We start from the raw sequence: 88,622 nt of genomic DNA, 5'->3' as shown, positions 1-88,622 counted from the left end.
GCTTTTATATTTAATTACTTCAGAAGCTTCAGCTCGAGGTCGTTGTCAGCATACTGCTTGAGCGACGGATCCTTCTGGAGAGCCTCCTTGAGGTAAGAAGCTGCAGCGAACTTGTTGCCACGACGAGCTGCAACGATAGCGTGCAGATAGTCGGTCATTGCGTTGTGGTTCTCTACCTTGTCAAGAGTCTTGGCAGCGGCATCATAGTTCTTGTTGAGGAGCTGTGCCAGAGCAGCAGTGTTGCTCAATGTGTTGCCGAAGTCGCGCTCAGCCTGAGCGTAGTTGCCCTTAGCGATGTTCAGAGCACCGATAGCAGCCTTTACGTTCTCAGAGTTAGCACCCTTAGAGATGGCGCGCTCAGCATCCTGTACGTTGCCGTTGATGAGCGATACGAGGCCGAGGTTAGCCTGTGCCTCAGGAGTCTCGCTACCGAGCTGTGCAGCCTTGGCAGCATATTTCTGAGCAGCCTCCTTGTCACCCTTGGCAAGAGCAAGAGCAGCGAGGTTGTTGAATGCACGGTAGTCGTTAGGATGAACCTCAGCGGTCTTCTTGTAGATTTCCTCCTGCTTAGCCGGAGTCTCGTTGAGAGTAGCAGAGTAGAGCAACTCGTCAACGCTCAGCTGAGTAGCGTCGTTCTTGTACTGATCCTTGATCTGCTCGTCTGAACGGCCGATTGTCTCGTAGTTGATGATGAGACGTGAACGGCGGAGCTCAGGAAGGATACCGTCAGCAAGCTCCTTGAAACCAGCTGACATATTGCGGATCTGCTGCTCGCGCTCCTGCGGATCCTTGTACATTGAGAGCACGCGAAGGATGAGGTCCTTGTCCTGGAGGTTGCTGGCAGCAACGAGCTCCTGGAAGCCTTCCCAGTCCTGAGCTGTGTAGTGAGCGTCGAGATCGGCGTTAACCTTGGTCTTCTTCAGAGTGTTCTTAACGTACTTCTCTGACTGGTTCTTACGCTGGCCAGCCAACTTGTCGTTGAACTTAACACCACCCTCAGGTGAAGCGTAAGCCTGGATTTCTACGTTCTGGATGTTCAAGCCCTCACGATCGGCGTTGATCTTCTTAAGCATCTCGATGAACTCCTTGACAGAGTTGTTCTTGAGCTCGCTCTTGCGGATGTTGGCCTGGTTGATGAGGAACTTGATGTTAGCCTCCTGCTTCTTCTCGTTAATGCGCTGGAAAGCATCCGGAGCGATAACACCGTTCTCAGAAGCCAGTGTGCGGCGATAGAGCTCAGATGTAGCTACAATGCCGTCGGCTACCTTAACAGCAGGAACGTTGTATACCTTCTTGCCCTTACGAGCGTCGAATGTAAGGTACATGTCGCTCTTCTGCATCTCAGGAACATAGTCGAAAGATGTCTTCATTGTGTAGCGGCCACCTACCTTGTATGATATAGTCTGGTCGTTGCCCATTACCTTCTCGCCCTGGAATGTGGCGCTCTGGCCCTTGGCTACCTGACCGTTAGCGTAGCGCAACTCGGGAGTTACGGTCACTACGGCCTTCTTCTTCATGTATTTTTCGGGGAATGTGCCGTTAACGGTAGCGGCTACCTTGCCGCCCTGTGATTCAAGCGGGTTTGGTGTAACGTTGAAGTTGTCGGCCGAAAGCGGTCCCATCTTCGAGCATGATGTCATAAACAGCACTGAAGCTGCTGACAGGAGTAGAAAGTTTCTCTTCATGTTTGTAAAAAAATATTGATATTGTTATTATTTGTTGTTGCGAACCACTGTCTTAAGGTGATACAAAGATAATCATCTATTTTTAAAGCAATGGTATACACATCATTAATTTAGGTTTAATTAACCCCACAGAGCTATTTTATTACCTTTATCCAGTCTTCCTTGCGCGGCTTTGCCTCTCTCGGTTCGCGCGACGGATAGCCCAACGATAATGCGCCAATGCCGATACGGTCGGGCGCAATACCCATTTCTTCCATCAGCTGACGACCCTCTTCGGTCTGAAACATCTGATACTCACGGTTTATCCAGCATGTGGCGAGTCCTATGGCATGAGCAGCAAGCATCATATTCTCAAGTACGCACGAGCCGTCCTGGAAGGCGTTGGGATTGTCTTTCGACGCAAACACAAGCAGATAGGTAGGAGCGTCGTAATAGGGATTGCTGTCAACTCCCATTATCTTGGCATTGAGAGCTGCCAAACGCTGCTTCAGAGCTGGATTCTGCACAGCCACAATCTGCGGGTCCTGTGTTCCATGACCAGTTGGAGCATATGTTCCTGCCTCAAGAACGGTGCTGAGGAGCTGGTCGTCTACCTGCTCGTCGCGATAGTGGCGGCATGAGCGGCGTGTCTTGATGATTTGCATGAAATTGTTTTCCATAATTCTATTTTGTTTTTATTTGTCGTAATTGTCGGTGTTGATACTGATTTCGAGTGTACGGTGATTGAGCGTTACGTCGGGGCGGCCTATGTAGCGCTCTATGGCTCCACTGTCTGCCAACTCTTGCGGCGTGCCTTGCTTCAGCGCACCATCGGTGAGAAGCCACAGACGGTCGGCGGTGCGCAGTGCAACCTCAAGATCGTGCGTAGACATAAGTATGGTCTTGCCATGTTCGTGGGCGAGACGGCGCAATAGCAGCATCAGCTCTACCTTGCCGGGAAAGTCGAGAAACGCCGTAGGCTCGTCGAGTATTATATAAGGTGTCTGCTGAGCCAATGTCTTGGCTATCATTGTCTTCTGACACTCGCCATCGCTCAGGCTGCACACCCGTCGTCGGCTCATATGCTCTATGCCTACACTGCGCATTGCCTCGTTGACAATATCATGGTCGGACTGACTTAGCCTGCCCCAGAAACCGGTGTACGGCGCACGTCCCAATGCAACGACTTCGCCTACCGTAATGTTGGAAGCGTCGGGGCGCGACGTGAGAACTACACCCAACGTACGTGCAAACTGCGAGGCTGTGATGTCTTCGGCATCCCGACCGCCCAGCTCTACCCTACCGCCGAGTTTTGGCTGCAACCGAGCCACAGTGCGCAGCAGAGTAGACTTGCCCGAACCGTTGCGCCCTATCAGACAAGTTAGCGTGCCGCCCGGTGCACGTGCCTCCAACTCTTCTGCCACAACATGACGCTTATGGTGCGTGGCGTAGCCTATGCCGAGTCCCTGAATATTAACATATTGAGTATCGGACGACGTAGACGGAGTATTTATTTGCATATTCATACAGATTTATTACCATTTTGACAGCAACGGAATAAATATTTATACATTTTGTTTGAATATACGCATATTTATACGACATTATGTGTATCTTTGCCGTCGGTTTTATGCTGCAAAATTACAAAAGCAACTCCAAAGCACAAAAAATACGCACATCATTTTATATATAAATTAAGATAACATATAATTATTCTAATTATCAGGATATGGCATACAGAAAGATTACTGCTGCCGAAGGGGCAGCTATGATAAACGACGGTGACAACATCGGATTCAGCGGATTTACACCCAACGGCGTACCCAAGGCTGTGATACGCGAGCTGTCGCAGCGTGCCGTGCGCGAGCATGAGGCAGGACGACCGTTCAAGGTGGGCATTATCACCGGTGCATCGTCGTGCCAGAGTCTGGAGGGCGACTTCGCCAACGCTCAGGCCATCAAGTTTCGTGCCCCCTTCTCTACCAACGCCGACTTCCGCCGTCACGCCAACTTGGGCGAAATCGACTACGAGGACATGCACCTCGGACATATGGCAGAACGCCTGCGTCGCGGATTCTACGGCACTATCGACTGGGCCATCATCGAGGTGTCGGCCATAGAAGAAGTGGGCGGACGTATGCGCATATTCCTGACATCAGCCGACGGCATCGTGCCTACCATAGTACGTATTGCAAAACGTGTGATACTGGAACTCAACACTTTCCACGACCCACGCGTGCGCCACCTGCACGACGAGTATGAATGTGCCGAATATCCTAACCGCCAGCCTATTCCACTCGTATCGGTGGGCGGACGCATAGGCAAGGAGTATCTGGAACTCGACCCGCAGAAACTTGTAGGCGTAGTGGAGTGCTGCATTCCGGAGGAGGCACGTTCGTTCAAGGCACTTACACCCGAAACTGAAGCCATTGGCAACCACGTTGTAGACTTCTTCCTGAGCGACATACGCAAGGGACACATTCCACCCACCATGTTCCCAATACAGAGCGGTGTGGGCGTGACGGGCAACGCCGTGATGCAGGCCATAGGCAAGAACGCACAGCTGCCCCGACTGGAAGTGTTCTCAGAGGTGGTGCAGGATGCCATTATCGACATGATGCTTGAGGACAAGATTGCGCACGCCTCGGTGGCTGCACTGACCGTAAGCAACGAGTGTCTGCGCCGTGTCTACGACAATATGGACTATTTCCGCTCTCGCATCACGCTGCGCCCCAGCGAACTGAGCAACTCTGCCGAACTGATTCACCGCTTCGGTGTGATTGCCATGAACACCGCCCTGGAGTGTGACATCTACGGCAACGAGAACTCATCGCACGTGTGCGGTTCGAAACTGATGAACGGCATTGGCGGTTCGTGCGACTACGAGCGCAACGGCTCTATCAGCATCTTCTACACCCCGTCTACTGCCAAGAACGGATGCATCAGCGCCATCGTGCCACAATGCTGCCACATCGACTCGACAGAGCACGACGTGGACATCATCATCACCGAACAGGGCATTGCCGACCTGCGCGGTAAGGGTCCGGCACGTCGTGCCGAAGAGATAATAAACAACTGCGCCCATCCCGACTATCGTCCGCTGCTGCGCGAATATCAGCGCATCGCATCGCAAGGACACGAACCATGCGCACTGCGCGCCGCCTTCGCATTCCACGACACACTGACCAAGAAGGGCGATATGCGACTCACCGATTTCGGCGAGTATATGTAGGGGCTATCGAAATGTAGTCCTTTTAAGGTACTAAAACGAGTCCTTTTGCAAGCCAAAAGGACTCCTTTTTTTTGAGGGAAGGGCAAAGAACACTACATCAGCCTACACAAAGCACCATACCAGCCTACACAAAACACCCCTCCACGGCACCCCAATTCCATAAATATTCAAATATTCTTGGATTCAATTCCACAAATATTCAAAGATTTAAGGAATCAATTCCATAAATCTTCAAAGATATTTGGATTAGGCAAATATTATTTGTATATTTGCACAAACCTCAAAAACATGTAAGCATATGATTACAAGAACCTTAGATACACTGACGCGTGAGCGGATGGGCAAAGGCAAAGCCATAATCGTTTTCGGTGCCAGGCAGGTTGGCAAGACAACGCTGCTGCGACAGATAACCGACAGTAAGGAAACGCTGTGGCTCAACGGCGACGAGCCAGACGTGAGAGCACTGTTCGACAACGCATCGTCTACACGCCTGAAAGCAATAATCGGCCCCAAGCGAACAGTCGTTATCGACGAGGCACAACGCATTCCCGACATAGGCATAGCGCTGAAACTCATAATCGACAACAACCCCGACGTGCAGGTAATAGCCACCGGCAGCTCGTCGTTCGACCTCGCCAACGTGATAAACGAACCGCTCACCGGACGCAAATACGAATTGCAGATGTATCCGCTGTCATTCGCCGAGCTGTCGACACACAACGGACTGCTCGACGAGAAGCGCATGCTGCCACAACGACTCGTCTACGGAAGCTATCCCGACGTAGTGAACCACAGCGGAGAGGAGCGCGAAGTGCTGCAAGAACTTGCCGACAGCTATCTGTATAAGGACATTCTGATGTTCGACAGAGTGAAGAAAAGCGAGAAAATCGTAAAACTATTGCAAGCCATTGCCTTTCAGATAGGCTCGGAAGTGTCGTACAACGAGCTGGCACAACTGTGCGGACTAGACCCCAAGACCGTCGACTCGTACATACAACTGCTTGAGAAGTCGTTCATAATATTCCGACTGCCATCGTTCAGCCGCAACCTGCGCAACGAACTGAAGTTCGCCAAGAAGATATACTTCTGGGACTGTGGCATACGCAACGCAGTAATCGGAAACTTCCAGCAAGCCGAAACTCGACTTGACATAGGCGCATTGTTCGAAAACTACGTTATAGCCGAGCGGATGAAGCAGCAGTCATACGCACGCAGCTTTGTCAAAAGCTACTTCTGGCGTACCTCAGCCAAGCAGGAAGTGGACTACGTAGAAGAGGACAACGGACAGCTGACAGCCTACGAGTTCAAGTGGAACCCACGCAAGAAGGTTTCGGTGCCGCCATCATTCGCACGCAGCTATCCCGACGCCAGATTCACGACAATAACCCGCGACAACTATTATGAAATTCTTTTATAAAAAATAAATAATGTTTAGCAGCGGAAAAACTTTTGTCAAATCGTCATTTTTCAGTACTTTTGCACCGTCGTAACACCGATGTAACATTACAAAGCGTCACGCAAAACGGCTGCGATACCATAACAGACATAAACATCAACCAAAGAAACAACATACAAATGAAAGATATTTGTTGCGTAGGCCACATAACAAAAGACAAGATTATCACACCGCGACAGACCGTATACATGGCAGGCGGCACTTCGTTCTATTTCTCGTACGCACTTAACCATCTGCCTAAGGACGTGTCGTTCCAGCTCGTGACGAAGTTGGGCGAGACCGAGATGCAGTCGGCTGAAGACATGCGCACAGCAGGCATCGACGTGCTGACATTCCCCAGCCGCCACACGGTATACTTCGAAAACAAATATGGCGAGGACATGAACGACCGCACACAGCGCGTGCTCGAACGTGCCGACCCATTCACCATCGACGAGATGAGCAATGTGGAGGCACGCGTGTTCCACCTCGGTTCACTACTGAGCGACGACTTCTCGCCCGAAGTGGTGGAATATCTGTCTACCAAGGGCCGCATATCTATCGACGCACAAGGCTATCTGCGTGAGGTGCGTGGCGAGAAAGTATTCGCCATCGACTGGGCCGACAAGCGCAACATACTCGCTCACACCGACATAATAAAGGTGAACGAACACGAAATGGAGGTAATAACCGGACTCACCGACCCACGCCAAGCCGCCATGCAGCTGGCAGAATGGGGCGTGAAAGAGGTGTGCGTGACATTGGGCAGCGAGGGCAGCATTATTCTCGCCGAAGGCAAGTTCTACGACATTCCAGCATACAAGCCCAAAGAGATTGTCGACGCTACTGGATGTGGCGACACCTACTCGGCTGGATATCTGTGGTGTAGAGCACAAGGCATGGGCTACGAAGAGTCGGGATGCTTCGCTGCTGCGATGTGCACACTGAAACTTGAGCACACCGGACCGTTCGACCGCACTATTGACGACGTTAAACGTGTAATGAAGTGAAAAAAAGCGAATTCTTTTCACAATCCGAAAAAAGTAAGTAAATTTGCACGTTCACATACTATGCAAAATGCATAAGAACGGAGGATGCTCCTATAGTTCAATGGATAGAACGGAGGTTTCCTAAACCTTTGATCCGGGTTCGATTCCCGGTGGGAGTACCTAATTGCAAAGCCCAAACAATCTTGTGAGATACTTAAAATCCAATAAATACCCATTTTTTTGAACAAATCCAATGCACACAATGAAAAAATTGATGTCAGTTGTCATGCTGCTTTTTGTGGCAATCCTGTGCAATGCACAGATGGCAAATCCAGTGAAGTTCACAGTACAACTAAAAACTAACGGCACGGCCGAGGCTGAAATCGTGTTCTCCGGTAAAATCGAAAGCGGATGGCACGTGTACTCAACAAACCTTGGCGGTGATGGTCCTACAGAGGCTGCTGTACACTTCGACAAGAAGGACGGTATTGAACTGGTAGGCAAATTGACTCCTCGCGGACACGAGATTTCGAAGATGGACGACATGTTCGGAATGGTGCTGCGCTACTTTGAGAATTCCGCTCAGTTTGTACAGAAGATCAAGTTCACCAAGCCCGAACACGACATCAAGTGCTATCTGGAGTATGGAGCCTGCAACGACGAATCGTGCATGCCTCCTTCTACAGCCGAATTCGCTCATAAGGGAAAGTCGCCCGCCGTTGACGCTGCCGCAGCTAAGGATGCTGCAAAGACTGAGGCTAAAGACGCCAACGTTGCTGACGTAGCCGACCCTACTACAACCGCAGAAGCAGTAACAGACACTGTCGCTACCGACACTGCTGCCGTTGCTGCTGTTGCCAATATGGACAAGTCGGAGCTTCAGAAGCTTTGGACTCCGGTGGTAAAGCAGCTCGAGAAGTTTGACAAGCCAATAAACAACTCATTGCTCTATATCTTCTTCGCCGGACTGCTCGGCGGTCTGCTCGCACTCTTCACTCCGTGCGTATGGCCAATCATCCCTATGACCGTGAGCTTCTTCCTCAAGCGCAACAAGGAGCGCCGCAAGGCAATCCGTGAGGCTATCACTTACGGTGTAAGTATCGTGGTTATTTACGTTGCTCTTGGCCTTATCGTTTCGCTGCTGTTTGGCGCAAGCGCTCTCAACGCGCTGTCTACCAACGCTATATTCAACATCTTGTTCTGCCTCTTGCTGGTAGTGTTCGCCGCATCATTCTTCGGAGCGTTCGAGATAACGCTGCCGTCATCATGGAGTAACAAAATCGACCAGAAGTCGGACGAGACAAGCGGCTTCATCAGCATCTTCCTCATGGCGTTCACACTGTCGCTCGTGAGCTTCTCGTGCACCGGTCCTATCATCGGATTCCTCCTTGTAGCCGTTTCTTCATCGGGCGACATCGTAGCTCCGACAATCGGAATGCTTGGCTTTGCTGTAGCTCTGGCTGTACCGTTCGCGCTGTTCGCAATGTTCCCGACACTGCTCAAGTCGGCTCCTAAATCAGGTGGCTGGATGAACGTATTGAAGGTTGTGCTCGGCTTCATTGAGCTGGCGTTCGCCTTGAAGTTCCTCTCGGTAGCCGACTTGGCTTACGGATGGCATATTCTCGACCGTGAGGCATTCCTCGCATTGTGGATCATCATCTTCGGCCTGCTCGGTCTGTACCTGCTCGGCATGTTCAACTTCCCGCACGACGACGAAGGCCGCCGCACAAACGTACCGCAGTTCTTCCTGGCCCTGCTGTCATTGTCGTTTGCCATGTACATGGTTCCCGGCTTGTGGGGTGCCCCACTTAAGGCTGTCAGCGCTTTCGCTCCGCCAATGAACACTCAGGACTTCAACCTCTACAAGAACGAGGTACACCCACGCTTCAAGGACTTTGAAGCAGGTATGGCTGCCGCTCGCCTGGAGGGCAAACCCGTAATGGTAGACTTCACCGGATTCGGATGCGTAAACTGCCGTAAGATGGAGGCAGCTGTATGGACAGATTCGAAGGTAGCCGACATGCTCAACCAGAAATACGTGCTCATCTCGCTCTACGTAGACGACAAGACTCCGTTGCCAGAGCCAATGACAGTGACCGATACCGACGGCACACAGCGCACCCTGCGCACCATCGGCGACAAGTGGAGCTATCTGCAGCGCTACAAGTTCGGTTCGAACACACAGCCTATGTATGTCTTGATCGACAACGAAGGTATGCCGCTCACCGGCAGCCGCTCGTACGATGAGGACATCAACGAATACATGAAGTTCTTGCAGACTGGATTGGATAATTACAATAACAAGAAATAATAAATAGAAGCCCTTCCCCCAACCCCTCACCAATAGGGACTGAGGGTAGGGCTTTAAATCTATACTACTATGCTCGAAAAACAAATACGCGAACAGATAATATCGCTCATTAACCGCGAAGTGGTGCCGGCTGTAGGCTGCACCGAGCCGATGTGTGTATCATTGTGTGTGGCTAAGGCCACCGAAACATTGGGCTGCCGCCCCGAAAAGATTACAGCGCTGCTGTCGGCCAACATCCTCAAGAACGCTATGGGCGTGGGAATACCGGGAACTGGTATGATTGGATTGCCTATAGCTATTGCATTGGGAGCGCTTGTGGGCAAGTCGGAATATCAGCTTGAGGTAATCAAGGATTTGACACGCGAAACTCTCGAAGAGGGCAAGCAATACGTCAGCGAAGACCATATCGACATAAAACTGAAGCAGGGCATCACCGAGAAACTCTATGTGGAGATACGCTGCGAGGCGCAGGGACATGAGGCAACAGCCATCATCGCACATTCACATACTAATATAGTATATGTAGAACGCGACGGAAACGCCATTCTTGACCGCCGCACTCCGCAGGCTGGAGCAGCCGAGCAGAAGGACATACAGCTGAACATGCGTATGGTATACGACTTCGCCATGACTACTCCAGAGGAGGAAATCAGCTTCATTCTGAAGACACGCGACTACAACATACGCGCTGCCGAGGTATCGAAGAAGGCAAACTACGGCCACTGTCTAGGCAAGACAATCGACCGCCCATTGAGCCACGGCATTTTCGGCAACTCTATCTTCTCGCACATCATATCGAAGACAGCATCGGCTTGCGACGCTCGTATGGGCGGTGCAATGATTCCGGTGATGAGCAATTCGGGTTCGGGCAACCAGGGCATATGCGCTACCAACCCTGTAGCTGTATATGCCGTTGAGAACGAAAACACTGAGGAGGAGCTGATACGCGCACTCACACTGAGCCACCTCACTGCTATCTATATCAAGCAGAACCTCGGCAAGCTGTCGGCTCTGTGCGGCTGTGTAGTGGCAAGTATCGGCTCAAGCTGCGGCATCACATACCTCATGGGTGGCGACTACACCCGCATCTGCCACTCGGTGAAGAACATGATTGCCAATATCACGGGCATGATTTGCGACGGTGCTAAGCCAAGCTGCTCACTGAAGATTTCGTCGGGTGTGTCTACAGCTCTGCTGTCGGCTCTGCTTTCAATGGAAGGCAAGTGCGTAAGCTCGGTTGAGGGCATCATCGATGACGACGTAGACCGCTCAATACGCAACCTTACAAGCATCGGTGCCGAGGCTATGAACCAGACAGACGCCATGGTTCTCGACATCATGACTCATAAGAGTTGCTAAGAAAGAACAACGGAAAAATAAGAATGAACTGGCAACAACTCATATCCAACAAACGTCTGGGGCAGGAAATAAGGCATCCTGAACGCCATGACGACCGGTCGGAGTTCAAACGCGACTACGACCGCCTCATCTTCTCGGCCCCATTCAGACGCATGCAGAACAAGACGCAGGTGTTCCCGCTCCCGGGCAGCATCTTCGTACACAACCGCCTCACGCACTCGCTGGAGGTGGCAAGTGTGGGCATGTCGCTGGGCAACGACGTGGCACGTGAGTTGAAGCTAAGACATCCCGAACTGACGGGAACTCTGTTTGAAGAAATAGGCACTATCGTGAGCACAGCTTGTCTGGCTCACGATATGGGCAACCCTCCATTCGGACACTCTGGCGAGAAGGCTATCCAGGCTTTCTTCCGTGAAGGCAAGGGAATGGAGTTACAGCATAAGGTGCGCCCGGAATTCTGGGACAACCTCATACACTTCGAAGGCAACGCCAACGCCTTCCGACTGCTGGCACACCGCTTTCACGGACGACGTGAGGGCGGATTTGTAATGACATACTCTACACTGGCATCTATAGTGAAGTATCCATACTCCAGTCTTGCTGCTGGCAAGAAGGGAAAATTCGGATTCTTCTGCTTTGAGGAGCATTATTATCGCCGCATAGCCGACGAACTGGGCATACGCCGACTTTCGACCGACGACGAACCGCTACGCTATGCACGCCACCCACTGGTGTACCTCGTAGAGGCTGCCGACGACATCTGCTATGAGATAATGGACATCGAGGATGCGCACAAACTGCGAATCCTGTCGTTTGACGAGACCATGCAACTGCTGCTGGGATTCTTTGACAATTGCCAAAGAGAGAAAATACTGAAACGCATTGACGAAGAGGGCATCACCGACAACAACGAGAAGGTGGTATATCTGCGTGCATGTGCAATAGGCAAACTTGAATGCGAGTGTGCACGCGCATTCGTTGAACACGAGAGCGAGATACTCAACGGAACGCTCAAAGGCTGCCTTATCGACCATATAACGCCCTTAGTGAGCGATGCCTACCGCCATTGCTCCGAACTCAGCGTACAACGCATATACAACTCCAAGCCCGTTCTGGACGTGGAACTGTCGGGTTATAAGATTATGGAGACGCTTATGGACGCCCTGATTGAGGCTGCCGTAAGCCCGGAAAAGTTTCATTCGGAACAGCTGCGCAAGCGATTCAGCAACCAGTATGACATCAACAGCCCCGACTTCGAGACCCGTGTCATGGCTGTCATAGACTTCATTTCGGGCATGACCGATGTGTTTGCGCTCGATATATACCAAAAAATACAAGGCATATCGCTGCCTATTGTATAATAAAAAAATTGAGAGTTGAGAGTTAGAGAATTGAGAGTTAGAGAATTGAGAGTTAGAGAATTGAGAGTTAGAGAATTGAGAGTTGAGAATTGAGAGTTGAGAGTTATGATTACCTTTTATAATCATACAAATTTATGATATCTGTTATTGACAAAAACATATCATAACTCTCAACTCTCAATTCTCAACTCTCAACTCTCAACTTCCTACCTCTCAACTCTCAATTTAAAATCCACCTTACTTTTCGCGGTAGATTATATTGTTGGCTCCGCTTGTTATTTCAAGAGCCTCGGGGTGCTCTTTGATATACGAGTCGATATGACGGACGCGCTTGTTCTCGAGAATTTCATCAACGGCAATGAGAATACCTGTCTCCTCCACGTCGCCGAAGCCGTAGTTGATGGCTGTGCCGAAGAGTTTCATAGTAGGCGACAGCGACATATAGGCGTTGACAAGTGGGGGAATATTGTAGCCAAGTGCACGAATCTCACGATTGAGAATGAGATAGTCCTTCTTGAAATCGTCCTCGCAGAAGAGCTTTGCAAGTTCTTCCTCAGGAGTCTCAATCTTCAATGGCTTGAGAGGAATGATGAGATTGTCCTTGTCGTCAAAATGCTTCTTGAGGAAATAGAGTATCATGTCGCGTCCACGACGGATGTACGACGGATACATTGTCATTTTGCCGAAGAAGTACTTCACATTGGGCTTGATAACTGTAAGAGCGCCCAATCCATCCCAAAGATTGTCGAGGGCGAACAGACTCTTGGCTCCACGACGTGTGCTCTGATACTCAAGAGTGACGAACGAGCGTCCGAGCTCTACCGTGTACGGCATATAGTCCTTGAGAAACTTGTCAGAGAAGTGGAACATATGACTTGTAGCGAGCAGCGGCTGACCGTCGGGACCAATTTCCCAATCAGAACCGAGCAGATAGCGGTAGCCACCGATTATCTCCTCAGCTTCGGGATTCCACACGATGAGCTGCTTATAGCAGTTGTCGCACGTATCAAACTCGTCGATATCCAACGGCTTGCCGGTACCACCTCCCGCCTCGCGGAACGCTATCTCACGCAAACGACCTATCTCACGCATAACGTTAGGGGCGTTGTGCGCTGTTACGACATATATCTCGTTGTGGCTCTTGTTAGTCATACGAAGCTGACGCTCAGGAGTGAGTTCGCTCTTGAGCAGTTCCTTGCTTACTGGTGCTATTATTGGCTCTTCCTTCATTGTCTTATCTACGAAAATATCTTATAGACCGTATAGGTCGTATTTATCCTTTTTACTTTTTTATTCTTTTACTTTTTACCTTTTCCCGGCAGTTCGTATACTATATCCTCAACATAGCGTGCCCATTCGGCTGGCTTGCGCGAGCGATCGAAAGTCTGCCATGGTATAGGCTTTCCAATGTGTATGGTGAAATGCTTGCCAACATTGCGGTACATCTCGTCGACCAGGAATATCATGGCGAGATTGAACGGCAGGAAGCGGTCGCTGAAGTTGGCTATGCGATAGAAACGATTGGAGTTCTGTCCGCTGAAATGTATTGGAACAATGTCGCGCTGGCACTCCACGCTCTTCACTATGAATGTCTTCTTCCAATCGATATCGTGTATCGTTCCGTCCTTCTGTCGGCGGCTGTTAAGTCCGGCAGGGAACATAAGCATATGGCTGTCGCTCTTGAATCCAGCTTCCACCATGCGCGGGAAGTCGCGTCCGTTGCGCCCTGTCTTGTTGATGCCTATACATACTGGAGCCAGTCCAGGCAGATTCATGAGCAAGTCGTTGACAAGATAGCGGAACCGCCCGTCGTAGTGGCGTCCTATAATGGAGCCGAGCGCTACGCCATCCTGTCCTCCGAGAGGATGATTTGACACGAACGTATACAGCCTACCGTCATCTTTCGGCGGTAGGTTCTCCTTGCCAACTATCTCAATGTCCATCTTGAGATAGCGAACGCATTCCTCAAGCCACTCCACGCCCTGCATGTCGCGGGTCTTCCAAATGAATGCGTTGACCTGATCCTGGTGAATAATACGTTTCAGCCAGTTGGTAAGCAGCGACGGAACAAAGCGTGCTTTGCTGCCCATCTTGCTGCTGAGAATTCTGTCAATGTCGATTGTATGTTCCGAAATCTCGTTCATTTTGTCATAAAATACTAATCAGCTGCAAAAATAACATATCTTTTTCAGATACGCTCATTTTAATATAAGAAATGTGGTCATTTAATAAAAATGACACCCAAATGTAGATTCATTCGGGGATTTTTGTGTAACTTTACACCCCAAATACGCATATGATAATGTACACAGATACTTCCAAAGATATACAACCCATAACAACTGCGCAGGGCTACCACGTACCTGTTCTGCTCGACGAGAGTGTGAGCGGGCTCGACATCAAGCCCGGTGGCATATACGTAGACGTGACATTCGGCGGCGGCGGACACTCGCGCGAGATACTGCGCCGGCTGCCCGAAGGCGCTCATCTGTACAGCTTCGACCAGGATGCCGATGCCGAACGCAACATCGGAGCCCCCGACAAAAAGTTCACCTTTGTGCGCAGCAACTTCCGCTATCTGAAAAACTGGATGCGCTACTACGGCGTCGACCACATCGACGGACTGCTGGCCGACCTCGGGGTGTCGTCGCACCACTTCGACGATGCCGAACGCGGATTCTCATTCAGATTTGACGCTCCGCTCGACATGCGCATGAACAAGCGCGCCGGACAGACGGCTGCCGACATACTCAACAATTACGACGAGGCACGGCTTGCCGATATATTCTACATATACGGCGAAATGAAGAACTCGCGACGTATTGCCGCAGCTGTAGCCAAAGCCCGACAAACAGCACCCATCAACACCACAAGCGTTTTTCTGGCCGTAGTGGAACCGATGTTCAAACGCGAACGCGAGAAGAAGGACATGGCACGACTGTTTCAGGCGCTGCGCATAGAGGTGAACCACGAAATGGATGCACTGCGCGAGATGCTGGCTGCTGCCACCCAACTGCTCGCACCGGGCGGACGCCTGTCGGTGATAACCTACCACTCGCTCGAAGACCGCATCGTGAAGAACGTGATGAAGGCGGGCAATCCTGAAGGAAAAGTGGAGCAGGACTTCTTCGGACGCATTAACACACCATACCGCATGGTGGAGAAACTTATAATACCCTCGGAAGAGGAACAACAATCCAACCCTCGCAGCCGCAGCGCCAAACTGCGCGTAGCCGAACGCAAGGGCGAATAGCTACAAAGGACTATGAATAAGGATGACACCAACACTAAAACCAACACAGACAACACTATAGAACAGGACAAGCAGCAAGACGCGCCCATGTCGCTCAGAGCCATCATACGTGAGCAGGCCACTGAGGACGACATGCCGCTGACCAAGAATATCACACTGCGCAAAATCCTCGGCGGCGACATTCTGAGCACCGACATCATACGCAAGCAGATATGGCTGATACTGATCGTAGTGCTGTTTATTGTAGTGTATATATCCAACCGATACAAGTGTCAGCAGGATCTCATTCTCATCGACAACCTCACAGAGCAACTCAAGGATGCCAAGTACAGAGCACTGTCGAGCAGCAGCGACCTTACACAAAAGACACGAGAGAGTAAGGTGCTCGAACAACTGAGAGCCAGCAGCGACAGCACGCTGCACATTGCAACGCAGCCACCATACATAATAAACGTGTCTAATACAGAACAGAAATGAGCAAGTTTGACAGCAAAAAAATGATGCCACGATACAGCTTCATCGCCATATTGCTGAGCTTTTTGGCTGCAATGGTTATGACGAAGATGGTGTATACAATGACTGCAAAGCGCGACTTCTGGATGCAGGTGGCCGACCGTGTGAAGATAGACAGCCTTGAGACGCCGCCAGTGAGAGGCAATATACTCAGTAGCGACGGACAACTCATGGCTTCATCATTGCCACAGTATAAACTGTACCTCGACTTCAGGGCCATGCGCGCAGCAGGCAAGGACACGCTGTTCGTGCAGAAACTCGACTCCATCTGCATGGGACTCAATTACATATTCCCCGAACAGTCGGCCGACGAGTTCCGCCAGCATCTCATGGAAGGTCTGGAGAAGAACAAGGCCCACTGGCCCATATGGAAGCGACGCGTCAACTACAGCACTTACTCGGAGGTGAAGAAACTGCCAGTATTCCGACTCAGAAAGAACAGCAGCGGTTTTCATGTAGAGGAGTTCAACGCACGCAAGCTGGCATACGGATCACTCGCACAGCGCACCATCGGCAAGATGTACGGCGAGATTGACTCGGCACAATGCGGACTCGAACTGCACTTCGACTCGCTGCTGCGAGGCGACAAGGGCATACGCCATCGCCGCAAGATCCTTAACAGATATCTTTATCTGACAGACACCCCGCCTGAAGACGGAGCAGACATAGTGACTACTATCGACGTGTCGATGCAAGACCTCGCAGAGCGATCGGTGCTTAAGGAATTGTACAAGATTGACGGCAATGTGGGCGTAGCCATCGTCATGGAAGTAGCGACGGGCGACGTAAAAGCCATCGTCAACCTGACGAAGTGTGCCGACGGTTCGTATCAGGAAATACAGAACCACGCCGTGAGCGACTTGCTTGAGCCAGGCTCAGTGTTCAAGACTGCATCTATCATGGTAGCACTTGACGACGGCGTAGTAGACACTACATACAACGTGGACACCGGATGCGGTGTATGGCCCATGTATGGCCGCGAGATGAAAGACCACAACTGGCGACGCGGCGGATATGGCATGATGACACTGCCAAAGACATTGTGGGTAAGCTCGAACATTGGCGTGAGCCGTATCATCGACGACCACTATCACAACTGCCCCGAGAAGTACGTTCAGGGCATTCACCGTCTTGGACTGGCCGACGACCTGCATCTGCCATTGGCTGGTTCATCGCCTGCAAGAATACGATTCCCCAAGAAAGACAAGCGTGGCAAACAATATATCAACTGGAGCAAGACCACATTGCCATGGATGAGTATCGGATATGAGACTCAGGTGCCGCCTATATCCACCCTGACGTTCTACAACGCCATTGCCAACGGAGGCAAGATGATGCGCCCGAGGTTTGTCAAGGAAGTGCGCAAGGACGGCGAGACGGTGATGACATTCCCGCCAGTAGTGATGCGCGAGCACATTGCAAAGGAAACAACGATAAAGAAGATAACACGCATACTTGAACAAGTGGTGAGCGTGGGACTCGGCAAGAAAGCCGGCTCGCCTTCATTCCTTGTTGCCGGCAAAACCGGAACGGCTCAGATCTCGAAGGGTGCAGCCGGATACAAGAGCGGACAGATGAACTACCTGCTATCGTTTGCAGGATTCTTCCCCGCCTACGAGCCACGCTACAGTTGCATAGTATGCCTACAGAAGTCGGGACTCCCGGCATCGGGCGGCGGTATGAGTGGCGTTGTGTTCCACGATATTGCAGAAGGCATTATGGCACAAAGCCTGAAACTTGAAGCTTCCGACGCACGCGACTCGCTGTCGGTGATGATGCCCGACGTGAAGAGCGGTAATATCCTGGCAGCCGATTACGTTCTGTCGCACCTCGGATTCAAGACACGCGCCGACTGGGACGGCTCGTATGCTGACGGCAACCCGATATGGGGACACGCCAGCGAGTCGGGCAACACCGTATCATTGCAACGCGAACCGCTCGGCGATAGCACTCTGATGCCCGACGTACACGGTATGGGAGCACGCGACGCTGTATTTCTTATTGAAAGCCGTGGCGTCAAAGTGAAACTGGTGGGACGAGGCCGAGTGGTAGAACAGAGCATCGGCGCTGGTGAGAAGATAAAAAAGAACATGACGTGCATAATAAAGCTGTCATAGTCATACATAACGCGTAAATTCGCATATTAAACAAAAAACAGATATATGAAACTCAAGGAATTGCTCAAGGAAATCCCCGTCGTCGACATCATCGGCAGCGACGAGGTGGAAATAACCGGAGTGAACATTGATTCGCGCCGCATAAAAGAGGGACATATCTTCGTGGCAATGAAAGGCACGCAGGTAGACGGACACAAGTTCATACCGAAAGCTATAGAACTGGGGGCTAAGGCAGTGCTCTGCGAGGACATGCCTGCCGACAAGGCAGAAGGCGTGACATACGTTCAGGTGGCATCGACAGAGGACGCTGTAGGCAAGGTAGCCACCACATTCCACGGCAATCCGTCGACCAAGCTGAAACTCGTCGGCGTGACCGGTACAAACGGAAAGACTACAATCGCCACCTTATTATATAATATGTTCACCAAGATGGGACACAAGTGCGGACTCCTGTCGACCGTGTGCAACTATATCGTGGACGAGGCAGTACCTGCCGACCATACCACCCCCGACCCTATCGCACTCAACGAACTGCTCGACCGTATGGTAAAAGCAGGTTGCGAGTATGCCTTCATGGAGTGCTCGTCGCACGCCATTGCACAGAAGCGCATCGGCGGTCTGACCTTTGCTGGTGGCATATTCACCAACCTCACACGCGACCATCTCGACTATCACAAGACATTCGAGAACTATCGCAATGCCAAGAAGGCATTCTTCGACGGTCTGCCCAAGACTGCATTCGCCATAACAAATGCCGACGACAAGAACGGTATGATAATGGTGCAGAACACCAAAGCCACAGTAAAGACATATTCCATACGTTCGGTGGCCGACTTCAAGGCACGCATCATAGAGTGTCATTTCGAGGGAATGTATCTCGAAATGGACGGTCACGAGGTAGGCGTACAATTTATCGGCAAGTTCAACGTGAGCAACCTGCTCGCAGTATATGGCACTGCCGTAATGCTCGGCAAGAATCCGGAGGATGTGCTCGTAGTGATGAGCACGCTGCACAGCGTAAATGGTCGTCTGGACCCGATACAATCACCCGAAGGCTATACAGCCGTGGTAGACTATGCCCACACACCCGACGCACTGGAGAACGTGCTCAACGCCATCCATGAGGTGCTTGACGGCAAGGGACATGTCATCACCGTATGTGGTGCCGGCGGCAACCGCGACAAGGGCAAACGACCACTCATGGCTCAGGAGGCAGTAAAACAGAGCGACCGCGTTATCATAACCAGCGACAACCCTCGCTTTGAAGAACCGCAGACCATCATCAACGACATGCTGGCAGGTCTCGACAAGCAACAGATGAAAAAGGTTATCAGCATCGTCGACCGCCGCGAGGCTATACGCACAGCCTGCATGATGGCCGAAAAGGGCGACGTCGTTCTCATCGCCGGCAAGGGACACGAAAACTATCAGGACGTGCAGGGTGTGAAACACCACTTTGACGACCATGAGGTAGTAAGAGAGTGCTTTTGAATTGTTGCGGCAACACCGCAATAATTCGAAACTCAAAATTCAAAACTCAAAATTCATAAAATGTTATACTATCTTTTCAGATTTCTCGAACAATATGGCATCAGTGGTGCACATATGTGGGGATACATATCATTCCGCTCACTGCTGGCACTCATCCTGTCGCTTGTAATATCGGCTTGGTTCGGCGAGAAATTCATCAAGTATCTCAAGAGAAAACAAATAACCGAGACTCAGCGCGACGCATCCATCGACCCGTTCGGCGTAAAGAAAATCGGTGTACCGTCGATGGGTGGCATCATCATCATCGTGTCGATACTTGTTCCGGTACTGTTGCTCGGACGTCTGCGCAACATATATCTTATCCTGATGATTGTCACCACCATATGGCTCGGATTCCTTGGTGGCATGGACGACTTCATCAAGATATTCCGCCATAACAAGGAAGGACTGAAAGGCCGCTACAAGATTGTTGGCCAGATAGGCATCGGACTCATCGTAGGACTCGTGCTATGGGCGTCGCCCGACGTGAAGATGAACGAGAACCTGATGTACGAGAAGCAAGGACAGGAAGTGGTAGTAAAACACAGGGCTGAAGCACGCAAGTCGCTCAAGACCACCATACCTTTCGTCAAGGGCCATAATCTCGACTACTCGCGCATCACAAGCGTGTTTGGCGAGCATCGCGTGGCAGCCGGATGGATATTGTTCGTCATTATGACCATCATCGTAGTGACAGCCGTGAGCAACGGTGCCAACCTTAACGACGGCATGGACGGCATGTGTGCCGGAAACTCCGCAATAATAGGTGTGGCACTGGGTATACTGGCATACGTCAGTTCGCACATAGAATACGCCAGCTACCTCAACATAATGTACATACCCGACTCGCAAGAGCTTGTGGTGTTCCTATGTGCATTTGTAGGCGCACTCATCGGATTCCTGTGGTACAACGCCTATCCGGCGCAGGTATTCATGGGCGACACGGGATCGCTCACAATCGGAGGAATCATAGCAGTAACAGCAATCATCATACACAAGGAGCTGATGCTGCCCATACTCTGCGGCATATTCTTCGTAGAGAGCCTCAGCGTGATTCTGCAGGTGTACTACTACAAGCTCGGCAAGCGCCGCGGCGTAAAGCAGCGTATATTCAAGCGCACGCCGATACACGACAACTTCCGCACACAGCAGTCGCAACTCGACCCTGAGTGCCGATATCTCATAACAAAACCCAAGGGAGCCATACACGAGTCGAAGATAACCATCCGATTCTGGATTACAACAATCATACTCGCAGCTCTCACCATCATAACATTAAAAATTAGATAAGTCGATTCAGATGAAAAGAATAGTAATTCTTGGTGCCGGCGAAAGTGGAGCCGGTGCCGCAGTATTGGCCAAGAAGGAAGGTTTCGACGTGTTCGTAAGCGACATGTCGGCCATAAAGGATAAATACAAGAAACTGCTCGACGACCACGCCATCGACTGGGAAGAAAAGCAACATACCGAGGAAAAGATTCTCTCGGCCGACGAGATTATCAAAAGCCCAGGCATACCCAACGAGGCTCCTATGGTGAAGAAAGCCATAGACAAAGGCATACACATCATCAGCGAGATTGAGTTTGCAGGACGATACACCAACTCGAAGATGATATGCATCACCGGTTCAAACGGCAAGACGACAACCACATCGCTCATCTACCACATATTCAAGATGGCTGGCTACGATGCCGGACTGGCTGGCAACATAGGACGCTCACTGGCACTGCAAGTGGCTGAGGAACCGCACGAGTACTACATAATCGAGCTCAGTTCGTTCCAGCTCGACAACATGTACGACTTCCATGCCAACATCGCCATTCTGCTCAACATCACGCCCGACCATCTCGACCGCTACGACTTCTGCATGCAGAACTATGTCGACGCCAAGATGCGCATCATTCAGAACCAGACATCCGACGACTCGTTCATCTACTGGAACGACGACCCTGTCATCAAGCGCGAACTCGAGAAGTACGACATCAAGGCCATACAGTATCCCTTCTCTGAGCTCAAGGAGAAAGGCTCTATAGGATATATCGAGGACGGCACATACACCATCGAGAAGCCAACTCCGTTCAACATGGAACAGGAGGAGCTCTCGCTCACAGGCAAGCACAACGTCTACAACTCACTTGCGGCAGGAATTGCCAGCAACATCAGCGGTATCAAGAAGGACATTATACGTCAGAGCCTCGGCGACTTCCCTGGCGTTGAACACCGCCTGGAGAAAGTGTGCAAGGTGGGAGGCGTGCAGTATGTCAACGACTCGAAGGCCACCAACGTCGACGCATGCTGGTATGCGCTCGAAAGCATGAAGACCCCTACCGTGCTCATCATCGGTGGCAAGGACAAGGGCAACGACTACAACGAGATAAAGGAACTCGTACAGAAGAAGTGTCGCGCACTCGTATTCCTCGGTGCCGACAACACCAAGTTGCACAAATTCTTCGGCGAGATGGGCATAACCATACGCGACACTCACTCAATGAAGGACTGTGTCGAAGCTTGCTACGAACTGGCACAACCAGGCGACACCGTACTGCTCAGCCCGTGCTGCGCCAGCTTCGACCTGTTCAAGAACATGGAGGACCGCGGCGAACAGTTCAAGACATTAGTTAGAAGTCTGTAATAACAGCATATGAACAAGATATTAGGCAACATATTCAAAGGTGACAAGGTGATATGGATGGTTTTCTTCTTCCTTTGCATCGTCAGTGTCATCGAAGTATACTCGGCATCGGCACAGCTTACATACAAGACAGCCGACTATGTAACGCCTATGATCAAGCACATCGGACTGCTAGCAGTAGGCATCGGTTGCACGATTGTAACGCTCAATATCAACTGCCGATACTTCAAGGGACTCATCAAGCTATTACTGGCAGCGTCGTTTGTGTTGCTTATCGTAGTTTACTTCATAGGAGCATCAACCAATGGAGCGCAGCGATGGATACCTATTTTCGGAATACAATTCCAGCCATCCGAGTTAGCCAAAGGCTCACTGGTGCTTGCCACTGCACAGATACTAAGCGTAATGCAGACCGACAAGGGTGCCGATCCTAAAGCTTTCAGCTTCATACTCAGTGTTTGCGCTCTGATCGTGCCGCTCATCATGCTTGAGAATCTCTCGACAGCAATACTGCTATGCATAGTCATATTCATGATGATGCTTATCGGACGCGTGCCCATACGACAGTTGGGCAAACTGATGGGAGTTGTACTCCTGGCAGTGGCATTGCTCGTGGGCATGATCATGACATTCGGCAAGGACAATTCAGAAGAACAACCTGGCAAGCAACTCACCGAGCAAATGACAGCCAAGAACGAGCCTGACGACAAGTCGGTGGTCGAAAAGGTATTCCACCGATTCGACACGTGGAAGGCACGTATCGACAAGTTCATGAACCATAAGCAGATAACACCCAAAGAGGTCGATCTCGACAAGGACGCGCAGGTGGCACACGCCAATATTGCCATAGCCTCATCAAACATTGTAGGCAAAGGACCTGGCAACTCCGAGGAATGCAACTTCATACCACAGGCCTACTCCGACTTCATCTATGCCATCATCATCGAAGAAATGGGCGTAGAAGGAGCTTTCTTCGTGGTGATGCTGTATATTATCCTGCTGTTCCGAACAGGCCGAATAGCCAGCAAATGCGAGAACAACTTCCCAGCACTGCTCGCTATGGGACTCGCCCTGCTGCTCGTCACACAGGCACTGTTCAACATGTGCGTGGCAGTGGGACTGGCACCAGTTACGGGACAGCCCCTACCACTCATAAGCAAAGGAGGAACGTCGACACTTATCAACTGTGTCTACATAGGCGTCATACTAAGCATCAGCCGTTCGGCACGCCGAAAGATGGAGATAGTCAATGTGACCGATACACAAGAGGAAGATAAAACCGATACAGAAGAATAAAAAAAGCACAATAATCGGCTTTATCAGAAAAAATGATTAATTTTGTGATTTGAAAAAAACACAATACAAATGGAAAAAGAATTAAGAGTCATCGTAAGCGGAGGCGGCACTGGCGGACATATATTCCCAGCCGTGTCAATAGCCAACGCAATAAAGGCGAAACGTCCCGATGCAAAGATACTTTTTGTCGGAGCGCTCGGAAGAATGGAGATGCAGCGCGTGCCTGCAGCCGGATACGAGATTATCGGACTGCCCGTACGTGGGTTCAAGCGACCATTGTGGTCGCCGTCGAATATAGGGGTGGCTCTCGATTTCCTCAAGGCCAAGCGCCTGGTAAAGAAGACAATTCGTGAATTCGCACCCGATGTTGCTGTGGGAGTAGGCGGATATGCCAGCGCTGCAACACTCGACGCAGCCAGCCAGATGGGCATACCAACACTCATTCAGGAGCAGAACTCATACGCCGGTGTCACAAACAAGCACCTTGCCAACAAGGCAGCAAAGATATGCGTGGCATACGAAGGTATGGAGCGATTCTTCCCAGCCGATAGAATCATCAACACGGGCAACCCTGTCAGACAGTCGCTCATAGAGACAACAATGACACACGAAGAAGCCGTACGCAGCTTCGGGCTCGACCCCAAGAAGAAGACCGTACTGCTTGTAGGCGGAAGCCTTGGAGCACGCACCGTCAATGAGAGTGTAATGATGCACCTCGACCTCGTGGAGAAGAGCGGAGTACAATTCATCTGGCAGACAGGTAAGTTCTATAGCGCTGCCGTGGCAGAACGTCTTAAGGACCACCGCGCGCTGCCTATGCTCAAGGTAATGGACTTCATCAGCGACATGGGAGCTGCATATAAAGCCGCCGACCTCGTGATAAGCCGTGCCGGTGCAAGCTCGATAAGCGAATTCTGCCTCATAGGCAAGCCGGTAATACTCGTGCCGTCGCCCAACGTGGCTGAAGACCATCAGACCAAGAACGCAATGGCACTCGTCAATCGTAACGCAGCAATACTTGTAAGAGATGCTGACGCGCCAGAGTCGCTGCTACAGCTTGCGGTCAGCACTGTGACCGACGACGAGCAACTGGCACAACTCTCCGAAAACATAAAGAAACTGGGCAAGCCGAACTCTGCCGACGTTATAGCCGACGAAGTTCTGCGTCTTGCCGGAAAATAAAACGACAAAATGGAAATCAAAGATATAAAAGCCGTATATTTCGTAGGCGCCGGTGGCATTGGCATGAGTGCCATAGCGCGTTATTTCATACGTAAGGGCCTTGTTGTGGCAGGCTACGACAAGACACCCTCTGCCCTCACACACCAGCTGGAGCGCGAGGGCATGCTTATACACTATGAAGAAAACGTTGACGAAATACCGCACGCTTGCCGCGACCCAAAGTCGTGTCTCGTCGTGTATACACCGGCCATACCTGCCGAACACAAAGAGCTGATATACTTCCGCAATGGAGGATTCACCATAGAAAAGCGTGCCCAGGTGCTCGGGACACTCACACGTACACACAAGGGACTCTGTGTGGCAGGCACACACGGCAAGACCTCAACGTCTACCATGTGCGCACATATCATGCACCAGAGCCATCTTGACTGCAACGCATTCCTGGGAGGAATTTCAAAAAACTACAGCACAAACTACATTCTTTCCGACCAAAGTGACTATGTAGTGATAGAAGCAGATGAGTTTGACCGCTCTTTCCATTGGCTTCGCCCTTGGATGAGCGTCATTACATCAACCGACCCGGACCATCTTGACATCTACGGCACCAAAGAGGCATATCTTGAGAGCTTCCGCCACTATACCACACTCATCCAGCCGGGCGGTGCACTCATCATCCACAAGAATCTGGAGATGAAGCAGGACGTTCAGCCTGGAGTAAAGGTGTATGAGTATAGCCTCGACGAGGGCGACTTTCACGCCGAAAACATCGTCATTGACAACGGTGAGATAAAGTTCGACTTCATATCACCCATCGAGAATGTGAAAAATGTGGAACTCGGACAGCCCGTTCCCATCAACATCGAGAACGGTGTGGCAGCAATGGCAATGGCACAGCTCAACGGATGCAACGCCGAAGAACTGAAGTACGGCATGAAGACATACCACGGAGTAGACCGACGTTTCGACTTCAAAATCAAGAACGACCGCCACGTACTTCTCTCCGACTATGCCCACCATCCAAAGGAGATATACCAGAGCGCCAAGAGCATACGCCAGCTGTACAAGAACCGTAAGATTACGGCAATCTTCCAGCCGCATCTTTATACACGCACACGCGATTTCTATCGCGATTTTGCCGATGCGCTGAGCCAGCTCGACGAGGTGATTCTCACCGAGATATACCCCGCACGCGAGCAGCCTATCGAAGGCGTAACATCACAGCTGATATACGACAACCTCAAGCCTGGCGTGGAGAAGAGTATAATAAACAAGGACAGTGTACTCGACCTCGTGAAGAGCCGTGACTTCGACGTGCTTGTCATTCTCGGAGCAGGCGACCTCGACAACTACGTGCCACAGATAGCCAAGATCATTGAGGCACGCGATGCAGCCAAGGCATAATCCACCAAAGAGTGAACAAACACTAAATACGGACAAAGCAACTATCATACAAGTGAAACCATCATGGAGTAAAAGACTGTTTATAGCGAGCGACATACTGCTTGCCATATACCTCGTGTTCGTCTTTACGTCATTCGACCGTAAAAACGAGTCCAAGACAATGTGCTCCAAGGTGAACATAGAGATTGCCGACGATGCCACAAGCGGATTTATAGACACCAAGGTGATAAAGCAACGGTTGCAGAAAGCCGGTGTCTATCCTATCGGCAAGCGCATGAACACCATAAATGCAAGAGCCATCGAGGATATGTTGCGCACCAGTCCGTTTGTCAAGACCGCTGAGTGTCATAAGACAGAAGGCGGAACGGTATATATATCAGTCACACAGCGTATGCCCGTCATACGCATCAAAGCCGACAACGGCGATGACTACTATGTCGACGACAACGACTGCATCATGCCGCGCAGCAACTACACAAGCGATCTCATCATCGCCACCGGAAGCATAAGCCGACGCTATGCCACCACATGCCTGTCGCCACTGGGCAAGACAATCATGCAGAACGACCTGTGGAAGAATCAGGTAGAACAAATCAACATACTGCCCGACCAAAGCGTGGAGATAGTACCGAGAATAGGCAACCACATTGTACTTCTCGGCAAAATGCCCGATGACATCGACCGCAAGAAACGCGAAAAGGCCATCGCTGAGTTCTTCAACTATAAGATGGAACGTCTTGAGAAGTTCTACCGCTTTGGACTCTCTGAAGTAGGCTGGAACAAATATTCGTATATCAACATCGAATTTGACAACCAGATCATATGCCGCAAATGTAAATCGGAACGAGTAGATCGTACAGCAGAACCGACACCAGCACCGGTGCCAGCCAACAGCCAAGAAGCAGCAACACCAGCTGTACCTTCTGAAGGCACAGCCACAGCTAACGTACCGGCAACAACAGAGAATAGCAACGCTACAAATACCGAAAAGAAGGCAAAAAGCGACGCTACGCATAACGACGTATCGGCTAACAAAACAGCAAAGACTGAAAAGACAGCTGAAAAGACGACTGAAAAGAAAAAGTCAGCCGACAACAAAAAGAAAAAGTCAAGTAATTAATTGTAATAATAAATATAACGTATGGCAAAGGATTTTATAGTAGCTATTGAGCTCGGGTCATCCAAAATGACCGGCATTGCAGGGCGGAAAAACCCCGATGGCAGCATTACTGTTCTTGCTGTTGCTTCAGAAGACTCCACCTCGTACATACGCAAAGGTGTTGTCTACAACATCGACAAGACAGCACAAGGATTGAGCAATATCATCTCGAAACTCAAGAATACACTTCAAACAGATATAACCCAGGTATATGTAGGTATAGGCGGACAAAGCATACGCAGCGTCAAGAACGTCATAATCAAGGACCTTCCCCTCGACGCCATCGTATCGCAGGATATGGTCAACGAACTCATGGATGCCAACCGCAACATGACATATCCCGACTACGAAATTCAGGACGCTATAACCGAGGAATACAAGGTTGATGCGCAATACCAGAACGACCCCGTCGGCATCCAGGCCATCCGACTTGAGGGCAACTTCCTCAACATACTGTGGCGCCGTTCATTCTATCGCAGCCTCAGCAAGAGCTTCGACAACGCAGGCATAGCCATTGCCGAGACCTACCTGGCTCCTGTAGCTATGGGCGAGTGCGTTCTGACCGAAGCCGAGAAGCGAGCAGGATGCGTACTGGTCGACCTTGGAGCCGAAACCACAACAGTGTCGGTATACTATCGTGACAAGCTACGCAACATCGCCGTCATACCTCTTGGCAACAACAACATCACCAAAGACCTTGAGTCGTTGCAGATGGATGAGGTAGAGGCTGAGACAATGAAGCGCAAGTACGGTTCGGCATATACAGAGGTGCAGGACATCGACCCCAACATGACATGGCCGATAGACAACAGCCGCTCTGTAAGCACCCGCAAGTTTATTGAAGTGGTAGAGGCACGTATGCTCGAAATCATCGAGAACGTACGCAATCTCATCCCTGCAGAATATATGGACAAGCTGCTCGGCGGCATCGTGCTCACTGGTGGTGGCTCTAACATGCGCAATATCGAGAAGGCGTTCCGTAAGGCCATCAACATTGAGAAGGTGCGCGTAGCCAAGTTTGTCAACATCAACATCAACACCAAGGACTCTAAGCCCACACTTGCCACCAACGGCACTATGAACACCATACTGAGTCTGTTGGCAAAGGGCGACATGAACTGTGCCGGACACGCTTTCAACGACTCGCTGTTCAACGAAGAGCAGCTTGCTGCCACAAGCCAGACTGCTACAGCTACTACAGCTCAGCCTACTGCCGAGCAGATTAAAGCTGCCGAGGAAGAACGAATCGCTGCCGAGAAGAAGGCAGAAGAGGAGCGTCTCGCTGCCGAGGCAAAAGCCGAGGAAGAGCGCAAGGCTGCCGAAAAGAAGGAGAAGTCAATAATGCAACGATTCTTCGGATCGCTCAAGCAGTTCGGACGTTCACTCGTTGAACCAGAACCAGGATCTAATGATTAAATCTTAAATAACTGAAAACTCACATGCCAGACAACAATATCAATCCGATGGTGGACTTCTGTACACCAGACAAAGAGACAAAGAACACTATCATCAAGGTGATAGGTGTAGGTGGCGGCGGCGGCAATGCCGTCAACCACATGTATCGTGAGGGCATACACGACGTATCGTTTGTGCTCTGCAACACCGACAATCAGGCACTCAACGATTCGCCTGTACCTGTACTCTTGCAGCTCGGTACCGAAGGTCTTGGAGCCGGCAACAAGCCAGCCAAGGCACGCCAGGCAGCCGAGGAGAGTCTCGACTCAATCAAGCAGATGCTGAGCGACGGCACCAAGATGACATTCATCACTGCCGGAATGGGTGGCGGAACTGGAACTGGTGCCGCTCCAGTCATTGCTCGTGTCAGCAAGGAGCTGGGCATACTCACCGTAGGTATCGTGACCATTCCGTTCCGTTTTGAAGGCAAGCGCAAGATCGACCAGGCTCTCGACGGTGTCGAGGAGATGGCAAAGCACGTCGACGCATTGCTCGTAATCAACAACGAGCGCCTTCGCGAGATATACCCCGAACTTACCGTACTCGACGCTTTCGGCAAAGCCGACGACACACTGAGCGTCGCAGCCAAGTCAATTGCCGAGATCATCACCAACCACGGACTCATCAACCTTGACTTCAACGATGTCAAGACCGTTCTCAAGGACGGTGGCGTAGCTATCATGTCAACAGGCTACGGCGAGGGCGAGGGCCGTGTCAAGCAGGCTATCGAGGATGCACTCAATTCGCCGTTGCTCAACGACAACGACGTATTCAACGCCAAGAAGATTCTTCTCAGCATCAACTTCTGCAAGGACAGCACAACAAGCGACAACGGCAACAACGGTCTTATGATGGAGGAAATGAACGAAGTGAACGATTTCATGGAGCGCTTCGGTTCCGACTTCGAGATAAAGTGGGGTATCGGACTCGACCCCGACCTTGGCAAGAAGGTGAAGGTAACAATCCTTGCTACCGGTTTCGGCATCGAGAACGTTGACGGAATGAACATCCACATCAGAAAGCAGACACAGGACGACCTCGACCGTCAGGCCCGCGAGCAGGAACATGCCGACGATCTGGCCATACGCCGTGGCAAGTACTATCCCGAGGACAAGAACCAGCTTCTCACCAAGCGCCGTCCGCAGGTGTTCATCTTCCGTCCCGAAGACCTCGACAATGAGGAAGTAATCCTTGCTGTAGAGAACACACCTACCTACAAGCGCACACAGCAGATGGTCAAGGAACTGCGCCGTCGCATCGTCGACGAGAACGAATCTGCCAAGCCGAAGGAAGAGGACAATAACGTGAACGGTATAATATCGTTTGCTTAATCAAGCAACATTAAGGCTTACAACCCCTGCACTCAGCAGAACAGCTCTTTCAGCACCGGCAACGATTTCATCTCTGGAAATTCCGGCAGGTGCAATTTATAATAATAAAGTATAACATCCACAATGCGGTTGCGTTCGCTGCGCGTCAGCGATAGCAGCCGCATTGTCGTATAGTTAAGTCGCATGAGCAGCTGAATCATTCCAGCCTCATCGGGTTTCAGAAAGTCGCCGTGTGCCGGAGCATGCGGTGTGAAGCATCCGCCACGCAAGTCGAAGTAGGGACAATCATGTCGTTCGTCGGTATTGGGGAAGAAACCCACAAAGCGCGTCATGTGTAGCATGAAGACAATATGGAAGTTGGCAAAGCTGCTCACACAGGTGTCAAGCCACATCACACTGTTCTCCACAAACAAGAACAGGTCATGGTTCTGTTGCTCCGAGCGGGTAGCATAAGTCACAAATTCTGCCATGAACAGGGCAATGCCAAGTTTATGGGCATCAAAAGGGATTGAGCTGAACGGCCATGCAATCGATGCATTCTTCAGTCGCTGCAACTTCTGGCTCTGCCTGTGGTCGAATTCCACGTCAAGAATAGTGAGCGGCTGAAACAGCTGCTTGCTGATACCAGAGCGCGACGAGCGCGGAATACGCTGCATAAAAGACACTCGTCCTACACACTCAGTGAGCAGGTCGACGATAATCTGTGACTCACCGTATTTCAGCGAGTTAAGTACTATAGCCTTAGTTTTTACATGCATTTTCCTCTACTTTTTGTAATTTAATGGCAAAATTACTGAAAAAAGAGGCGTTTTGATAAAAAAATCCGAGGAAAATTTGTCCATACTAAAATAAAGTCGTACCTTTGCATCCGCAAAAATAAAGCACTTCGGTCCCTTCGTCTATCGGTTAGGACGAGAGATTTTCATTCTCTAAAGAGGAGTTCGACTCTCCTAGGGACTACAATAAAAATAAAAAAGAAGAAACATAACAAGATGGCAAACCACAAATCATCACTTAAGAGAATCCGTCAGGACAAGGCTAAGGCTTTGCACAACAGATACTACGCCAAGACAATGCGTAACGCTGTTCGTAAGCTTCGCGCTATGACGGACAAGGAAGAAGCTGTCAAGCTCTATCCTACCGTTCAGAAAATGCTGGACAAGTTGGCTAAGACTAACATTATCCACAAGAACAAGGCTGCAAACTTGAAGTCAAGCTTGTGTCTGCATATCAGCAAGCTCGCCTAAGTAGTTTGTTGGCAAACCATACTGAGGTCATATTCCGAAAGGAGTGTGACCTCTTTTTTTTGCACTTTTACCACCAAACAACGTCCATATTGCGCTCAATTTTAGACGTTTTTTAATACTCTAAATTTCCCTAACTCACATATTTTTAGTACTTTTGTAACCTAAACATAGAAAAATCAAAATGGCAGAAATACAGAACACCGAGAACAATTACTCGGCCAGTAACATTCAGGTTCTTGAAGGACTTGAAGCCGTACGCAAGCGTCCGGCAATGTATATCGGAGACATCAGCGAGAAGGGTCTGCACCATCTTGTCAACGAGACCGTCGACAACTCTATCGACGAAGCCATGGCAGGCTACTGTACTCACATCGAGGTGACCATCAACGAGGACGAATCAATCACCGTCCAGGACAACGGTCGTGGTATCCCCGTCGACATGCACGAGAAGCTTCACAAATCAGCCCTGGAGGTCGTGATGACAGTGCTCCATGCCGGAGGTAAGTTCGACAAGGGCTCATACAAGGTCAGCGGCGGTCTGCACGGCGTAGGTGTAAGCTGCGTCAACGCACTGTCTACCCACATGAAGTCGCAGGTGTTCCGCGACGGCAAAATCTACCAGCAGGAGTACGAGAAGGGCAAGCCCCTATATCCCGTCAAGGTAGTAGGCGAGACCGAACTCCGCGGTACACGCCAGCAGTTCTGGCCCGACCCAACAGTGTTCACCACCACCCACTACCAGTGGGACATCATAGCACGCCGCATGCGTGAGCTCGCATTCCTCAATGCCGGCATCAAGATTACGCTGCGCGACATGCGCCCCGACGAAGAGGGCAAGACACGCGAGGAAGTGTTCCACGCCAAGGACGGACTCAAGGAATTCGTTCGCTACGTCGACCGTCACCGCACCCACCTCTTCGACGACGTCATCTATCTGAAGACCGAGAAGCAGGGCATACCTATCGAGGTGGCAGTGATGTACAACACCGACTACTCTGAGAACATCCACTCTTACGTCAACAACATCAACACCATCGAGGGCGGTACACACCTCACCGGTTTCCGTGCCGCACTGACACGTACGCTGAAGGCATATGCCGATGCCGACCCGACTATTTCCAAGCAGATTGAGAAGGCAAAGATAGAGATTGCAGGCGAGGACTTCCGCGAAGGACTCACAGCCGTAATCGCCATTAAGGTAGCCGAGCCACAGTTTGAGGGTCAGACCAAGACCAAGCTCGGCAACAGCGAGGTGGCAGGAGCCGTACAGCAGGCCGTAGGCGAGGCTTTGGCAAACTATCTTGAGGAAAACCCCAAGGAAGCCAAGATGATATGCGACAAGGTGATTCTTGCAGCCACAGCACGTATCGCAGCACGCAAGGCACGCGAGAGCGTACAGCGCAAGAACCCGATGACCGGTGGCGGACTCCCCGGCAAACTTGCCGACTGCTCCAACCGCGACCCCAAGAAGTGCGAGATATTCCTCGTCGAGGGTGACTCCGCCGGTGGCTCTGCCAAGCAGGGACGCGACCGCTACACTCAAGCCATCCTGCCTCTGCGCGGTAAGATTCTCAACGTTGAGAAGGTGATGTGGCACAAGGTGTTCGAATCGGAGTCGGTTATGAACATCATCCAGAGCATCGGTGTACGCTTCGGCGTTGACGGTGAGGAGGACAAGGAGGCCAACATCGACAAGCTGCGCTACGACAAGATTATCATCATGACCGATGCCGACGTCGATGGTTCACACATCGACACGCTCATCATGACACTCTTCTATCGCTTCATGCCGAAGGTAATCCAGGAAGGCCACCTCTACATAGCCAACCCGCCGCTCTACCTCTGCACCTACAAGAACAAGGTGAAGGAGTATTGCTACACCGACCAGCAGCGCCAGGCATTCCTCGACAAGTATGCCGGTGGCGTTGAGGACGGCAAGTCGGTTCACACACAGCGCTACAAAGGTCTTGGCGAGATGAACCCCGAGCAGCTTTGGGAGACTACCATGGACCCGCAGACACGACTGCTCAAGCAGGTCACCATCGAGAATGCAGCCGAGGCCGACGAGATTTTCTCAATGCTTATGGGCGACGACGTAGAGCCGCGCCGTAAGTTTATCGAAGAACACGCTACCTACGCAAATATCGACGCGTAGCTTTTGCATAAATTGAGAGTTGAAAATTGAGAGTTGAAAGTTATGAAATGCATTGTATATAATGCATCAGTATTTGATGTTCATCGTCAGTAATCATAACTATCAACTCTCATTTTTCAACTCTCATTTTTCTTTCAACTCACAACTCTCAATTTTCAACTCTCAACTCTCCCCCTATTCTCCATGCGCATATTCCATACATTCATACTTCTTCTGTTTGCCCTTACAGCCGCCCACGCGCAGCAGTTCGGCACAGAGTGGATGACCTCGCCGTCGTCTGCCGACTCGTCGTGTGTATGGTTCCGCCGCACATTCATTGCCCACAACCCTCCTAAATGCGCCTCTGTGTGCGTTGCAGCCGACTCACGCTTCATTCTCTATGTCAACGGTCGCAACGTGTCTACAGTGCTTTATATGCCCAGTCATATAGACGCAGCCCACCCTTCCGTGTCCGTAACATTCGACGTGACACAGTTTCTGCGCACCGACTCCAACACCGTTGCACTTCTCGTAGCGCCTACCGCCACAATGGCATCCCCTCGCCTTTCTATAGGCTTCTTCGGCAAAGACGTGCACGACACTTCCTTCGCCACATGCAGCATTGACGGATGGATAAGCAGCGCTGCCTCAACACGCCTCACAGCCGATGGCGAACTGATGGACAACCGCTATCAGATGCCCGCACATCCCTCCTACGGCGATATTATTACGCCAGTGTGGCAACCGGTCGCCGCCGCAGAGAAGAACAGCTACAGCGCAAATAAAGACTATGGAGTGGCAGCCGAAAGCATCTTCGGCTACTATCCTCAACGATATAACATCCTCAACGACGATGCCGTGCGGGTGCGCCAGATATACAGTCCAAACTTCTTCGACCGCGCCGACCAATCCGTCACCTACGACTTCTCGCCCGGATTCTACGGCTTTGTACGTGTCACGTTGCGTGGTTGCCAACGTGGCGAGCATATATATATCAACGGCATGGAATATATATGCAACGGCGAAATGGACGAGCAGGCATATTGCCGCTTCACCGCCCGATATATGCGATGCGTGACAATCTCCGGCGACCACTACTTCAATCCCGAACAAGTGCAGGAAATAGAGGCCATCGGACTATAAAAAAAAGGTCTGTTTCCCGTTGATAGGAAACAGACCTTTTTTATTTAGTCTTTATCTTTGTCTGAAAGATTAGAGCTGGGGACCAGCAGCTACGAGAGCCTTACCAGCCTCGTTGTTTGTGTACTTAGCGAAGTTCTTGATGAAGCGGGCAGCGAGGTCCTTAGCCTTCTCTTCCCACTGAGCAGCCTCAGCGTAAGTGTCGCGCGGATCAAGAATCTCAGTAGCTACACCAGGAAGCTCTGTCGGAACCTTGAAGTCGAACATCGGGATCTGCTTTGTAGGAGCCTTGTCGATGTCACCGCTCAAGATAGCGTCGATGATACCACGTGTGTCGCGGATAGAGATACGCTTGCCAGTACCGTTCCAACCAGTGTTAACGAGGTAAGCCTTAGCGTTGTTCTTCTCCATCTTCTTAACGAGCTCCTGAGCGTACTTTGTCGGGTGCAACTCGAGGAAAGCCTGGCCGAAGCAAGCTGAGAAAGTAGGAGTCGGCTCTGTGATGCCGCGCTCTGTACCTGCCAACTTAGCAGTGAAGCCTGAGAGGAAGTAGTACTGAGTCTGCTCCGGAGTCAGGATAGATACTGGAGGCAGTACACCGAATGCGTCAGCTGAGAGGAAGATAACCTGCTTAGCAGCTGGTGCAGAAGAACCCGGCTTGATGTTGTTGATGTGGTAGATCGGGTAAGAAACACGAGTGTTCTCTGTTACGCTCTTGTCAGCGAAGTCGATCTTGCCATTAGCGTCAACAGTTACGTTCTCGAGGAGAGCGTCGCGACGGATAGCGTTGTAGATATCGGGCTCAGACTCCTTGTCGAGGTTGATAACCTTAGCATAGCAGCCACCCTCGAAGTTGAACACGCCGTTGTCGTCCCATCCGTGCTCGTCGTCACCGATGAGGAGACGCTTCGGGTCGGTAGAAAGAGTGGTCTTACCTGTACCAGAGAGACCGAAGAAGATAGCAGTGTTCTCGCCGTTCTTGTCGCAGTTAGCAGAGCAGTGCATAGAAGCGATGCCCTTGAGCGGGAGGAAGTAGTTCATCATTGAGAACATACCCTTCTTCATCTCACCACCGTACCATGTGTTGATGATAACCTGCTCCTTAGAAGTTACGTTGAAGGCAACGCAAGTCTCTGAGTGCAGACCGAGCTCCTTGTAGTTCTCTACCTTAGCCTTAGATGCGTTGTAAACAACGAAGTCAGGCTCGAAAGACTCAAGCTCCTCAGCTGTAGGACGGATGAACATGTTTGTTACGAAGTGAGCCTGCCAAGCAACCTCAACGATGAAACGAACAGCCATACGTGTATCCTTGTTAGCTCCGCAGAAACCGTCTACTACATAGAGGTTCTTGTTGCAAAGCTCCTTCTTGGCGATATCCTTAACCGTTGCCCAAACCTCTTCAGACATCGGGTGATTGTCATTCTTATATTCCTCTGTTGTCCACCATACAGTGTCCTTAGAGTTCTCGTCCATTACGATGTACTTGTCCTTAGGTGAACGACCGGTGTAGATACCTGTCATTACGTTGACAGCACCGAGTTCAGTCTGCTGACCTACCTCGAAACCTTCGAGACCAGCCTTTGTTTCCTCTTCGAACAACTTCTCATAAGACGGATTGTGAGCGATTACTGTAGAACCAGTAATTCCGTACTGTGTCAAATCTAACTTTGCCATTTTTGAAAAATATTATTTAGATGTGAATATAGAATCAACTTCCATGGCCTGACTCCACTATTGCCTGATCGGGGCCGTTGCTTCTGTGCAGGCGACTTTCATTGTCCTTTATATAAATAGGTGTAAATCGTTGCGGGGGATTTGGCCGCTCTTATATTTACATCGGCAAAGTTATGAAAAAACTATAAGATAACAATATTTATCGGTGACAAAATTTGCGTGTGTTCAATATTTTTTTTGTTAAAATTTCGCAAAACCGAACATGTAGTCATATATTGCCATTTGCAGTTTACAATTTGGTATTTTATAGGGTATTAAATGTTTGATTGCTGCTGAGACAGGAGCCTCAGCTACTATTTGTTAAAGAAATAGAAATGTAATATGTTGTGTGCGGTCAGCAAAGACTATATTTGCGGAGATACAGGATTTTATTAGTACTTTTGTAAGAATTTAAAAACAAACGAACTATATGAAAATTATCGATTTCAGCAAGAGCAACTCTATTATTAATAAGTATATGGCGGAGATGCGCGACAAGGACTATCAGAAGAATCGTCTGTTGTTCCGCAACAACATCATGCGTGTAGGCGAACTCATCGCCTACGAACTGAGCAAGACGTTCGACTATGAGGAGCGCGACATCCAGACTCCGCTTGGCGTAGCTAAGGTGAATGTGCCTACCGACAAACTGGTGCTCGGCACCATATTCCGTGCAGGTCTGCCTTTCCACCAGGGCTTCCTCAACATCTTCGACCACGCCGGCAATGCCTTCGTTTCGGCATTCCGCGAGTATGAGGACGAGGCTCACACCAAGGTTGGAATACACGTAGAATATCTCGCTACTCCCGACCTCAACGATGCCACTCTGCTCATCGTCGACCCTATGCTTGCCACCGGCGGATCTATGGAGCTGGGCTACAAGGCGCTGCTCACCAAGGGCACTCCCAAGAAGGTACACGTGGTTTGCGTTATGGCAGCGCCCGAAGGCATAGAGCACATACGCAAGACATTCCCCGAGGACACTACCATTTGGTGTGCTGCCGTAGACGAGGGTCTAAACGAGCACAAGTACATCGTACCGGGCTTCGGCGATGCCGGCGACCTGTGCTACGGAGGAAAGATTTAAAAGACAAAAAGGCGGGCTAAAAGCCCAACAAGCACACTGAGATTGTGCTATAAGTCAAAGCAGTACGCCCCGAAGGGGCAGAAGCACATAGGAGGGTGTGTCAAAATTGAAGTTAAAAGAAGTTTGGGCTTCGCCCGAAGTTAACAGAAGTTAGCGGACATATGTATAAATTGCTGAAAATAAAGCATTTGTCTGTTAACTTCCATCCATCGTAGATGGATTAACTTCTTCTTAACTTCCTCTAACTCCTATTTTGACACACCCTCTAAACAGATACAAACAATGCGCCCTGTAAGGGCAAAAGCATTAATTGCCAATGCTTTTGCCTTTACAGGGCGCAATGGTATCAGTCGACAAAAACATACCTTTCGTCATATTCCACATTATACAACTTCAAAAATGCTCTGTATTCGTCAGCAAAAGAATGCTTCATATGATGTTCATGTTGCTGTCTAATATATTGTAACGTCTTGCCTACAACCGATTGACTAACAGAAAATGCTGCATATCCGCCTTGCCACGAAAAACAATGATAATATGAACCCAATGTCTTCAACCAACGACTACTGTTACGTTTAACCTCTTCCACCACTTTAGAAACGTTAGCCTCTCGTGATAAAAGAAATAATAAATGTATATGGTCACCCACTCCTCCTGCACATATTTCTTTACATCCAGTTGCATTTACCAATTTACCTATATAGGAATGTACACGATTTATATCTTCTTCACGTATCTGTGGACTAGTGGTTTTGATGTGAAATATCAGATGTATGTATATTTTACATAATGATTGTGCCATATATGTAATGCTTTTGCCCCTTCGGGGCGTTGGGGGTGTCACGTACAGAGGGTGTGTCAAAATTGAAGTTAAAAGAAGTTTGGGCTTCGCCCGAAGTTAACAGAAGTTAGCGGACATATGTATAAATTGCTGAAAATAAAGCATTTGTCTGTTAACTTCCATCCATCGTAGATGGATTAACTTCTTCTTAACTTCCTCTAACTCCTATTTTGACACACCCTCCTATGTGCTTATTGGGCTTTCAGCCCGTATAATTGATTTTTGACTCTCCTATGTGCTTATGCCCCTTCGGGGCGTACTGCTTACATTATTTACTTCTGATCCACCACTTCCACAATCGGATTGCCGGTTGAAGCATCGGGTGCCTGCACGTGCAGCATGGCGCATACCGTGGGTGCGGTGTCCACCATAGTGGTCAGTCGTGTGGTCTTACCAGGCTTCACGTTCCATCCCATGAAGATGAGCGGGATGTGTGTGTCGGCAGGGTTCCATGATCCGTGTGTAGAGCCGTAGAATCCGGGCTTCACTGCCCAGTCGAAGTAGTTGGCCTTCACTACGGCGTAGATGTCGCCCGAACGGCCCTGATAGTAGCCGTTGATTATGCGCTCGCGTATCCACTGCGGCAGAGCTGCCACGGCTGCCTTCTCGTAGTCTACGGCGGTGATGAGTTCGGGCACCTTCTTGAGTTCGGCTATGGCAGCTGCCTTGACAGCCTCGATGTCGAGATTGTTCTGTGCAAGGAAGGCGTGGTCGAGATAGAGGCTGAAGCCTACTGATGCGTTGAAGTACTTGCCCTCAACGCCGAACTTCTTCGACAGAGCCTCGTTCACCTGGCGCAGCGTAGCCGTCTTGTCCCACGAACCGCCCACGAGCTTGTGCTCGCGCTGTGTGTTGGGGTTGTGCGTTCCGGCGTGGTCGGCAGTGAGGAAGAGCAGATAGCCGTCCTTGCCCACCTGCGCGTCGAGAGCATCGAAGAACTTCTTGATGTCGCGGTCGAGCGTGAGGAACACCTCTTCGTTCTCCTTGCCCGGCGAGCACCAAGTACCTGTCTGGTGCGAGATGGCGTCGGTCGACGAGATGCTTACGCAGAGCATATCGGTGGTTCCGTTCTGTCCGAGCTTCTCGGCCTTCATTATTGCCTCAGCCATGTCGAATGTCACGGTCACACCGTCGGCATGTACCTTCGGGTCGTAGCCCTTCTTCATGGTGTTCTGCTTGTTGAACTTCACCACATAGTCGGGCAACTTGTCCATATAGTACGAGCTGGTGACAAATCCAGCCACGCTCTTGTCATACCAGAAAGCGCCGTTGGCAGAGTGGCCCGCAGGCAGAATGGCTGCACGGTCCTTTAAAGCCACGCCGAAGACCTTGGCCTTGAAGTCGGTAGCCTGGCGCAGCATGTCGCCTATAGTGGTGCCGAGCATATAGTGGGGCGACATCTGTGCCGACTTCGATGTGGTGCCTACGCCCTGCACCGAGGGGTCGTCGCAGCAGTACACCATCTTGTCGCCCATGCGGAACTCGTTCGAGGCGATACCGTTAGTGGCAGGTCCGGCTCCTGTATATAGGCTGGCGTGTCCCACACCCGTCACGGTAGGCACGTAGTTCACCATCTGGTTGTCGCACGAGAATCCCTCGTTGATGAGACGTTTCATTCCGCCCTCGCCGAACTTGTCGTAATAGTAGTAGAGATAGTCCCAACGCATCTGGTCGATAACGATGCCTACCACCAGCTTCGGGCGCTGCACCTGTGCGCTTGCCACGATGGCTACGCAGCACAAAAGTACCGAAAATATCAGTTTCTTCATAATTGTTGTTTTAGTTATATTTTTATAGTTTTATTTTGTTCCGTTGCGGAATACCCGGATGGTGTTTCCGTCGTATATCTGCTGACTGTGCAGCTGGGCGTTGTCGGGCAGTTGCGGTGCGAGTGTGCCTGATGCTACGGTCAGCGGTGCCGTCTCAATGCGTATTTCGTCCCACGCTCCGGCATCTATAAACGATTGCAGTGTCTTTGCTCCTCCCTCAACGATGAGCCATTGGCAGCGCTCGTCGTATAGCCACGAGAGAATCTGCGGCACAACGGGCTGTGTGAAGTCCAGGCCCTCGAATGCCGGCTGGCTGCTGTCGATTACGATGCGTCGTGGCGACGGTCCTGCCCAGTTGCGTGTGTTGAGCTGCGGATGCTCACGCTCGTCGGTGGTTCTGCCCACGAGTATGGCGTCAGCCTCGGCACGCAGACGGTGCGACAGCATCTTGGTGAACGGTGTGGATATAGCCAGTGCCTTGCCGTCGTTGTCGATGAAGTGATTGGCGGTTTCTGCCCACTTCAGTGTGATATACGGGCGGCGGTGTTCGTTGAAGGTGATGAAGCGGCGGTTCAGTTCGCGACACTCGTCGTCGAGCACGCCCACGGTCACCTCTATGCCTGCATCGCGCAGTTTCTGTATGCCTCGTCCATGCACCTTGGCAAAGGGGTCGACACATCCCACCACGCATCGCTTCACACCTTTCTTTATAATAAGGTCGGCGCATGGCGGTGTCTTGCCGTAGTGCGAGCAAGGCTCAAGGCTTACGTATATAGTGGCATTGCTGAGCAGCGGCTCGTCCTCGGAGCGCACCGATGCAAAGGCATTCACTTCGGCATGAGCCTCACCGCAACGGCGATGATAGCCCTCGCCAATGATGCGTCCGTCGGCAGACACTATCACAGCCCCCACCATCGGATTGGGCTTGGCACCCATAATGCCGCAGCCAGCCAGTTGCAGGCAGCGGCGCATGTATTGTTCGTCAGTCATTTTTTTCTTCGAGAAAAGAGGTTGTTGTGGTGTGATGTTGAGATGGTGTAATTTGTTGTTTGGGTTGTGTAGTTGAGGTGGTGTTTTGTTGGTTATGTTTTTAGCAAAAAAGCAAATCACACCACAACAACACCTCAACACCACAACCGATGAAGCAACACTAATCGAGCCTAAGCTTCGATTAGTGTTGCTTCATCCCCCTTCCAAGCCTCAAAATAAGGAGGCTCGTCGCGGAGTGAAATATCGTCGTAGATGAAGTCTGCCACCACTGTCTCCTTGCCGTCGGGCAGGATAAGACCCATTTTGCCGTCGCGCTGGGCAATAACCGGCAGCGTGCGCAGGTCGTCTACGTATACATAAGGTGTACGCAGGAAGTCGTAGCGGGCAGGTATAAGTACATTGCCCTTGTGGTCTTTGATGCCGAAGTGTCCGTTCTCTTCAAACACCTCGTGATATTGTTCGTACTTGTCGCGTATGCGGTTCAGATAGAATACCATCTTGCGCTTGTTGTTGACAAGCTCGATAAGATAAGCGAACGTGTCGCAATAGTTGGCCATAGCTCGTGCGAGTACAACCTTGAAGTCAAGTCCTGATAGCACTTTGCGGTTTAGGTCGATGTAGCGTGCTATGGCCTCTTCTTTTTCTTCCACTGTCAGCGTGGCGAGCTGTTCCTCAAACTTGAGCATAATAGTCTTGGAGCCCTTCATCGCCTTGATGTAGCGGTGAATCTGTCGCGCCATCTCGTCGCACACAAACTTGTCGATGCGTTCCAACTCGATACTGTCGACGTAGGTCTCTTCGAAGTTCTCTTGTGTTATTTTCTTTTCCATAGCGTTTTCTAGGTTTTATAATTCAGGATTTTTCCAAAAGTACGACATTTTTGCGAAACCTCAAAAAAAATGCTGTATTTTTTGAATTTTAAGTGTTTCGAGGCAGAATATTATTGTTAACTTTGCTTGTGATGAACAACCCAATACTTCAATTACAACAGCAGCGACTTCTTCTTGAGATTGAATACAATCACGAGAAGGAAGAATTTCGCAAGCAGACGCAGACCATGGGCATTGAGCGCAAGACAAGGCGCGGCGATGCGTGGTTTCCCGTCGGCATAGGACGCAATTATTACAACTCGCTCAATCAGATGGTGGTTGAGGTGACACGCCAGCCGGGCTCGGACATTGAGCACAACTTCGAGCCGGGACGCCCCGTGTGCTTCTTCACCATGAAGCGCGACGCCGCCGGGCGCGACAGCATACACTATATGTCGTTCACCGCTACGGTGAGCTATGCCGAGCAAGACCGCATGGTGGTGGCACTGCCCGACGCCGGACGCATTGTCGACCTGCAACGTCAGGAGGCTCTTGGCATACAACTGTTCTTCGACGAGACTTCTTACAGATTGATGTTCGACGCTCTCGACCGCGTGATACGTGCCAAGACGGGACGTCTGGCAGCGCTGCGCGACATATTCTATACCAAGGTGCCTGCGTCACGCTTCACATTCGACGCCCCCTGCCTGTCGTGGCTCAATGCCTCGCAGCAGCACGCTGTGGGCGAGGTGATGCGTGCCAAGGATGTTGCCATCGTGCACGGCCCTCCCGGAACGGGCAAGACGACGACGCTGGTCGAGGCTATATACGAGACGCTGCGCCGCGAGAGCCAGGTGCTGGTGTGCGCCCAGAGCAACATGGCGGTCGACTGGATTTCGGAGAAACTCGTCGACCGTGGCGTGGCAGTGCTGCGCATAGGCAATCCTACACGTGTCAACGACAAGATGCTGTCGTTCACCTACGAACGGCGCTTTGAGGCCCATCCCGACTATCCGCAGCTGTGGAGCATACGCAAGGCCATACGCGAACTGCGCCAGCAGCGTCGCGGACGCACCGAGTCGTGGCATCAGAAGATGGACCGCCTGAAGAGCCGTGCCACCGAACTGGAGCTGCGCATACGCTCGTCGCTCTTCGGCGAGGCGCGTGTCATAGCCTGCACACTCACCGGTGCCGCCAACCGTGTGCTTGAGGGCGAACACTATTCCACCTTATTTATAGACGAGGCGGCACAGGCGCTTGAGGCTGCGTGCTGGATAGCCATACGCAAGGCTGGACGTGTCATCCTGGCAGGCGACCACTGTCAGCTGCCGCCTACCGTGAAGAGCATCATGGCTCTGAAGGGCGGACTAGGCCGTACGCTCATGGAGCGCATTGCCGAGCAGAAGCCCGAGGTGGTGACGCTGCTTGAGGTGCAGTATCGTATGAACGAGCAGATAATGCGATTCTCGAGCGACTACTTCTACAACTCGCGCGTGCAGTCGGCTCCAGAAGTCAAGGGCCGTGGCATACTCGACTACGACCGCCCCATGATGTGGGTCGACACCACCGACGTAGACGGCCGTGAGGAGTTTGTGGGCGAAAACTTCGGTCGCATCAACCGTGCCGAGGCAGAACTCACGCTCGCCACCCTTGCCGACTATTTCGACAAGATAGGCCGTCAGCGTGTGCTCGACGAGTCGATAGATGTAGGCATCATCTCGCCCTATCGTGCCCAGGTGCAGCTGCTGCGCAAGATGATACGCCAGAGCGAGCGCCTGCGTCCCTACCGCCGCCTCATCACCGTCAACACCGTCGACGGATTTCAGGGTCAGGAGCGCGACATCATACTCATCTCGCTCGTTCGCGACAACGACGGCGGCGACATCGGATTCCTACGCGACCTTCGCCGCATGAACGTGGCTATCACACGTGCCCGAATGAAGCTCATCATTCTCGGTTCGGCAGCCACCATGACCCGCCATCCGTTCTACAACAAGCTATACGAATATGTGACAGAATTATGATTGGTTGCTACGGAAGCAATATAGCCTCCGTAGCAACTGATTGCTGTACAGCAACATGTGTAAAAAAAGATAATTTGTCAAAACATGGTGCAAAAAATGCAAAATAAAGAACAATCGTTTGCAAAATATTGCATGAAATACTACCTTTGTAAAATAAAACGATTTTTTGTGTAAAACCGATAAATCATGGACTTAACAACATTAATAGCATACGTGTTCAACTGCGCCGTATGCACCACTATAGGAACAATCTTTCTGCTCACCCCAATTCAGAAAGATGTGCAGGGAAAGGTCGACTCATTCAGCAAGACACGACTATGCCTTGCCGCCTCAGCATTAATAGAGGCATTGACAAGCCTGCTGTATATATCGCGCATAATCAACGGCGTGCCGCATCTGTCCCTCGACCACTTCACCAGCCCGCTGTTCATCTACTTCGCTATATGCATCGACATGACAGCCATAATCTATCTGCTGCACGGCAAGCAACCCAAACTGCGCACCTCAATACTCTATGTCACACCCGTACTACTCGTGTGGCTCACACATATAATATTGTTTATACCCGACTACGGACTGACCTTCTCAGCCAAAGCCTACAACGAATTCATCACAACAAAGCCCGCCATATACACCTGCTATGCGCTGTATGCGGTGTTTGTAGTCGAAACAGCATACATCCTCAAGTCGGTGGGCAAGCAGACAATACGCTTCAGACAGCATATCGACAACTATTGCTCGGGCAAGAGCCGCAGCCAGAGCCACTGGCTCATAGCCGTGGTAATATCAATTGTGATATATTATATAATAAGTATAATAGACCTCTTCACATCCGACCCTATGTGGGATTCTTCCATACTCTGGATTCTATCACTGGTTATTATCGTCAACAGCATAGCTTTCATCATGTGCCGCAACATTTATTGGGAAATCCGACCGGCTTTTGCCGACAACGACAACACACCGACAACAGCTGCCACAACCGACAACGCCACTGATGCAGACAAAGCACAGCGTAGCAGCGACGAATCAAAGCAGAAGCAAGAGCCCGAAACAGTAACAAGCAAGCCATCTGCCGAAATATCATCAATCGACACCATCGTGACAGCGTGGACACAACGCGAAGACAAGCCATATCTCAAGGAGAGCATCACCATAATGCAGGTGGCTGAGCAAATGGGGCTGAACTCGCGCCTACTGTCCAACTATCTCAACAGCGTGAAGGGTCGCAACTTCAACGCATGGGTCAACTACCTGAAGGTAGAGGAGACGAAACTTCTGCTCCTCGCCGACCGCTCTGTGTCGCTCAGCGACATAGCATACAAAATGGGATTTACCGACCTGGCGTCAATGTCCAAAATATTCAAGTCGATAGAGGGCATGCCACCCTCGGTGTATAGACAGACGCATTAAACAATGCGAGGCATAAACGAGCGGGAATTGACCATGCAAATATTGTATATACAGTAAAAAATTATTACAAATAAAAAATCGATTATAGAGAATTCTGACGGCGTTTTTATCGTTATTTCGACTGCCCGTCATCACTTATTTATAATTTAAGCCTCAGTTGCTGTGCAAAAGGAGTACTTTTGGAAGGCAAAAGTACAACAAATGCAGTGCAACTGAGGCTTAAATGAAAAGCAAAAGTAGTCCCGTTGCAACGAAAAGGACTACTTTTTTGTTTTATTATGTTGCACACTTTCGCCCGCATCCACATAACACGTTGAGCACAAGGCGCATAACGCTGCACGCGCAAAACTCACAAATTTCGAGCCAAAGAATTTCGCATGCGTTCAACTCGCAGTTTTGAGCGGTTATAAATGCAAATATTGTGATGTACAACCACTGGCTCAACAGCAAGATGCTGCGCAAAATGAACGACGAGGGCGGCAAACTCTTCATATACGACGCTACAACGAAGAAGTTCACCGAGATTGCCGACGGCATGAAGGTGCAGATGATGGCAAACGACCACGATCGCTACTACCTCACCAGCAACAACTGGGTTGTACCTACGGGTATCAGCGCCGTACACTGCTTCTCACCGTCGCCAAGCACCATCATCGTGGCAGCTCTGAATGGTGAGGTGAAGCAAGTAGTGGTTTACGACATAGCCGGTTCGCTCGTAACAAGCAATCACAGCTCTATTGGCGAGCGTTGCCAGCTCAACGTCCAACAGCCAGGCGTATACATCGTCAAGGCTACCACCAAGGAGGACAAGACAGAAACTTTCAAGATTGTTGTGAAATAATCTGTTTCGATTCACAGAATATAATAAAGCAAAGCCCGTTGGCAAGGATTTCCTCGCCAACGGGCTGTTTTGTATAATAGGATCTTGAACAACAAATTAATGACTTGGTTTTTGAACGACAATACATGTGTAACGTTATCTATAGGTTAACTTAATACAACGAAAACAATTGGAAATGGTAGTATTGCTTCCAATTAGTGCGTTACTTTTGCAGCATCAAATTACTTGACGTCTTAACTATTAATAATCCAACACACACAATGAAGAACACAGAAATGGCTGTCGCATTGGCGGCGGCCACTTGTACAAACGTACAACAGATGATGGTCGTAGAATCAGTGTACGACCTATTGCCAACCACACAATTGACCCAGCACTTCAGCCTGCGCGAGTTCATAATCTCTGCCACAGCAATACGCCACGGCATAGACAACACACCGTCGGAAGAGACGGTGGCGCGGCTGAAGGCGCTGTGCGATAACGTGCTTGAACCGCTGCGCCGACGGTTTGGCAGAATACGCATCACGAGCGGCTACCGCTCGCCAAGCGTCAATGCAAAGGTGGGAGGCGTGGCTACATCGCAACACACTCTGGGCGAGGCAGCCGACATCAACGTGCCTAACGCAGAGGTGGGCATGAAGATGTATGATTATATCAGGTGCAACCTCGACTTCGACCAGCTTATCTACGAACAAAGGCGTAAGACAGCTACGCGGTGGCTGCACGTGAGCTACCGCACCGACGGCAACAACCGTCGGCAAGCATGGATTGAAGTGAAGTAGAAGCTTAGGAGGGCGTGTCAGAATAGGAGTTAGAGGAAGTTAAGAAGAAGTTAATCCATCTACGATGAATGGAAGTTAACGGACAAATGCTTTGTCTTTCAGCAATTTATACATATGTCCGCTAACTTCTATTAACTACGGGCAAAGCCCAAACTTCCTCTAACTTCTGTTTTGACACACTCTCCTACTTGTTGTTTACGCTAACCTCATACCCTAACCTTGCGAGCACATCGATATAGTCGTCGGTGAGCGACGGGAGAGGCTGGGCAGAATGGCGGTGGTTGTCGATATGCTCGACACGATAGCTCGAAAGATTGAAGCGCATGCGCAGGTAAGACGAACGCAAGAAGTTGTGCATGTCGGCAATAGCTGTGAAGTTCTTGGCAACAAGACGGCGATAGAGGGCATTGAGTCCCTTCACCCCATGATACTCGCCGTTGAGGTCGGCAGCCATAAACCCTACGTTGTGTGCCATATCTTCAAACAACGGGCGGGCTGAAGGTTGGCTAAGCACGGTGACACGCAGGTCGGGATATTGCTGTGCGAGCGATCTTACCACGGGTACAAGCATTGCCACCTCGTCGGGAGTAAAAAAACGCATTATCAAGATGTGTTCAGTCTTCATAGGCTTAAATATATAGGTTTAACACGTATGTTTAGGCATTAAAAGCTCTCAAGCCATCCCTTCAGATTGAGGAGCATCTCAGTATGATAGGCAAACGAGGTGTTCATGCCCCATCCGTGGCCACCAGTTGGATACACGTATATGGATGCATGGACGTCGTGTCGGTACAGCTCGGCATAATAGTTGACGCTGTTGATAGGCAACACCGCATGGTCGTCGTCGGAGAGAAGAAGGCAGGCGCGCGGTGTGACACGTGTCACCTGAAGATCGGAACAGTACTTCTGCTCGTCCTTCTTACTGGCGTTAGCTCCCAACAGATTGTCGTGCGAGCCCTGATGGGTGTAGCCCTGTAGCATTGTTATGACGGGATAGAAAAGAATCTGGAAATTGGGCTTGGCATCGCCTTTCGACTGTGTGGCTATAGTAGAGGCAAGATGGCCGCCAGCCGAAAATCCCATTATGCCTACGTCAGAGGCATTGATATGCCACGACTTGGCATTGCTGCGAACAATGCGTATAGCCTCCTCGGCATCGCTAATAGGCACCTTGACATTGCCGTTGGGCATACGATAATGCAACACGATAGTAGCAATGCCCATATTGTTGAAGAAGGGCGCCCACTGGGTTCCCTCATGATCCATAGCCAGATGAGCATAGCCTCCGCCCGGACAAATTACCACGGCGCGACCAGTGGCACGCTTGGCATCGGGCAGGAAAACCTTGATGTAGGCAGTGTCCTGCAGTCCGTTTTTATTTGGAGTTTTAGCATCCCATAGGTTAACATCGAAAGCACGCTGTGCCATAGCCGATACAGACACGGCAAGGAGCACAACAAGTAATGCGAATGATCTCAATTTTCTCATTTCTGATATAAGTTTTTAGATTTATCTTACTAATAATTGTCTTTTATCTTGCAAAGGTAACCATTTTTTAGTAATATTGCAGAGGATTTTAAAATTTACTACACATGCATCCATTAGAGAAATTTGAGTATTGCCCCATGTGCGGCAGTCATCACTTTGTAGAGAACAGCAAAGCAAGTAAGAAATGCGAGAACTGCGGATTTGAGTTTTTTATGAATCCCAGCTCTGCCAACGTAGCAATCATAACAAACAGCAAGGGCGAGATATTAGTAGAGCGCCGCCGCAACGAACCAGCCAAGGGCACACTCGACCTGCCAGGAGGATTTGCCGAACTGGGCGAAACTGCCGAACAGGGCGTTGCACGTGAGGTTATGGAAGAGACAGGACTGAAGGTTACGGAGTCGAAATACCTCTTCTCGCTGCCCAACATCTACCGCTATAGCCGCATCGACATACACACACTCGACATGTTCTTTGAGTGTAAGGTGGAAGACGAGAGCGTGCTCACAGCCAACGACGACGCTGCTGAATGCATGTGGATAGCACCCGGCGACATACATACGGAACAGTTCGGACTGCGCAGCGTGCGCTGGGGACTCATCAAATTCCTCGGACGTGAGGAGCGTTTTTCGCCCGAAAATCGCGAAAATGTGGATAAAAATGTGTAAGTTTGCAGTCTATTAGTCATTAGACACACATTTTTATATATAGCATAATAACAAAAAACAATGAAGATAAAATCATTAAACAGCCTTTTCGCCATTGCTTTGGCGGCAGTGGCAGTATTAGGCATGGCCTCATGCAACGAGAAGAAATTCCACGTCAACGGCACCATCGGCAATGCAGCCGACTCAACTCTGTATTTTGAGAACATGAGTCTGAACGGTCCGGTTGTAGTCGACTCAGTGAAGCTGTCGGCCGACGGTACTTTCGCATTCGACGACAAGGCACCTACAGCACCGGAGTTCTATCGTCTGCGCATTGCAGGACAAATAATAAACATTGCCATCGATTCTACCGAGACGGTAAACATCAAGGCTGAATATCCTGGCATGGCATCGCAGTATGAGGTGAGCGGATCGGAAGACTGCTCGCGTATCAAGGAGCTGACACTTATGCAGATGGGACTGCAGACACAGCTGAACGCCATCGCACAGAACCCGCAGCTCGGAGCCGATGCTGTCAACGACAGCGTAGCTCGTGTTGTTGAAGCGTACAAAACCCGCGTGAAGACCGAATACATCTTCAAGGAGCCGATGAAGGCTTCATCTTACTTCGCACTGTTCCAGACACTGTATGCCGGCGGACAGCCCGTACTGATATTCAATCCCCGCTCGTCGGAGCAGGACGTGAAGGTGTTTGCCGCTGTGGCTACAAGTTGGGACACATTCTATCCTAACGAGGAGCGCGGCGAGAACCTGCACAACATTGCCATCGAAGGCATGAAGGACATACGCATTCTGAAGAACAAGCAGGCTCAAGGCATACTTGACGCACAGAAGGTGAACACTTCTGGCGTTATCGACTTCACTCTGACCGACAACAAGGGCAACGAACGCCGCCTGTCGTCGCTCAATGGCAAGGTGGTGTTGCTCGACTTCCACCTCTTCGCCAACGAGAAGTCACTGCAGCGCATCATGATGCTGCGCGAACTGTATAACAAATACCACGCTGCCGGACTGGAGATTTATCAGGTGAGCGTAGACGGCGACGAGCACTTCTGGAAGACTCAGACTGCTGCCCTGCCCTGGATAAGCACACGCGTTGACGACGACTCACGCGTTCTGCAGCTGTACAACGTGCAGCAGGTACCAACCTTCTTCCTGCTCGACCGCAACTGCAACGTGGTGAAGCGCGACGCACAGATTAAGGATATTGACGCTGAGATTAAAGCGCTGCTTTAATTGAGGTTGGGATGGTGACGTGTTGACGTGGAAAAAAGAAAAAAGGGACTGACTTCACAGCCACTCCCCTTTGCTCTTTATACAATAACATTATGAATTTTCACGCCAGCAAAGTTACTCAGAATTAGCGACTTGCGCAATACCCATATATGGGTAAATTGCACTGGCTACGGCGAGAACGCCATAGCCTCCTAATTATACATTAATTTAATTAACGACAAAATGAACAAACGACCAAAACATTTAGGATGGATCATCGCTGGTGTGGTGATTCTGGTGATAGCTCTTTGGGGCATAAGCGGATACAACGGACTGGTATCGATGGACGAGGAAGTGAACGGCAAGTGGGCTAACGTTGAGACACAGTATCAGCGTCGCTCCGACCTCATCCCTAACCTCGTGAGCACCGTCAAGGGCTATGCCAAGCACGAGAGCCAGACACTTGAGGCTGTAATGGCTGCACGCTCGCAGGCTACTCAGGTGAAGATTGACCCCTCTAACTGCACTCCGCAGCAGCTGGCACAGTATCAGAAGGCGCAGGGCGACGTTACCAATGCACTGGGCAAGTTGCTCGCCATCACCGAGAACTATCCCGACCTCAAGGCCAACCAGAACTTCCTCGAACTGCAATCGCAGCTGGAAGGCACTGAGAACCGCATCAACGTAGCCCGTAAGGACTTCAACGATGCAGCCAAGGAATATAACGTGGCAATACGCCGATTCCCGAAGAGTCTGATTGCAGGCATCTGCGGTTTTGACAAGAAGAACTACTTCGAGGCAGAGGCTGGAGCCGATAAAGCTCCTAAAGTAGAGTTCTAAACAATGAACATCGGAAACTTTCTATACCACTCCCTTAGGGGAAGGGTGAAGGGAGCGGGGCTTCTTATCGCAGCCCTGCTCTTTGTCTTTACGGCAACTGCTGCCGCAGAGACCAAGCAATACACCATCGACGACGTGCCCAACGTGCGCCTCAGCGATGCACGCCAGTATGTGACTGACCCTACGGCTATTCTCTCTACTGCAGCTCGCGACTCTATCAACGCCATGCTCGGACGCTTGGAGAAGAGCACGGGCATAGAAACGGCTGTAGTGATGCTGCCAAGCATAGGCGAAGAGGACATCTTCGACTTTGGCCACGAACTGTTCCGCAAGTGGGGAATAGGCAAGAAGAAGAGCGACAACGGACTGCTCATCCTCTTCGTTATGGACCAGAAGAAGGTGCGATTTACTACCGGTTATGGCATCGAAGGCACTATGACCGACGCCATGTCGAAGCGCATTCAGACTACATTAATGATACCACGCTTCAAGAAAGGCAACTGGGATGGCGGTATGGTAAGCGGCGTTCGTGCCGTAGCGAAGACTCTCGACGGCTCGATGCAAGCAGAAGAGGACAGCGGCGAGGACGACATATCGACGATCATGATTACTCTCTTGGCCATAGTAGTAACAATGCTGATATTCATTTATGCTATGGGCTCGCTGCAACGCTGTCCTAAATGCAAAAAACGCAGCGCCCTGCGCAAGGTGAAGGAGCAGCATCTGGTGGTGAAAGACCAGAATGGACGCATAGTGCGTCGAATACTGCGCACCACATACATATGCAAGTACTGCGGCAACACCGTAACCAAGGATTCCGACGAGAACGATAACGGCAACGCTATGGCTACTGGTGCCATACTCGGTTCGATGCTGGGCGGTGGCAACAGAGGCGGAAGCGGATTCGGAGGCGGATTCGGTGGAAGCTTCGGAGGCGGCTCAACGGGTGGCGGCGGAGCAACATCGGGATGGTAAGAGAATGTGGAATTAGGAATGTGGAATGTTGAATTGTCGGCTGCGCCGATTAGGAATTGATGAATTAGGAATTCAAAACTCAAAATTCAAAACTCAAAATTGCCATCGGCAACAACTCAAAATTCAAAACTCAAAATTCGAATTATGAAAATACAAATCATAAACGGTCCCAACCTCAATCTGTTGGGCACACGCGAACCGGGAATATACGGTAGCAGTACATTCGAGGCTTATCTCGACACATTGCGCAAGCAATATCCCGACGTAGAGATAGACTATTATCAGAGCAATATAGAGGGATGCCTCATCGACAAGATGCAGGAAGTGGGATTCTCGGTAGACGGCATTATACTCAATGCCGGTGCATACACCCACACCAGCATAGCATTGCAGGACTGCATACGCTCGCTTAAGAGTCCTGTCATCGAGGTACACATAAGCAATGTGCACAAACGTGAGGAGTTCCGATACAAGTCGATGATTTCTTGCGCCTGTCTGGGCGTAATATGCGGATTCGGAATGGACTCTTATCGTCTGGCACTCGAAGCAATCAAAGCGTTATGACTGAAGAAATAGAGAAGTACGTACTGGCACACTCAGCACCCGAAGGCGACTATCTGTACCGCCTCTACCGCGCCACCAACATCCATACCATACACGGACGCATGGCATCGGGACATCTGCAAGGACGCTTGTTGAAGATGCTTGTGAGCATGATACGCCCCAAGAACATTCTTGAGGTGGGCACCTTCTCGGGCTATAGCGCCATCTGCATGGCTGAAGGATTGGACGAAGGAGGAAAGGTGTGGACGTTTGAGATAAACGACGAGATGGAAGACTTCACCCGTCCGTGGATTGAAAACTCGCCCGTGGCTGACAAGATAGACTTCCGCATAGGCGACGCCAACATTGAAGCGCCTAAGCTTGGCGTGACGTTCGACCTCGCTTTTGTCGACGGCGACAAACGTACGTATGTCGAGACTTACGAGATGGTGCTACGACTGTTGCGACCCGGAGGATATATCATTGCCGACAACACGCTGTGGGACGGTCATGTCACCGACCCGGCTTACGACCACGACCATCAGACACAAGGCATCAGACAATTCAACGACCACGTTGCTGCCGACAACCGTGTTGAGCAGGTGATAGTGCCGTTGCGCGACGGACTGACGCTTATCAGAAAAAAGGATTAAAGACATTAAAGGCTTACAAAAGAACCACTACTATATTATATGGCTCAGAAAAAGAATGACGACGGACTGACACCTATGATGCGACAGTTCTACACGTTCAAGAACGAGCATCCCGACGCACTCCTGCTGTTCCGCTGCGGCGACTTCTACGAGACTTATTCGAGCGATGCCGTTGAAGCGGCTAAGATTCTCGGCATCACTCTGACTCGACGCTCCAACGGAAAGAACCCTTCAAGCGCAGCAATGGAGATGGCTGGATTTCCTCACCACGCTCTCGACACCTATCTGCCTAAGCTCATCAGGGCTGGCAAACGTGTGGCTATATGCGACCAGCTGGAAGACCCTAAACTCACAAAGACGCTCGTGAAGCGTGGCATTACGGAACTTGTCACGCCCGGAGTGGCTATGAGCGACAACGTGCTCAACTATAAGGAGAACAACTTCCTTGCTGCCGTGTTCATGACAAAGGCTCAGTGTGGCGTGGCTTTTCTCGACATCTCTACCGGAGAATTTCTCACCGGCGAGGGTACTTTCGACTATGTGGAGAAGCTGCTTGCGTCGTTCCAGCCTAAGGAGGTGCTGCACGACCGACAGATGAAGGCGCAGTTTGAGGAGCATTTCGGCAATCATTGGTGTACTTTCCAGCTCGACGACTGGATGCTAACGGAGCAAAGTTCACGACAGAAGTTGCTTAAGCATTTCGGAACGAAGTCGCTTAAGGGTTTCGGCGTTGAACATCTGAAGCTCGGAGTGATTGCTGCCGGTGCCATATTGCAGTATCTTGAAATGACGCAGCACACCCACTTGGGACACATTACATCGCTGCGCCGAATTGAAGAGGACCGCTATGTCAGACTCGACAAATTCACCATACGCTCCCTGGAACTTCTGCAGTCGATGCAGGACGACGGCGTTTCGCTGCTCGATGTTATCGACCGCACCACGACAGCAATGGGTGCTCGCATGCTGAAACGCTGGACTGTGTTCCCGCTTATGGACGTTGCTTCTATCAACAAGCGCCTGGATGTGGTGGAGACATTCTTCCGTAAGCCCGATTTCCGACAGACCATTGACGACAATCTGCATCGTATAGGCGACATGGAGCGCATCATATCCAAGGTGGCTGTAGGACGTGTGTCGCCACGCGAGGTTGTACAACTGAAGCTGGCATTGCAAGCCATCATCCCGATAAAGACCGCCTGCCTATACAGCGACAATGAAGAGATACGCTCAATAGGCGAACGTCTGAACCTATGCGAGTCGCTTCGCGAACGCATTGAGCGTGAAATACAGCCCGATCCGCCTCAGCTCATCAACAAGGGCGACGTTATTGCAGCCGGATTCTCGCCCGAACTCGACGAACTGCGCTCCATCTCGCGCGGAGGAAGAGACTATCTGCTGCGCATTCAGGAAGAAGAAGCGCAGAAGACGGGCATACAGTCGCTCAAGGTGGGATATAACAACGTGTTCGGATACTATCTTGAGGTGCGCAATACGTACAAGGACCAGGTGCCGCAGGAGTGGATACGCAAGCAGACTCTTGCCAATGCCGAGCGCTACATAACTCAGGAACTGAAGGAATATGAGGAGAAGATAATGGGAGCCGACGAGAAAATACTCGCCTTAGAAACCCGTCTCTTCACCGAACTCGTCACCGATATGGCTGAGTTCATACCACAGATACAGATAAACGCCAACATCATTGCACGACTCGACTGCCTCCTCTCGTTTGCAAAGGCAGCCGAAGAGCACCGCTATGTGCGCCCCGTTGTGGCTGACGACTGTGTGCTTCAGATTAAGGCAGGACGTCATCCCGTGATAGAAACGCAGCTGCCTATGGGTGAGGAATATGTGCCTAACGACATCGAACTGGATTCCGAACAGCAGCAGATAATGATTATTACGGGTCCGAACATGGCTGGTAAGTCGGCTCTCCTACGCCAGACTGCGCTCATAACGCTCATGGCTCAGATGGGATGCTTCGTTCCGGCAGAGTCGGCTCATGTAGGACTCGTAGACAAGATTTTCACACGTGTGGGTGCATCGGACAACATATCATTAGGTGAATCGACCTTTATGGTGGAAATGACGGAGGCTTCTGACATTCTCAACAACGTCACACCACGCTCGCTCGTGCTCTTCGACGAGCTTGGACGAGGCACGTCGACCTACGACGGCATCTCCATAGCGTGGGCTATCGTGGAATATCTGCATGAGCATCAAGGCGCACAGGCACGCACTCTCTTCGCCACTCACTATCACGAACTGAACGAGATGGAGAAGAACTTCTCGCGCATTAAGAACTACAACGTGAGCGTGAAGGAGCTGAACGGCAAGGTGATATTCCTGCGTAAGCTGATGCGAGGCGGTTCGGAGCACTCGTTCGGTATACACGTGGCTGAGATTGCCGGTATGCCAAAGTCGATAGTAAACCGTGCCAACACCATACTGAAGCAGCTGGAGGCTGACAACGCCAGCGTTGGAGTGGAGTCGCGCCAGAACCTCGGTCAGAAAGCCTCAGCAGGCATGCAGCTCTCCTTCTTCCAACTCGACGACCCCGTGCTCTGTCAGATACGCGACGAGATTCTCGGTCTTGACATAAACAACCTCACCCCCGTCGAGGCTCTCAACAAACTCAACGAGATAAAGAAAATCGTGACGGGAAGGTCGTGACAATAGGAAGACAAAGTTACTGCAAGTCGCGGAACTCTGATGGGAGAAAGCCAGTCTGGCGCTTGAAGAGCTTTACGAAGTAGGAAGGATCGTCATATCCCAGACTGGCAGCTATCTCCTTAATCATCATATTGGTGTATTTCGCCATTCGCTTTGCCTCCAGAATGATGCGCTCATTAATAAAGGCGAGTGGCGATTTACCCGAACATTCATTCACACTCTTGTTAAGTGTGCGTACAGCCACATTCAGACGGTCGGCATATTCCTGCACAGTATGAAGACGATTGTACTCTTCCTCCACCATACGGCGGAACTGGATAAACAGTCGATGTGACGGCTTAAGCATGTCAAGGTTTTTGCCATCCTCATGTATGCCATACCTCTGTATCTTGACGAGGAATATGCAGAGCAGGGATTTCAGTATATCTACATTGCCCAGTTCGCCATAGTGGCTTGATTCCTCCTCCATGTCGTCGACCAACGGCATAATCATCCGTGCAGTCCGGTCGTCTATTTTGTAATAGGGTGTAGAATCATAGGTATGGAACGAGTTGTACTTCAGGAAAAAACTGTCGACATTTCCTCCTGACTGATTGTCCTTCATCAGGTCGGTACACATCTTTATAGCCACACCTTTATAGCCCTCTTTCCTGTCAAAATGATGCACCTGTCCAGGCGCAAGGAAAAAGATGGTGCCTGGAGCCACTTCATAATCATTGAAATCGACGGTATGAACGCCCGTTCCTTCCTGAAACCATAGTATCTCATAGAAAGAATGAACGTGCGCCATACAGTCGTCTATATCGCTTGTATCAAACAATTCGGGCATCCGTTCCACCCTGAATCCATTGCCGCGTGACATATTGCACACGTTGGAATACTTGCTATTAAGTTCTTCTGTTGTCATAGTATATCTGTTATTTGAGTGTAAAATTACAAAACAAATGGTAAATTTCAGCAAACCAAACGGAAAAATATGTCACCATGCCGAAATATACTATTCATTTGCCGATATTTATTTTGTTAATCTAATAATTATCAGTACTTTTGCATCAGATAAAGAAAACAATAACATTTTAAATAAAACAATACGACTATGGCAAATAAATATTCAGGCACACAGACAGAAAAGAACCTCGCAGCAGCTTTCGCTGGTGAATCACAGGCTCGTAATAAATATACATATTTCGCATCACGTGCTAAGAAGGACGGTTTTGAGCAGATAGCTGCTATCTTCCAGCAGACTGCCGACAACGAGAAGGAGCATGCTAAGTTGTGGTTTAAGGAGCTTAACGGCATTGGCAGCACAGCCGAGAACCTTGCTGCGGCAGCCGAAGGCGAGAACTACGAGTGGACCGATATGTACGAAGGCTTTGCAAAGACAGCCGAAGAGGAAGGTTTCAAAGAATTGGCACAGAAATTCCGCCTTGTAGCAGCTATCGAGAAGCGTCACGAAGAGCGTTATCGTGCTCTCCTGCGCAACGTTGAAGCTCAGGAAGTGTTCAAGAAGAGCGAGGTGAAAGTATGGGAATGCCGCAACTGCGGTCACATCGTAGTAGGAACCGAGGCTCCAGAGATCTGCCCCACATGCTCACATCCAAAGGCTTACTTTGAGGTGCATGTGGATAATTTCTAAATATAAACCCCTAAAAACAAAGAAATATGAAAAAATATGTATGCGACGTATGCGGTTGGGAGTATGACCCAGCAGTAGGATTGCCAGAAGCTGGCATACCGGCAGGTACACCATTTGAGGATCTTCCCGATGATTTTGAATGTCCTCTTTGCTCAGTAGGAAAGGACGAGTTCTCTCCAGTAGAGGAGTAAGACAATAACATATCTATAGATTCCTAATTATGGAGGGTGTGCATTCTATCGTTAGAATGCACACCCTCCTATTATTTTCCATTCCATAAAGGTTTAAGAATTATTTTTCAGCAGGTGCCTTAGTATATATATTTCTGTTTTTCTAACCTCCATTATGGATAATAGCCTAACGTGGTTGCACATATCGCCATTCTTTTGTAACTTAGCAGTGAAATTAGGATCCTATGAAAATCAACAAACAAAAAGACCAACTACTCGCCATGATACGCAAGGGCAAGCCGATGACACTCGGCGAGCAGGCGCGTCTCGTGCTGAGTCTTGCCACTCCCGCCATTCTGGCGCAGCTCACAACGACGATGATGCAGTATATCGATGCGTCGATGGTGGGCAGTCTGGGTGCAGAGGCTTCGGCGGCGATAGGCTTGATAGAAACCACAATGTGGCTACTGGGCAGTCTGTGCTCGGCAGCAGCAGCGGGATTCTACGTACAGGTGAGTCACCAGCTGGGTGCCAACGATGCAGCAAAGGCACGTTCCACACTGCGCCAAGGCATCATGTCGGTGCTCGTGGTGAGTGCGCTCATCGGCATAGTGGCACTCGCCATCAGTCCGTTCCTGCCCTCGTGGTTGGGCGGCAACGCCAGCATCAACGCTACGTCGTCGGCATATTTTGCCATTGTAGCAACCGCCCTGCCCATATTCCAATTCTCGATGTTCGGTAGTGGAATGCTACGCAGTTCGGGCAACATGCTCGTGCCGAGCATAATGAGCGTGGTGATGATGTCGCTCGACGTGGTGTTCAACTTCTTCCTCATCTTCCACACGCGCACCGTCGACGTGCTGGGCATGTCGCTCACGCTGCCCGGAGCGGGCATGGGAGTGGTGGGAGCGGCAATAGGCACGGCTTCAGCCGAACTCGTTGCAGCATCCATAACGATGTACATACTCTGCTTCCGCAACAAGGAGCTGTCGCTGAAGATAGACAGCGGACGTTTCCTGCCTACATGGGATGTGGTGAAGCGTGCTCTGCACATCGGACTGCCGATGGGCATACAGCAGACCATCATGACCTCGGCATATATCGTCACCACCATAATCATTGCACCACTGGGCACCTTCGCCATTGCAGCCAACTCGTTTGGCATCATTGTGGAGAGTCTGTGCTATATGCCGGGCTACGGTGTGAGCGATGCCGCCACAACGCTTGTAGGCCAGAGCATGGGTGCCGGAAGATACGAACTGATGAAGCGCTTCGCTTGGCTCAGCGTGGCATTAGGCATGGGCATAATGACAGTGATGGGCGTGGTGATGTACGTGGGTTCGCCGTTTGCCATGGCTATGATGACGCCGTCGGAAGAGGTACGCCAGCTCGGCGTAGAGGTGCTGCGCATTGAGGCATTCGCCGAACCGATGTTCGGTGCAGCCATCATCAGCTACGGAGTGTTTGTGGGTGCCGCCAAGACTATAGCGCCAAGCGTGATGAACCTCATATCGATGTGGGGAGTACGCATTACGCTCGCTGCCATGCTCGCACCGTCGATGGGACTGCGCGGCGTATGGCTCGCCATGTGTCTGGAACTGACGTTCAGGGGAGTGATATTCTTAGTAAAATTGACATTATGGAAAAGATAACTAACAAGGTATTCGGCGGAGAGCGTCCTCTCTTCGAAATACACAACGTGGAGCTCGACCACGTTCGCATCACTTTTGGTGAATCGGGCATCAAGGAGTGTAGCAACATCGTGTGCCGCAACTGTTACTTCGAGGGCAAATACCCATTGTGGCACGTCAAGGGTTCGGACATACGCAACTGCTATTTCGCGCCCGGATCGCGTTCTGCTATCTGGTATTCGGACGACATGCACATGGAGGACTGCGTAATAAACGGTCCGAAGTTCTTCCGCGAAATGAAGAACCTCTCGCTCAAGAACATCACAATCAACGATGCCGACGAGACATTCTGGGGCATCGACGGACTGACGCTTGAGAACGTGGTGCTGCACGAGGGCACTTATCCCTTCATGCACTGCCGCAACATCAAGGTCGACGGACTGCAGTCGGATGCCAAATACGTTTTCCAGTACTCGCGTGACATAGAGATACACAACGCCAAAATCGACACCAAGGACTCATTCTGGGAGGTTGACAACGTAACCGTGTACGACTCGGAGCTCAACGGCGAGTTTCTCGGTTGGCATTCGCGCGGACTGCGACTGGTCAACTGCCACATCTCGGGCGAGCAACCGCTGTGCTACGCCAAGGATCTGGTGCTTGAGAACTGCACCTTCGACCCCGAATGCGACCGAGCCTTCGAATATTCCACTCTCCAGGCGGACATACGCGGACACATCAAGAGCATAAAGAACCCTACATCGGGCAAAATCGTGGCAGACAGCATAGGCGAAGTAATAATCGACAAGAACATTAAGCAGCCTGCCGACTGCCAGATTCTGACACGATAATTGATTATGAAATAGCCATACCATCCCCGCAATATTATATATTGTGGGGACGGTAAATGGTAATATAATGTTACTAAGTTTTTTATTTTAGAATTTGAAAATAAAAATATGAAATTGTTTTCGTTAAATAAGTGATTTTCTCATATTTTATATGTACCTTTTCCACATCTTATAGATTTTCATGTTGTATCAATGCAAATGAATATCAAGGATATATTGAATATTGTACGACTAATATGTGCTAACCATATATTTCCTGAAAGATAATTGTGTAATAGTTTGATTGTGTAATAATAAAAGGTAAGATTATGATGATGCCTAAATTTTTTTCTCCTTTAAAGGAACCACTCACAAGTCCTGTAACACTATTCTTGTTGCTGTTACCTACAACGTGTTGTTTGGGTATAGGTTCTATGTATATTAAAAATCAGATGATAATACTATTGTTGTTATTGTTGTCTTTGCTTATTTCAGTACTTTTATATTGTTTTATAAAAAATAAAAATTATGGAAAAGATTAGAAAAATGGTTGCAGTGTTGGTTTGTAATGTATTATATGTTAATAACAATTTTGTATATCAGAGAAAACATACCTTTAATCAAGTCGTTGATAGCTAGTTTACTTCCAACAATATTTGTCATTATAGCCAGTTATATTATCACAAAATAATCTTTAAATATTTATTATGTATTATGAGTTATAAGCTTTCTGCGCCATCCCGCCGTCACACCAATTCCTACAAGTGGGACTCGGCTCCGTCGGACGATGTCATACCCCTCTGGGTGGCAGACATGGACTTCGAGACCTATCCCGCCATAACCGAGGCGTTGCAGCGCCGGGTGGCTCACGGCATATTCGGATACACACGTGTGCCCGATGCCTACTACGAGGCGGTGTGCCGATGGTTTGCAAGCCGTCACCAATGGCACTTCACTCCGTCTGACATCATATACACGTCGGGCGTAGTGCCCGCCATATCAGCCGTCATCAAGGCGCTCACGCTGCCGGGCGACCAGGTGATAGTGCAGGGCCCGGTGTACAACTGCTTCTATTCGAGCATACGCAACAACGGCTGCGAAATAGTATCGAATGCCCTTATATATAATAAGGAGAAGCTGCGCTATGAGATTGACTTTGACGATTTGGACAAAAAGCTGTCGCACGAGCGTGCCCGACTCCTGCTGCTGTGCAATCCGCACAATCCCGGCGGACGTGTGTGGACACGCTCAGAACTGACACGTGTGGCTGAGCTGTGCTGCAAGCACGGCGTGCGCGTAGTGTCGGACGAGATACACTGCGAGCTGACACTACATGACAATAAGTACACACCGTTCGGGTCGCTGCCCAACGAGCTGAGTCACGGCTCAATAACCTGCTGCTCGCCGTCGAAGGCGTTCAACATAGCCGGTCTGCAAATAGCCAACATCGTATGCCGCGACACCCAGGTGCGCGAGCGCATCGACCGTGCCATCAACATCAACGAGGTGTGCGATGTCAATCCGTTCGGAGTAGAAGCGCTTATGGCGGCATACACCGACGGAGGCGAGGAATGGCTCAACGGACTGCGCCAGTACATCACCGCCAACTACGAATGGCTGCTACAGCACATGGCTGAAGCCCTGCCACATCTGCCCGTAATGCGCATGGAAGGCACCTATCTGGCATGGGTAGACTGCTCGGCGATAGACGAGACATCTGAAGAAATAGAAGAACGACTGCTACGAGAGCACAAGGTATGGGTGAATGCCGGAAGCATGTACGGACGAGAAGGCGAACACTTCATCCGCATCAATATGGCGTGCCCACGAGAAAGGCTCGTAGAGGGAGTGAAGAGAATCGTAGAAGGGCTGAAATAAAAACTTTTTCAAAAAAATACTGCCAAACACTTGACATCGCTTGCGCCAGTTTATACCTTTGCAAACGTAATCAGAAACATACTGATTGCTGAAAGGCAGAGCATACAAAATGGATGCATCCGCCGGACTGATGTCGACTAAGTCCGCACTACTCGTGCTCTACCAAGAAAAACACAAACACAAAACACTTAACAATTAACATTTAACACTTAACATTGAAGAATTATGGCAGTAAATTTCAAGATCTATCAGAGCAATCGTAAGGGTGAGACTAACGGAAAGTATTATGCTCGCGCTACTTATCGTGAGACCGTAAGCATCAAGGAACTCGCAGAGGTGATGCAGAACAACAGTACCGTAAAGAAGTCGGACATCGTAGCTGTACTGACCGAACTTTCGGAGGTGATACGTCAGGAGTTGCAGCGTGGCAACAAGGTGAAGATTGACGGCATTGGTTCGTTTAAGGTGGCTCTACGCTCAAAGGGTGCCACCAGCGCCAAGGAGTTCAGCACTTCGGATATAATTGGTTCGCGTGTGCTTTTCATGCCCGAGACCACTATCGATGCCAACGGCAACCACGTCAAGGCTCTTCTTGCCGGACTGAAGGTGAAGGAGGCTGACAGCTATGAAAGCCTAAAGGGCAAGGAACAGCAAACCCTGAATGAGGACGAAGCTGTGGTTGTTGGCGAGTAAGCCTCAACACACATGACATACGACATAAATATTAATTGAACAAAAAGGCCTGCTGGCATATTTTAAACCGTCGTTGACTGACTACACGGCTAAAAATATGGCAAGCAGGTCTTTTTTTTGAGAAAAATACTATAAATTTGCATGTTCGAGCAACATTCCCTACAACGTAAAAGGTAAGAAAAACAAGCAATTATTATATGACAACAAAAACTATAAGGCGCGTGCTGTGTCTTATCATCATGCTATGCGTGACAATAAACACCGGTGCTGTGCTGAAGGAGAAAAATCTGAAGTCGACACTCTCAGTGCTGCGTGCCGAGTTGGAGACATCGTTCAACGAACAACGACAGAACATGGCGCGCTATGCCGTGTACAACCAACAGCAGCACAAGCAGATGATTTCGCTCATGCAGCGCAGCGACCAGATTGCGCTGATGCTCTACTCGCAGAAGCAGGACTTCACGTTCGACATGACATACGCATGCCATGAAGCCACCGAACTGTATCGCGAGTTCAGCAAGCGACGCATGCCCTACGACCGCATCATGAAGCGTATGGATGCCGAGATAGCACGCTATCAGTATCTTATGGAGACGCTGAGCAACATTCCACCGTCGCTCAAGATGCAGCAGGACATCAAGAACGGCAAGGCAAAGGCTCCGAAATTCGTGCTCGACAAGAACGGCAAGCAGCGACAGCTGCCCTTCATGCTCGACGAGGCAGGTCAGGCCGACCGCAAGGCGTGCCTTGCCTACGCTACAGCCCTGTGCCGCAATCTCACCAATGTGCGCGCCTCGGTGCAGAAGGACAACGAGCACTACCAGCGCATATCGCAACGCCTCAAGAAGGTGAACGATTATGCCATGCAGCGATACAACGAGATACAGCACAACATATTTGTCAATGGCGACCAGAACTATCTCGAGATTATCGCCTCGATGCCTATGTCGTATCATAACGCTAAGGCGGATGTGAGCGAGAAGTACAACACCGAGAAGGTGAAGACCGTCAACGGCACCGAACGTCAGGTATACTCGCAGTGGCGCGGTCCGATAGTGATGGGTCTGTGCCTGTTCGTTCTGTTCTACATCATCGTGGCAGCCCTGCTGAGCAATGTGCTCGTGCGCTGGCTCGTGCCACGCCGCTTCCGCACCGAAAACTTCATGAAGAAGAAGGTGTGCCTCATTCTGTTTGTGGCTATGTTCATCTTCGCCGTGTCGGTGATGGTGGCGCGCTCGTTCATGTACCACAACTTCTTCCTCATGGCGTCGAAGCTGCTCATAGAGTATGCCTGGCTGCTGTGTGCCATCTTCTTCTCATTGCTTGTGCGCCTGTCGGGCAATCAGATCAAGAGCGGATTTCGCATTTATACGCCCGTTATGCTCATGTCGTTCATCGTCATAACGTTCCGTATAGTGTTCATTCCGAACAATCTTGTGGCGCTCATCTTCCCCCCTATACTGCTCGTGTTCACACTGTGGCAGTGGAACGTCATAACGCGCCACAACGACAACATTCCGCGTTCCGACATATTCTATACGTGGATATCGCTGCTCATGATGACATTCTCCACCGCATCGGCATTGTATGGCTACGTGCTGCTGTCGGTGCAGGTGCTGATATGGTGGATGTTCCAGCTGAGCTGCATTCAGACCATCACTTGCGTATACGACATGCTCGGAGTGTACGAGCGCCGATGGCTCAGCCACCGCATCCACTCGGAGAAGGAAGCCGAGAAGGCGCGCAAGGGTTCACTGCTCAGTGTCATCACCGTAAGTCATGGCGCGCACATCAACGTGACGTGGTTCTACGACTTCATATACATAGCACTGGTGCCTGTGCTGAGCGTGTTCTCGGTGCTACTGTCGATATGGTGGGCAGCCAACGTGTTCGACCTGACCGACACGGTGTGGAAGATATTTCAGTTCGACTTTCTCAATGTGAGCGGAGTGGTACAGTTGTCTATACTGAAGCTGGTGATGGTGGGCTCGCAGTTTTTCGTGTTCCGCTATCTCGACTATCTCATCAAGTCGCTCTATCATAAGTATCACCGCTCTAAGATAGTAGTCAACGGCAAGCCCAACTTCACGCTCGCCAACAACATCATAGCCATCTGCTGCTGGGGACTCTATGCCATCATAGCCATCAAGATGCTCAAGATACCCTCGACAGCCATCTCCGTGATATCGGCAGGATTGGCTACTGGTGTTGGTTTTGCAATGAAGGACCTGCTCGAGAACTTCTTCTACGGTATATCGCTCATGACAGGACGTGTGCGTGTGGGCGACTTCATCGAGTGCGACGGCATACGTGGCAAGGTGGACAGCATCACCTATCAGAGCACGCAGGTGCTTACGGCAGACGGATGCGTCATAGCCTTCCTCAACAGTTCGCTCTTCAGCAAGAACTTCAAGAACATCACCAAAAACCACTCGTACGAGATGGTGAAAGTGCCGGTGGGCGTAGCCTATGGCTCTAATGTAGAAGAAGTACGCCAGATGCTCGTTGCGGCAGTCAAGGCGCAGGCTCGCAAGAGTGCAGACGGACGCGACGTAATAGATCTGAAGAAGCCAGTAAGCGTAGTGTTTGACGAATTTGGCGACAACTCGGTCAATCTGTTTGTCACCTACTGGGTGCTTGTGGAGGAGAAGTTCGGAATGACCGGACAGGTGAAGGAAGCTATATACAACACGCTCAACGAACACCATATCGAGATACCGTTCCCACAGAGAGATATACATATTATAAATTAGGAATTTGGAATTAGGAATTAGGAATTGGTTGCCTACGGCAATTTTGAATTTTGAGTTTTGAGTTTTGAATTATTCTCGGCAGCGTTTGCATTTTTGAATTAAGAATTTTAAAAAATATAGTTTTATGGTAATGAAGAATTTTAAGATTGTATTCGTGATGGCAATTATGTGCCTGCTCACATCGAGCGTTAAAGCACAGAGTATCAGCGACATCCTTAAGGGAGTAGTAGGCAGTGTTGTTGGCGACAAGGCTACAACAGAGACTTCAATCAAGGGCACATGGAAGTATTCTGGACCAGCATGCGAGTTTGAAAGCAGCAGCGTGCTGGCTCAGGCAGGCGGCAGTGCTGTTGCAACAAAAATGGAGAATAAGGTGGCTCCGATACTCAAGAAGATGGGTGTCAACGGCATCGTATACACATTCGACGGCAATGGCAACTACACATCGAAGATAAAGAAGCGCGAGACCAAGGGAACTTACACATTCGACAAGAAGAACAAGACTATCACATTCACACCCACCTACGGCAAGTCGTATACCGCATACGTTGCTACCCAAGGCTCGACAATGACACTTACATTCAATTCTGACAAGCTCATGACTGTACTGAAGACTATCAGCAATTCTACGGCAGGGCTCAGCACAAGTGCAGCTATAATCAACTCGATTATAAAGAATTACGACGGTATGCGTCTGGGATTTGAACTCAAGAAATAATACTGACAATGCAAAACGACGACCTTAGCCTGCTGAGACGGCGATACGTGCGCTATCTCAGACTCGAACGCGGCTATTCAGAAAACACAGTGGAAGCGTATACCCATGACATCGACTATCTACTGAACTATCTACGCAACGAAAATCTCAAAACAGAGGACGTGAAACTCGACAATCTTGAGAATTTCGCTGCCGTGTTATACGAGTTCGGCATCGCTTCGTCGTCGCAAGCAAGAATATTGTGTGGGGTAAGGTCGTTCTTCAAGTATCTCGTAATAAGCGGAATACTTAAGGACGATCCCTCAGAACTGCTCGAAGCACCCACCGTGGGCGAACATCTGCCTGAGGTCCTGTCGACCGAAGAAATAGACCGCATGGAGGCTGCCATCGACCTGTCGAAATGGGAAGGACAGCGCAACAAGGCCATCATCGAGCTACTCTTCTCGTGCGGACTACGAGTGTCGGAACTTGTCAACTTGAAATTCAACGACATCTTTGAGCGTGACAAATTCCTACGCATCATTGGCAAAGGCGATAAGGAAAGACTCGTACCAATATCGGAGAGCGCACTTCACGAAATTAAATTGTGGCTGTACGACCGTAATCTGATGAAAATAAAGCCCGGAGAACAGGACTATGTGTTCCTGAACCGACGCGGCGCCCACCTCACACGCACCATGATACTGATAATGATAAAGCGCACTGCCGAGGAAGCTGGTATCACAAAGACAGTGTCACCACATACGCTGCGCCACTCGTTTGCTACCGAACTGCTAAAGGGCGGTGCCGACTTACGTGCCATACAGGAAATGCTGGGGCACGAAAACATAAAGACAACCCAAATCTATACCCACATAGACATAACAACACTGCGCGAGGAAATACTGACACATCACCCGCGAAACATGAAGAAAACACCCGACTAAAATTTAATATAAACTAAGAAACGAAGTTTTTACACTGCTTAATTCTTGTATATCAAAGTAATGTGTTACTTTTGCACGTCCGCTTAATGTATAGACACTTAATCGAACTAAAAATAAATTTAAATTATATTTCATGAAACTCAGAAAACTATTGGTAGCCGTCCTTGCCGTGTTTGCAGGACTTGCCCAGGCACAACAGATGCCACCGATACCCAATGATCCTGATGTCCGCATCGGAAAGCTGGATAACGGACTTACCTACTACATCCGTCACAACAACTGGCCTGAGAACAGAGCCGACTTCTACATCGCACAGAAGGTGGGCTCAATACAGGAAGAAGAGAGCCAGCGCGGATTGGCACACTTCCTGGAGCACATGTGCTTTAATGGTACAAAGCACTTCCCAGGCAACGAAGTTATTCGCTATTGCGAGAGCATCGGTGTGAAGTTCGGAGGCGACCTAAATGCTTATACTTCTATCGACCAGACCGTATACAATATCTCTAACGTCCCTACTGCACGCCAGTCGGCTCTCGACTCATGTCTGCTCATACTGAGCGATTGGTCGAACGCTCTGCTGCTCGACCCTAAGGAGATTGACGAGGAGCGTGGCGTTATCCACGAGGAATGGCGTCTGCGCACCAGTGCCTCAAGCCGTATGTTTGAGCGCAACCTGCCCAAGCTCTACCCGGGCTCAAAGTATGGCGTACGCTATCCTATCGGACTCATGTCGGTAATCGACAACTTCAAGCCGAAGGAACTGCGCAACTACTATGAGAAGTGGTATCATCCCAACAACCAGGCCATCATCGTAGTTGGTAACGTTGATGTTGACTACACCGAGAAGAAGATCAAGGAACTCTTCGGCTCGTTCAAGAATCCAGCCAACCAGGCTCCTATCGTAGCAGAACAGGTGCCTGACAACGCTGAGCCTATCGTTATCATCGACAAGGATAAGGAGCAGCCTACAAGCATGGTGCAGTACATGGTTAAGCACGATGTCTACCCTGACTCGCTGAAGAACAACATGAACTACATCATATACGACTACGCCAAGAGCGCTGCCGTAAGCCTGCTCAACTACCGTATGTATGAGAAGGGACTCGATGCCAGCTGCCCATACGTATCAGCCAGCGCCGACGACGGACAGTATATCTTCGCCAAGACAAAGGACGCTTTCAGCATATCTGTAGCACCTAAGGAACTGAAGGATATGGCTGTGAGCCTCAAGGCTGCTTACACTGAAGCATTGCGCGCTGCCAAGTTCGGATTCACCGCTACAGAGTTGGCACGCTTCAAGGAGAATTATCTCAGCCAGCTCGACCGTGCATACAGCGCCAAGGACAAGCGCACCAACGCTGCATTGTACGCTCCGATTCTCGGCAACTTCCTCTCTAACGAGCCTATGCCGTCAATCGAGTACACCTATCCGGTAATGAAGCAGCTTGTAAATGCTATTCCTGTTGACGTCATAAACCAGATGATGAAAGAGATGCTGCCCGAGAACGACAGCAACACCGTAATTATCTCGTTCTGCAACGAAGCAGAGGGCAACGTTTATCCTACTGAGGCACAGCTTCTTGGCGCTATCAAGGAAGCACGCTCCTCAGAAATCACTGCTTATGTAGACAACGTGAAGAACGAACCGCTCATCGCCACAATGCCTAAGGCTGGCAAGATAAAGAGCGAGAAGAAGAGCGACAAGTTCGGCTATACAACACTGACACTCTCAAACGGTGCTACCGTGATACTGAAGAAGACCGACTACAAGAAGGATCAGGTTATCATGAGCGCACGCGGCATCGGCGGCACAACACTCTACGGACCGAAGGACTATACCAATCTGCAGGTATTTGACGCTGTAATCGGCGGTAGCGGACTCGGAGCTTTCTCGTCAACCGACCTTTCAAAGGCTCTGGCAGGCAAGATTGCAAACGTTGACCTCAGCCTCGGCTCAGAATTGTATACAACTGCATCGGGCGCTTCTACACCGAAAGACGTAGAGACAATGTTCCAGTTGCTGTACCTGTACTTCACAAACATCAGCAAGGATCAGAAGACATTCGACAACCTCTTGACACAGATGGAAGTGAAGCTGAAGAACCGTTCGCTCGACCCGGAGACAGCACTCAGCGACTCGCTCAATGCAACTATCTACAACCACAATGCACGCATGGAGCCGCTCACTGTTGAGAAACTGAAGAACATCAACTACGACCGTATCCTCCAGATTGCCAAGGAACGTACAGCCAACGCCAAGGCTTGGACATTCACTATCATCGGCAACTTCGACGAGACAACAATACGTCCGCTCATCTGCCAGTACATTGGTGCTCTGCCTTCAGCAGGAAAGGTTGTAGCAAGCAAGCGTGAGGTGAAGCCTGTCACAGGCGTTGTAGAAAACATCTTCAAGCGCAAACAGGAGACTCCTAAGTCGACAGCCTACATGATGTGGCACAACACCACTATGCCGTACAACACAAAGAACGCTCTCTGTGCAAGCATAGCAGGACAGATTCTGTCAATGGAATATCTGGACAAGATTCGCGAGAAGGAAAGCGCAGCTTACTCAGTAGGTGCCAACGGTGGATGCTCAGTAGGCAAGGACAACTATCGTATGTTCCAGATTTTCGCCTATTGCCCAATGAAGCCTGAGAAGAAAGAGGTAGCTATGCGCATCATGAACGACGAAGTGAAGAACCTCGCCAACACATGCGACCCTGCCAAGCTGGCTAAGTGCAAGGAGTATATGATCAAGTCATATCACGACTCGCAGAAGAGCAACAGCTACTGGCTCAGCATCATCAACCAGTATCACAATCTCGGTCTCGACCAGTATACCGACTACTTGAAGACACTTGAATCGCTCACTCCGCAGGATATCTGCAACTACATGAAGGAGTTCAACAAGTCGGGCAACCACATCACAGTGGCTATGCTTCCTGAAGAATAAACATTACGGCAAATAACGCGTGAAAAACGCAATATCAACGGACTGCAAGCATTATATGTGCTTGCAGTCCGTTTTTTTTGAGTAATACCAACACTACAAAAACACTAAACAACCTTAAAAATAAGACTATTAATCAATAAATAGCATAATTATAAAGACAAAAGAAGTTCTATTTGGAGAATTCTGATTAATTTTGCAGCTAAAAATAATAAGTTAGAGTACAATGAAAAGTAAGTTCGCAGCTTTTACACTGCTGCTCGCGACCGTTTTTTTGATGGCATCTTGCCTTGAAAGCGACAATGATTACACATACACCGACGATTGTGCAATCTCAAGTTTCTCAGTCACGACAGCTAAACAGAACACATTTGTGAAGACTTCAGACGGACTTCGCGACAGTCTCGTCGTGAAAGAACTGACACTGAGCAACTATAAGTTCTATATAGACCAGATTAACGGTAAGATATACAACCCCGACTCGCTGCCATGTGGTGTCGACGCCAAAAAGCTCCTCTGCTCGGTGTCGAACAGTTCGGCAGGACTGGTGGTGATAAAGAAGGAAAAGAGCGACTCGCTCGACTACTTCAGTTCAACCGACTCACTTGACTTCTCGGTAGACCGCGAAGTGCAAGTAGTAAGTAATTCTGGACTTTCGGTAAAGAAATACACAGTACATGTGAACGTGCATAAGGAACAAGCCGACTCGTTCGCATGGCATGCCACACCTATATGCGCCGAACTGAAGACCATGCAGGCTATAAAGACAGCTGCTGTAAATGGTAAGCTGATTCTGCTCGGCACAGATGGCAATACAACTATCGTATATACCAACAACGGCACACAGTGGACCAAGTGTGAGACCAACCTCGGACACAATCTCGCAGCCGATGCATACAAGAGCCTTGTAACCAAGGACGACTACGTATACATCAGCGACGGTGGCAACATCGTACGCACCAACGACGGCAAGACATGGGACATCATGGGCACTGCTACCGATGTGACACGCCTTGTAGCAGCAAGCCGCTACAGCCTGTACGGATATGCTACCGATGGCCGACTGATGACATCAAAGGACAACGGCGCTACATGGGCCGTAGCCGAAATAGACGATGAGCTCTCGCTCATGCCTTATGGCGAGACAACATACGCAAGCGTTGAGATAGAAGGATATGCAAAGACCGACCGTGTGATGCTCTTCGGAACCCGCGACGCTGCCACTTATCCCAACGACAAGTACCTTACCATATGGGGAAAGATTGACGAGGCTGCTGAGAACAGCGAAAACCAGCCGTGGGCATACTACGGAGTATCGGCCGACAACAACCACGCAGCACCGCTGCTCAGTGGCATTAGTGCTGTAGCTTACGACGGTGGCGTATACATGATGGGACAGGAAGAGGGCAAGGCTCCCAAATTCTACAAGTCATTGGACAACGGCATCACATGGCGCGAGGACACTGCCACAGTAATGTTGCCCACCAACTTCAACGAAAACGCTACAAACGCCATAACAGCAAAGGGCACCTACGCTCTGACTGTAGACAAGAACAAGAGCCTCTGGCTCGTAAACGCCAGCAACGGTATGACATGGCGCGGACGCATCAACCGACTGGGTTGGGCCAAGGAGCAGACCGCTTTCGAGAAATAATACACATATCATATAATATATACATATGATTAGAAACCTTGTAATATCACTCGCCCTCGCAATGTCAGCGACATGCATGGCACAATCCGACTACCAATATCGTATGGAGATAGGAGCGGGCGTTGGCGCAGTGGCATACCAAGGTGACTTTGGCGGAAGCCTTACCAAAAACATGCAGCCAATGGCTTCTGCGGTGTTGCGACGAGTATTCAACCCATATATGGCGTTGAAGTTCTCGGCAGCCTATGGCAAACTGAAAGGCTCGTCGGACAATGCCAAGACATACTATCCTGACTATGCCACAACTCCCTACCAGTTCAACAAGACGCTTGTTGATGCCGGTGTGACCTACGAATACAACTTCTGGCCATACGGAACGGGACAGGACTATCGCGGTGCCAAGCGCCTTACGCCATTCATATTTGCCGGACTCGGAGCCACATACGCAGGAGGCGACGGCGACAATGCCTTCACGGCAAATGTGCCCATAGGACTCGGCGTGAAGTACAAGGCAGGCAAGAGGCTGAACATTGCACTGGAATGGGCAGAACACTTCTCTATGAGCGACAAATTGGACGGTGTGAAAGACCCATACGGTATAAAAAGCAGCGGACTGTTCAAGAACACCGATTGCTACTCGGCACTGCAACTCACCGTGACATACAGCTTTATGCCCAAATGCCGGACATGCCACAACGAAGACGATTAATCAATTAGAAACAATGACCAACCAACTCGATAAAAACAATATACCACAACACATTGCCATAATAATGGACGGCAATGGACGATGGGCTACCAAACGAGGTAAAGCGAGAAGCTATGGACACCAGGCAGGTGTGGAAACCGTAAGGCGAATCACCTCTGAATGTACACGGCTCGGTGTAAAATACCTGACTCTGTACACGTTCTCAACCGAAAACTGGAACCGTCCGGAGACAGAAATCGCCGCCCTGATGGGTCTTGTACTGTCGTCGCTCGAGGACGAGATATTCATGAAGAACAATGTTCGCTTCAAGGTGATTGGCGACATTGAACGTCTGCCAATAGAAGTGCAGCAAAAACTTCAGGAAACAATCGACCATACTGCAGGCAACACTGCCATGACCATGGTGGTGGCTTTGAGCTATTCGTCAAGATGGGAGATAACAAAGGCGATGAAGGACATAGCAAAGAAGGCAGTTGACGGACAACTGTCTATCGACGACATCACCGAAGACACCGTATCGCAAAGCCTTACGACAGCTTCAATCCCCGACCCCGACCTGCTGATACGCACCGGAGGCGAGCTGCGAATCAGCAACTATCTGTTGTGGCAGATAGCCTACTCTGAACTGTATTTCTGCGATACTTTCTGGCCCGACTTCAACGAAGCCGACCTGCACAAAGCCATTGCCGACTACCAGCAACGCCAACGCCGATTCGGAAAGACCGGCAAACAGGTGGAAGCAGAAGAAAGCAAGTAATGAGTAAACGTCCAGGATTAACAAGATAAAAACAATAAGAAGACAATGAATATAAGAAAGGTGTTGACCACACTCTGCATCATTGCATGCAGCATCATCGCAAAGGCGCAGGACAAAATCGTATACCCGGACATATCCTATGCCGGAACACCGCGCACCGTACAGATTGCGGGCATCGCCGTGACAGGCGCTGAAGGATATGAGGACTATATGCTCACTGGCATATCGGGTCTGTCTATCGGACAGGAGATTCTGCTGCCGGGCGACGAGATAACCGACGCTGTGAAGCATTACTGGAAGTATGGCCTGTTCTCGGACGTGTCTATCTCGGTAGACTCGCTCATACACGACAAGGCTTATCTACACATCCATCTGCAGATGCGTCCGCGTGTGTCAACAATCAACTACATTGGTCTGAAGAAATCGGAGCGCACCGACATGGAGGAGAAACTCGGACTCCTCAAGGGCGCTCAGATTACACCTAACATGATTGACCGTGCCAAGATTCTTGCCAAGAAATACTTCGACGACAAGGGATTCAAGAACGCGGACATCCAGGTGGTGCAGCGCGACGACGTGACGCAGAAGAACCACGTAATCCTCGACGTCATCATCGACAAGAAGGAGAAGATGAAGGTGCGCACCATCACCATCGAAGGCAACGATGCCTTGAGAGCCGGCCAGATTAAGGGTGGCCTGTTCAGAAAGGGAGCGTTCTCCAAGACTCACGAGGCTGGCAAGTTGTCGTCATTCCTCAAGTCGAAGAAGTTCACACCCGAGCGTTGGAAGGCCGACAAGCAGAAACTCATCGACAAGTATAACGAGCACGGCTACCGCGACGCTGTAATCTTAGGCGACAGCGTATGGAACGTTGACGACAAGCACGTAAGCATCAACATTAAGGTAGACGAAGGCAAGAAGTACTTCATACGCAACATAACATGGGTGGGCAACACCGTGTACAACTCCGACTATCTGGCTGCCGTACTCGGCATGAAGAAGGGCGACGTGTACAACCAGAAGCTCATGAACAAGCGACTCACCGAAGACGAGGACGCTGTGGGCAACAATTACTGGAACAACGGCTACCTGTTCTACTCACTCCACCCGACAGAGATTAACATCGTAGGCGACTCTATCGACCTTGAGATGCGTATCTTCGAGGGTCCGCAGGCCCACATCAACCACGTACGCATCAACGGTAACGACCGTCTGTATGAGAATGTAGTGCGTCGCGAGCTGCGTACAAAGCCGGGCGACCTCTTCTCGAAGGAGGCATTGCAGCGTTCGGCACGTGAGATTGCATCAATGGGACACTTCGACCCTGAGAAGGTCAATCCGCAGCCGGTGCCCGACCCAGAGAACGGTACAGTAGACATCAACTACGATCTTGAGCAGAAGTCGAACGACCAGATTGAGTTCTCGCTCGGATGGGGACAGACCGGTGTAATCGGACGTATCGGACTCAAGCTCAACAACTTCTCGATGCGCAACCTCTTCAACAAGAACAAGGAGCATCGTGGTATCATGCCTATCGGCGATGGTGAGGTTCTTTCAATCGGAGCACAGACCAACGGTACATACTATCAGTCGTACAACACCTCATACTCAACCAACTGGTTTGGAGGCAAGCGACCGATACAGTTCTCGGTAGGAGCCTACTTCTCTAAGCAGACCGACGTATCGAGCAACTACTACAACAGTGGTTACTTCAACAACTACTACAACTACATGTACGGTTATGGCAGCTACGGCAACTACAACAACTATGAGTCGTACTACGACCCCGACAAATACATCAAGTTGTTCGGATTCTCACTGGGATGGGGCAAGCAGTTGCGCTGGCCAGACGACTACTTCCAGTTGTCGCTCTCGCTGTCGTACACACGCTACATGCTGAAGAACTGGAGCTACTTCCTCATGACCAACGGTAACTCTAACAACCTCAACCTCAGCATTCAGCTGTCGCGTACATCTACCGACAACCAGTTGTTCCCACGCCGCGGTTCAGAGTTCGTCGCATCGGTTACCGTTACTCCGCCATGGTCGGCATGGGACGGCAAGGACTACGAACACCTCGCCACCAACTCTAAGTCGGCTACATACAACAAGGAGCAGCAAGAGAAGTACCGCTGGGTAGAATACCACAAGTGGAAGTTCAAGGGCCGCATGTTCACCGCACTCACAAGCGGACAGAAGTGTCTCGTACTCATGACACGACTCGAGTTCGGATTGCTCGGCTCATTCAACAAGTGGAAGAAGTCGCCGTTCGAGACCTACTACATGGGTGGTGACGGTATGACCGGCTACTCTACATCATACGCTGAAGAGACCATCGGTCTGCGCGGTTACGAAAACGGTTCGCTCACTCCTTACGGCTACGAGGGCTATGCCTACGACCGCATGACACTTGAGTTGCGCTATCCGTTCCTCCTTGGCAACACCACCATCTACGGACTCGGATTCATCGAAGGCGGTAACTCATGGACCGAAACCAAGAAGTTCAACCCGTTCGACATGAAGCGTTCAGCCGGTCTCGGTGTCCGCATCTTCCTCCCGATGGTAGGTTTGATGGGTATCGATTGGGCATACGGCTTCGACAAGGTGTTCGGAACCAAGGGCGGTTCGCAGTTCCACTTCATCTTAGGACAGGAATTCTAAAAAAACAAGGCTATGAGGAAATTAATGCTTATCTGCCTCTTTGCCATTACGGCACTGACGGCAAGCGCACAGAAGTTCGCGCTGCTCGACATGGAATACATTCTGAAGAACATTCCAGCCTACGAGCGAGCCAACGAACAGCTCAACCAGGTGTCAAAGAAATGGCAGGCTGAGGTTGAGGCACTCAACACCGAGGCCTCAACACTCTACAAGAACTACCAGAACGAGATGGTGTTCCTCTCTGCCGAGCAGAAGAAAGACCGCCAGGAAGCCATAATGAAGAAGGAGAAGGAGGCAAGCGACCTCAAGCGCAAGTACTTCGGTCCAGAAGGAGAGCTGTTCAAGAAGCGCGAGAGCCTCATGTCGCCCATCCAGGAGGAGATATACACCGCAGTGAAGGAGATATCCGAACTGCGTGGCTACTCGCTCGTTCTCGACCGCGCCTCCGACTCAGGCATAATATTCGGCTCACCCAAGATTGACATCAGCAACGAAGTGCTGCAGAAGCTTGGCTATGGAATTTAGAATTAGGAATTAGGAATTTTGAGTTATTCTCGGCTTTGCCTGCGATTTTGAATTATTCAATTTGGAATTGTTCGGCTTTGCTGATTCGGAATTAGGAATTTGTAATTTTGAAAATTCATTCATAGAGTTTAGAAAATAATTAATAACAAAAAACAAATAAGAAAATGAAAAAGCTTATCTTAATGCTTATGTTGTGCATGCCATTGGCAACATTCGCACAGAAATTCGGACACGTTAACGCCCAGGACATTATGCAGTCAATGCCTGAGTTCATCAAGGCCCGTGGCGAGGTAGAAGCAGCTGCCAAGCAGTATGACAACGACCTCAAGGCAATGCAGGACGAACTCCAGCGCAAGGCCCAGGACTACGACAAGAACGCCTCGACAATGAACGAGACCAAGAAGAAGGAGACAGAGGAAAGCCTCCAGCAGATGTACCAGAAGATACAGCAGACAGCCCAGGACAACCAGCAGGCTCTCGCCAAGCTCCAGCAGGAGAAGATTAGCCCTATCACCAACAAGCTCGTTGAAGCTATCAAGGCTGTAGGCAAGACAGGTGGCTATGTTTACATCATGGACATCACATCTGGCATTCCTTACATCAGCGACACTCTCAGCAAGGACGTTACTGCCGAGGTGAAGGCTCAGCTCAACAAGCCTGCCGCTGCCAAGAAGTAATTGACAATATAAGCAAACAATAATCAGGAGGCTATGGCGTAGAAGCCGCAGCCTCCTTTTTTTCTTTCAAGCCAAATATGAAGAAATTATTCTTACTACTCTTCGTGCTTGCCCTGCCGTTGCTGGCAAGTGCGCAGATACGGTTCGGCTATTTCAGCTATGACACCGTTCTGAAGTCAATGCCCGACTATCTGATGGCTCAGCGCAACATCGACGACCTGCGCCAGAAGTACGACAATGAGATGAAACGCTCCGAACAGGAATTCAACGCCAAGTATGAAGAATTTCTCGATGCACAGCGCGACCTCGTGCCCTCCATTCTCCGCAAGCGCCAGACTGAGATACAGGAAATGATGGAGAAGAACGTAGCCTTCAAGCAGGAGGCACAGCGACTGCTCAAGCAGGCCGAGGCAGACGCTTTCACCCCCGTAAAGCGCAAGCTCAACGAGGCTGTAGCCAAGGTGGGAGCACAACTGGGCTACGCATTTATACTGAACACCGACGGCGACGCATGCCCGTACGTCAACCCTGAAATGGGCGAAGATGCAACCGAAGCTATCAAAGCCGAATTAAAATAAAACGCCACATGATGAACTTTCCACAACAACCAGGCCCCATCGGCGTGTTCGACTCGGGCTATGGCGGACTGACCGTGCTGCACGGCATACGCCAGCTTCTGCCGCAATACGACTACATGTATCTCGGCGACAACGCCCGCGCACCCTATGGCTCGCGCTCGTTTGAGGTGGTCTACCAGTTCACACGGCAGGCTGTACTCAAGTTGTTCTCAATGGGTTGCCATCTCGTAATACTCGGATGCAACACAGCATCTGCCAAGGCTCTGCGCACCATACAGCAGCGCGACCTGCCCATGCTCGACCCCTCGCGCCGCGTACTGGGCATCATCCGCCCTACCGCAGAGACGATTGGCAATCTGACCGAGTCGCGACACATTGGTGTACTGGCTACAGAGGGCACCATAAAGAGTCAGTCGTACTCGATGGAGATACACAAACTGTTCCCAGATATACATGTCTCGGGCGTGGCATGTCCGCTTTGGGCAGCCATAGTAGAGGCTGGCGAGGCCGACTCGCCCGGTGCCGACTACTTTGTAAAGAAGCGCATCGACCAGCTCATGCGCAAAGACCCTCTCATCGACACCATCATACTCGGCTGCACCCACTATCCGCTGCTTATGAGTTCTGTCGTCAAGAACGTACCCAAAGGCGTGCGCATAATGTCGCAAGGCACATACGTAGCCAACTCACTCGCCGACTATCTGAAGCGCCACCCCGAAATGGAACGCAACATTACGCAGGGCGGAACGTGCCGCTATCTCACTACCGAGAGCGAACAACGATTCAGCGAGACAGCCCGCATATTCCTACACGAAGACGTAATGGTCAATCATGTCGATTTGACAGAATAAATAAAGTTGAAAATTGAGAGTTGAGAGTTGAGAGTTATGATTACCTTGGTAAACATAATGTATAATAAACGTATACAAACTGAGCATATCATAACTCTCACTTCTCAACTCTCAATTCTCAACTCAGTTGTTGTGAGGTTGAGTTTCAATTGTTGTGAGTTTGCATTTCAATTGTTGTAAGTTTGCATTTCAGATGTTGTGCGCTTGAAAAATAAGTACTGATTTATTTTGCATTGTCTTCGATTTGCAGTACCTTTGCACTCGATTTGATAAATGTATAACTCTGTGGAAGAATTTGGCTGCTTGCAACCACACTAAAAAATGCTAAAACTGCACACTCCAACTATGTGCCAATGCGCACAAAGACAGCAGGTTGGATAGCGGTAATTGGTGTTTTTCCACTAATTTTTTAATTTTAAAATTTGGAAAAAATGAATTATCTTTTTTCATCAGAATCAGTTTCAGAGGGCCATCCCGACAAAGTGGCCGACCAGATTTCAGACGCTCTTGTTGACCAGTTTCTCGCCTACGACGCGAACGCACACTGCGCCATCGAGTCGTTCGTCACTACAGGCCAGGTAGTAATCATGGGCGAGGTGCGCTCAGAAGCCTACATCGACCTGCAGACCATCGCACGCAAGACCATCAACCAGATTGGCTACAACAAGTCAGACTATCAGTTTGACGGCAACTCTTGCGGCGTGCTCACAGCTATCCACGAGCAGAGCGATGACATCAACCGTGGTGTCAGCCGTGCCGAGGAGGAAGAGCAGGGAGCCGGCGACCAGGGTATGATGTTCGGCTATGCCACCAACGAGACCGAGAACTATATGCCCGTGACACTCGACCTGGCACAGCTCATCATGCGCGTACTTGCCGACATACGCAAGGAGGGCAAAGAGATGACCTACCTGCGCCCCGACTCAAAGAGCCAGGTTACTGTAGAATACTCGGAGGAAGGCATACCGCAGCGCATCGACACCATCGTAGTGAGCACCCAGCACGACGAGTTTGACGACGACGACGAGCGCATGCTCGACAAGATCAAGGACGACGTGCTCAACATTCTCATGCCGCGCGTTAAGGCACAGATACACAGCGAGAAGGTGCTCTCGCTCTTCGGCGACGACATCAAATACTTTGTCAACCCTACCGGCAAGTTCGTTATCGGCGGCCCTCACGGCGACACCGGTCTGACCGGCCGCAAGATTATCGTCGACACATACGGCGGCAAGGGCGCACACGGCGGCGGAGCCTTCTCGGGCAAGGACCCCTCTAAGGTAGACCGCTCGGCAGCATACGCAGCACGTCATATAGCCAAGAACATGGTAGCGGCAGGCGTTGCCGACGAGATGCTCGTGCAGGTGAGCTACGCCATCGGTGTAGCCGAGCCAGTAAACATCTACGTCAACACCTACGGCCGCTCACGCGTACAGATGAGCGACGCCGAGATAGCGCAGAAGATTTCCAAGCTGTTCGACCTCCGTCCGAAGGCAATAGAGCGCACACTCAAGCTGCGCCAGCCCATCTATCGCGAGACAGCAGCCTACGGACACATGGGACGCAAGAACGAGATTGTCGAGAAGACATTCACATCGCGCTACCACGAGACCAAGGTGATGAAGCTGGAGCTGTTCACATGGGAGAAACTCGACCGCGTGGACGACATCAAGAAAGAATTCGGTCTGTAGACCATTCCATCAAAGCCGGGCATGCCATACGACATGCCCGGCAAACATATATCAACCAACCCACAATTAAATGATTCACACTGCTTCTGACTCCATACATGTTGAGGAAATAGTGCTCGGTGAAGACGGACAGCCGGTAGCGTCCACACAGCAACGCAAGCACTTTCAGCCCACGCCCGCACAGGTGCTGTCGTGGCTGCCAAAGAACGCAACGCCCGAACAGCAGGACTCCGCCATCCAGGCCAATATCAAGCCATCGGAGATAACATGGAGCCAGCAGCCCGACACGCTGCATCTGCCCGGACACAGCAAGGGCAAGTCGTGGCGCGACGTGAACATGCCCAAATACTATCGCGAGTCGTACTTCACGGGCAAGCCTTTCTTCCATCCCGACATGTTCGGCGGACGACTTGGCGTAGCCGGCGACCCCGTGCCCTACAGCATCGCACGCGACAACGTCATCACGCTGCTGCTGCTCGGATGCTTCGTGCTCGCCCTGATAGCCTACTCCAAGTCCAAGGGATTCATCCTGCGCCAGGCAAAGGACTTCTTCCGCCCGCCCCACAACGAGAAGATGACAGCCATCAGCGAGACATCGGGCGAACTGCGTTTCCAGTTCTTCCTCGTGCTGCAAAGCAGTCTGTTGATGGCGCTGATATTCTTCTTCTACGTGCAGCGCAACATCACCGACACGTTCATCATCGACCAATATCAGGTGATTGGAGTGTTCGCAGCCATCATCACCGTCTACGCCATGCTCAAGGCGGTGGCATACAGCGTCACGGGATGGGTGTTCTTCGACCGAAGGAGCAACGACCTATGGATTAAGTCGTTCCTCTTCCTCCTTGCCATGGAGGGAGTGTGCCTGTTCCCTATAGTCATGCTGCGTGCATACTTCGAGATAGCAGTACAAACCACCCTCATCTGCACCGCTATAGTGATAGGCCTGTTCAAATTGCTGGCGCTTTACAAGTCATATCTCATCTTTTTCAGGAACGGTGGCCATTCTCTGCAAATTTTTTTGTACTTTTGCACACTTGAACTGATGCCACTTGCCATGCTCATCGGAGCACTCATGATAACCACGGCAAACCTGAAGGTGGATTATTGACAAGGACACACAGACAAATACGAATAATCACGAAACACGAAATAGATATATTTACAAAGAGAAATGATTAAGAAGATTCTGATATCCCAGCCCGAACCGTCAAGCGAGAAATCACCCTACTTCGATATCGCCAAGGACTTTGGCGTGGAACTCGTTTTCCGCCCATTCATCAAGGTCGAGGGATTGAGTGCCAAAGAATTCCGCCAGCAGAAGATCGGACTGCTGGACTTCACAGCCGTTGTCTTCACATCGCGCCACGCCATCGACAACTATTTCAACCTCGCCAAGGAGATGCGCATCACAATCCCCGAGGACATGAAGTACTTCTGCGTGACCGAGACTATAGCACTGTACATCCAGAAATACGTACAGTACCGCAAGCGCAAGGTGTTCTTCGGCACAACCGGCAAGATCGATTCGCTCATACCCACAATGGTGAAGCACAAGACCGAGAAATATCTCGTGCCGCTGAGCTCTGTCCACAACGACGACATAGAGCGCTTGCTCGACGCAAAGAAGCTCCACCACAAGGAGTGCGTTATGTATCGCACCGTCAGCAACGACTTCACTGAAGAGGAAGCTAAGGCGTTCGACTGCGACATGCTCGTATTCTTCAGCCCTTCAGGCATCAAGGCATTCACCAAGAATTTCCCCGAATTCACTCAGGGCGACATTCGCATCGCCACCTTCGGACCTGCTACAGCCAAGGCTGTGACCGATGCCGGCTACCGACTCGACCTCGAAGCACCTACCAAGGAACACCCTTCCATGACAGGAGCACTGCAGAACTATCTGGAGAACAACAAGTAGTTAGGTTGTTGACATGACAACATCAACATACAGCCTCCCACAGTCGGAGCGCATTAACAGCAAGAAGCAGATTGACCGCCTCTTTCGCGGAGGCGGCTCAAAGGCTATGACAGCAGCACCACTGCGTATGGTGTACATGGCAGACAATCGTCAGACCGACTCTCAGCCAGCCGACGGACATCAGCCGATGGCTCAGATGATGGTGAGCGTACCCAAACGCTACTTCAAGCGCGCCGTAAAGCGCAACTACGTGAAGCGTCAGGTGCGCGAGGCGTATCGCCTCAACAAGCACATTCTCGTCGACCGCCTCACCGAGAGCGGCGACAAGACAATGTCGCTCTGCTTCATATGGACAGCCAACCGTCTTCTGCCTACAGCCGAGGTGATGAGCCGCATGGCCAACCTGCTGACACGATTGGCTGAGAAGCTGTCGGCAACCGACAATAAAAACATCCCGCAATGAACCGACTCTCACACGCACTCGCATGGATAGTGATACAACCCATCCGATTCTACCAGAAGTTTATCACACCATACACCCCGGCTTCATGCCGATTCCAACCCACATGCTCCGAATATGCGCGTCAGGCACTGCTCAAGCACGGATTCTTCAAGGGCATGGCACTCTCAATATGGCGCATCCTAAGATGCAACCCATGGGGAGGCTCGGGCTACGACCCAGTGCCGTAAGTGGAATTTTGAGTTTTGAATTTTGAATTTTGAATTAAATCACCAGCAAATGCTCAGAAAGGCCTAATAAGGCCCAGAAAGGCTCAGAAAGGCTTAGTAAAATATTAACAACAATAAAATGGCAAAAAATTTCGTTGAAGAACTGCGCTGGCGCGGCATGCTCGCGCAGATTATGCCGGGTACTGAGGAATATCTCAACACCCACATGGTGTCTGCGTATCTTGGCACCGACCCTACTGCCGACTCACTTCACATCGGACACCTCTGCGGCATCATGATGCTGCGCCACCTCCAGCGTTGTGGCCATAAGCCCTACCTCCTCGTAGGCGGTGCAACAGGTATGATTGGCGACCCTTCGGGCAAGAGCCAGGAACGCAACCTGCTCGACTCGAAGACACTCTATCACAACCAGGAGGCCATCAAGAAGCAGGTAGCCAAGTTCCTCGACTTCGACGGCAATGAGCCTAACAAGGCCGAGCTCGTCAACAACTACGACTGGATGAAGGACTTCACCTTCCTCGACTTCGCACGCGAGGTGGGCAAGCACATCACCGTAAACTATATGATGGCGAAGGATTCCGTACAGAAGCGTCTCAACGGCGAGGCTCGCGACGGACTCTCATTCACCGAATTCACATATCAGCTGCTTCAGGGCTACGACTTCCTCTATCAGTATCAGAAGTATGGCGTACGCTTGCAGCTCGGCGGCAACGACCAGTGGGGCAACATGACCACCGGTACTGAGCTTATCCGCCGTACACTCGGCAACGAGTCGGAAGCCTACTGCCTCACCTGCCCGCTCATCACCAAGAGCGACGGCAAGAAGTTCGGCAAGACCGAGAGCGGCAACGTATGGCTCGACCGCAACCGCACCACTCCTTATGCCTTCTATCAGTTCTGGCTCAACGTGAGCGACGCAGAGGCTGAGAAGTACATCAAGATATTCACCGACCTTGACAAGGAGACAATCGACGCTCTCATAGCCGAGCACAACGAGGATCCGGGCCGCCGCACAATGCAGAAGCGCCTGGCTGAGGAAGTTACCACAATGGTACACTCACGCGAGGACCTCGAAATGGCTCAGGAGGCTTCAAGCATCCTCTTCGGCAAGGGAACCAAGGAGACACTGCAGAAGTTTGACGAGGCTACACTGCTCTCTATCTTCGAGGGTGTGCCCCACTTCACACTGCCAGCCGACCAGCTCGGACAGCCCGCAGTCGACCTCTTCACACGCGATGATGTCAAGGTGTTCAACTCAAAGGGCGAGATGCGCAAGCTCGTTCAGGGTGGTGGCGTATCGCTCAACAAGGAGAAGCTCGCAGCCTTCGACCGTGTAGTTACAGCCGAAGACCTCATCGACGGCAAGTATCTTCTCGTGCAGCGCGGCAAGAAGAATTATTATCTCATCACAGTGAAATAATCCGAAAAATTTGGCTGCAAAGCTATTTTTTATTACCTTTGCAGCCACATTGTCCTATGGTGTAATGGTAGCACAACAGTTTTTGGTTCTGTTTGTGGTGGTTCGAATCCGCCTGGGACAACAGAAAAAGCCTTGCTTCTTAATCGGAGCAAGGCTTTTTTGTTTTTTAATACAACACATTTTTTCCACATAATTATATTTATTATAAGCTAAAAGTCGTAACTTTGCATAAAACTGAAAATAAATAGCAAAAACAGATATAATGGAATACAATTTCAGAGAAATCGAGAAGAAATGGCAAGCCCAGTGGGTGGCAGACAAGACCTACCACACCACTGAAGACCCGAACAAACAGAAGTTCTACGTACTCAACATGTTCCCCTATCCGTCGGGAGCCGGTCTGCATGTAGGCCACCCGCTCGGATACATCGCATCGGACATATACGCACGCTTCAAGCGCCTTGAGGGCTACAACGTGCTCAATCCTATGGGCTACGATGCCTACGGACTGCCTGCCGAGCAATATGCCATTCAGACCGGTCAGCACCCTGAGGTGACCACCGTTGCCAACATAGCCCGCTACCGCCAGCAGTTGGACAACATCGGTTTCTCTTTCGATTGGGACCGCGAGGTTCGCACATGCGACCCCAAATATTACCACTGGACACAGTGGGCATTCCAGAAGATGTTCCAGTCGTTCTTCTGCAACTCATGCCAGAAGGCTCAGCCCATCGAGAAGCTCGTTGCACGCTTCGAGGAGAAGGGTACTGAGGGACTGAACGTAGCCGAGAGCGAGCACCTCGAGTTTACAGCCGAGGAGTGGCGAGCCATGAGCGACGTTGAGAAGCAGAAGACATTGATGAACTACCGCATCGCCTATCTGGGCGAGACAATGGTAAACTGGTGTCCGGGACTCGGCACTGTGCTTGCCAACGACGAGGTAGTGAACGGTGTGAGCGAGCGTGGCGGCTATCCCGTTGTACAGAAGAAGATGCAGCAGTGGTGTCTGCGCACCAGCGCTTATTCACAGCGTCTGCTCGACGGACTGGACACAATACAGTGGAGCGACTCTATCAAGGAGACCCAGAAGAACTGGATTGGCCGTTCGGAAGGTACCGAGATGCAGTTTAAGGTGGCAGGTCAGGACTTCGACTTCACCATCTTCACCACACGTGCCGACACCATCTTCGGTGTGACATTCATGGTATTGGCTCCCGAGAGCGAGCTCGTTGAGAAGCTCACCACTGCCGAGCAGAAGGCTGCTGTTGACGAATATCTTGCCTACGTTAAGAAGCGTACCGAGCTCGACCGTATGGCAAACCACTCTGTTACGGGTGTGTTCTCTGGTTCATACGCCGTAAATCCGTTCACCGGCGAGAACATTCCAATCTGGATTTCAGAATACGTGCTTGCAGGATATGGTACAGGTGCCATCATGGCTGTTCCGGCTCACGACTCACGCGACTACGCCTTCGCCAAGCACTTCAACCTGCCCATCATCCCCCTCATCGAGGGTGCCGACGTAAGCGAGGAGAGCTTCGATGCCAAGGAAGGCACCGTTCTGAACTCGCCCGTTGCAGGCAAGCAGACCCTCGACGGCTTCTCACTGAACGGACTGACCGTTAAAGAGGCTATCGCTGCCACCAAGAAATTCGTCACAGAGAAGGGATTGGGCCGCGTCAAGGTCAACTATCGTCTGCGCGACGCCATCTTCTCACGCCAGCGTTATTGGGGCGAGCCGTTCCCCGTATACTACAAGGACGGAATGCCACAGATGGTTCCCGAGGAGTGTCTGCCGCTCGAACTGCCCGAAATCGAGACATATAAGCCTACCGAAACTGGCGAACCGCCATTGGGACGTGCCAAGATGTGGGCATGGGACGAGGAGAAGAAGCAGGTGGTAGACAAGGCTCTGGTAGACAACAAGACCGTGTTCCCGCTCGAATTGAACACCATGCCGGGCTTTGCCGGATCGTCAGCCTACTATCTGCGCTATATGGATCCGCACGACGACAGCTGTCTCGTAAGCAAGGAAGCCGACGAGTACTGGCAGAATGTCGACCTCTATGTAGGCGGATGCGAGCACGCTACGGGCCACCTCATCTACTCACGTTTCTGGAACAAGTTCCTCTTCGACCTCGGCGTGAGCTGCAAGGAAGAGCCGTTCCAGAAGCTTGTCAACCAGGGCATGATTCAGGGACGAAGCAACTTCGTATATCGTATCAATTCCGACGACCACTCTAAGGCTCCCGTCTTCGTGAGTGCCGGACTGAAGAAGGACTATGACGTGACACCTATCCACGTCGACGTAAACATCGTTTCAGCCGACGTGCTCGACATCGACGCCTTCAAGGCATGGCGTCCGGAGTATGCCGACGCTGAGTTCATCCTCGAAGACGGCAAGTACATCTGCGGATGGGCAGTTGAGAAGATGTCGAAGTCGATGTTCAACGTTGTCAACCCCGACATGATTGTCGAGAAATACGGTGCCGATACATTGCGTCTGTACGAGATGTTCCTCGGTCCGGTAGAAGCCAGCAAGCCTTGGGACACCAACGGTATCGACGGATGCTTCCGCTTCCTCAAGAAGTTCTGGAACCTCTACTACGAGAACCGCACCGACAACTTCCTGCCTTCAGCCGACGCCGAGGCATCAGCCGACAGCATGAAGACTCTGCACAAGCTCATCAAGAAGGTGACCGAAGACATCGAAAACTTCTCATACAACACCTCAATCTCGGCATTCATGATTGCCGTGAGCGAGCTTGCACAGCAGAAATGCCGCAACAAGCAGGTGCTCGAGCAGCTCGTTGTGCTCATCGCACCGTTCGCTCCGCACATCGCTGAGGAGCTTTGGCACGTATTGGGCAACGAAACAACCGTATGCGACGCCCAGTGGCCTAAGTTCGAGCCTAAGTATCTCGTTGAGAGCGAGGTGCAGCTCACCATCTCGTTCAACGGCAAGGCACGCTTCCAGAAGAAGTTCCCAGCCGACGCCACCAACGATGCAATACAGCAGGCAGTGCTCGCCGACGAGCAGAGCCAGAAGTATCTCGACGGCAAGACAGTGGTCAAAGTGATTGTTGTGCCTAAGAAGATTGTGAATGTCGTTGTTAAGTAATACGCGGCGACATTCTATATAACTTACTGAACTTTCGCAAGCTCAGTGAATTCAGTAGTTGAAGGAGTTAAGAAGTTTTTGCGACCGTAGGGCGCGAAAACTTCTTAACTTCTTAACTACTTTTGCTTAGAATCAAATGAAAATTACGCTTTAACTGTAAAATCCTATGACAATCGACCGCAAAATTATCTGGCAAGAAACGAAGGACTATTTCAATATCACTCTCGGTCTGATGCTCTACACCTTCGGATTCACCGTTTTCCTTCTACCCTATGAAATCGTGACCGGAGGTATTGCAGGTATCGGAGCCATTATATTCTATGCCACAAAGTTTCCCGTACAGTGGACTTTCTTCATCATCAATGCCATACTTATCGTAGCCGCGCTGAAGGAGCTTGGACTGAAATTCCTTGCCAAGACCATATATGCCACCATTGCACTTACCGTATTGCTCGACCTTGCACAGAAGATTGTGGAGCAGCCCGACGGCACCTTCTACAAGCTTATGGGCGAGGGCAACGACTTCATGTCGCTCATTATAGGATGTATGCTCACCGGAACGGCACTGGCTGTAGTGTTCCTCAACAACGGCAGTACGGGTGGAACCGACATCATAGCAGCCGTTGTCAACAAGTATTACAACGTTTCGCTCGGCAAGGGACTCATCATGGTAGACCTCGTAATCATCGGCAGCTGTCTTGCCATCGACTCGTTCGGTCTGTTCCCTCAGCGTTGCCAGATGGTGGTGTTCGGTTTGTGTACGATGGTGATAGAGTGTACCATGCTCGATTATGTGATGAACGTGCAGTGCCAGTCGGTGCAGTTCATGATATTCTCGAAGGAATACAAGAAGATAGCCGAAGCCATCACACGCAAGACCGACCATACACTCACCATTCTCGACGGCCACGGCTGGTATACTGGCAAGGAGATGAAGGTGATATGTCTGCTTGCCAAGAAGCGCGAGTCGGTGCTAATCTTCCGACTCATTAAGACAATTGACCCACGCGCATTCGTCAGCCAGAGTAGCGTAATCGGTGTATATGGCGAGGGATTCGACCAGATAAAGGTGAAGGTGAAGAAGCATGAAAGCGCACAAAGCCCCACCCCCGAACCC

General features: G+C 50.5%; 72 protein-coding genes, 3 tRNA genes and 1 pseudogene. 62 read left to right on the top strand and 14 right to left on the bottom strand.

What is annotated here, in order from left to right; all coding sequences use genetic code 11:
• Positions 1–14 precede the first annotated feature (14 nt).
• From I6E38_RS03020 to I6E38_RS03010, 3 genes are all read right to left on the bottom strand, one after another.
• Entirely contained in the window at positions 15–1,685 is a 1,671-nt protein-coding gene (locus I6E38_RS03020) for a tetratricopeptide repeat protein (RefSeq protein WP_235392608.1), read from the bottom strand.
• 134 nt (positions 1,686–1,819) lie between these two features.
• Complete coding sequence (locus I6E38_RS03015) at positions 1,820–2,344, bottom strand: nitroreductase family protein (RefSeq protein ID WP_235392607.1); 525 nt, start codon at positions 2,342–2,344, stop codon at positions 1,820–1,822.
• 15 nt (positions 2,345–2,359) lie between these two features.
• Positions 2,360–3,184 (bottom strand): ABC transporter ATP-binding protein, encoded by an 825-nt coding sequence (locus I6E38_RS03010; RefSeq protein ID WP_235392606.1) that lies wholly within the window; start codon positions 3,182–3,184, stop codon positions 2,360–2,362.
• Positions 3,185–3,393: 209 nt separating this feature from the next.
• On the opposite strand from I6E38_RS03010, the gene I6E38_RS03005 reads away from it, so the two are divergent.
• The 7 genes from I6E38_RS03005 (at position 3,394) to dgt (ending at position 12,351) form a co-directional block, all read left to right on the top strand.
• Complete coding sequence (locus I6E38_RS03005; RefSeq protein WP_235392605.1) at positions 3,394–4,896, top strand: butyryl-CoA:acetate CoA transferase; 1,503 nt, start codon at positions 3,394–3,396, stop codon at positions 4,894–4,896.
• A gap of 298 nt (positions 4,897–5,194) precedes the next feature.
• A complete protein-coding gene (locus I6E38_RS03000; protein ID WP_235392604.1) occupies positions 5,195–6,313 on the top strand; it encodes an ATP-binding protein in 1,119 nt (372 codons plus the stop codon).
• 158 nt (positions 6,314–6,471) lie between these two features.
• Entirely contained in the window at positions 6,472–7,341 is an 870-nt protein-coding gene (locus I6E38_RS02995) for a PfkB family carbohydrate kinase (RefSeq protein ID WP_235392603.1), read from the top strand.
• A gap of 86 nt (positions 7,342–7,427) precedes the next feature.
• A tRNA-Arg gene (locus tag I6E38_RS02990) sits at positions 7,428–7,499 on the top strand.
• Positions 7,500–7,582: 83 nt separating this feature from the next.
• Positions 7,583–9,631: a protein-disulfide reductase DsbD family protein gene (locus I6E38_RS02985; RefSeq protein ID WP_235392602.1), complete on the top strand. Its 2,049-nt coding sequence runs from the start codon at positions 7,583–7,585 to the stop codon at positions 9,629–9,631.
• Between the two features lie 69 nt (positions 9,632–9,700).
• On the top strand, positions 9,701–10,990 hold the full coding sequence (locus I6E38_RS02980) for an L-cysteine desulfidase family protein (protein ID WP_235392601.1): 1,290 nt from the start codon (positions 9,701–9,703) through the stop codon (positions 10,988–10,990).
• A gap of 23 nt (positions 10,991–11,013) precedes the next feature.
• A complete protein-coding gene (gene dgt, locus I6E38_RS02975) occupies positions 11,014–12,351 on the top strand; it encodes a dGTP triphosphohydrolase (RefSeq protein WP_235392600.1) in 1,338 nt (445 codons plus the stop codon).
• A gap of 237 nt (positions 12,352–12,588) precedes the next feature.
• Here dgt and glsB read toward each other — a convergent pair whose 3' ends face one another.
• Together glsB and glsA are read right to left on the bottom strand one after the other, a co-directional pair.
• Positions 12,589–13,581, bottom strand: a complete 993-nt coding sequence (glsB, locus tag I6E38_RS02970; RefSeq protein ID WP_235392599.1) for a glycine N(alpha)-acyltransferase GlsB — start codon at positions 13,579–13,581, stop codon at positions 12,589–12,591.
• 68 nt (positions 13,582–13,649) lie between these two features.
• Positions 13,650–14,495 carry a lyso-glycine lipid O-acyltransferase GlsA gene (gene glsA, locus I6E38_RS02965; RefSeq protein WP_235392598.1) on the bottom strand — a complete coding sequence of 282 codons (846 nt, stop codon included), beginning with the start codon at positions 14,493–14,495 and terminating at the stop codon, positions 13,650–13,652.
• 158 nt (positions 14,496–14,653) lie between these two features.
• Between glsA and rsmH the strand changes: the two genes are divergently transcribed.
• From rsmH to ftsZ, 12 genes are all read left to right on the top strand, one after another.
• Complete coding sequence (gene rsmH / locus I6E38_RS02960) at positions 14,654–15,604, top strand: 16S rRNA (cytosine(1402)-N(4))-methyltransferase RsmH (protein ID WP_235392597.1); 951 nt, start codon at positions 14,654–14,656, stop codon at positions 15,602–15,604.
• A 12-nt stretch (positions 15,605–15,616) separates the two neighbouring features.
• Positions 15,617–16,081 carry an FtsL-like putative cell division protein gene (locus I6E38_RS02955; RefSeq protein ID WP_235392596.1) on the top strand — a complete coding sequence of 155 codons (465 nt, stop codon included), beginning with the start codon at positions 15,617–15,619 and terminating at the stop codon, positions 16,079–16,081.
• Positions 16,078–18,234, top strand: coding sequence for a penicillin-binding protein (locus tag I6E38_RS02950; RefSeq protein ID WP_235392595.1), 2,157 nt, complete (start codon positions 16,078–16,080; stop codon positions 18,232–18,234). Before I6E38_RS02955 ends, I6E38_RS02950 begins: the two co-directional genes overlap by 4 nt.
• A 45-nt stretch (positions 18,235–18,279) precedes the next feature.
• Positions 18,280–19,725 carry a UDP-N-acetylmuramoyl-L-alanyl-D-glutamate--2,6-diaminopimelate ligase gene (locus tag I6E38_RS02945; protein WP_235392594.1) on the top strand — a complete coding sequence of 482 codons (1,446 nt, stop codon included), beginning with the start codon at positions 18,280–18,282 and terminating at the stop codon, positions 19,723–19,725.
• A gap of 60 nt (positions 19,726–19,785) precedes the next feature.
• Positions 19,786–21,054, top strand: a complete 1,269-nt coding sequence (gene mraY, locus I6E38_RS02940; RefSeq protein ID WP_235392593.1) for a phospho-N-acetylmuramoyl-pentapeptide-transferase — start codon at positions 19,786–19,788, stop codon at positions 21,052–21,054.
• Between the two features lie 10 nt (positions 21,055–21,064).
• Positions 21,065–22,396 carry a UDP-N-acetylmuramoyl-L-alanine--D-glutamate ligase gene (gene murD / locus I6E38_RS02935; RefSeq protein ID WP_235392592.1) on the top strand — a complete coding sequence of 444 codons (1,332 nt, stop codon included), beginning with the start codon at positions 21,065–21,067 and terminating at the stop codon, positions 22,394–22,396.
• Positions 22,397–22,405: 9 nt separating this feature from the next.
• Complete coding sequence (locus I6E38_RS02930) at positions 22,406–23,692, top strand: FtsW/RodA/SpoVE family cell cycle protein (protein ID WP_235392591.1); 1,287 nt, start codon at positions 22,406–22,408, stop codon at positions 23,690–23,692.
• Between the two features lie 69 nt (positions 23,693–23,761).
• Positions 23,762–24,874, top strand: coding sequence for an undecaprenyldiphospho-muramoylpentapeptide beta-N-acetylglucosaminyltransferase (murG, locus tag I6E38_RS02925; protein WP_235392590.1), 1,113 nt, complete (start codon positions 23,762–23,764; stop codon positions 24,872–24,874).
• Between the two features lie 9 nt (positions 24,875–24,883).
• Positions 24,884–26,275, top strand: coding sequence for a UDP-N-acetylmuramate--L-alanine ligase (gene murC / locus I6E38_RS02920; protein WP_235392589.1), 1,392 nt, complete (start codon positions 24,884–24,886; stop codon positions 26,273–26,275).
• Positions 26,276–26,327: 52 nt separating this feature from the next.
• Entirely contained in the window at positions 26,328–27,395 is a 1,068-nt protein-coding gene (locus tag I6E38_RS02915; protein WP_235392588.1) for a cell division protein FtsQ/DivIB, read from the top strand.
• A 21-nt stretch (positions 27,396–27,416) separates the two neighbouring features.
• Positions 27,417–28,850: a cell division protein FtsA gene (gene ftsA, locus I6E38_RS02910; protein ID WP_235392587.1), complete on the top strand. Its 1,434-nt coding sequence runs from the start codon at positions 27,417–27,419 to the stop codon at positions 28,848–28,850.
• Between the two features lie 23 nt (positions 28,851–28,873).
• The gene (ftsZ, locus tag I6E38_RS02905) at positions 28,874–30,220 is read left to right on the top strand and encodes a cell division protein FtsZ (protein WP_235392586.1); all 1,347 of its coding nucleotides are present in this window, start codon (positions 28,874–28,876) and stop codon (positions 30,218–30,220) included.
• Positions 30,221–30,252: 32 nt separating this feature from the next.
• On the opposite strand, the gene recO is transcribed toward ftsZ, so the two are convergent.
• Positions 30,253–30,978 carry a DNA repair protein RecO gene (recO, locus tag I6E38_RS02900; protein WP_235392585.1) on the bottom strand — a complete coding sequence of 242 codons (726 nt, stop codon included), beginning with the start codon at positions 30,976–30,978 and terminating at the stop codon, positions 30,253–30,255.
• 130 nt (positions 30,979–31,108) lie between these two features.
• Here recO and I6E38_RS02895 point away from each other — a divergent pair.
• The 4 genes from I6E38_RS02895 to I6E38_RS02880 all read left to right on the top strand — a co-directional run bounded on the left by I6E38_RS02895 (position 31,109) and on the right by I6E38_RS02880 (position 34,744).
• Positions 31,109–31,180 (top strand) — tRNA-Glu (locus I6E38_RS02895).
• A 32-nt stretch (positions 31,181–31,212) separates the two neighbouring features.
• Positions 31,213–31,467: a 30S ribosomal protein S20 gene (rpsT, locus tag I6E38_RS02890; RefSeq protein ID WP_235392584.1), complete on the top strand. Its 255-nt coding sequence runs from the start codon at positions 31,213–31,215 to the stop codon at positions 31,465–31,467.
• Between the two features lie 181 nt (positions 31,468–31,648).
• Positions 31,649–33,622 (top strand): DNA topoisomerase (ATP-hydrolyzing) subunit B, encoded by a 1,974-nt coding sequence (gene gyrB / locus I6E38_RS02885; RefSeq protein ID WP_235392583.1) that lies wholly within the window; start codon positions 31,649–31,651, stop codon positions 33,620–33,622.
• A gap of 183 nt (positions 33,623–33,805) precedes the next feature.
• On the top strand, positions 33,806–34,744 hold the full coding sequence (locus I6E38_RS02880; protein WP_235392582.1) for a hypothetical protein: 939 nt from the start codon (positions 33,806–33,808) through the stop codon (positions 34,742–34,744).
• Between the two features lie 69 nt (positions 34,745–34,813).
• Here I6E38_RS02880 and pckA read toward each other — a convergent pair whose 3' ends face one another.
• Positions 34,814–36,415 carry a phosphoenolpyruvate carboxykinase (ATP) gene (gene pckA / locus I6E38_RS02875; protein ID WP_235392581.1) on the bottom strand — a complete coding sequence of 534 codons (1,602 nt, stop codon included), beginning with the start codon at positions 36,413–36,415 and terminating at the stop codon, positions 34,814–34,816.
• Positions 36,416–36,884: 469 nt separating this feature from the next.
• On the opposite strand from pckA, the gene upp reads away from it, so the two are divergent.
• On the top strand, positions 36,885–37,541 hold the full coding sequence (gene upp / locus I6E38_RS02870; protein ID WP_235392580.1) for a uracil phosphoribosyltransferase: 657 nt from the start codon (positions 36,885–36,887) through the stop codon (positions 37,539–37,541).
• A 346-nt stretch (positions 37,542–37,887) separates the two neighbouring features.
• Here upp and I6E38_RS02865 read toward each other — a convergent pair whose 3' ends face one another.
• The 4 genes from I6E38_RS02865 to I6E38_RS02850 form a co-directional block, all read right to left on the bottom strand.
• Entirely contained in the window at positions 37,888–38,343 is a 456-nt protein-coding gene (locus I6E38_RS02865) for a transposase (RefSeq protein WP_235392579.1), read from the bottom strand.
• A gap of 311 nt (positions 38,344–38,654) precedes the next feature.
• Entirely contained in the window at positions 38,655–40,151 is a 1,497-nt protein-coding gene (locus I6E38_RS02860) for an alkaline phosphatase family protein (protein ID WP_235392578.1), read from the bottom strand.
• Between the two features lie 30 nt (positions 40,152–40,181).
• Positions 40,182–41,141, bottom strand: coding sequence for a bifunctional diaminohydroxyphosphoribosylaminopyrimidine deaminase/5-amino-6-(5-phosphoribosylamino)uracil reductase RibD (ribD, locus tag I6E38_RS02855; protein WP_235392577.1), 960 nt, complete (start codon positions 41,139–41,141; stop codon positions 40,182–40,184).
• A gap of 170 nt (positions 41,142–41,311) precedes the next feature.
• The gene (locus I6E38_RS02850) at positions 41,312–41,971 is read right to left on the bottom strand and encodes a hypothetical protein (RefSeq protein ID WP_235392576.1); all 660 of its coding nucleotides are present in this window, start codon (positions 41,969–41,971) and stop codon (positions 41,312–41,314) included.
• Between the two features lie 131 nt (positions 41,972–42,102).
• Between I6E38_RS02850 and I6E38_RS02845 the strand changes: the two genes are divergently transcribed.
• The 4 genes from I6E38_RS02845 to I6E38_RS02830 all read left to right on the top strand — a co-directional run bounded on the left by I6E38_RS02845 (position 42,103) and on the right by I6E38_RS02830 (position 47,010).
• Positions 42,103–43,974 (top strand): AAA domain-containing protein, encoded by a 1,872-nt coding sequence (locus tag I6E38_RS02845; RefSeq protein WP_235392575.1) that lies wholly within the window; start codon positions 42,103–42,105, stop codon positions 43,972–43,974.
• A gap of 186 nt (positions 43,975–44,160) precedes the next feature.
• Complete coding sequence (locus I6E38_RS02840) at positions 44,161–45,387, top strand: helix-turn-helix domain-containing protein (protein ID WP_235392574.1); 1,227 nt, start codon at positions 44,161–44,163, stop codon at positions 45,385–45,387.
• A gap of 424 nt (positions 45,388–45,811) precedes the next feature.
• On the top strand, positions 45,812–46,228 hold the full coding sequence (locus I6E38_RS02835; RefSeq protein ID WP_235392610.1) for a T9SS type A sorting domain-containing protein: 417 nt from the start codon (positions 45,812–45,814) through the stop codon (positions 46,226–46,228).
• A gap of 260 nt (positions 46,229–46,488) precedes the next feature.
• Positions 46,489–47,010 (top strand): D-Ala-D-Ala carboxypeptidase family metallohydrolase, encoded by a 522-nt coding sequence (locus I6E38_RS02830; RefSeq protein ID WP_308232821.1) that lies wholly within the window; start codon positions 46,489–46,491, stop codon positions 47,008–47,010.
• A 274-nt stretch (positions 47,011–47,284) separates the two neighbouring features.
• Here I6E38_RS02830 and I6E38_RS02825 read toward each other — a convergent pair.
• Positions 47,285–47,635: pseudogene (locus I6E38_RS02825) on the bottom strand (glycosyltransferase family 9 protein); the annotation flags it as partial.
• Between the two features lie 38 nt (positions 47,636–47,673).
• Complete coding sequence (locus I6E38_RS02820; protein ID WP_235392573.1) at positions 47,674–48,498, bottom strand: alpha/beta hydrolase; 825 nt, start codon at positions 48,496–48,498, stop codon at positions 47,674–47,676.
• A 104-nt stretch (positions 48,499–48,602) separates the two neighbouring features.
• Between I6E38_RS02820 and I6E38_RS02815 the strand changes: the two genes are divergently transcribed.
• The 7 genes from I6E38_RS02815 (at position 48,603) to mutS (ending at position 56,065) form a co-directional block, all read left to right on the top strand.
• Positions 48,603–49,166, top strand: a complete 564-nt coding sequence (locus tag I6E38_RS02815) for an NUDIX hydrolase (protein ID WP_235392572.1) — start codon at positions 48,603–48,605, stop codon at positions 49,164–49,166.
• Between the two features lie 60 nt (positions 49,167–49,226).
• Positions 49,227–50,402: a TlpA disulfide reductase family protein gene (locus tag I6E38_RS02810; RefSeq protein ID WP_235392571.1), complete on the top strand. Its 1,176-nt coding sequence runs from the start codon at positions 49,227–49,229 to the stop codon at positions 50,400–50,402.
• Positions 50,403–50,624: 222 nt separating this feature from the next.
• On the top strand, positions 50,625–51,221 hold the full coding sequence (locus I6E38_RS02805; RefSeq protein WP_235392570.1) for a LemA family protein: 597 nt from the start codon (positions 50,625–50,627) through the stop codon (positions 51,219–51,221).
• Between the two features lie 3 nt (positions 51,222–51,224).
• Complete coding sequence (locus tag I6E38_RS02800; RefSeq protein WP_235392569.1) at positions 51,225–52,196, top strand: TPM domain-containing protein; 972 nt, start codon at positions 51,225–51,227, stop codon at positions 52,194–52,196.
• 144 nt (positions 52,197–52,340) lie between these two features.
• On the top strand, positions 52,341–52,760 hold the full coding sequence (aroQ, locus tag I6E38_RS02795) for a type II 3-dehydroquinate dehydratase (protein WP_235392568.1): 420 nt from the start codon (positions 52,341–52,343) through the stop codon (positions 52,758–52,760).
• Positions 52,757–53,392, top strand: a complete 636-nt coding sequence (locus tag I6E38_RS02790; protein ID WP_235392567.1) for an O-methyltransferase — start codon at positions 52,757–52,759, stop codon at positions 53,390–53,392. Before aroQ ends, I6E38_RS02790 begins: the two co-directional genes overlap by 4 nt.
• A 39-nt stretch (positions 53,393–53,431) precedes the next feature.
• Positions 53,432–56,065, top strand: coding sequence for a DNA mismatch repair protein MutS (gene mutS / locus I6E38_RS02785; protein ID WP_235392566.1), 2,634 nt, complete (start codon positions 53,432–53,434; stop codon positions 56,063–56,065).
• Positions 56,066–56,081: 16 nt separating this feature from the next.
• On the opposite strand, the gene I6E38_RS02780 is transcribed toward mutS, so the two are convergent.
• Positions 56,082–56,972: a helix-turn-helix domain-containing protein gene (locus I6E38_RS02780; RefSeq protein ID WP_235392565.1), complete on the bottom strand. Its 891-nt coding sequence runs from the start codon at positions 56,970–56,972 to the stop codon at positions 56,082–56,084.
• A gap of 189 nt (positions 56,973–57,161) precedes the next feature.
• Between I6E38_RS02780 and rbr the strand changes: the two genes are divergently transcribed.
• The 27 genes from rbr to I6E38_RS02645 form a co-directional block, all read left to right on the top strand.
• Positions 57,162–57,701: a rubrerythrin gene (rbr, locus tag I6E38_RS02775; protein ID WP_235392564.1), complete on the top strand. Its 540-nt coding sequence runs from the start codon at positions 57,162–57,164 to the stop codon at positions 57,699–57,701.
• A 26-nt stretch (positions 57,702–57,727) separates the two neighbouring features.
• The gene (locus tag I6E38_RS02770; protein WP_177726445.1) at positions 57,728–57,892 is read left to right on the top strand and encodes a rubredoxin; all 165 of its coding nucleotides are present in this window, start codon (positions 57,728–57,730) and stop codon (positions 57,890–57,892) included.
• A 224-nt stretch (positions 57,893–58,116) separates the two neighbouring features.
• A complete protein-coding gene (locus tag I6E38_RS02765; RefSeq protein WP_235392563.1) occupies positions 58,117–59,523 on the top strand; it encodes an MATE family efflux transporter in 1,407 nt (468 codons plus the stop codon).
• Positions 59,511–60,353, top strand: coding sequence for a DUF3737 family protein (locus I6E38_RS02760; protein WP_235392562.1), 843 nt, complete (start codon positions 59,511–59,513; stop codon positions 60,351–60,353). Before I6E38_RS02765 ends, I6E38_RS02760 begins: the two co-directional genes overlap by 13 nt.
• A gap of 693 nt (positions 60,354–61,046) precedes the next feature.
• Positions 61,047–62,210 carry a MalY/PatB family protein gene (locus I6E38_RS02755; RefSeq protein ID WP_235392561.1) on the top strand — a complete coding sequence of 388 codons (1,164 nt, stop codon included), beginning with the start codon at positions 61,047–61,049 and terminating at the stop codon, positions 62,208–62,210.
• A 225-nt stretch (positions 62,211–62,435) separates the two neighbouring features.
• A complete protein-coding gene (locus I6E38_RS02750) occupies positions 62,436–62,903 on the top strand; it encodes an HU family DNA-binding protein (RefSeq protein WP_235392560.1) in 468 nt (155 codons plus the stop codon).
• Positions 62,904–63,100: 197 nt separating this feature from the next.
• Complete coding sequence (locus I6E38_RS02745; protein ID WP_235392559.1) at positions 63,101–65,656, top strand: mechanosensitive ion channel family protein; 2,556 nt, start codon at positions 63,101–63,103, stop codon at positions 65,654–65,656.
• Between the two features lie 130 nt (positions 65,657–65,786).
• Positions 65,787–66,374 (top strand): DUF4923 family protein, encoded by a 588-nt coding sequence (locus I6E38_RS02740; protein ID WP_235392558.1) that lies wholly within the window; start codon positions 65,787–65,789, stop codon positions 66,372–66,374.
• Positions 66,375–66,382: 8 nt separating this feature from the next.
• Entirely contained in the window at positions 66,383–67,300 is a 918-nt protein-coding gene (gene xerA, locus I6E38_RS02735) for a site-specific tyrosine recombinase/integron integrase (protein WP_235392557.1), read from the top strand.
• 133 nt (positions 67,301–67,433) lie between these two features.
• A complete protein-coding gene (locus I6E38_RS02730; RefSeq protein WP_235392556.1) occupies positions 67,434–70,253 on the top strand; it encodes a M16 family metallopeptidase in 2,820 nt (939 codons plus the stop codon).
• A 223-nt stretch (positions 70,254–70,476) separates the two neighbouring features.
• A complete protein-coding gene (locus I6E38_RS02725) occupies positions 70,477–71,904 on the top strand; it encodes a DUF6242 domain-containing protein (protein ID WP_235392555.1) in 1,428 nt (475 codons plus the stop codon).
• Between the two features lie 25 nt (positions 71,905–71,929).
• Positions 71,930–72,613 carry a type IX secretion system protein PorG gene (gene porG, locus I6E38_RS02720; protein WP_235392554.1) on the top strand — a complete coding sequence of 228 codons (684 nt, stop codon included), beginning with the start codon at positions 71,930–71,932 and terminating at the stop codon, positions 72,611–72,613.
• A gap of 13 nt (positions 72,614–72,626) precedes the next feature.
• The gene (locus I6E38_RS02715; RefSeq protein WP_235392553.1) at positions 72,627–73,370 is read left to right on the top strand and encodes an isoprenyl transferase; all 744 of its coding nucleotides are present in this window, start codon (positions 72,627–72,629) and stop codon (positions 73,368–73,370) included.
• A 45-nt stretch (positions 73,371–73,415) separates the two neighbouring features.
• On the top strand, positions 73,416–76,031 hold the full coding sequence (locus I6E38_RS02710) for a BamA/OMP85 family outer membrane protein (RefSeq protein ID WP_235392552.1): 2,616 nt from the start codon (positions 73,416–73,418) through the stop codon (positions 76,029–76,031).
• 12 nt (positions 76,032–76,043) lie between these two features.
• The gene (locus tag I6E38_RS02705; RefSeq protein WP_235392551.1) at positions 76,044–76,556 is read left to right on the top strand and encodes an OmpH/Skp family outer membrane protein; all 513 of its coding nucleotides are present in this window, start codon (positions 76,044–76,046) and stop codon (positions 76,554–76,556) included.
• Positions 76,557–76,720: 164 nt separating this feature from the next.
• On the top strand, positions 76,721–77,233 hold the full coding sequence (locus tag I6E38_RS02700; RefSeq protein WP_235392550.1) for an OmpH/Skp family outer membrane protein: 513 nt from the start codon (positions 76,721–76,723) through the stop codon (positions 77,231–77,233).
• A 77-nt stretch (positions 77,234–77,310) separates the two neighbouring features.
• Positions 77,311–77,811: an OmpH/Skp family outer membrane protein gene (locus I6E38_RS02695; RefSeq protein ID WP_235392549.1), complete on the top strand. Its 501-nt coding sequence runs from the start codon at positions 77,311–77,313 to the stop codon at positions 77,809–77,811.
• 8 nt (positions 77,812–77,819) lie between these two features.
• Positions 77,820–78,662: a glutamate racemase gene (gene murI, locus I6E38_RS02690; RefSeq protein ID WP_235392548.1), complete on the top strand. Its 843-nt coding sequence runs from the start codon at positions 77,820–77,822 to the stop codon at positions 78,660–78,662.
• Between the two features lie 431 nt (positions 78,663–79,093).
• Positions 79,094–80,353 carry a methionine adenosyltransferase gene (gene metK, locus I6E38_RS02685; RefSeq protein ID WP_235392547.1) on the top strand — a complete coding sequence of 420 codons (1,260 nt, stop codon included), beginning with the start codon at positions 79,094–79,096 and terminating at the stop codon, positions 80,351–80,353.
• A 70-nt stretch (positions 80,354–80,423) separates the two neighbouring features.
• Positions 80,424–81,464, top strand: coding sequence for a DUF4271 domain-containing protein (locus I6E38_RS02680; protein WP_235392546.1), 1,041 nt, complete (start codon positions 80,424–80,426; stop codon positions 81,462–81,464).
• A gap of 63 nt (positions 81,465–81,527) precedes the next feature.
• Positions 81,528–82,274, top strand: a complete 747-nt coding sequence (locus I6E38_RS02675; protein WP_235392545.1) for a uroporphyrinogen-III synthase — start codon at positions 81,528–81,530, stop codon at positions 82,272–82,274.
• Positions 82,275–82,287: 13 nt separating this feature from the next.
• Positions 82,288–82,737 carry a ribonuclease P protein component gene (locus I6E38_RS02670; RefSeq protein ID WP_235392544.1) on the top strand — a complete coding sequence of 150 codons (450 nt, stop codon included), beginning with the start codon at positions 82,288–82,290 and terminating at the stop codon, positions 82,735–82,737.
• On the top strand, positions 82,734–82,964 hold the full coding sequence (yidD, locus tag I6E38_RS02665) for a membrane protein insertion efficiency factor YidD (RefSeq protein WP_235392543.1): 231 nt from the start codon (positions 82,734–82,736) through the stop codon (positions 82,962–82,964). Before I6E38_RS02670 ends, yidD begins: the two co-directional genes overlap by 4 nt.
• A 118-nt stretch (positions 82,965–83,082) precedes the next feature.
• Complete coding sequence (gene tyrS / locus I6E38_RS02660; protein ID WP_235392542.1) at positions 83,083–84,384, top strand: tyrosine--tRNA ligase; 1,302 nt, start codon at positions 83,083–83,085, stop codon at positions 84,382–84,384.
• Between the two features lie 50 nt (positions 84,385–84,434).
• Positions 84,435–84,505: transfer RNA gene (locus I6E38_RS02655), tRNA-Gln, on the top strand.
• A 141-nt stretch (positions 84,506–84,646) separates the two neighbouring features.
• A complete protein-coding gene (gene leuS, locus I6E38_RS02650; RefSeq protein WP_235392541.1) occupies positions 84,647–87,505 on the top strand; it encodes a leucine--tRNA ligase in 2,859 nt (952 codons plus the stop codon).
• Positions 87,506–87,671: 166 nt separating this feature from the next.
• A partial coding sequence (locus I6E38_RS02645) for a YitT family protein (protein WP_235392540.1) occupies positions 87,672–88,622 on the top strand: 951 nt, incomplete at its 3' end.

The sequence above is a fragment of the Leyella stercorea genome, from assembly GCF_021531355.1.
GTDB lineage: Bacteria > Bacteroidota > Bacteroidia > Bacteroidales > Bacteroidaceae > Prevotella.
This window is presented reverse-complemented; position numbering and strand designations above follow the sequence as displayed.

What these genes read in the sequence shown, in the direction of transcription:
- I6E38_RS02995 (WP_235392603.1), top strand. Translation starts at nt 6,472, where the DNA reads ATGAAAGATATTTGTTGCGTAGGCCACATAACAAAAGACAAGATTATC.
- I6E38_RS02820 (WP_235392573.1), bottom strand. Translation starts at nt 48,498, where the DNA reads ATGAGAAAATTGAGATCATTCGCATTACTTGTTGTGCTCCTTGCCGTG.
- I6E38_RS03020 (WP_235392608.1), bottom strand. Translation starts at nt 1,685, where the DNA reads ATGAAGAGAAACTTTCTACTCCTGTCAGCAGCTTCAGTGCTGTTTATG.
- I6E38_RS03015 (WP_235392607.1), bottom strand. Translation starts at nt 2,344, where the DNA reads ATGGAAAACAATTTCATGCAAATCATCAAGACACGCCGCTCATGCCGC.
- glsA (WP_235392598.1), bottom strand. Translation starts at nt 14,495, where the DNA reads ATGAACGAGATTTCGGAACATACAATCGACATTGACAGAATTCTCAGC.
- I6E38_RS02790 (WP_235392567.1), top strand. Translation starts at nt 52,757, where the DNA reads ATGACTGAAGAAATAGAGAAGTACGTACTGGCACACTCAGCACCCGAA.
- I6E38_RS02770 (WP_177726445.1), top strand. Translation starts at nt 57,728, where the DNA reads ATGAAAAAATATGTATGCGACGTATGCGGTTGGGAGTATGACCCAGCA.
- rbr (WP_235392564.1), top strand. Translation starts at nt 57,162, where the DNA reads ATGGCAAATAAATATTCAGGCACACAGACAGAAAAGAACCTCGCAGCA.
- I6E38_RS02980 (WP_235392601.1), top strand. Translation starts at nt 9,701, where the DNA reads ATGCTCGAAAAACAAATACGCGAACAGATAATATCGCTCATTAACCGC.
- I6E38_RS02835 (WP_235392610.1), top strand. Translation starts at nt 45,812, where the DNA reads ATGTACAACCACTGGCTCAACAGCAAGATGCTGCGCAAAATGAACGAC.
- I6E38_RS02930 (WP_235392591.1), top strand. Translation starts at nt 22,406, where the DNA reads ATGAACAAGATATTAGGCAACATATTCAAAGGTGACAAGGTGATATGG.
- murG (WP_235392590.1), top strand. Translation starts at nt 23,762, where the DNA reads ATGGAAAAAGAATTAAGAGTCATCGTAAGCGGAGGCGGCACTGGCGGA.
- I6E38_RS02805 (WP_235392570.1), top strand. Translation starts at nt 50,625, where the DNA reads ATGAACAAACGACCAAAACATTTAGGATGGATCATCGCTGGTGTGGTG.
- glsB (WP_235392599.1), bottom strand. Translation starts at nt 13,581, where the DNA reads ATGAAGGAAGAGCCAATAATAGCACCAGTAAGCAAGGAACTGCTCAAG.
- I6E38_RS02955 (WP_235392596.1), top strand. Translation starts at nt 15,617, where the DNA reads ATGAATAAGGATGACACCAACACTAAAACCAACACAGACAACACTATA.
- I6E38_RS02715 (WP_235392553.1), top strand. Translation starts at nt 72,627, where the DNA reads ATGACCAACCAACTCGATAAAAACAATATACCACAACACATTGCCATA.
- I6E38_RS02780 (WP_235392565.1), bottom strand. Translation starts at nt 56,972, where the DNA reads ATGACAACAGAAGAACTTAATAGCAAGTATTCCAACGTGTGCAATATG.
- xerA (WP_235392557.1), top strand. Translation starts at nt 66,383, where the DNA reads ATGCAAAACGACGACCTTAGCCTGCTGAGACGGCGATACGTGCGCTAT.
- I6E38_RS02700 (WP_235392550.1), top strand. Translation starts at nt 76,721, where the DNA reads ATGAAAAAGCTTATCTTAATGCTTATGTTGTGCATGCCATTGGCAACA.
- murD (WP_235392592.1), top strand. Translation starts at nt 21,065, where the DNA reads ATGAAAAGAATAGTAATTCTTGGTGCCGGCGAAAGTGGAGCCGGTGCC.
- I6E38_RS03010 (WP_235392606.1), bottom strand. Translation starts at nt 3,184, where the DNA reads ATGCAAATAAATACTCCGTCTACGTCGTCCGATACTCAATATGTTAAT.
- mutS (WP_235392566.1), top strand. Translation starts at nt 53,432, where the DNA reads ATGGCTCAGAAAAAGAATGACGACGGACTGACACCTATGATGCGACAG.
- tyrS (WP_235392542.1), top strand. Translation starts at nt 83,083, where the DNA reads ATGGCAAAAAATTTCGTTGAAGAACTGCGCTGGCGCGGCATGCTCGCG.
- I6E38_RS02675 (WP_235392545.1), top strand. Translation starts at nt 81,528, where the DNA reads ATGATTAAGAAGATTCTGATATCCCAGCCCGAACCGTCAAGCGAGAAA.
- murC (WP_235392589.1), top strand. Translation starts at nt 24,884, where the DNA reads ATGGAAATCAAAGATATAAAAGCCGTATATTTCGTAGGCGCCGGTGGC.
- mraY (WP_235392593.1), top strand. Translation starts at nt 19,786, where the DNA reads ATGTTATACTATCTTTTCAGATTTCTCGAACAATATGGCATCAGTGGT.
- yidD (WP_235392543.1), top strand. Translation starts at nt 82,734, where the DNA reads ATGAACCGACTCTCACACGCACTCGCATGGATAGTGATACAACCCATC.
- I6E38_RS02945 (WP_235392594.1), top strand. Translation starts at nt 18,280, where the DNA reads ATGAAACTCAAGGAATTGCTCAAGGAAATCCCCGTCGTCGACATCATC.
- I6E38_RS02860 (WP_235392578.1), bottom strand. Translation starts at nt 40,151, where the DNA reads ATGAAGAAACTGATATTTTCGGTACTTTTGTGCTGCGTAGCCATCGTG.
- I6E38_RS02745 (WP_235392559.1), top strand. Translation starts at nt 63,101, where the DNA reads ATGACAACAAAAACTATAAGGCGCGTGCTGTGTCTTATCATCATGCTA.
- ftsA (WP_235392587.1), top strand. Translation starts at nt 27,417, where the DNA reads ATGGCAAAGGATTTTATAGTAGCTATTGAGCTCGGGTCATCCAAAATG.
- I6E38_RS02845 (WP_235392575.1), top strand. Translation starts at nt 42,103, where the DNA reads ATGAACAACCCAATACTTCAATTACAACAGCAGCGACTTCTTCTTGAG.
- dgt (WP_235392600.1), top strand. Translation starts at nt 11,014, where the DNA reads ATGAACTGGCAACAACTCATATCCAACAAACGTCTGGGGCAGGAAATA.
- porG (WP_235392554.1), top strand. Translation starts at nt 71,930, where the DNA reads ATGATTAGAAACCTTGTAATATCACTCGCCCTCGCAATGTCAGCGACA.
- I6E38_RS02810 (WP_235392571.1), top strand. Translation starts at nt 49,227, where the DNA reads ATGAAGATAAAATCATTAAACAGCCTTTTCGCCATTGCTTTGGCGGCA.
- murI (WP_235392548.1), top strand. Translation starts at nt 77,820, where the DNA reads ATGATGAACTTTCCACAACAACCAGGCCCCATCGGCGTGTTCGACTCG.
- I6E38_RS02710 (WP_235392552.1), top strand. Translation starts at nt 73,416, where the DNA reads ATGAATATAAGAAAGGTGTTGACCACACTCTGCATCATTGCATGCAGC.
- I6E38_RS02950 (WP_235392595.1), top strand. Translation starts at nt 16,078, where the DNA reads ATGAGCAAGTTTGACAGCAAAAAAATGATGCCACGATACAGCTTCATC.
- I6E38_RS02985 (WP_235392602.1), top strand. Translation starts at nt 7,583, where the DNA reads ATGAAAAAATTGATGTCAGTTGTCATGCTGCTTTTTGTGGCAATCCTG.
- I6E38_RS03000 (WP_235392604.1), top strand. Translation starts at nt 5,195, where the DNA reads ATGATTACAAGAACCTTAGATACACTGACGCGTGAGCGGATGGGCAAA.
- I6E38_RS02750 (WP_235392560.1), top strand. Translation starts at nt 62,436, where the DNA reads ATGGCAGTAAATTTCAAGATCTATCAGAGCAATCGTAAGGGTGAGACT.
- rsmH (WP_235392597.1), top strand. Translation starts at nt 14,654, where the DNA reads ATGTACACAGATACTTCCAAAGATATACAACCCATAACAACTGCGCAG.
- I6E38_RS02670 (WP_235392544.1), top strand. Translation starts at nt 82,288, where the DNA reads ATGACAACATCAACATACAGCCTCCCACAGTCGGAGCGCATTAACAGC.
- I6E38_RS02755 (WP_235392561.1), top strand. Translation starts at nt 61,047, where the DNA reads ATGAGTTATAAGCTTTCTGCGCCATCCCGCCGTCACACCAATTCCTAC.
- ftsZ (WP_235392586.1), top strand. Translation starts at nt 28,874, where the DNA reads ATGCCAGACAACAATATCAATCCGATGGTGGACTTCTGTACACCAGAC.
- I6E38_RS02840 (WP_235392574.1), top strand. Translation starts at nt 44,161, where the DNA reads ATGGACTTAACAACATTAATAGCATACGTGTTCAACTGCGCCGTATGC.
- I6E38_RS03005 (WP_235392605.1), top strand. Translation starts at nt 3,394, where the DNA reads ATGGCATACAGAAAGATTACTGCTGCCGAAGGGGCAGCTATGATAAAC.
- gyrB (WP_235392583.1), top strand. Translation starts at nt 31,649, where the DNA reads ATGGCAGAAATACAGAACACCGAGAACAATTACTCGGCCAGTAACATT.
- metK (WP_235392547.1), top strand. Translation starts at nt 79,094, where the DNA reads ATGAATTATCTTTTTTCATCAGAATCAGTTTCAGAGGGCCATCCCGAC.
- I6E38_RS02695 (WP_235392549.1), top strand. Translation starts at nt 77,311, where the DNA reads ATGAAGAAATTATTCTTACTACTCTTCGTGCTTGCCCTGCCGTTGCTG.
- I6E38_RS02850 (WP_235392576.1), bottom strand. Translation starts at nt 41,971, where the DNA reads ATGGAAAAGAAAATAACACAAGAGAACTTCGAAGAGACCTACGTCGAC.
- I6E38_RS02730 (WP_235392556.1), top strand. Translation starts at nt 67,434, where the DNA reads ATGAAACTCAGAAAACTATTGGTAGCCGTCCTTGCCGTGTTTGCAGGA.
- pckA (WP_235392581.1), bottom strand. Translation starts at nt 36,415, where the DNA reads ATGGCAAAGTTAGATTTGACACAGTACGGAATTACTGGTTCTACAGTA.
- aroQ (WP_235392568.1), top strand. Translation starts at nt 52,341, where the DNA reads ATGAAAATACAAATCATAAACGGTCCCAACCTCAATCTGTTGGGCACA.
- I6E38_RS02725 (WP_235392555.1), top strand. Translation starts at nt 70,477, where the DNA reads ATGAAAAGTAAGTTCGCAGCTTTTACACTGCTGCTCGCGACCGTTTTT.
- ribD (WP_235392577.1), bottom strand. Translation starts at nt 41,141, where the DNA reads ATGACTGACGAACAATACATGCGCCGCTGCCTGCAACTGGCTGGCTGC.
- I6E38_RS02740 (WP_235392558.1), top strand. Translation starts at nt 65,787, where the DNA reads ATGAAGAATTTTAAGATTGTATTCGTGATGGCAATTATGTGCCTGCTC.
- I6E38_RS02760 (WP_235392562.1), top strand. Translation starts at nt 59,511, where the DNA reads ATGGAAAAGATAACTAACAAGGTATTCGGCGGAGAGCGTCCTCTCTTC.
- I6E38_RS02815 (WP_235392572.1), top strand. Translation starts at nt 48,603, where the DNA reads ATGCATCCATTAGAGAAATTTGAGTATTGCCCCATGTGCGGCAGTCAT.
- I6E38_RS02765 (WP_235392563.1), top strand. Translation starts at nt 58,117, where the DNA reads ATGAAAATCAACAAACAAAAAGACCAACTACTCGCCATGATACGCAAG.
- I6E38_RS02800 (WP_235392569.1), top strand. Translation starts at nt 51,225, where the DNA reads ATGAACATCGGAAACTTTCTATACCACTCCCTTAGGGGAAGGGTGAAG.
- I6E38_RS02865 (WP_235392579.1), bottom strand. Translation starts at nt 38,343, where the DNA reads ATGGCACAATCATTATGTAAAATATACATACATCTGATATTTCACATC.
- I6E38_RS02880 (WP_235392582.1), top strand. Translation starts at nt 33,806, where the DNA reads ATGCGCATATTCCATACATTCATACTTCTTCTGTTTGCCCTTACAGCC.
- upp (WP_235392580.1), top strand. Translation starts at nt 36,885, where the DNA reads ATGAAAATTATCGATTTCAGCAAGAGCAACTCTATTATTAATAAGTAT.
- I6E38_RS02680 (WP_235392546.1), top strand. Translation starts at nt 80,424, where the DNA reads ATGATTCACACTGCTTCTGACTCCATACATGTTGAGGAAATAGTGCTC.
- I6E38_RS02830 (WP_308232821.1), top strand. Translation starts at nt 46,489, where the DNA reads ATGAAGAACACAGAAATGGCTGTCGCATTGGCGGCGGCCACTTGTACA.
- rpsT (WP_235392584.1), top strand. Translation starts at nt 31,213, where the DNA reads ATGGCAAACCACAAATCATCACTTAAGAGAATCCGTCAGGACAAGGCT.
- I6E38_RS02705 (WP_235392551.1), top strand. Translation starts at nt 76,044, where the DNA reads ATGAGGAAATTAATGCTTATCTGCCTCTTTGCCATTACGGCACTGACG.
- recO (WP_235392585.1), bottom strand. Translation starts at nt 30,978, where the DNA reads ATGCATGTAAAAACTAAGGCTATAGTACTTAACTCGCTGAAATACGGT.
- leuS (WP_235392541.1), top strand. Translation starts at nt 84,647, where the DNA reads ATGGAATACAATTTCAGAGAAATCGAGAAGAAATGGCAAGCCCAGTGG.